The organism is Dysgonomonas sp. BGC7 (assembly GCF_001261735.1).
Lineage (GTDB): Bacteria > Bacteroidota > Bacteroidia > Bacteroidales > Dysgonomonadaceae > Dysgonomonas.
Map to the genome: position 1 here is coordinate 57,672 of NZ_CVRP01000001.1, position 115,343 is coordinate 173,014.

At 36.8% G+C, this 115,343-nt stretch carries 96 protein-coding genes, 3 tRNA genes, 1 other RNA gene and 3 pseudogenes (2 of these 103 cut by a window edge); 58 read left to right on the top strand and 45 right to left on the bottom strand.

Translation table 11 applies throughout. The annotated features are described in order from the left end of the window. Positions 1–76 carry the 5' portion of a lysylphosphatidylglycerol synthase transmembrane domain-containing protein gene (locus tag BGC7_RS00275; protein ID WP_050699553.1) on the bottom strand. The gene continues 938 nt to the left of window position 1, outside the view, so 76 of the gene's 1,014 nt are visible here — the first part of the coding sequence; the start codon lies at positions 74–76; the stop codon falls past the left edge of the window. 107 nt (positions 77–183) lie between these two features. Between BGC7_RS00275 and rsmA the strand changes: the two genes are divergently transcribed. Continuing rightward, complete coding sequence (rsmA, locus tag BGC7_RS00280; protein WP_050699554.1) at positions 184–969, top strand: 16S rRNA (adenine(1518)-N(6)/adenine(1519)-N(6))-dimethyltransferase RsmA; 786 nt, start codon at positions 184–186, stop codon at positions 967–969. Between the two features lie 48 nt (positions 970–1,017). After that, positions 1,018–1,962: a magnesium/cobalt transporter CorA gene (gene corA / locus BGC7_RS00285; protein ID WP_050699555.1), complete on the top strand. Its 945-nt coding sequence runs from the start codon at positions 1,018–1,020 to the stop codon at positions 1,960–1,962. Between the two features lie 91 nt (positions 1,963–2,053). Here corA and BGC7_RS00290 read toward each other — a convergent pair whose 3' ends face one another. The 8 genes from BGC7_RS00290 to BGC7_RS00325 all read right to left on the bottom strand — a co-directional run bounded on the left by BGC7_RS00290 (position 2,054) and on the right by BGC7_RS00325 (position 13,999). Then, on the bottom strand, positions 2,054–2,491 hold the full coding sequence (locus BGC7_RS00290; protein WP_050699556.1) for an Hsp20/alpha crystallin family protein: 438 nt from the start codon (positions 2,489–2,491) through the stop codon (positions 2,054–2,056). A gap of 400 nt (positions 2,492–2,891) precedes the next feature. Then, positions 2,892–3,770 (bottom strand): outer membrane beta-barrel protein, encoded by an 879-nt coding sequence (locus BGC7_RS00295; RefSeq protein ID WP_050699557.1) that lies wholly within the window; start codon positions 3,768–3,770, stop codon positions 2,892–2,894. Between the two features lie 16 nt (positions 3,771–3,786). Further along, positions 3,787–8,361, bottom strand: coding sequence for a polysaccharide lyase family 8 super-sandwich domain-containing protein (locus BGC7_RS00300; RefSeq protein WP_050699558.1), 4,575 nt, complete (start codon positions 8,359–8,361; stop codon positions 3,787–3,789). A gap of 267 nt (positions 8,362–8,628) precedes the next feature. After that, complete coding sequence (locus BGC7_RS00305; protein ID WP_050699559.1) at positions 8,629–9,585, bottom strand: polyphosphate kinase 2 family protein; 957 nt, start codon at positions 9,583–9,585, stop codon at positions 8,629–8,631. A 342-nt stretch (positions 9,586–9,927) separates the two neighbouring features. Further along, complete coding sequence (locus BGC7_RS00310; protein ID WP_050699560.1) at positions 9,928–10,446, bottom strand: gamma carbonic anhydrase family protein; 519 nt, start codon at positions 10,444–10,446, stop codon at positions 9,928–9,930. Beyond that, positions 10,433–11,851, bottom strand: a complete 1,419-nt coding sequence (locus BGC7_RS00315; RefSeq protein WP_050699561.1) for a redoxin domain-containing protein — start codon at positions 11,849–11,851, stop codon at positions 10,433–10,435. The genes BGC7_RS00310 and BGC7_RS00315 overlap by 14 nt, the downstream gene beginning before the upstream one ends. After that, positions 11,841–13,619 (bottom strand): aminopeptidase P family protein, encoded by a 1,779-nt coding sequence (locus BGC7_RS00320; RefSeq protein ID WP_050699562.1) that lies wholly within the window; start codon positions 13,617–13,619, stop codon positions 11,841–11,843. The genes BGC7_RS00315 and BGC7_RS00320 overlap by 11 nt, the downstream gene beginning before the upstream one ends. 23 nt (positions 13,620–13,642) lie before the next feature. Then, positions 13,643–13,999 carry a bactofilin family protein gene (locus BGC7_RS00325; RefSeq protein ID WP_050699563.1) on the bottom strand — a complete coding sequence of 119 codons (357 nt, stop codon included), beginning with the start codon at positions 13,997–13,999 and terminating at the stop codon, positions 13,643–13,645. A gap of 178 nt (positions 14,000–14,177) precedes the next feature. On the opposite strand from BGC7_RS00325, the gene folB reads away from it, so the two are divergent. The 5 genes from folB (at position 14,178) to BGC7_RS00350 (ending at position 20,011) form a co-directional block, all read left to right on the top strand. Further along, positions 14,178–14,531, top strand: a complete 354-nt coding sequence (gene folB / locus BGC7_RS00330) for a dihydroneopterin aldolase (protein WP_050699759.1) — start codon at positions 14,178–14,180, stop codon at positions 14,529–14,531. Between the two features lie 3 nt (positions 14,532–14,534). Further along, entirely contained in the window at positions 14,535–15,062 is a 528-nt protein-coding gene (locus BGC7_RS00335; protein ID WP_050699564.1) for an RNA methyltransferase, read from the top strand. A gap of 54 nt (positions 15,063–15,116) precedes the next feature. After that, entirely contained in the window at positions 15,117–16,634 is a 1,518-nt protein-coding gene (locus BGC7_RS00340; protein ID WP_050699565.1) for a DUF4301 family protein, read from the top strand. Positions 16,635–16,831: 197 nt separating this feature from the next. Beyond that, the gene (locus tag BGC7_RS00345) at positions 16,832–19,609 is read left to right on the top strand and encodes a T9SS type A sorting domain-containing protein (RefSeq protein WP_157258590.1); all 2,778 of its coding nucleotides are present in this window, start codon (positions 16,832–16,834) and stop codon (positions 19,607–19,609) included. A gap of 30 nt (positions 19,610–19,639) precedes the next feature. Continuing rightward, positions 19,640–20,011, top strand: coding sequence for a hypothetical protein (locus tag BGC7_RS00350; protein WP_050699567.1), 372 nt, complete (start codon positions 19,640–19,642; stop codon positions 20,009–20,011). Positions 20,012–20,083: 72 nt separating this feature from the next. On the opposite strand, the gene BGC7_RS00355 is transcribed toward BGC7_RS00350, so the two are convergent. Then, positions 20,084–20,623 carry a glutathione peroxidase gene (locus tag BGC7_RS00355; protein ID WP_050699568.1) on the bottom strand — a complete coding sequence of 180 codons (540 nt, stop codon included), beginning with the start codon at positions 20,621–20,623 and terminating at the stop codon, positions 20,084–20,086. A gap of 146 nt (positions 20,624–20,769) precedes the next feature. On the opposite strand from BGC7_RS00355, the gene BGC7_RS00360 reads away from it, so the two are divergent. The 3 genes from BGC7_RS00360 to BGC7_RS00370 are packed head-to-tail and all read left to right on the top strand — an operon-like array spanning position 20,770 to position 22,588. Continuing rightward, positions 20,770–21,618, top strand: coding sequence for a sulfite exporter TauE/SafE family protein (locus tag BGC7_RS00360; protein WP_050699569.1), 849 nt, complete (start codon positions 20,770–20,772; stop codon positions 21,616–21,618). A 10-nt stretch (positions 21,619–21,628) separates the two neighbouring features. Further along, the gene (locus tag BGC7_RS00365; RefSeq protein ID WP_255351438.1) at positions 21,629–22,036 is read left to right on the top strand and encodes a DUF1634 domain-containing protein; all 408 of its coding nucleotides are present in this window, start codon (positions 21,629–21,631) and stop codon (positions 22,034–22,036) included. 21 nt (positions 22,037–22,057) lie between these two features. Next, on the top strand, positions 22,058–22,588 hold the full coding sequence (locus BGC7_RS00370) for a hypothetical protein (RefSeq protein ID WP_050699571.1): 531 nt from the start codon (positions 22,058–22,060) through the stop codon (positions 22,586–22,588). A gap of 8 nt (positions 22,589–22,596) precedes the next feature. On the opposite strand, the gene dprA is transcribed toward BGC7_RS00370, so the two are convergent. The 4 genes from dprA to BGC7_RS00390 form a co-directional block, all read right to left on the bottom strand. Then, positions 22,597–23,718, bottom strand: a complete 1,122-nt coding sequence (gene dprA, locus BGC7_RS00375; protein WP_050699572.1) for a DNA-processing protein DprA — start codon at positions 23,716–23,718, stop codon at positions 22,597–22,599. Next, entirely contained in the window at positions 23,719–24,390 is a 672-nt protein-coding gene (locus BGC7_RS00380; protein ID WP_050699573.1) for an ABC transporter ATP-binding protein, read from the bottom strand. Positions 24,391–24,473: 83 nt separating this feature from the next. Further along, positions 24,474–25,793 carry a UDP-glucose dehydrogenase family protein gene (locus tag BGC7_RS00385; protein ID WP_050699574.1) on the bottom strand — a complete coding sequence of 440 codons (1,320 nt, stop codon included), beginning with the start codon at positions 25,791–25,793 and terminating at the stop codon, positions 24,474–24,476. Between the two features lie 122 nt (positions 25,794–25,915). Beyond that, positions 25,916–26,602: an outer membrane beta-barrel protein gene (locus BGC7_RS00390; protein WP_157258592.1), complete on the bottom strand. Its 687-nt coding sequence runs from the start codon at positions 26,600–26,602 to the stop codon at positions 25,916–25,918. A 170-nt stretch (positions 26,603–26,772) separates the two neighbouring features. On the opposite strand from BGC7_RS00390, the gene purL reads away from it, so the two are divergent. The 6 genes from purL (at position 26,773) to BGC7_RS00420 (ending at position 34,186) form a co-directional block, all read left to right on the top strand. Further along, on the top strand, positions 26,773–30,465 hold the full coding sequence (purL, locus tag BGC7_RS00395) for a phosphoribosylformylglycinamidine synthase (RefSeq protein ID WP_050699576.1): 3,693 nt from the start codon (positions 26,773–26,775) through the stop codon (positions 30,463–30,465). An 83-nt stretch (positions 30,466–30,548) separates the two neighbouring features. Next, the gene (locus BGC7_RS00400; RefSeq protein ID WP_050699577.1) at positions 30,549–32,042 is read left to right on the top strand and encodes a G protein-coupled receptor family protein; all 1,494 of its coding nucleotides are present in this window, start codon (positions 30,549–30,551) and stop codon (positions 32,040–32,042) included. Between the two features lie 100 nt (positions 32,043–32,142). Further along, positions 32,143–32,562, top strand: coding sequence for an acyl-CoA thioesterase (locus BGC7_RS00405; protein WP_050699578.1), 420 nt, complete (start codon positions 32,143–32,145; stop codon positions 32,560–32,562). A 5-nt stretch (positions 32,563–32,567) separates the two neighbouring features. Further along, entirely contained in the window at positions 32,568–32,978 is a 411-nt protein-coding gene (locus BGC7_RS00410; RefSeq protein WP_050699579.1) for an acyl-CoA thioesterase, read from the top strand. Positions 32,979–32,981: 3 nt separating this feature from the next. Next, a complete protein-coding gene (locus tag BGC7_RS00415; protein WP_050699580.1) occupies positions 32,982–33,692 on the top strand; it encodes a histidine phosphatase family protein in 711 nt (236 codons plus the stop codon). Between the two features lie 14 nt (positions 33,693–33,706). Continuing rightward, a complete protein-coding gene (locus tag BGC7_RS00420; RefSeq protein WP_050699581.1) occupies positions 33,707–34,186 on the top strand; it encodes a thermonuclease family protein in 480 nt (159 codons plus the stop codon). Between the two features lie 11 nt (positions 34,187–34,197). Here BGC7_RS00420 and BGC7_RS00425 read toward each other — a convergent pair whose 3' ends face one another. Then, positions 34,198–34,653: a hypothetical protein gene (locus BGC7_RS00425; RefSeq protein WP_050699582.1), complete on the bottom strand. Its 456-nt coding sequence runs from the start codon at positions 34,651–34,653 to the stop codon at positions 34,198–34,200. A 60-nt stretch (positions 34,654–34,713) separates the two neighbouring features. Beyond that, positions 34,714–35,532 carry a serine O-acetyltransferase EpsC gene (gene epsC / locus BGC7_RS00430; protein ID WP_050699583.1) on the bottom strand — a complete coding sequence of 273 codons (819 nt, stop codon included), beginning with the start codon at positions 35,530–35,532 and terminating at the stop codon, positions 34,714–34,716. 283 nt (positions 35,533–35,815) lie between these two features. Between epsC and gdhA the strand changes: the two genes are divergently transcribed. Further along, positions 35,816–37,153 (top strand): NADP-specific glutamate dehydrogenase, encoded by a 1,338-nt coding sequence (gene gdhA, locus BGC7_RS00435; protein ID WP_050699584.1) that lies wholly within the window; start codon positions 35,816–35,818, stop codon positions 37,151–37,153. A gap of 86 nt (positions 37,154–37,239) precedes the next feature. On the opposite strand, the gene BGC7_RS00440 is transcribed toward gdhA, so the two are convergent. Beyond that, a tRNA-Ser gene (locus BGC7_RS00440) sits at positions 37,240–37,327 on the bottom strand. A gap of 189 nt (positions 37,328–37,516) precedes the next feature. Between BGC7_RS00440 and BGC7_RS00445 the strand changes: the two genes are divergently transcribed. After that, entirely contained in the window at positions 37,517–38,305 is a 789-nt protein-coding gene (locus BGC7_RS00445) for an aspartate dehydrogenase domain-containing protein (RefSeq protein ID WP_050699585.1), read from the top strand. Here BGC7_RS00445 and BGC7_RS00450 read toward each other — a convergent pair. Beyond that, positions 38,288–39,172 (bottom strand): NAD(P)-dependent oxidoreductase, encoded by an 885-nt coding sequence (locus BGC7_RS00450; RefSeq protein WP_050699760.1) that lies wholly within the window; start codon positions 39,170–39,172, stop codon positions 38,288–38,290. The genes BGC7_RS00445 and BGC7_RS00450 overlap by 18 nt on opposite strands. A 256-nt stretch (positions 39,173–39,428) precedes the next feature. Here BGC7_RS00450 and BGC7_RS18265 point away from each other — a divergent pair. Together BGC7_RS18265 and BGC7_RS00455 are read left to right on the top strand one after the other, a co-directional pair. Further along, positions 39,429–39,482 (top strand): annotated as a pseudogene (locus BGC7_RS18265) (hypothetical protein); the annotation flags it as partial. A 15-nt stretch (positions 39,483–39,497) separates the two neighbouring features. Next, a complete protein-coding gene (locus tag BGC7_RS00455) occupies positions 39,498–40,004 on the top strand; it encodes an SEL1-like repeat protein (protein ID WP_157258593.1) in 507 nt (168 codons plus the stop codon). Between the two features lie 184 nt (positions 40,005–40,188). Here the strand turns inward: BGC7_RS00455 and BGC7_RS00460 are convergent. The 9 genes from BGC7_RS00460 to BGC7_RS00500 form a co-directional block, all read right to left on the bottom strand. After that, positions 40,189–40,271 (bottom strand) — tRNA-Leu (locus BGC7_RS00460). 8 nt (positions 40,272–40,279) lie between these two features. Continuing rightward, positions 40,280–40,352, bottom strand: a tRNA-Gly gene (locus BGC7_RS00465). A gap of 112 nt (positions 40,353–40,464) precedes the next feature. Further along, on the bottom strand, positions 40,465–40,929 hold the full coding sequence (locus BGC7_RS00470; protein WP_050699587.1) for a hypothetical protein: 465 nt from the start codon (positions 40,927–40,929) through the stop codon (positions 40,465–40,467). Between the two features lie 21 nt (positions 40,930–40,950). Further along, positions 40,951–41,883: a tRNA epoxyqueuosine(34) reductase QueG gene (gene queG, locus BGC7_RS00475; RefSeq protein WP_087880022.1), complete on the bottom strand. Its 933-nt coding sequence runs from the start codon at positions 41,881–41,883 to the stop codon at positions 40,951–40,953. A 4-nt stretch (positions 41,884–41,887) separates the two neighbouring features. Continuing rightward, positions 41,888–42,481, bottom strand: a complete 594-nt coding sequence (locus tag BGC7_RS00480; protein WP_050699589.1) for a hypothetical protein — start codon at positions 42,479–42,481, stop codon at positions 41,888–41,890. A 446-nt stretch (positions 42,482–42,927) separates the two neighbouring features. Further along, positions 42,928–43,833 (bottom strand): glycosyltransferase family 2 protein, encoded by a 906-nt coding sequence (locus tag BGC7_RS00485; RefSeq protein WP_050699590.1) that lies wholly within the window; start codon positions 43,831–43,833, stop codon positions 42,928–42,930. A 3-nt stretch (positions 43,834–43,836) separates the two neighbouring features. Beyond that, complete coding sequence (locus BGC7_RS00490) at positions 43,837–46,344, bottom strand: glycosyltransferase family protein (RefSeq protein WP_050699591.1); 2,508 nt, start codon at positions 46,342–46,344, stop codon at positions 43,837–43,839. Positions 46,345–46,357: 13 nt separating this feature from the next. Next, positions 46,358–47,272 (bottom strand): class I SAM-dependent methyltransferase, encoded by a 915-nt coding sequence (locus BGC7_RS00495; protein WP_050699592.1) that lies wholly within the window; start codon positions 47,270–47,272, stop codon positions 46,358–46,360. Positions 47,273–47,277: 5 nt separating this feature from the next. Then, positions 47,278–47,937 carry an HAD family hydrolase gene (locus tag BGC7_RS00500; RefSeq protein WP_050699593.1) on the bottom strand — a complete coding sequence of 220 codons (660 nt, stop codon included), beginning with the start codon at positions 47,935–47,937 and terminating at the stop codon, positions 47,278–47,280. 226 nt (positions 47,938–48,163) lie between these two features. Between BGC7_RS00500 and BGC7_RS00505 the strand changes: the two genes are divergently transcribed. Beyond that, positions 48,164–48,763 carry a nitroreductase family protein gene (locus BGC7_RS00505; RefSeq protein WP_050699594.1) on the top strand — a complete coding sequence of 200 codons (600 nt, stop codon included), beginning with the start codon at positions 48,164–48,166 and terminating at the stop codon, positions 48,761–48,763. A 60-nt stretch (positions 48,764–48,823) separates the two neighbouring features. Here BGC7_RS00505 and BGC7_RS00510 read toward each other — a convergent pair whose 3' ends face one another. Continuing rightward, positions 48,824–50,206 (bottom strand): tyrosine phenol-lyase, encoded by a 1,383-nt coding sequence (locus BGC7_RS00510; RefSeq protein ID WP_050699595.1) that lies wholly within the window; start codon positions 50,204–50,206, stop codon positions 48,824–48,826. 301 nt (positions 50,207–50,507) lie between these two features. Between BGC7_RS00510 and mtgA the strand changes: the two genes are divergently transcribed. Next, entirely contained in the window at positions 50,508–51,251 is a 744-nt protein-coding gene (gene mtgA, locus BGC7_RS00515) for a monofunctional biosynthetic peptidoglycan transglycosylase (protein ID WP_050699761.1), read from the top strand. A 49-nt stretch (positions 51,252–51,300) separates the two neighbouring features. Here mtgA and BGC7_RS00520 read toward each other — a convergent pair whose 3' ends face one another. Next, complete coding sequence (locus BGC7_RS00520; RefSeq protein ID WP_050699596.1) at positions 51,301–52,440, bottom strand: aldose epimerase family protein; 1,140 nt, start codon at positions 52,438–52,440, stop codon at positions 51,301–51,303. Between the two features lie 205 nt (positions 52,441–52,645). Here BGC7_RS00520 and BGC7_RS00525 point away from each other — a divergent pair, with 205 nt between their 5' ends. Genes BGC7_RS00525 through BGC7_RS00540 form a run of 4 tightly spaced genes read left to right on the top strand, consistent with a single transcriptional unit; the run spans position 52,646 to position 56,242 of the window. Further along, entirely contained in the window at positions 52,646–53,614 is a 969-nt protein-coding gene (locus BGC7_RS00525; RefSeq protein ID WP_050699762.1) for a polyprenyl synthetase family protein, read from the top strand. 12 nt (positions 53,615–53,626) lie between these two features. Then, positions 53,627–54,328, top strand: coding sequence for a hypothetical protein (locus BGC7_RS00530; protein ID WP_050699597.1), 702 nt, complete (start codon positions 53,627–53,629; stop codon positions 54,326–54,328). Then, positions 54,315–55,088 carry a TatD family hydrolase gene (locus BGC7_RS00535; RefSeq protein WP_050699598.1) on the top strand — a complete coding sequence of 258 codons (774 nt, stop codon included), beginning with the start codon at positions 54,315–54,317 and terminating at the stop codon, positions 55,086–55,088. The genes BGC7_RS00530 and BGC7_RS00535 overlap by 14 nt, the downstream gene beginning before the upstream one ends. A 44-nt stretch (positions 55,089–55,132) precedes the next feature. Next, entirely contained in the window at positions 55,133–56,242 is a 1,110-nt protein-coding gene (locus BGC7_RS00540; RefSeq protein ID WP_050699599.1) for a metallophosphoesterase, read from the top strand. Positions 56,243–56,308: 66 nt separating this feature from the next. Here the strand turns inward: BGC7_RS00540 and metG are convergent, their stop codons facing one another. The 5 genes from metG to serS all read right to left on the bottom strand — a co-directional run bounded on the left by metG (position 56,309) and on the right by serS (position 62,391). After that, the gene (gene metG, locus BGC7_RS00545; protein ID WP_050699600.1) at positions 56,309–58,351 is read right to left on the bottom strand and encodes a methionine--tRNA ligase; all 2,043 of its coding nucleotides are present in this window, start codon (positions 58,349–58,351) and stop codon (positions 56,309–56,311) included. A gap of 207 nt (positions 58,352–58,558) precedes the next feature. Next, positions 58,559–59,317 (bottom strand): MBL fold metallo-hydrolase, encoded by a 759-nt coding sequence (locus BGC7_RS00550; RefSeq protein WP_050699601.1) that lies wholly within the window; start codon positions 59,315–59,317, stop codon positions 58,559–58,561. 23 nt (positions 59,318–59,340) lie between these two features. After that, entirely contained in the window at positions 59,341–60,243 is a 903-nt protein-coding gene (locus BGC7_RS00555; protein ID WP_157258594.1) for a hypothetical protein, read from the bottom strand. Between the two features lie 247 nt (positions 60,244–60,490). Next, positions 60,491–61,018, bottom strand: coding sequence for an SPOR domain-containing protein (locus BGC7_RS00560; RefSeq protein WP_050699603.1), 528 nt, complete (start codon positions 61,016–61,018; stop codon positions 60,491–60,493). Positions 61,019–61,119: 101 nt separating this feature from the next. Then, entirely contained in the window at positions 61,120–62,391 is a 1,272-nt protein-coding gene (gene serS, locus BGC7_RS00565; RefSeq protein ID WP_050699604.1) for a serine--tRNA ligase, read from the bottom strand. 259 nt (positions 62,392–62,650) lie between these two features. Here serS and BGC7_RS00570 point away from each other — a divergent pair, with 259 nt between their 5' ends. Beyond that, positions 62,651–63,439: a LiaI-LiaF-like domain-containing protein gene (locus BGC7_RS00570; RefSeq protein WP_050699605.1), complete on the top strand. Its 789-nt coding sequence runs from the start codon at positions 62,651–62,653 to the stop codon at positions 63,437–63,439. Continuing rightward, a complete protein-coding gene (locus BGC7_RS00575; RefSeq protein ID WP_050699606.1) occupies positions 63,439–64,245 on the top strand; it encodes a LytR/AlgR family response regulator transcription factor in 807 nt (268 codons plus the stop codon). The genes BGC7_RS00570 and BGC7_RS00575 overlap by 1 nt, the downstream gene beginning before the upstream one ends. A 130-nt stretch (positions 64,246–64,375) precedes the next feature. On the opposite strand, the gene BGC7_RS00580 is transcribed toward BGC7_RS00575, so the two are convergent. From BGC7_RS00580 to BGC7_RS00600, 5 genes are all read right to left on the bottom strand, one after another. After that, positions 64,376–64,948, bottom strand: coding sequence for a flavin reductase family protein (locus tag BGC7_RS00580; RefSeq protein WP_050699607.1), 573 nt, complete (start codon positions 64,946–64,948; stop codon positions 64,376–64,378). Then, positions 64,945–65,406 (bottom strand): aspartate carbamoyltransferase regulatory subunit, encoded by a 462-nt coding sequence (gene pyrI / locus BGC7_RS00585; RefSeq protein WP_050699608.1) that lies wholly within the window; start codon positions 65,404–65,406, stop codon positions 64,945–64,947. The genes BGC7_RS00580 and pyrI overlap by 4 nt, the downstream gene beginning before the upstream one ends. Before the next feature lie 3 nt (positions 65,407–65,409). Then, complete coding sequence (gene pyrB, locus BGC7_RS00590; protein WP_050699609.1) at positions 65,410–66,327, bottom strand: aspartate carbamoyltransferase; 918 nt, start codon at positions 66,325–66,327, stop codon at positions 65,410–65,412. Positions 66,328–66,581: 254 nt separating this feature from the next. Then, positions 66,582–67,775 (bottom strand): saccharopine dehydrogenase family protein, encoded by a 1,194-nt coding sequence (locus tag BGC7_RS00595; RefSeq protein ID WP_050699610.1) that lies wholly within the window; start codon positions 67,773–67,775, stop codon positions 66,582–66,584. A gap of 79 nt (positions 67,776–67,854) precedes the next feature. Beyond that, positions 67,855–69,339 (bottom strand): LIC_10190 family membrane protein, encoded by a 1,485-nt coding sequence (locus BGC7_RS00600; RefSeq protein WP_157258596.1) that lies wholly within the window; start codon positions 69,337–69,339, stop codon positions 67,855–67,857. 808 nt (positions 69,340–70,147) lie between these two features. Between BGC7_RS00600 and atpD the strand changes: the two genes are divergently transcribed. From atpD to BGC7_RS00645, 9 genes are all read left to right on the top strand, one after another. Beyond that, positions 70,148–71,662 carry a F0F1 ATP synthase subunit beta gene (atpD, locus tag BGC7_RS00605; RefSeq protein ID WP_050699612.1) on the top strand — a complete coding sequence of 505 codons (1,515 nt, stop codon included), beginning with the start codon at positions 70,148–70,150 and terminating at the stop codon, positions 71,660–71,662. A 10-nt stretch (positions 71,663–71,672) separates the two neighbouring features. Next, a complete protein-coding gene (gene atpC, locus BGC7_RS00610; protein ID WP_050699613.1) occupies positions 71,673–71,921 on the top strand; it encodes an ATP synthase F1 subunit epsilon in 249 nt (82 codons plus the stop codon). Between the two features lie 4 nt (positions 71,922–71,925). Next, the gene (locus BGC7_RS00615) at positions 71,926–72,324 is read left to right on the top strand and encodes a hypothetical protein (RefSeq protein ID WP_050699614.1); all 399 of its coding nucleotides are present in this window, start codon (positions 71,926–71,928) and stop codon (positions 72,322–72,324) included. Between the two features lie 4 nt (positions 72,325–72,328). After that, on the top strand, positions 72,329–73,420 hold the full coding sequence (gene atpB / locus BGC7_RS00620; protein ID WP_050699615.1) for a F0F1 ATP synthase subunit A: 1,092 nt from the start codon (positions 72,329–72,331) through the stop codon (positions 73,418–73,420). A gap of 52 nt (positions 73,421–73,472) precedes the next feature. Further along, a complete protein-coding gene (gene atpE / locus BGC7_RS00625) occupies positions 73,473–73,724 on the top strand; it encodes an ATP synthase F0 subunit C (protein ID WP_006842280.1) in 252 nt (83 codons plus the stop codon). A gap of 19 nt (positions 73,725–73,743) precedes the next feature. After that, on the top strand, positions 73,744–74,244 hold the full coding sequence (gene atpF, locus BGC7_RS00630) for a F0F1 ATP synthase subunit B (RefSeq protein WP_050699616.1): 501 nt from the start codon (positions 73,744–73,746) through the stop codon (positions 74,242–74,244). A gap of 5 nt (positions 74,245–74,249) precedes the next feature. After that, a complete protein-coding gene (locus tag BGC7_RS00635; RefSeq protein WP_050699617.1) occupies positions 74,250–74,807 on the top strand; it encodes a F0F1 ATP synthase subunit delta in 558 nt (185 codons plus the stop codon). A 108-nt stretch (positions 74,808–74,915) separates the two neighbouring features. Then, positions 74,916–76,502, top strand: coding sequence for a F0F1 ATP synthase subunit alpha (gene atpA / locus BGC7_RS00640; RefSeq protein WP_050699618.1), 1,587 nt, complete (start codon positions 74,916–74,918; stop codon positions 76,500–76,502). A gap of 7 nt (positions 76,503–76,509) precedes the next feature. Beyond that, a complete protein-coding gene (locus tag BGC7_RS00645) occupies positions 76,510–77,403 on the top strand; it encodes a F0F1 ATP synthase subunit gamma (protein ID WP_050699619.1) in 894 nt (297 codons plus the stop codon). Between the two features lie 96 nt (positions 77,404–77,499). Here the strand turns inward: BGC7_RS00645 and BGC7_RS00650 are convergent, their stop codons facing one another. The 5 genes from BGC7_RS00650 to BGC7_RS00670 form a co-directional block, all read right to left on the bottom strand. Continuing rightward, positions 77,500–79,059 (bottom strand): hypothetical protein, encoded by a 1,560-nt coding sequence (locus BGC7_RS00650; RefSeq protein WP_050699620.1) that lies wholly within the window; start codon positions 79,057–79,059, stop codon positions 77,500–77,502. 15 nt (positions 79,060–79,074) lie between these two features. Beyond that, the gene (locus tag BGC7_RS00655) at positions 79,075–80,241 is read right to left on the bottom strand and encodes an ABC transporter ATP-binding protein (RefSeq protein WP_050699621.1); all 1,167 of its coding nucleotides are present in this window, start codon (positions 80,239–80,241) and stop codon (positions 79,075–79,077) included. A gap of 248 nt (positions 80,242–80,489) precedes the next feature. Then, positions 80,490–83,378: a hypothetical protein gene (locus BGC7_RS00660; RefSeq protein WP_157258598.1), complete on the bottom strand. Its 2,889-nt coding sequence runs from the start codon at positions 83,376–83,378 to the stop codon at positions 80,490–80,492. A gap of 12 nt (positions 83,379–83,390) precedes the next feature. Beyond that, positions 83,391–83,903 (bottom strand): hypothetical protein, encoded by a 513-nt coding sequence (locus BGC7_RS00665; protein ID WP_050699623.1) that lies wholly within the window; start codon positions 83,901–83,903, stop codon positions 83,391–83,393. Positions 83,904–83,933: 30 nt separating this feature from the next. Further along, positions 83,934–84,587: a hypothetical protein gene (locus BGC7_RS00670; RefSeq protein WP_050699624.1), complete on the bottom strand. Its 654-nt coding sequence runs from the start codon at positions 84,585–84,587 to the stop codon at positions 83,934–83,936. A 975-nt stretch (positions 84,588–85,562) separates the two neighbouring features. On the opposite strand from BGC7_RS00670, the gene ssrA reads away from it, so the two are divergent. The 10 genes and pseudogenes from ssrA to BGC7_RS00715 all read left to right on the top strand — a co-directional run bounded on the left by ssrA (position 85,563) and on the right by BGC7_RS00715 (position 94,094). Further along, positions 85,563–85,960: a transfer-messenger RNA gene (gene ssrA / locus BGC7_RS17535) on the top strand. 451 nt (positions 85,961–86,411) lie between these two features. After that, positions 86,412–86,552 (top strand): hypothetical protein, encoded by a 141-nt coding sequence (locus BGC7_RS17795; protein WP_157258600.1) that lies wholly within the window; start codon positions 86,412–86,414, stop codon positions 86,550–86,552. A 144-nt stretch (positions 86,553–86,696) separates the two neighbouring features. After that, a pseudogene (locus BGC7_RS18130) lies at positions 86,697–87,020 on the top strand (phage integrase SAM-like domain-containing protein); the annotation flags it as partial. Positions 87,021–87,131: 111 nt separating this feature from the next. Then, on the top strand, positions 87,132–87,617 hold the full coding sequence (locus tag BGC7_RS00685; RefSeq protein WP_255351442.1) for a site-specific integrase: 486 nt from the start codon (positions 87,132–87,134) through the stop codon (positions 87,615–87,617). 295 nt (positions 87,618–87,912) lie between these two features. Further along, positions 87,913–89,162, top strand: a pseudogene (locus BGC7_RS00690) (ATP-binding protein). Between the two features lie 30 nt (positions 89,163–89,192). Further along, positions 89,193–89,408 (top strand): hypothetical protein, encoded by a 216-nt coding sequence (locus BGC7_RS00695; RefSeq protein ID WP_050699628.1) that lies wholly within the window; start codon positions 89,193–89,195, stop codon positions 89,406–89,408. After that, complete coding sequence (locus BGC7_RS00700) at positions 89,347–89,931, top strand: hypothetical protein (RefSeq protein ID WP_157258604.1); 585 nt, start codon at positions 89,347–89,349, stop codon at positions 89,929–89,931. The genes BGC7_RS00695 and BGC7_RS00700 overlap by 62 nt, the downstream gene beginning before the upstream one ends. A gap of 114 nt (positions 89,932–90,045) precedes the next feature. Next, positions 90,046–90,318: a helix-turn-helix domain-containing protein gene (locus BGC7_RS00705; RefSeq protein ID WP_050699630.1), complete on the top strand. Its 273-nt coding sequence runs from the start codon at positions 90,046–90,048 to the stop codon at positions 90,316–90,318. Between the two features lie 1,705 nt (positions 90,319–92,023). Then, a complete protein-coding gene (locus tag BGC7_RS00710; protein ID WP_050699631.1) occupies positions 92,024–92,602 on the top strand; it encodes an MliC family protein in 579 nt (192 codons plus the stop codon). Positions 92,603–92,708: 106 nt separating this feature from the next. Next, on the top strand, positions 92,709–94,094 hold the full coding sequence (locus BGC7_RS00715; RefSeq protein WP_050699632.1) for a phosphatase PAP2 family protein: 1,386 nt from the start codon (positions 92,709–92,711) through the stop codon (positions 94,092–94,094). 9 nt (positions 94,095–94,103) lie between these two features. On the opposite strand, the gene BGC7_RS00720 is transcribed toward BGC7_RS00715, so the two are convergent. Continuing rightward, positions 94,104–94,823, bottom strand: coding sequence for a DUF3108 domain-containing protein (locus BGC7_RS00720; protein WP_050699633.1), 720 nt, complete (start codon positions 94,821–94,823; stop codon positions 94,104–94,106). A 360-nt stretch (positions 94,824–95,183) separates the two neighbouring features. Here BGC7_RS00720 and BGC7_RS00725 point away from each other — a divergent pair, with 360 nt between their 5' ends. The 11 genes from BGC7_RS00725 to BGC7_RS00775 form a co-directional block, all read left to right on the top strand. Beyond that, on the top strand, positions 95,184–95,996 hold the full coding sequence (locus BGC7_RS00725) for a tyrosine-protein phosphatase (protein WP_185112924.1): 813 nt from the start codon (positions 95,184–95,186) through the stop codon (positions 95,994–95,996). A gap of 163 nt (positions 95,997–96,159) precedes the next feature. Then, positions 96,160–99,507, top strand: a complete 3,348-nt coding sequence (locus BGC7_RS00730; protein ID WP_050699635.1) for a SusC/RagA family TonB-linked outer membrane protein — start codon at positions 96,160–96,162, stop codon at positions 99,505–99,507. Between the two features lie 27 nt (positions 99,508–99,534). Continuing rightward, a complete protein-coding gene (locus BGC7_RS00735) occupies positions 99,535–101,154 on the top strand; it encodes a SusD/RagB family nutrient-binding outer membrane lipoprotein (RefSeq protein ID WP_050699636.1) in 1,620 nt (539 codons plus the stop codon). Between the two features lie 10 nt (positions 101,155–101,164). Then, the gene (locus BGC7_RS00740) at positions 101,165–102,217 is read left to right on the top strand and encodes an alkaline phosphatase (RefSeq protein ID WP_050699637.1); all 1,053 of its coding nucleotides are present in this window, start codon (positions 101,165–101,167) and stop codon (positions 102,215–102,217) included. 156 nt (positions 102,218–102,373) lie between these two features. Further along, positions 102,374–102,949: a hypothetical protein gene (locus BGC7_RS00745; RefSeq protein WP_050699638.1), complete on the top strand. Its 576-nt coding sequence runs from the start codon at positions 102,374–102,376 to the stop codon at positions 102,947–102,949. Positions 102,950–103,248: 299 nt separating this feature from the next. Continuing rightward, positions 103,249–105,978 carry a hypothetical protein gene (locus BGC7_RS00750; RefSeq protein WP_185112925.1) on the top strand — a complete coding sequence of 910 codons (2,730 nt, stop codon included), beginning with the start codon at positions 103,249–103,251 and terminating at the stop codon, positions 105,976–105,978. A 74-nt stretch (positions 105,979–106,052) separates the two neighbouring features. Then, positions 106,053–108,293 carry a glycosyl hydrolase gene (locus BGC7_RS00755; RefSeq protein ID WP_050699640.1) on the top strand — a complete coding sequence of 747 codons (2,241 nt, stop codon included), beginning with the start codon at positions 106,053–106,055 and terminating at the stop codon, positions 108,291–108,293. Positions 108,294–108,315: 22 nt separating this feature from the next. Further along, positions 108,316–109,281, top strand: a complete 966-nt coding sequence (locus tag BGC7_RS00760; RefSeq protein ID WP_157258605.1) for a glycosyl hydrolase — start codon at positions 108,316–108,318, stop codon at positions 109,279–109,281. A gap of 74 nt (positions 109,282–109,355) precedes the next feature. After that, positions 109,356–112,094, top strand: a complete 2,739-nt coding sequence (locus BGC7_RS00765; RefSeq protein WP_050699642.1) for a helix-turn-helix and ligand-binding sensor domain-containing protein — start codon at positions 109,356–109,358, stop codon at positions 112,092–112,094. A gap of 25 nt (positions 112,095–112,119) precedes the next feature. Next, on the top strand, positions 112,120–115,170 hold the full coding sequence (locus BGC7_RS00770) for a SusC/RagA family TonB-linked outer membrane protein (protein WP_082206389.1): 3,051 nt from the start codon (positions 112,120–112,122) through the stop codon (positions 115,168–115,170). A 24-nt stretch (positions 115,171–115,194) separates the two neighbouring features. Then, positions 115,195–115,343, top strand: the beginning of a protein-coding gene (locus BGC7_RS00775; RefSeq protein WP_050699643.1) for a RagB/SusD family nutrient uptake outer membrane protein. The gene runs 1,429 nt beyond the window's last position; only the first 149 of its 1,578 coding nucleotides appear in the window; its start codon is at positions 115,195–115,197; its stop codon lies off the right edge, out of view.

Below are 115,343 nucleotides of genomic sequence, written 5' to 3' on the forward strand. Positions count from 1 at the left end.
GCAATACGACCTTGATTAGCTTATTTAGTAATGAGCCTTTTGCGGATACGGGCGTCTCTTCGTTTATTTCTTCCATCCTGTAGGTGTAAAATGCAGATTCTTTACATATTCATTGTAGCATAGGTGCATTTTTAGCAATAAAATACTACCTTTGCGGCTGCAAATATAGTGATAATTATAAGTATGTCAGTAGTTAGACCGAAGAAATTCTTGGGGCAGCACTTTTTGAAAGATCTGGATATTGCCCGCCAAATAGCTGATACATTGGACGATTTTTCCGATGTACCTATTGTCGAAGTCGGTCCGGGTATGGGCGTACTTACTCAGTTTTTGCTCGAAAAGAATAGAGATCTTACAGTTGTAGAGATTGACCGAGAGTCTGTTCCTTATTTGCAGGATCATTATCCGGCATTGAAAGATAAAATAGTGGAGGCTGATTTTCTTACACTGGATCTATCTAAACTCTATGGCGATAAATTTTGTGTGATAGGAAACTACCCGTATAATATTTCGTCACAAATATTCTTTAAAGTCCTCGATTATAAAGATAAGATACCTTGTTGTTCAGGGATGTTGCAGAAAGAAGTTGCAGAACGTATTGCATCCAAGCCCGGTAAAAAAGCATATGGTATACTAAGTGTGTTGTTGCAGGCATGGTATGATATCGAATATCTTTTTACAGTGAGTGAAAAAGTTTTTGATCCTCCTCCGAAGGTTAAGTCTGCTGTTGTAAGGCTTGTTCGGAACAACCGCCAACACTTAAATTGTGATGAGAAGCTTTTTAAAACAGTTGTGAAAACTGGATTTAATCAACGGCGAAAAACACTTCGCAATTCGATGAAGCCTTTGCTTGGAAAGGATTGTGAAGCCTACAGTAATCCAATATTTGGAGAACGACCCGAGCGACTCTCGGTTGCAGAATTTGAAGAGCTGACTAATATTGTAGCCAATCATCTGACCCGAGAGTGACTGTGTGAGGTAATAGGGTACAGAAACACTTAAAAAAAAGAAGCGCTCATGTCTGAAGTAAAATTATTCTACCATAAAGACAATGCCATACGAATGAGCCGTAGCATTGAATTCTTAAAAACGACTCCAATTAAGAACTTCCTTTGGATTGACCTCAATAATGTGGATGAGGAGATCGAAAATGAACTGGAAGATTATCTGAAAATATATATTCAGGAAGAAGAGGAGATGGTTGAGATTGAGATGTCGTCCCGATATATGGAAACGGCAGATTCTCTTGTTGTAAACTCAAACTTCTTGTTAGGCAATTTTGAGCGTGAGCCGGTATCTTTTATTCTTAAAAATAATATACTGATAACAGTCAGAGGCGAAGACCTCTCTTCTTTTCATGAGACAATAAAGAAAATATCGGCAAATCCTAAAACCTATCCTACCGGTTACCATGTCTTTGTAGGCTTGCTGGAAACCCGTATAGAAATAGATGCCGATATGATCGAAAATATGACTCAGCAGATTACCACTCTGAGTAATAGTATCAGTATACAAGAGGCAGATGAAGAGCTATTGATGCAAATTAAAGACTTGCAGGAAAAGACAATGATGCTGAGGGAGAATATTATCGACAAGCAGCGTACTGTTACCAGTTTACTGAAAAGTGAATTGATGCCTAAAGAGCTGCGTGGTAGAATCACTATATTGATAAAAGACATCAACTCGTTACTGGAACATATACGATTTAGCTTCGACCGCCTCGATTACCTTCAGGATACTTTTCTCGGGTTTGTAAATATAGAGCAGAATAAGATTATAAAAATGTTTACTGTGATTTCCGTTATATTTATGCCTCCTACGCTCATTGCAAGTATATATGGGATGAACTTTTCTATAATGCCCGAATTGAAATGGACGTATGGTTATGAATTTTCCATCGGACTTATGGTAGGGGCTGTTGCTATTATTCTATTCTACTTTAAGAAGAAAAAATGGTTGTAGATATAATGTTAATGATATAATAAAAAATGTAATAAGGGCTGCTCAACGAGCAGCCCTTATTTGATTCTCCTAAAACTTAAATACTTATTTATTACTGTATTTCTATCTTTTTCACCTTGTCTTCTATTGCATTTATTTGCTTAGGCAAGGTTATTTGCAATACTCCATCTTTCTGGGAAGCTGTAATACTTTCAGTATCTACATTTTCGGGTATCGTGAAACTGCGGACGAATGAAGATGTTTTAAACTCTCTACGAAGTACCCTTTCATTTTCATCTTTTTCTTCAGTATTTTCTTCACTTTGAGCAGAAACTTTAAGAATATTTTTTTCTATTTCTATTTTTATATCTTCTTTCTTGAATCCCGGCACTGATAATTCTATACCGAAAGAGTTTTCTGATTCTGAAATATTTGTTGCAGGAAGGCTGTTTTCTGCAAGATTATTAAATACATCATCATTCAGATAGCTACTAAAGAATGATGGGAAAAAATTACCACTTCTGTCGAATCTTCTAAGTTGATTTTTCATAATCGTATCCTCCTATTTTAAATTTGTTTTTTAGTTTATATGATATTGTTTTCTATATCAAAGAACTATTTTGCAAAAAGTATGCAAAATGACTAAATGTCATGTTTCGAGAAGTGTTTTTTACCGTAAAAAAAACTTAAATAGTTTTTTTTTTGTTTGATTTATTTGATTTAAATATTTGTTTATTAGTGTTTTGTGTTTTGTTGTTTGAAAAGATTGAAATACTTTATACGAGAGAGTTTATTCCTGCTTTTTGTGTCATTATGTCTCTTCTCGAGTTTGTGCATGTAAATAGAAAAATACAATAAGAGAATCAAAGTTTAATGAATTCTCTTATTGTACCTGTTTTCGACTACTATTTCTCCTGATTGAGACGTCGAATAAAATCTAAAACTATTAATTATAAAATGAACGTCATCCCTATTTTTAGACCAATTGCCATCGGTACTATTTTCTTCACTACATCTATCGTTTTGCTGTCGTGGAAAATTCCTGATCCAATGATACTACTAAGATTGAAGTTCGGAGATGATTGTGCATTATAATTCACTAATCTCTTCGCTGCTTCATTCTTTATAATATTGTTTAAACCATAATCGAAATATGCTGCTGCATATAAATCATTCGATTCGCTGATTCTATATTTGGTACCAAATTCTAATGCTAATGCAACAGATGTTTTGAACTTTACTGTTTCTTTTGAAGAAATGTTGCTAAATGTTCCTACTCCCATAAATGGAGCATCAGTATATTCATAATTGTCTTCCGGATAGTAGGCTGTTGTGGTTACAGAGGCTATATCTCCTTTCGCTTTTGTTTTTATGGGAATGCTTATTTTTGCTCCTCCTGCCACATATAATTTGAGATTTCCCGCAGTTTGAAATCTTAGCATTATTGGAATGTTGATGAATGTAGAATTTAATTCCTCTTTCAGACCACTGGCCTTTTTTATACGATACTCAAAAGGTGTATTGTCTATATCATTCGTCCTGAAAGAGTCAGAAAAGTTCGTGCTGTTTACTTTGGCTTTGTAAAAAGCCATTTCTACTCCGGACGAAACACCCCAGTTGCTTTTGAACATGTAAGTGTAGCTTATTCCAAATTGTGTACCCATTTTGGACTTGGTGTCGAAGCCCGTTGCCACGTTGCTATATTTGAATGTATTAAGACCTCCTCCTGCATATGCAGAAAACTCATGTTTGCCATAGTCTTGTGCCCATATGTTTAGAGACAGGCTACTGATAAGCAGTATTAATATGTATATAATATTTGTTTTCATTTTGTTTTTGCTTTGATTAGTTAACCAAAATAGTGAAGGTCTTTATTATACCTTTATTGTTTTGTAGTGTGACGATATATGCTCCACTCAATGTCGGCATAGGTACAGTTGTAACATTATCAGTAATATTATAGCTGCCAATATAGCTACCTGCCGTATTGTAAACTGAGACTTTGGCTCCGTTTGCTTGTTCTGTTGTCAGATTTGCTGATATAGTCAGATTCTGTCCCTCTTTTACCGGATTGGGGTAGGCTGATATCATTGCACTTGTCAATTCTACTTTTGATGGCCATGTTCTAAGTGTCTTATTGGTAACCTTATCTGTTACTTCAACATGATATGATGAGGTTTCACTCAGGCGTTCTCCATTTTTGCCTGCCGAATATGTCTGATGCATAGCACCCGGTATTGTTTCTCCGTTCTCGAACCATTGAAAAGCAGTAAATTCAAATCCGTGTGTCTGAGGGGTGTTTTGTACAGTCAATGTATTGTTCCATCTTACTGATACCAGATCTTTGAAGTTAAATCTCTTTTCGATACTTAATGTATATGATATTTCTTCGGCAGAAAATAGAATCTCGTGCATGCATGGTTTGCTAATATCTACGCTACTCGGTGTAGACGATGTGGTACCTGTTATTGTTATATCCAGTTGAGGGCTAGTATTGCTTTTATCTACTAAATAGTATGCTTTATTATCTGTGATATCTAATTGTTCGTCATTGATATAAATTTTCACTTCTTCTATTACTGGTTTTATTGTGGCTGTTAGTCCTTTGAGTGATGGTTGCACAAGTTCATATCTATTGGCATCGGCTCCTGTCAGTTTAAATATTCCCTGAGCTATAACAGTTTTGTTTTCTCCGGAGGTAGCATCTTCGAATCTTAATATCAGTTCAGAATCATCAATTTTTACATCATCGCTTGTGTTTACTCCTTCCAAAAGAGTATTTTCGATATCTAATTCAGCAAACAGGGATTCGTCAAATTCTTTATCTTTTACTTTTACTGTGGAGATGGTTAATTGGGGTATTACTTTTTTTTCGTAAAGGTTGAAAGTTAATTTAGGAATAGTTCTTTCATCCACATTTATTCCATCTAATTTATACTCTCTAGGGGCAAATACAGATACATACTTACTTGAGTTTCCTGCACTGGCACTGCCTTTTATATTCAAAGATATTTTTTCTTTATTCTCAGCTAACTGACTCTGTATATATTTAGTTATATCAAATATGGCAACATTTTTCTCATTATATCCCGATACTTCTTTATTGTTTAAAAATCCGGGTGTAGATGCTATAATTTCGTCTGTGACAGTAGGCCTTGTGTTCCAGTTTATACCGGTTGCCTTAGAATCGTTCCAATCGGTATTTACAACAGGTCTTACATCCCAATTTGTTTTATTTGCTTCCGGCTGGCAGTTATATTGATATAATGACATATAGGTTTCAATTTCGTATTTGCTTAAATCGGTATTCTTTAGCTCATCTAGTCCGAATAGTAAATAAATTTCTCTATGATAACCAGCCCCTCCGGTATTAACAAACATATCTGCATCTTCTCCATACCTTACTGCTGCCCCTCCTCCATTTTTTACGTATGCATCCATAATCACCTTTGATTCTTTCGATTCTTTTAAGACTCGTTTGTCAAATCCTTTGATGATAATTTGGGGATGGAAAGCTTCGTTCGCATGTTCTTTGGTTGCAAAGTCGGCATCGATTGTACCTCCTGCTGTTCCATTGTGGATCATAAGTGATAACTCTTTTTCTCCCGATTTGTATCGTTCTATGGCATAATCAGTAATGTTTATATTAATCATATTTGCCGGATTGAAATCGTCTCCTAGTGTACCATCGTATGCAAATGCTGCAATGCTACCGAGTATTTCTTCTTTAAAAGCAGGTTTGTTGTTCCATGTAACAGTACTCTCACTCCATTCTTCTGTGACAGGTTTCAGTACCCATGTTGTACTTGATATGCCGCTGTTAGTTCTTAAGAGATATAGCTTAATGCTGATTTGCAGGTCATATTTATTTAGATCATCTACCTTGTCTAAGCTTGCAAGGGGGATTTTGATAAATGCTTGTCTTCTCCATCCCGCATTCACATCATTTTTAATTGTCATACTGGTGTGACTTCCATAATTGGTATCTAGTGTTCCTGCAAGTTCATTGGCGAATGTGTCTTCTGTTGCCTCGGCACTATATTCGAAGATAGGTTGATCTGTTGGTTTTTCCGGCTGCTTGAAAGTATAGTCTTCTGCATTTTTATTAAATAATACTTTGACAGATTTTCCTTTATACGCTCCGGAAGCAGTATTGTCTACCGTAACGGCTTTTAACCCTTTGGTTATAGAAGGTATATCTATTCCAAAGTTTAGAACTTTTCCGGACTGAGCTACATCTGCTGTATGTATATCTGCTGTGCCCTTTTGCAGATCAATATTTTTGATCATGATAGCACCGGGCTGGTCAGCCTTAAGTATTAATTCTTCATTTTTGAATGTTGCCGGCTTACGAAATATTATCTGCCATATTCCAAGAGATTTATGTCTTATTGCTTGTATTGACTCACTGTTTTCGACAATTTCAATATCTTTTAGTTTGGTATTGCAATATTGTTGTATGCTTGCAGCATCTTTCATATTGGGAACTACAAAGTACAGGTATTCTGCATTTTTTGCTTTTTTACCGTGACTTAACCACAAGGCAAAGATGTCTTCTGATACTATATCGCTTGATTGGGAGTAATTTATGTCACTCCATGCCCCGGATTTAGTACCTGTTTCTAACCTTATTTGCCCTCCTTTAGGGAAAATATACCCAATGTTATTATGTATTACCCATTGTACATCATTGTCGTATTCTTTATTTACTCCAAGTCCATGTTTTTCCACAGCTCCAGACTTTGTGCCAACCAGGATTTCTCCTTTAAATAGACCTTGATTCACTGTTGTGATAAGTTCAAGATCGCCTAAGTCTGCGTGAGTAGCGTTGGATGTTAGTCCACTACCAAGACATACTATTTCTTCATCGAATAAGAACCATGCTTTGTCTGCTATAGTACTTATGCTAACTCTTTTTCCTTGTCTGTTATTTGTTGCCCAACTATCGCGCATAGTATACGCATAGGCTGAATAGAGGCTGTCTGTTACACCTCCCACAAAGGATTGTGTTCCAGGAGTTGATGTTCCGGCTGCCATGCTTGACTGAGAGTTTGGTATATGCCCTCTAGGTAGCAAGGGGTTGGTTACTCCCGGAAGTTTTGCCCAATCCCACACAGCATAAATATTACCATACTCCTCTCCATCTTGCAGGATAGAATTGCTTCCATCCGACATAAAATAAGTTTCATAGCCTTCGTCATTTCCCCACTCGCTGCGATAGGTGCGAGATGATGCTGTACGTATCGTATACTGATATTCCGGCCGATTGTGTGAGATAAAATCGCCAATATAATATAACTTACTAACCGGGTTTATACCCTCCGATGCGGGAGAAGTTCTTTCCAGATGTTTCGCAATGAGCTCATATTCGCTTTTGTGATTACTATCACTGCTTGCAAGGCTTTTTGCCATGGCTGCATCACCCGGACGTAAGGTATATCCGGATCGGGTTACTCCTCTGCCTGTAAGCATATAAGGAAAAGATCGCCCTCTCATAGTGCCGAAATAGGTTTCTCTGGCAAACTGGCTAAAAGTCTCAAGTTTGTCTGTTGCTATCTGAAATTGTGTTTGATCGAAAAAATCAAGAAAGGCAACTGTAGTTTTCATTAGTTCTCCGCCATACGAAGCTATTTGTAACTGACTTCCATGCTGGAAATACGATCCATCATATTGAATTCCTTCACTGGAAGGTGATACGGGTTGTATGGGATCGAAGGCATATTTTGCAGCTAACTTTAGAGTATCTGAGTTTTGGCGGATCAAAGCTCTGTTTAACCAATGAAGAGCCATGTCAGTCTTGTTTGGTCCTGCTTCGTTTGCCGGATTAGTTCTGGTTGTTGTCATAATTCTGTATAGTACAGAGTTTACCAGACTTTGATTTACCTTTCTCTCGCTTCCATATTCGAGATACAGTAAAGCGACAGTCATTGGCTTTGGAACACCGATGCTTTGTTGCCACCAATTGGTACTAGTTACATTTGCTTCGTGCCAGAAAGATAAAAGCTTTTCGAATTTGTCAAACAAAGCAGAATCTTTATAATACTTGCTGCCTTCTCGAGTGTATGCATCAGCCATAGCTCGCAAACGAGTAATATGTGTTGTTAAAGGCCACGAAGCTTGAGATCTGGATGTATAGTCTAAATCGGAAAAATAAGATCCTGTAACACTTCTGTTATAATAAGTTCCCAAATAATAAGTTCCCTCTGTATAGAGTAAGAGTAAGTTATCCACTTCTTTGTCTAAGCTTTGTAGTGATGTTGTTTCTTTATTATACTTGATAACTCTTTCTGCTATTATCTCAAAGTCATTTTTCTGCGCATAAAGTAAATTGTTAGATAATAATACAACAGAAATGAGTAAGCACAATCGGCCTATTTTGCTCAATGATAAAAAGGCATTACTGTAATAGTGGTTTTTCATATAATATATAAGTTAAAGATTAACAGTTAACAATATACTTGTTGTTATTCTATTGATTCAAGGTGTGTTTGGAAAAGTGTTAATCCGATTAATGCAAACATAAAATGATTAAAATGAATAGGTTTACTTATTTTGTTATTTTATTTACTTTTTTTAGTAATCCTGAAAAATTCGAGGCTATAGCTTTTTTAGTTGTTTTTATATATCAGCGAATAATAAAGCCCGATACTTTTAGGTATCGGGCTTTAATTTGTATGGGATTATATTCTATTTTTTCTCTACGTATTTGCTTCTTATAGTTTTTATTTTTGTCGTTTTACCTCTTTGAGTAACAGGGGGTACTTGTTTAATATCCAGAGCTTTTTTGGCTTCTTCTATTTTTTGTTTTGCCTCGTCGGATAGGATAGGGTAGTGAAGGTCTAGTGTTTCCATTTTTTTGCAAATTATCTCTCCTACTGCATATCGCATAAACCATTTATTGTCGGCAGGTATTACGTGCCATGGGGCTTCATCAGTCGATGTTTGTGTGAGCATATCCGAATATGCTTTCATATAGTCGTCCCAATATTCTCTTTCTTTGATATCTGCGGCAGAAAATTTCCAGTTTTTCGATTCATCTTCCAATCTTGCTAAAAATCGTCTCTTTTGTTCGTCTTTCGAAACGTTCAGGAAAAATTTGAGAATAATTGTTCCGTTTTCGGTGAGATGTTTTTCCATATCATTTATCTGTCTGTAGCGAGCTTTCCAAAACTTGTCGTCGATATCATCTACCTTGTTTATGTGTGGTAGTTTTCCATTCAGAACAATTGCCGGATGTACTTTTGCTACCAATACGTCTTCGTAATGCGACCGATTGAATATACCAATGCGACCTCGTTCGGGTAGCGATTTATAGATTCTCCACAGGTAATCATGATCCAGTTCCTCTGCTGAAGGTTGCTTGAATGAATATACCTGACAACCCTGAGGGTTGATGCCCGACATAACGTGCTTAACAGTTCCATCTTTACCGGCAGCATCCATTGCTTGAAATATTATAAGTATAGAGTAGCGGTCTTGGGCATATAATTTGTCTTGGAGCAAAGCTAGTCTTTCTGTATTTTCCTCTAATAGTTTCTTTGCTTCTTTTTTATTAAGTTCGGCCACATAATAGGATTCAAAATCAGAGACTTTATGTTTTTCACCCGGCTTTGCTATAATTTTGTTCAAAACGTCTTTTTTCATAATGAGTTGTGTGTTCTATGTGTTCTAATTGATTATAACGTTGTATATATTTTAATAAACATGCAAAGGATATAAAGAGTTCCGTTTATAACTAATAAATATATAACTTTTATCTTTCTCATTATGGTAAGAAGGCTAAGTGCTATTCCTATTATACCACAGATGCTTTCGGTAATTAAAATCCAGGTTGGGTACTGAAACATATATAGGATGCCCCTCCAGAGAAAAATTCTGTCTAAAGAATTATATAACCAAAAGGAGTTGAGAATAATTAATATTATCCCAACTCCCATATTGTATTTTGTTGATCTCATATTTTACTGAGACTTACTTTTCACTATTCTACTCCTCCTTAAACCAGCCAGAGTACATAAGATAATTCTTTGCGATTTTCTGATTCATCTCTTTGGCCTGATCTGCATCTACCTTTTTTACGAATTTGGCCGGAACACCTGCGTATATACTGCCAGGCTCTACCTGAGTGCCACTGAGTATAACAGAGCCTGCTGCAACTATGGCTCCTTCTCCTATTACTGCATGGTCTAGCACAATGGCTCCCATACCTATAAGTGCTCCATTCTCTATTTTTGCGCCATGTATAACTACATTGTGACCAATAGAGACATCATCACCAATTTCTACTACCGATTTTTGATACAATGTATGCAATACGCTTCCGTCCTGAATATTTACACGGTTGCCTATGCGTATCGAATTAACATCGCCTCTCAATACGGCATTGAACCAGATGCTACAGTCTTTGCCTATTACCACGTCTCCTATTACAGTAGCATTTTCTGCCAGATAGGTGTTTTCTCCTATTTCGGGAACAAATCCCCTTACTTCTTTAATTAGTGCCATTTTTATCTTTTGTATAATAGTCGAGAAGCTTTAACATATTCTGCTCGTCTATCTTTCTTGCTATAATAATTTTATCTTTGTTTAAAATGTAACTTGAGGGTATTCCGGTAGTGTCAAAAGACATCCAGTATTGAGATTTATATTCCATGTCTGCACAATTTATCCAGTCGGATAGGTTATTTTCTTTAACAAATGTCTCCCACAATTGTTTGTTCGATCCTATGTTTATTGCAATTACCTCCACTCCTTTGTCTTTATACTCTTTGTATAGCCCATTGTGCAATTTAGGAGTCTCTGTTTTGCAATGTCCGCAATCAGGATCATAAAAGTACAAGATTGTATAATCGGCAGCAATATCGTTAGTGTTAATTTTATCTCCGTTTATAGATTCAAGAGCGAGATTCTGAGCTTTCATGCCTATACGGTTATTTTTCATTATTTCGTACATGCTTCTTAGTTCCGAATACTGAGTTTGATCTATCCAATCTATATTTTTGTCTAAAATATAGTCTTCGAAGAGTTTTGCCCAAATGTTTTCATCACCCATTACTTTACTCGCTATCGACTCGTTTGTAAATTTTGACAACATTTCTTTGAAGCATTGGTCATTGTTTTGAGTTTTTCCTATCAGCTGACTGGCAGCGGCGGCAATAGAGTCGGGTGTTTGTACTACCCATTGACGCATATAGTTCTCTAGATAACTGGAGAAGAAGTTTGTTCTCCAAAATCGGGGATCTGTCAGGCTTATATTGTCGAAATAATGCTCTTTTGCATAAGAATTGTTCTCGTTCATTTCCTGCGCACTTTTAGGTTCGGGATATGGCAGGGTAATAGGCTCCAGCCCTTTTAAAAACAAGCTGCTCCAACTGTCTTTATTTAATGTTAGAGAGGTTGATACAAAAGTTTTTTTCTTCTGTTCCAGCTCGTCTACTTTTTTCTTTAATTTAGATAACTGCTGTTCAGTAGTTTTAGCATCCTCAATTTTATCCTTTAATCGATCTGCTTCCTGTACTATATTTAAATATTCTAAAAGAGTTTTTGTGTCTTCACAACCTGTAATTCTACTTTTTCGAAAATCTTTTTCGTTTATATAAAAATAGATGTTACCCTGTTCTTTATTTAATAACAGATCAATGTAAAAATTAGGCTTTATGTGTAAAAAGTATTGTCCGGAAGGATATTTACTTGGCTGCGAAAATATTCCTTTTCCTTCATCTGAAAGCGTAATAGAATCGACAGCATAAGTGTTTTCTTTCCAATATTGCCCCAGATATATTTTTTTGTCTTTTTGTGTTGGAATTTCAACTTCGAGATAAAATCCATTCTCTGTATTGTTTGTATTATTTTGAGCCTCCATCTTAGAAAAGAAGAGGAGGCTCAAAATTATCAGAATATTATATTTCATTCGTTTTTTCTTTTAACCATTGTTTTTCCTCTTCATTCAAGAGTGAAGCAAGCCGGTCGTATACAAATTTGTGGTATTCGTTAAACCATGTGATTTCTTTATCGGTAAGCATTTCTTTCACAATAGGTGTAGTATCTATTGGACATAGCGTTAATGTTTTGAATGAGTAGAAATCACCGAATTCTGTAGTGGTCTCATGTTGCGTTACTATTAGGTTTTCTATACGGATTCCATATTTTCCTGCTCTGTACAATCCCGGTTCGTTAGATGTGACCATGCCTATTTGCAAAGTGGTTGGATTTTCGTTCATCCTAATGTTTTGAGGTCCTTCGTGTACATTTAAGAAATGGCCTATTCCGTGTCCGGTTCCGTGCAAGTAGTTGAGTCCGTTATCCCAAAGGGCTTTTCGAGCCAAAATGTCGATCTGGCTGCCACGTGTCCCTTGCGGATATATTGCTGTTGCTATATTGATATGTCCTTTCAGAACCATTGTATAGTCTTTTTTCATCTGATCGGTAAGAGGTCCTACGGCTACAGTACGAGTTATATCTGTAGTGCCATCGAAATATTGAGCACCCGAATCAACCAATAAGAAGCCTTCTGCTTTTACAGCAAGCGAACTTTCCGGCGATACATGATAGTGTACAATGGCTCCATTAGGCCCATAGCCTGATATAGTATCAAAGCTTTCTCCTACAAAGTTTTGCTGTTGGCTTCTGTATTCTACCAGTTTTTTAGGAATATCAATCTCTGTTACATTGCCTTCGGCTACAGCTTTCTCTAGCCACATCAGGAACTTAACAAGAGCTACACCGTCACGTTGCATAGCGTTGCTGAATCCTTGTATTTCAACTTCATTCTTGATGCTCTTCATCAGATCGGCCGGAGATGGAATGTCTATAATTCTATTTCCCGATGGAATTGTGTTGTAAAGTCTGAAAGTGACTTTGTTACCATCGAGACAAACGGCTGTGTCTATTTTAGATACATAGTCGAATACCTTACCGTATTCAGCTATGACAACACCCTCCGATTTCAGATAGTCCACTATCTCTTTAGTTAGCTTTTGCGAATCTATAAAAAGCACGGTTTCCTTGCGTGAAACGTATGCGTAACTAACAGCTACAGGGTTGCATTTTACGTCGTTTCCTCTTATGTTGAATATCCAGGCAATGGTGTCGAGTGAAGCAACCAGTAACGATTTTGCTCCTTGTTTCTCAACGCTATCGCATATGCGTGCTATTTTACTGCTTGCAGATTCTCCTGTATATTTCTCGGGCAATACGAATATCGGATTCTTAGGGATTTCAGGTCTGTCTTGCCATATCGCGTTAAAAGGATCGTAGTCGCTTATTACATGAAGATTTTTGATATTCAATTTATGAATAAGGCTGAAAGCTTCTTTGGCAGCATAAACATTACCGTCTATTCCAACGTTTTCGCCTTCGCCCAGCTGTGTCGTTAGCCATTCTTCGATAGAAGGCGTCTGAGGAAGTCCTTCTTTGAATAGCTCTATTTCTGTTCCACCTAGTTCGCTTGTTGCTTGTAGAAAATAGCGGGAGTCAGTCCATAAGCCGGATTTTTCCCGTGTAACAACTATTGTTCCTGCCGATCCTGTAAAGCCACTTATCCACTCTCTCGATGCCCAATGGGATGCAGGGTACTCGCTCAGATGGGAATCTGTACTGGGGATAATAAAAGCATGGAGCCCTTTTTCTTCCATAAACCGGCGTAGTTCACCGATTCTTTTATTTATTTTATTACTCATACCTAAAATATTTTATGGTGTGTTTATTCTTCTCTATACATTGAGCATGTTCCTTCTATCTTAGCTCCGGGTTCGATCTCTAATGTCTGGGATATTATGTTTCCTGTGAATAAGGCAGAGGCTCTTAGTACAACACTTCCCGGACAATTAATGTTGCCATCCAAACGTCCCAGTATTTCTATATTTGTACACTTTATGTCTCCTGATACAACGCCGCTGGTACCGATTACGATCTTCCCTTTACAAGTAATATTTCCGATGGTTGTACCATCTATCCTGAAATCTTCTTCGGCGCAAATATCTCCGGTGATTTGAGTGCCTGTAGCAAGGATATTGTGAGTGCTAGCAGTTATTGATATAACTTCTTTGATTTTTGCCATGTTTAATATAAGTGTCTTTTGAAAAACAAACTTAGTTAAAAATCATCAGAACTCTTCTTCTGGAATATATAAAATTCGTTATTCTTTATTAGTTTGTGAACCTTTTGTGTTTGTGTATTATCTTTTTATGAAAAGATTGGGGCATCTTTTGTTATCTTTGTCTCAAAATGTAAAATACATGAAGAGTTATATCTTGTTAGAAAATCTGGTTTTTTATGCCAATCATGGAGTCTTTGAACAAGAAAAGAATGTTGGGAATGTTTATATTGTCAATCTGAAGTTAGATGTTGATCTGGGAAAGTCTTGTGCTTCCGATAATTTGACCGACACTGTAAGTTATGCAGATGTGTATGCAGATGTGAAAGAGCAAATGATGTATCCTTCTAATCTACTAGAGCATGTGGCTAAGAGGATTGTAGATTGTCTGAAAAACAAATATCCTACAATAAGGACTGTAGAAATAAAATTATCGAAACGAAATCCTCCTATGGGCGGACAACTCGACTATGCGAGTGTTTTATTGATAGATTGATGTATGCGAGTAAAAAAGATAACTGACCTGAACCGGATCTCTGTTGAAGAATTTAAAGAGACGAAAAAAACACCATTGGCGATAATTCTCGATAATGTGAGAAGTCTGAATAATATAGGCTCTGTATTTCGTACTTCTGATGCTTTTTTGGTTGAATCTATTTGTATTTGCGGGATTTCGGCCACTCCTCCGAATATAGAGATTCATAAAACCGCACTAGGGGCAGAAGACTCAGTCGATTGGAAATATTTTGAGACAACGCAGGATGCTGTAGCTTACATGAAAGAAAAAGGGTTCTCAATTTGTGCTGTTGAGCAGGCCGAAAATAGTATAATGTTGGATGAGCTGAAACTGAACAAAGAAAAAAAATACTGTCTTGTTTTGGGTAATGAAGTAAAAGGTGTACAGCAAGAAGTTGTGAACCTATGCGACTTTTGTGTCGAAATACCTCAGCGAGGGACTAAGCATTCTTTGAATGTTTCAGTTGCTACAGGAATTGTAATATGGGAATTTTTCAAGAAATTAACGTGATTTTCTGATATTATTGTTAATTTTGCAAAATAACATTAATGGCATAACAGAACTATGATGAATGAATCAGAGTTGCTTCGTTTGAAAGAAAAAGGTATATCGTTAGAGGACTTACAAAAACAAATTGATCATTTCAAAACAGGTTTTCCGTATTTGGGAATAGCAGCCCCAGCCTCCGTGGAAAAAGGTATTGTAAGAATACAACCTGATAGTGAACAACAATATTTGGATGTCTGGGATACCTATACATCATCAGATAAACGTATTGTGAAGTTTGTGCCCGCATCCGGAGCGGCAAGCCGTATGTTCAAGGACTTGTTCGAGTTTTTGGATGCACCATATCAAACACCGAGTACAGCCTTTGAAAAAACTTTTTTTGAAGGATTGTATAAGTTTGCTTTTTTTGAAGATTTAAATGCTGCTTGTTTACATAATTCGGGTAAGGGGATTCCAGAATTGCTTTCGGTAGGAGATTATAAAACAATCGTTGAAAATCTTTTAAGCGAAAATGGCTTGAATTATGGTGCTTTACCTAAAGGGTTACTGAAATTTCATAAATATGGCTCATTTGTACGTACTCCGGTCGAAGAACATTTGGTAGAGGGTGCATTATATGCCAAGAATAAGAAGGGGGAAGTGAATATTCACTTTACCGTATCGCCTGAACATAGAGTCCTGTTTCAGAAATTAGTAGACGATTGCAAAACAAAAATGGAGAGCGATTTGTTTATAAATCTAAATATTGGTTTTAGCGAACAAAAACCTAGTACCGATACTGTTGCAGTAGACTTAAATAATGAACCTTTCAGAGATAAGGAGGAACTGGTATTCAGGCCTGGGGGGCATGGTGCTTTGATCGAGAATTTGAATGATTTGGATGCAGATGTTATATTTGTTAAAAATATAGATAATACTGTTCCTGATAAATTTAAGAAAGAGGAAACCAAGTACAAAAAAATATTGGCAGGGGTGCTGATAGATACCCAACAAAAGATTTTTGAATATCTAAAACTGATTGATAGCGGCAAATATACTCATGATGAGTTGTTAGAGATTCTTTATTTTCTACAGAATGTACTGAATATAAAAAATCCGAATACAAAGTTGCTGGAAGACGCAGAACTTGTTCTTTATCTGAAAAGAAAATTAGATCGTCCGTGTCGGGTTTGTGGTATGGTGAGAAATATTGGAGAGCCTGGAGGAGGGCCATTCTTGGCTGTTAATTCTGATGGTACAATATCCCCACAAATCCTAGAAAGTTCGCAAATAGATATGTCCGATCCGGAGAAAAAAGCGATGTTTTTGAACGGGACACATTTCAATCCGGTGGATATTGTCTGTGGTGTAAAAGATTACAGAGGTTATCATTTCAATTTGAAAGATTATGTAGATAACAATACGGGTTTTATTTCCATAAAGTCTAAAAACGGTAAGGAGTTAAAAGCCTTAGAGTTGCCTGGGCTATGGAATGGTGCGATGTCCGATTGGAATACAATTTTTGTTGAAGTGCCTATAAGTACATTTAATCCAGTGAAAACAGTGAATGATTTATTGCGAGAACAGCATTTATAAACGACTTCTCTTTTGATTTTAGATGAAGAAGTGACTGATAAAAGAATGAAAAGTTATTCTAAATTTTGTTACTTCTAAAAAAAGAAATATCTTTGCAAATAATTTGAATGCTTAAAACATTGTCAATATATATTCCTTTGATCATTCTAATGAGGAATAACGCTTTAAGATTGACTGACTTTTATAAAACTACAAAAATGAAACTTCGATTAGTATTAGTCGTATTACTATCTTTGCCTTTATTAGCTAAAGGTCAATCAGCTCCAAAGACGGAAGCCAAGTCGGGGGTGATATTTTACTCAAAGGGTCAAATGTATGTATCTTATGGGGAAAAGGCACCTACAGGAACGGCGGCGTCTACTTCTTTGTATATTGATGGTTCGGCAAAGTTTGTCACAGGTTCGTCGATAGACCAAAAAGGAAGGACAGAGTTGACCGGTGATTTTATAAATGGAAAGAATCCCAATGAAGAAGCAGCTGCCAGTGCCAATTTGTTTGTTAATCTAGGGGCTACACCTACTGCTACAGAGGGTGTTGTTGCTTTTGTAGGTAAGCCGACAATAAATGGAGGGTCTGCTCGTCAATGGATTTATGGAGTTAAAAATCAAATAGGTGGAGTTGATGATAACTGGAATGGTAAGTCTCAGAAAGCATTCAATTTCATGAGATTCCCTACTATAAGTGTAGAAAAGGACGATCCAACATTGTTAACTAATGCCGATTGGCGTTACAATAGTTTGGTTACAATTGACCCTTCTGCTGCAGTTGAGGTTAATTATATAGATGTAGATGTTACTAAAAAGAACAGACTAGGAGTATTAGCTCAGTATAAGACAGATGCAACTAATAATGTGATAAATAGCGGTCATCTTCTTATTCATAATTTGGCACCGACTCTTTCTTCTAATGTATTGGGGAGATCAACTTATAGCCAGGTCGACTTGGAAATGTATAAGTATGATGGTACAAATGATGATGGTGCTTTTGATAATGAAAGTGCAGAAAAACCTAATCCTAGTCCTTCTACATTTGGTAAAACTTTGAGAAATCCTGAAGGTTGGAATTATTTGACAGGTTTTGCCTCTCCTTTCGAGGAACTTGGCTCCGATTATATGTTTTATCATGCTTTAGCTAAACCAAATAAATTTAGCATAACTTCAAATAAAGGCCCTATAGTAGATCCGTTCTTCAGAATGAAAAAAGGAGAAGCTTACTTTATGAGTATGGAAGTTTCTCATGCCGACCATAAAGATCATATTGATATAAGGTGGGATTTTGAAGACGATAAAGGGGCAACTGGGATCCATAACACGAAAAGAGCCAGAGGTGGTTATGTATTTAATAGAAGAGTTTTCCATGACTTCTTATCTTCGCCTACAGTAGTAGCTGCAACAAATGAAGGATCTATGGATAACTTTAGCCGATTCTTGTATAATAAGTTCGAAAATGCTGACGGTACAGGAGCTAGAGTGTTTAATGATAATGGTACTTATGCAAATCCTTCTTTCGCAGTTCATGGAGATACAGATAAGCCAGTTGGTGGTTTAGGTAAAACTGTATGGATGGAAAATGGTAAAGACAGATCAAGGTATGAACTAATGGAGAATGAAACATTTACTTTGGGTGATGTTACATTAGCTCTGACGGATGGTTTGAACTTTATAGGTAATCCTTTTATGGTACCGATAACTTTAAATCCTTTATTAGGTTTGAATAAAGATGGATCAGATAAAGGTTTTACTGATGATAAATTGAAAGAAGCTTTTGAAATTGACGAACTCGGTTCTGGTCTAAAAGCATCTACTGAAAGCATGACAGGGGTAAACCTGAGAGCTAAGTATTGGGTTATAAACCAAGGTTTGATCCGTTACGAGGCTGCAAAGAACCAGTTTACTTATCGGGTTACTTATGACTATGTAAGTAGAGATGGTACTACTACTCCTAAATCAGCAACAGTTGCAAGCGGAGAACCAACGGGTCCGGATGATCCAAATGGAAATCCAACAAATCAGACCACTGGAGTAGGTATTGCTAATCCGGCAGATTATTTAATCTCTCCTATGCAGATATTTTGTCTACAGGCAAATGGGCCAACATCAATAACTTTGTCTACGGCTAAATTAGCTAAATTTGGAGAAGCTCGTATGCCAAAGAGTGCAGCACGTTCTCAAGCTGGTAATGATGCATTATTCAGAGATTGGTTTGCAGTAGAAGCTTATAATAATGTAGATAATACATCGGATCGTACATCGGTCGTATTTCGTAGAGATGCAAGAGCTCATTTCGAAGACGATCCTTATGATACAAGGAAAGGTTTAACTAAAGCTTTCGAAGAATATCAGCAAGAGATAACAGATACAGATGGAAAATCTCTAACAACAAATCAAAAACAAGATGTTGCTACAGGGATTCTTTATACTAAATCTAGTGATGATATTAGCTTACTTGGTAATGCAGTTCCATATAAAACAAAAGAATTGGCTTTGTATCTGAATCCTCCGGTAGAATCTCAAAAAATGACATTAAAGTTTTTCGAATTGGAGAACTTGGAAGCAGTACCGGGAGTATGGTTGATAGACCGAAAGCTGGATAATAAAACAATGAAGTTAGAGCCGGGTGATGAATACGAATTTGTTTCAGATCCTGCCGATGCCAAGTCTATAATTGGAGGAAACAGATTTATACTTCGATTCTATGATGATGGTGATGATATAATTGGTAATAATCAAAAACCGATATCAGCTTATTATAACAACTCAACATTGTATGTTTCTGGTCTGAATGAAGGAGATATTAATAGTGATGTTCAAATCTATGATATGCAGGGGCGTTTAATGGGGCGTACAAAAATTAATAACTTACAGTCATATTCTTCTTTCGAATATGTGAAGCCTTTAAGTTTAGGTACTTATATAGTTAAAATAACAGGTAAGCGAAATTATACATCTAAGATTGTAAGCTTGCAGCACAACTAACACGAATAATACAGACGAAAAAATTGAATAATGAAAACTAAACTACAAATATTATTACTATTGGTGCTGATCTTCGGATCGACATATGTGCCGTCTGTAAAAGCAAGTACAGAGAGAGATGCTCCAATAGTTACATCAGAGGCGCCTTCTACTGTATATTTGCAAGAGGCGAAGCGCTCGCTAGGAAATAACACAACAACTTCTTCTTCTGCTTCTGCTTATGAAGGCTTATTAGATGCTGCAAACTCTTGGAAAGACCCTTTTCTCCCCGGAGATGAATCTTCTGATCCTGGAAACGTAGGGGCTCCCGTAGGAGATTTTTCATTGCCTATAGCAATTTCTATATTATTACTCTACCTTCTCTATAGAAGAACAACTATATCGAGAAGACGCAATTTTTAAACATATACTTACAATATATAAAAAAGTCCGGATAGATATCTATCCGGACTTTTTTGTATATAAACTGTTATTCTATTTCTCTATCCAATGGATTATTCTGTCAGAAAATGGGTCCTCTCGAGGTGCTGCAAAATCAATTAATTCTCCTTTTTCATTTATCATAAATTTCTGGAAATTCCATTGTACTTCTGTTGATAATTTCCCGTTTTCGCTTTTCTCTGTCAGCCATTTATAGATAGGGGCTTTGTTGTCTCCTACTACATCTATCTTTGCCATCATAGGGAATGTTACATCATACTCTAAAACGCAGAAGGATTTTATCTCTTCATTACTCCCTGGTTCTTGACCGTTAAAGTTGTTGGCTGGGAAACCAATTATAACGAAATTCTTATCTTTATACTTTTCGTATAATTCTTGTAGCTTCGCATATTGAGGAGTCAGTCCACATTTAGAAGCTACATTAACTACTAATACTTTTTTCCCTTTCAATGAAGATAGATCGAATTCTTTTCCATCTATATCGGTGACCTTAAAGTCATAGAATGATTTACTTTGGCTAGCCATAGTGATTGATATAAAGCTGAATAGAATGAATGTAAATATTTGTTTCATACTAAATTGAATTTAATTTTTGAATCTATATATTAAAACACCTTACAACTAAAGATAGTTTTAAGATTAGATACAATATATAGCGGGTTTATATAATAAGGATAAGCTCTAAAAATAGTAACTTTGGATTTTCTAATTACGATAAGATGGATTTAAGTCTCGAAATTTTCTCATTAATTTTATTTTTCGGTGCATGTTTTGCCGGTCTGATTGGTTCCCTTACCGGATTGGGGGGAGGAGTTATTGTGATACCATTGCTTACATTGGGCTTTGGTGTCGATATGCGTTATGCTATCGGTGCAGCTTTGGTAACGTCTATTGCAACTTCGTCGGGTGCAGCTGCTGCGTATATCAAAGAAGGCATAACGAATGTGCGCATTGGTATGTTCCTTGAAATTGCAACTACAACGGGTGCTGTTATAGGTGCCATAGTAGCTATGTATTTGGATAAGGTATATATTGCCATAATCTTTGGTTGTGTTCTTATTTTTTCGGCAGTAAGATCTGTTATGAAAAAAGAAGATAATATTGACTATTCTGCTCCCGGCGATAAACTAGGGATAACTTTAAAATTGAATGGCTCTTATCCAACAAAAGACGGAAAAGAAGAGAGCTATAATGTGCACAACGTAATTGGAGGCTATTCGTTGATGACTTTGGCGGGAGTGCTCTCAGGATTGTTGGGTATAGGTTCCGGTGCGCTTAAAGTGTTGGCAATGGATACAGCAATGAAAATCCCATTCAAGGTGTCCACAACTACCAGTAACTTTATGGTTGGCGTTACTGCTGCCGCCAGTGCAGTTATTTATCTCCAGAGAGGATATATTGATCCAGGGTTGGCTATGCCTATAGTAGTAGGTGTATTAATCGGTGCTTTCTTCGGTTCGAAGATATTACCTAGAACTAATGTGAAAAAATTAAGATTGCTGTTTAGTGTTGTTATATTCTTTTTGGCAATATCAATGATATATAATGGTTTAACCGGTAAATTATAAGAAGATGAATATGTTTTCAAAAGAATTTTGGGCAGAGAGGGATATGGAACTTCTTATAGGTAAACTATTAAGATATGGTGTTATGCTTGCCTGTGGAATCACTCTTTTGGGAGGAGTTATTTATTTGTTTCAGAATCATGGAGTTTCCATGACTCATTATAAACCAACTCCGGACGATATGCCTTTTCCGGGAGTAGAGTTTTATCTTCGAGAAATAACCACCATCATACCTCGGGTTTTGTCTTTTGATGGAGCAGCCATTATTCAACTTGGAGTGTGTGTGTTGATCGCTACGCCTATTCTGCGAGTTGCTTTTTCTGTTATAGGCTTTCTCATCGAAAAAGATTATATGTATGTGGTTATTACACTGATTGTACTTTGTATTATTGTAGCAAATATGCTCTTGGGGTTACATTAATTATTTCTAATAATTGAGATAATGGAAATATTAAAACAAGAAAGGCGCTTGTTGCTTATAATAAGATCTTTAGTTGTATTCTATATTTTTGCATTGTTCTTTTGGGGGATAACAGCATTTCCTTTGGAGAGCGAGATCGGGATTGTTTGCAATGTACTAGGAATTTCTCAGGGAGTTTCTCCTGAAAATTATGAAGGATTAAAATTTTGGATTGCCAAAGTAAACGAAGCTTTGGTGAATACCAATAGAGATTATCCTTTTCTTGCTTATGGTACCGATTGGTTGGCTTTTTCTCATATTGTAATAGGCATTGCGTTTATAGGGGTTTATATTAAACCTGTACGTAATATATGGATTGTTTATTTTGGAATGATAGCATGTTTGGGTGTTATCCCTTTGGCACTTATCTGCGGAGCTATACGCGAAATTCCTTTCTATTGGCGTATGATAGATTGCTCTTTTTGTGTGTTTGGTATTATTCCTCTCTATATATTATTGAGATATATTAAGAGATTAGAGAAACTGATAAACTATGTACCCTCTAAATATTAAGACTTATTTTAAGATAGAGCAAAAAGGTTGCCCGGTAAATTTTTTATAGCTCCTTTCATTTCCAATTCGAGTAAAGTGGAAAATAAAGTATATGCCGGAATATTAAGTTCTCTGGAGAGTTGATCAATATGTATAGAGTCTTTTTTGTTTAGTATATCTATAATAGCTTGTTCTTCGTTGGTAAAAGTTATAAACAGGTTTTGCTGTTTTGGAGATTTCTTTTTCTGTGAAGATTCTTTTTCCCATCCCATCTGGTGAAAAAAATATTCGGAAGATAATAATAGGTCTGCTTTGTGAGAAGCTATTAGCTTATTGCATCCTCTCGAATATTTATCCGTCATTTTCCCGGGAACGGCAAAAACATCTTTGCAATATGAGTTCGCAATTTCTGCTGTGATGAGAGAGCCTCCCTTTTCGTCAGATTCTACAACCACTATAGCATCGGCCATCCCTGCTACTATACGGTTTCTTCTCACAAAGTTGAATCGGTCCGGCTCTGTTTTGCTCTGAAATTCGGAAAGAAGTCCTCCATTGTTAAGCATTTCTATAGCTGTCTGTCTGTGGGGTGATGGATATATCGTATCTAGACCATGAGCTAGTACTCCAATGGTCGGCAGATTGTATTTTATAGCAAATCGGTGTGCCTGTATATCTATGCCATACGCAAGTCCACTAATGATAAGGGTATCTGGAAAGATAGAAGAAATGTCTTTCAGAAAATTGTCGCAAAAGCTGTTGCCATATGTTGTAGACTGACGTGTGCCTACGATACTGATGACTTTTTCTTTATTGAAATCTGCTTCTCCTTTAAAGTAAAGCATAACAGGTGCATCAGAGCATTCACGCAGGCGTTTGGGATAATCGGCTTCATTAATAAAGTATGTGGAGATATTGTTTTTATCTACAAAGAGAAGTTCTTTCTCTGCATTGTCTATTACAGCTGGTTTTAATATTTCGTCTACTAATTTAGAAGAAATGCCTTTGTTGATAAGAGACTTTCTGTTCGACCTGAATATCGCTTCTTCATCGCCACCTACAATTTGGAGTAAGTTTCTCGCAGTAATATCGCCTACACCCGTTATCTGGGTAAGGGCTATTTGATAAAGTCTTTTGTCTGTGTTTGTGCTCATTTAAGAAATAAGTGGACTGTTGTCTACTATTATGCCATCACGCATATGTATTGTTCTATCCGTTATAGATGCCAGATTTTCATCGTGGGTTACTATTACAAAAGTCTGACCAAGCGTATCTCTCAGTTTAAAAAACAACTGATGTAATTCGTCCTTATTCTCTGTGTCTAAGCTGCCGGAAGGTTCGTCTGCTAGTATTACTGCCGGGTTGTTTACGAGTGCACGTGCCACAGCCACACGCTGTTTTTCTCCACCCGACAATTCGTTTGGCTTATGGTCTATTCGTTCGGTCAGTCCTAACATATCAAGCAACTCTTTAGCTCTTGTCTTGGCTTGTGATTCCTTTGCTTTTCCTATCAAAGCCGGAATCATTACATTCTCTAATGCTGTAAACTCGGGCAATAGCTGATGGAATTGAAAGACAAATCCTATATTTCTGTTACGAAAATCGGATAGTTTAGAATCGTTGAGCTTGCTTACATTTATGTTATTTATAAATACCGAGCCTTTATCAGCTTTATCTAATGTTCCTATGATTTGCAAAAGGGTTGTTTTTCCGGCACCGCTAGCCCCTACTATAGATATTACTTCTCCTTGCTTTACTTCAAGATTTATTCCTTTGAGAACTTTTAGTGATCCAAAACTTTTTGTAATACCTTCTACCTTAATCATAATCTTTCTTTATTGTAAAAAATACAGGCTACACAAAGATATAAACTTTTATGCAGCCCGTTTATTTTAAGTTCTATTATTTATTACTGGATGCCTATCCCGAAATAGTCGAACCCTACATCGTTCATTTCTTGCTTGTTGTATATGTTTCTTCCGTCAAATACTACAGGCTTTTTCATTGTCTTTTTAATGACTTCCCATGTAGGTAAACGGAACTCGTTCCATTCAGTAACCATCAATATGGCATCAGCATCGAGGGTAGCATCATATATGTCTTTAGCATATACTATTGTATCTCCTACGTGATGCATGGCTTCATTCATTGCCACAGGATCATAAGCTCTGACTTTGCCTCCGGCTTTTATTATTTTGTCTATGAGAACCAATGATGGAGCTTCGCGCATATCGTCTGTTTTCGGTTTGAATGCCAGCCCCCACATTGCAATGGTTTTACCTTTTATGTCTCCATTGTAATATTTCATCAGCTTATCGAAAAGTATATTTTTTTGGAACTCGTTTACATTTTCTACAGCTTCTAATATTTGCATATTGTAACCAAGTTTTTTTGCTGTCTTCATTAGTGCTTTTACATCTTTAGGAAAACAACTGCCTCCATAGCCACAACCTGCATATAAGAATTTTGATCCTATGCGGGCGTCCGCTCCTATTCCTTTACGTACCATACTTACATCTGCTCCTACTATTTCGCAAAGATTTGCGATATCGTTCATAAAACTGATACGTGTAGCCAACATGGCATTAGCAGCATATTTAATCATTTCGGCAGACGGAATGTCTGTATATATGATTCTGTAATTGTTTAATGTAAATGGCTTATAAAGCTTTTCCATGAGCTTTTTAGCATTGTCAGTCTCCACACCTACAACTACTCTGTCCGGTTGCATAAAGTCTGTTATGGCAGCACCTTCTTTTAAAAATTCAGGATTTGAGGCTACATCGAATGTTATATCAGACTTTCCTCTTTTGTCAAGCTCTTCCTGTATAGCCTGCTTTACCAATTTTGCAGTTCCTACGGGTACAGTGCTTTTGGTGACTACAACCATATATTTATTTAGGTTTTTGCCTACAGTGCGTGCTACTTCTAATACATATTTCAGGTCAGCACTACCATCTTCATCGGGAGGTGTACCTACAGCCGAAAATACAATGTCTACATCGTTGAGTATCGAGCTTAAATCCGTTGTGAACTGTAAACGTCCTGCCTTATGGTTGCGTTCTACCATTTCGTCCAATCCGGGTTCGAAAATCGGAATTATTCCGTTTTTCAAATTGTCTATTTTTTTCTGGTCGATGTCTACACAATAGACTTCAGTTCCCATTTCAGCAAAACATGTTCCTGTAACAAGACCTACATAACCTGTACCAACAATTGCTATTTTCATTTATTTCAAGTAATTATGTTGTATAAATTATAATTGTAAACGTTTGTTTTTTCTTAATTTGCAAAGATAAAATATTTGTTCCAATCAGCCTAATTTCGTGAGATATATCGAGCTTTTTTGCCTCAGAAGAAATATATTAGTCCTAACTTATAAGACCTGTTGTAAAGAGGAAATTCATCTTTTACAATGTTAGTTAATCCGTGCATGTAATTAAAAGAAAGCTGTATGTTTTTATGCTCTACTCCTATCAGAACCGATCCTCCAAAATCAAAATTATGGTAGTCAGCATCTTCTGTATCTAGAATTCCATCTATAGGCAATGATGTAGATCCCCCTTCTATTTTATAAGAATCGCTTCCGGTCATCCAGCGGGTATAATCGAACCCGATGTAAGGCCCTAGACCGGCTATCAATCTGAAATCTTCGCTTATAGGTATTTTAGTTCCAAGGTTTATAACCAAATTTTGGGTGGAGTTCCGGATTCTTTTCAACCTGTCAGTTTTGTTTATATATGCATTGTTTAGTTTTGTGTTAGTACATGCAAAAGAATAATCTGCTTGTATCATCAGGTTGTTTCTCATAACCTGTAATATGAGTCCTAAATCCCATGCCGGATAATAGTCGGATGAATATGTATCTATTGTTTTTAGACTGCTTCCGGGGATGATTTTAGCATTTTCATATTTATCCATTCCGCTATATTTCGAGGATCCTATCGAAAGTTTGACGCCAAAAACGGTGTAATTGTCCTGTGCTAAGGTGTATAGACAGAAAGCCAGAAGTAAGGTGGACGTAATTATTCTTTTCATAGTAGTAGTGTTTTCTGATATGACCATTTTGGGACAATAAGGTTTAAAAAGATATGCGATTTTTGCCCATTTTAGGGGTAGTGATCTTCGCTTTTTATACTTTTATTTAATTCTTTTCGCTACCTTTGTATGCCTATTGAAATAATCCAAATCTTAACTGGTAATAAAACATGATTTCTTTCTTTCAAACCCTTTCTAAGAACATTATTGCTGTTCAGACAGACTCAACCCTAAGCAACGAATTCGTCCAGCGTTTATCATGGGCTTTTAGTGGTGCAACATTGCTTGAAACTGAAAAGATTTCAGGCTTTTTTGTTGGTCCACGTCGCGAAATGATCACACCATGGAGTACAAACGCCGTTGAGATTACCCAAAATATGGGAATAACCGGTATTAAACGCATAGAGGAGTTCTTCGCAGTAAGCACGAATGAAGCAGAACATGATACAATGCTCCAACGCATATATGATGGACTAAATCAGGATATATTCACTATTGATAAGAAGCCGGATCCCATTCTGGAGATTGACAATATCGAAGCCTACAATCTACAAGAAGGCTTAGCGCTTAGTGAAGACGAAGTCGAATATCTGAATAGTGTAAGTGAGAGACTTGGTCGAAAATTGACAGATAGTGAGGTGTTTGGTTTTTCGCAGGTGAATTCGGAACATTGCCGTCATAAGATTTTCAATGGGACTTTCATTATAGATGGAGAGGAGAAAGAAAGCTCATTGTTTAAACTAATAAAGAAAACATCACAAACCAATCCTAATAAATTGGTTTCGGCATATAAAGATAATGTAGCCTTTAGTCAGGGACCCGAGATAGAACAATTTGCACCTACAGAAGGGGATAAGCCCAGCTATTTTCAGGTGAAACCAATCAAATCGGTAATCTCATTAAAAGCAGAGACGCATAACTTCCCTACCACAGTAGAGCCGTTTAATGGTGCTGCTACCGGCTCGGGGGGCGAAATCCGAGACCGTCTGGGTGGAGGAAAAGCATCTTTGCCTATTGCCGGAACAGCCGTTTATATGACTTCCTATCCACGTACGAAAGCAGGAAAAGCATGGGAAGAAACTGTGGCCGAGCGTCCGTGGTTGTATCAGACTCCCGAAGAGATCTTGATTAAGGCGTCGAATGGGGCGTCTGCTTTTGGAAATCATTTCGGACAGCCGCTTATCTGTGGGTCTTTGCTCACTTTCGAGCACGAAGAAAACAGAAAGAAGTTTGCATACGATAAAGTGATAATGCTTGCGGGGGGAGTTGGGTTTGCCAACAGGCGCGATGCTTTGAAAGAGGAACCTAAACCGGGCGAAAAAGTAGTGGTACTTGGTGGTGATAATTATCGCATCGGCATGGGAGGAGGAGCAGTGTCTTCTGTAGATACCGGACAATATTCGAGTGGGATAGAGCTGAATGCTGTTCAACGAGCTAACCCCGAAATGCAAAAGCGTACAGCCAATGTTATAAGAGCGTTGGCCGAATCAGATAATAACCCTATTGTATCTATACATGACCACGGAGCAGGGGGGCATCTCAACTGTCTGTCGGAACTGGTAGAGGCAACAGGTGGAAAAATAGATATATCTAAACTTCCTGTTGGAGATCCTACTTTGTCTTCGAAGGAAATTGTAGGAAACGAAAGTCAGGAGCGTATGGGTTTGCTTATTCCCGAAGAGGCTGTAGATCACATTGCCCGTATTGCCGAGCGAGAGCGTTCGCCGATGTACGTTGTCGGTGAAACGACTAACGATATGAAATTCGTTTTCGAACAGGCAGATGGCAAACGTCCTATCGACCTGAAACTGGAAGATTTCTTCGGAAAGGCTCCTAAAACAATTATGCGTGACGAAACACTGGACGAAACTTACGAAAATCCTGAATATGACTTGTCTAAATTGGGAGATTATATAAAAAATGTACTTCAACTCGAAGCTGTTGCTTGTAAAGATTGGTTGACGAATAAAGTGGACCGTTCGGTAACAGGAAAAGTTGCACGCCAACAGACACAAGGCGAAATACAGTTGCCTCTCAGCGACCTAGGAGCTGTAGCTCTCGACTATAAGGGTAGGGCCGGTATAGCTACTTCTATCGGACATGCTCCGCAGGCGGCAATGGCCGATCCAGCAGCAGGTTCAGTGTTGGCAATAGCCGAGTCGTTGACAAACATTGTATTTGCTCCTATCGAGGATGGGCTTAAAGGAATATCATTGAGTGCAAACTGGATGTGGCCTTGCAAAAATCCGGGAGAGGATGCCCGCTTATATAAAGCAGTGGAAGCTTGTTCCGAATTTGCTTGCGAGTTGGGTGTAAATATACCGACAGGCAAAGACTCTCTGTCGATGACTCAGAAGTATGGAGACGATAAAGTATATTCGCCGGGTACTGTAATTATTTCGGCAGCAGGTGAGGTGAAAAATATACGTAAAATAGTATCTCCGGTACTTGCTTACATAAAAGGAACTTATCTGTATTATATCGACTTCTCTTTCGATACATTCAAATTGGGAGGTTCTGCTTTTGCTCAGACAATGAGTAAAATAGGCGAGGAAGCTCCGACTGTAAAAGATTCAGAGTACTTTAAGAATGCTTTCAATGCAGTGCAAGAGTTGATAGACAGGGGGCTTATCCTTGCTGGTCACGATGTTTCGGCGGGAGGACTTGTTACTTCTATGCTTGAAATGTGTTTTGCTAATCCGCAAGGAGGACTCGAAGCCCGTCTCGATAAACTGCATCATACGGACTTGATAAAAGTTTTGTTTTCTGAAAATCCGGGGGTACTGATACAGGTGAAACATCACCATCTGGTAGAGAAAATTCTGGACGATTATGGTATAGGCTTTGCTATTGTGGCACGCCCTATCGAAGAACGCAAATTTGTTATTCAGAAAGATACATTTGCTCAGGAATTTGATATAGACGAACTGCGCGATGTGTGGTTCGAACCATCATACCTGCTAGACAGGAAACAAAGTACAGAGAAACTGGCCAAAGAACGTTTCTATAACTATAAGAAACAACCTTTGCAGTTCTCTTTCAACCCTTCCTTTACAGGACGTTTTGCTCAGTATGGCATCGATGCCGAACGAAAATCGCCAACGGGTATCAAAGCTGCCATAATAAGAGAAAAAGGAACGAATGGAGAACGGGAAATGGCATACTCCCTATATCTAGCCGGATTCGATGTTAAAGATGTACACATGACAGACCTTGCTTCAGGGCGCGAGACATTGGAAGATATCAATCTGATTGTTTTCTGTGGAGGTTTCTCCAACTCCGATGTGCTTGGTTCAGCAAAAGGATGGGCAGGTAGCTTTATGTTCAACGAAAAAGCAAAAGAAACCCTTCGCAAGTATTATGAACGTAAAGATACACTAAGCCTTGGCGTTTGTAATGGTTGTCAGCTGATGATGGAACTAGGACTTGTTTATCCGGAGCATGACGAAAAACCGAAGATGGAACATAATCGTTCTCATAAGTTCGAATCTACATATCTTTCGGTAGAAGTGCCGCAAAATGATTCAGTAATGTTTGGCTCTCTTTCAGGAAATAAGATCGGTATTTGGGTGGCACACGGAGAAGGACGTTTCTCGATGCCGAAGGCAGAATCTGAATATAACGTTGTAGCTAAATATATTTATAGCGAATATCCGGGAAATCCTAACGGATCGGACTTCGATATTGCCGGCGTTGTGTCTAAGGACGGACGTCACCTTGCTATTATGCCGCATCTGGAGCGGGCTCTGTTTCCTTGGCAATGCGCACACTATCCGTTCGAACATCGCAGAGACGATTTCACTCCGTGGATGGAAGCCTTTGTGAATGCTCGAGAGTGGGTGAAAAATGTAAAGAATAAGTAATTATTATATATATATTACAGGCACGGGTTATGCTCGTGCCTTTTTAACTTTTAGAAAATAAAAAAAACAGTAAAATAAGCAAGATGGCAAAGAAGAATGAAACATTAAGCATATCTTTTTTTTCTTTCCTTAAAGCAAAAGAACAGCGACTCGATTGGGTTATACTTTTAGTGAGTTGCATTGTCGGTTATGTCATTCTCAAAATATGCTATCCTTATCCGGCAACTATATCCGATTCGGGGACATATGTGAATGCCGCAATGAATGATATGTTTACCTTTTATCGTCCATTTGGATACTCTGTTTATTTGCAGATAGTGCATGCGCTGTCGCCAAGTATAAATGCTATTTTTGTGACGCAGATATTGTTGTACTTCCTGTCTTGTGCTTCATTTTCCTTTGTTATAAAATACCTGTATGCTCCTGCCAGTAAGGTGCTTTGGTTTGCTTTGCTGTTTCTTTTTGTATTTAGCCCTATTGCATTTTATATGTCGAATGCTATAATGAGCGACCTTCTGTTTGCTGTCATGATTTATTTTATGCTGTCAGCATTCTTTTACTTTTTCAAGACAAAGAGTTGGATAGCTCTTTGTTTGTTTCTCGTGTCCTTGTTTTTTACTCTACAGATACGCTATTCGGCGTTGATGTTTCCTGTGCTGTTTATTATTTGTTTCTTCTTTGTAAAGAGCAATCTACGATGGGTGGGAATTATAGGTACTCTGGTTGTTACCCTCATATTTTACAATCAGGTAAAAAGCGATATGCGCGAAACTACAGGTTTCAATCAGTTTTCTACCGGTTTCGATGGCTGGCAACTGGCCAACAATGCAATGCACGTAATTCCTTATGTAGATCTGCCACCTGAAAGAATTGTAAACCCCGAACTTGGTGCTGTACATAGCTTTGTTGTTGCCCAGAAAGATATGATATACGACAAAACAGAACGAGGTAAAGAAGTGTCGGCTTCTTTCATGTGGGCTAACGACCAGCCCCTGAAACAGTTTATGTTTGCATATATACAACATACACAACAACCTTATCCTGTGGCTTGGATTCGTTTGGGAAGTACTACATATAAAGATTATGGCGCATATCTTATAACACGTTATCCGGGTAAATTTATACAATATTATATATTGCCAAATTCGAAACGGATTTTTTATGTGTCAAGTAAGGAGATTATAGGTAAATATACTCCTATAGAAGTGAAAGATATATTTCAGTGGTATAATATCCCTGAAGGAACCAACGTGGAAGCTAAGCATACTCTTTTTGAGGACTTCGTAGCGGAGGCTTCCGCATCATCGTATCTTGTACTTTGGCCTGTTGTTTTCATTCTGGGAATAGTGTCTTTTGTTATGCGAAAGAAACTATCGTGGCAGGATTCTTCTCAGAAAAAGATATTCTGGATTATTGTGGCTGTCGGTGTGCTATATTACGCCGCTACCATATTTGCCAGTCCTGTATCTCTTCGGTTTTGGATACCGATGAATGCTGTTATATTTGCTCTTATCTATATAATGGCAAATCGGATATTTGCATATAAAAAACACGAAAAGAAAGATTTATCTATATAAGACAGTATTGCTGAGTAAGAAAGTGACATTTCGAAAATAAGATGAAATCTGTAAGATTTGTCAGTTTTTGGTTAAATTTACTTTTTAGAGAAATAGAAAAATGGAGAAAAATATACCTCTGTACGAATATAAAATGAAAGTGCGTGATTACGAGTGTGATGCACAAGGTATTGTTAATAATGCCAATTATCAGCATTATTACGAAGTAGTCAGACACGAATTTCTTGAAGAAAACGGGCTCAACTTTTACGAGTTACACGAGCAGGGTATAGATGCTGTTGTGGTGAGTGTCTACATCCGATATAAGCATTCTCTGCGAGGTGCTAATGATTTTGTCTGTACGGTCGATTCTATCGAGAAAGATGGCATTCGTTATATTTTCAATCAGAAGATAATACGGCTGAAAGATAACAAAGTATGCTCTACCGCAAGGGTAGAAACCGCATGTATGGTGAATGGTAAAGTAGGTAAGCCTGATTTGTTTGACCAAATATTGGGGAGATACCTGAATCAACAATAAACATTATGGCAAAAGTCTACGAAAATAAAATGAAAGTGCGCGACTACGAATGCGATTCCCAGGGTGTAGTAAATAATGCTATATATCTACATTATTTTGAAGCAACCCGACACGAATTGATGGAAGAATGTGGCCTTCGTCTGCGAGATCTTACCGAAGCCAACATTATTCCTGTAGTGCGAAATGTGAATATCAGTTATCGAAACTCGTTAAGAGGGTCGGAAGAATTTGTTTGTACAGCAACAGCAGAGAGGGAGGGACTTCGATACTTCTTCAAGCAGCAAATAATACGTGTGCCCGACAATACTTTATGTGCCACGGCTGTTATAGAGGTGGTTTGTCTGATAGATGGAAAAGTGGCAAAGCCTGAAATGTTTGACAAGGTTTTTGTTGATTATATAACATGGAGAAAATAGAATATGAGTAATAAGCTTACAATATACGTTGCCCGTCATGGCAAAACGATGATGAACTCACTCGATAGAGTGCAAGGATGGTGCGATTCGCCACTAACAAAAGAAGGCATTGACGTAGCCCGTTATCTGGGATATGGTTTTGATACAATAAATTTTCGTACAGCCTATTGTAGCGATTTGCGAAGAACGGCTCAGACTGTGAAAATAATATTAGGAGCTAAAGGGCAGGATGACATCCCGGTTGTAGAACTTGCAGGATTGCGTGAGGCCTGTTTTGGAAGTTTCGAAGCCGATTTTAATCATGTAATGTGGCACAATGCCGCTTTGTATCTGCACTATACGTCGGTGGATGATATGTTGAAAGATATTTTGGCAAAGAAGATAAGCTATAAAGAAGTGCTTAATGGAATAAAGGAAATAGATAAGATGGGGATGGCCGAGAGTTTTTCTCAAGTGGAAGCTCGCACTCAGGAAAGCCTTAAGGAAATAGCTGAAAATGAGATTCAGAATGGTGAAGGCAATATCTTGGTCGTAGCACATGGTATGAGTATTCTTGCAATGCTTTTAGGACTTGGCGGCGACCGACTGTTTACTAAACCTTTGGAGAATGCGGCTGTCTGTAAGGTCGTTTACGAAAATGGCAAGTTTGTTGTCGAGTCGATGGCCGATATGAGTTATGTGGAGAAAGGAAAATCCATTGCTTCTAAACTCTAAACTATAGCTAACGGGTGAAAGGTGTTGTACTGACTTTTTTATTATTCTTTTTTGCTTGCGATCCCGGAACGATTGATATAGCAGGAGAGGTCGTATCTGTTGCCGATGGAGATACTATGACTATACTAACAGTTTCGGGCGAACGTATAAAGATTCGGCTTGAAGGAATAGATGCTCCCGAAAGAGGACAGGATTACGGTACTAAGTCTCGTCAATATCTGAATGATTTATGCTATGGGAAGATTGTTACTGTGAAGAGTAGAGGAGAAGATCAGTATGGGCGGACGCTTGGTGTTGTTTATCTTGGTGATCTAAACATCAATCAGGAAATGGTGTGTAACGGCTTGGCGTGGTATTACGATTATTTTGTCTACGATACCAAACTAGATTCGTTGGAACAAAGTGCACGCCGTCAGAAGCTAAATATTTGGAGTGTGAAAAATCCCATTCCTCCATACCAGTATAGGAAAGAAAAAAGGGAGAAGAATAGATAATTGTTTGGTAATTATTCTTTTAGTAGTCTGTCGAGAAATTCGTCAAATTCGCGATCAAACTTTTCCATCAAATCATTATCTATTTTCATGATAGAATCTTCGTTGATGAGTAACAGCTCTTCTATAACAATAAAGCTGTCGTCAGAATAGTTCACCGAAAAAGGCTTGTATATATCCAGTGAAGAAAATTTATCTTCATTGTCCAACTCTTCAGTGATACTTCTCAGAGATGAAATAATATCTTCGTCGTTTAGTTCGTCGACTTTGTCTATCCAGTTGAAAATAACGACTTCCGATATTTTGTTTTCTTCATCATCATAGAAAGCGACTTCGCCACTTTCTTTATCTACCGTAATGAAAATATCGGTAAGGGAACTGCCTTTATAATCTTTGGCTAACGTATCTATTGCTTGTAGAAACGTGTCTTTAATGAGTGCACTTGTATCTCTGTTCGCTCCTGTTCCCATGATTAGTTTATTTGATATATGCAAAAGTAAGAAAAAATATGATATAACGGTTTATCTGCCCTATATATTAAAGTCAAGGGTGTGCCCTTCTTGTGCTAGCGTATTATGTATTCTTATTTCCGAGTTTTGCTGAACGAGAGAGTAGGGTACAACACTCTTGGTAAGCCAGGCGTTTCCTCCGATTATAGAGTCGTGTCCTACTACTGTTTTTCCGCCCAGAATCGTTGCTCCGGCATAGATTACCACATTGTCTTCTATGGTTGGATGTCGCTTTTCGTTCAAAAGGCTTTTGGTAACAAATAAAGCCCCGAGAGTAACGCCCTGATATATTTTTACATTGTTGCCTATTATGGTTGTTTCTCCTATAACGATACCGGTTCCATGATCAATATAAAAGGCATGCCCTATTTCTGCACCGGGATTGATATCTATGCCTACCTTTGAGTGTGCATATTCGGAAAATAAGCGGGGTATAATAGGAGTCTTCATCTTGTAGAATTCGTGAGATATACGATAGACTACTTGTGCAAAAAATCCGGGATACGTTAGAATGACTTCCTCTATAGATTTAGCTGCAGGGTCGTTGTCGAAATAGACCCGGGCTTCATCGAAGAGTTTGTCTTGTAGTTGTGGCAACATATTTATAAATTTATCTACCATTTCCTCAGCTTGTTTGCGATCTAGTAACGCACTGATGTTTTCTACCAGAATAGAGTAGAAATAATATAGCTTTTTCTCTCTTGATTTCTCCTGATCGCATATAGGAAACAGTACTCTATGTATGAGAGTGTTCAGAGCATCTTCTAGTTCTATCCTGTTTATGGGTAAATGTTTAGATTCGGCTCTTAATTTATTTGCTATTTGGTAGATATTTGTCATAACTTCTTCTTTTTGTAAAACAAAAGTAAGAATTAAAAAGGAAAATATAGAGCCCTTCAAATAAATGCATAAGATTTGTTATGAATTTTATCTATATACCGATTTAGATCGGAGATGTGAGTTTTTGTTTTTGTAATTTTTTTTCATAGTATATTATAGAATAATCTTAAATCTATGTTTTTAATCATGTGTTTGCCTCGAAAATAATAAAGAAATAATAACAATAATAATTTGATTATTTCTACATTTGTATAGTAAAACAACCAATTTAACCTTGTATATCATGAGAATAGATGACATTTTATCAAAATTGGAGGCTAAACACCCCGGAGAGTCAGAGTTTTTGCAAGCAGTAAAAGAAGTTTTAGTCTCGATAGAGGACGTATATAATCAACATCCTGAATTTGAGAAAAACCGTATTATAGAACGTCTTGTAGAACCTGATCGTATTTTCACATTTAAGGTTCCTTGGGTTGACGATAAAGGAGATATTCAAGTCAATATAGGATACCGTGTACAATTTAACAATGCAATAGGACCTTATAAAGGAGGGTTGAGATTTCATGCTTCTGTAAATTTGTCATCTCTTAAATTTTTGGGATTTGAACAAACATTTAAAAACGCATTGACTACCTTGCCTATGGGTGGAGGTAAAGGAGGTTCTGATTTTAGTCCTAAAGGGAAGTCTAATTCGGAAATTATGCGTTTTTGCCAGGCTTTTATGCTCGAAATCTGGCGTAATATAGGCCCTGATACAGATGTTCCGGCCGGTGATATCGGGGTTGGTACACGTGAAATAGGTTATTTATACGGAATGTATAAGAAATTAGCTAGAGAAAATACAGGAACTTTTACTGGCAAAGGACTCGAGTATGGAGGTTCGCTAGTACGCCCCGAAGCTACAGGGTATGGAGCTCTATATTTTGTAAATGAGATGCTTAAAGCAAAAAATATTGATATAAAAGGTAAAACTGTTGCTATTTCCGGATTCGGTAATGTAGCATGGGGTGCAACATTGAAAGCTACCGAGTTGGGAGCAAAAGTAGTTACTATATCCGGCCCTGACGGTTATATTTACGATCCTGACGGAGTGAGTGGCGATAAAATTGAGTATATGCTCGAGCTTCGTGATTCTGGTAATGACGTTGTAGCCCCTTATGCAGAGAAATATCCTGTTGCAGTATTCCATGCAGGAAAGAAACCTTGGGTAGAAAAAGTAGATATTGCTTTACCTTGTGCTATACAGAATGAGCTGAATGTGAAAGATGCGGAAACATTGATAAATAATGGAGTTACTTGTGTCGCAGAAGTGTCTAATATGGGATGTACTGCCGAAGCTGTAGACTACTTTATTGAAAAAGCAATGCTTTTTGCTCCCGGTAAGGCTGTAAATGCAGGAGGTGTTGCCACTTCAGGGCTGGAAATGAGCCAGAATGCAATGCATATACAATGGGGAGCTGAAGAAGTTGATCAGCGCTTACATAATATAATGAGAAATATACATGGACAATGTTTAGCCTTTGGTAAAGATAGCAATGGCTATATTAATTATGTAAAAGGAGCTAATGTTGCAGGCTTTATGAAAGTTGCCAGAGCAATGATGGCGCAAGGTGTAATCTAGTATATGCATTAAACCAATTTGCTCTTGACTATTTTACAGAATAAAAAAGCAGTCTCTGAATATTCGGTGACTGCTTCTTGCCTCAGCGGAGAGGAAGAGATTCGAACTCTCGAAACCCTTTAGGGGTTTACACGCTTTCCAGGCGTGCCTCTTCAACCACTCGAGCACCTCTCCATTTGTCCTCCGGTTGTAGCGTGTGCAAAGATAAGAGATATTTTTTTATTGACAAATAAATTAAAGTATACGCCTATGTATATATTACTAAAATGAATTTGATAATAACCTTCTATTTTGAACTTTAGTTTGTTCGAACGTTATTGCGTTGTCTTTGTTGTTTCTCTTTAAAGGGCTATCTTTGTGTCTATGAAAAAGTTAGTAATTGTCGGATGTGGGCATCTTGCTGAGATTGTGGCTGATGCTATTATTGGTGGTATTTTACCAGAGTATGAATTGGTTGGGGTGTATTCTCGTACAGTAGAGAAAGCTGTATATTTAGCTAATAAAATGCAGAGATACGGAAAAACATGTTTAGCTTGTAGGTCATTAGAAGAGCTATTATCTCTTAAACCTGATTATTTAGTTGAATCAGCATCTCCTGCGGCGATGAAAGAATTGGCCTTGCCAACTCTTGAGAATGGTACTTCTATAGTAACACTGTCTATTGGAGCTTTGGCTGATACTGCATTTTATCAGCAAGTAATAGAAACAGCAAAGAAGAATGCTACGAGAGTATATATTGCATCGGGGGCAACAGGAGGTTTTGATGTGCTAAGAACAGCTACATTGATGGGAAATGCTTCTGCAAGATTCTTTAATGAGAAAGGAACAAACAGATTGAGAAGATCGGTCGTTTATGATCCAATATTAGAAACAGAGAAACGAATCGTTTTTTCAGGGACGGCCAGAGAAGCGATAGCTATATTTCCTACCGGATTAAACGTCTCAGTTGCAGCTTCATTGGCTTCTGTTGGTCCTGAAGAGATGCAGGTAGCTATGCAGGCTACTCCCGGATTCATAGGTGACACACAGAGAGTCGAAATAAAGAATGATCAGGTTCATGCCGTAGTAAATGTATACAGTGCTACTCCCGAAATAGCAGGGTGGTCAGTAGTAAGCACCCTGCAGAATATTGTTTCACCCATCGTATTCTGATAGATTGGCCAATACTTTTTCGCTCAGGCGGTCAAACGCCTGACGCGTACGACCAGTGGAGACATTCATACATCGAATGTGCGGATGATTAAGCAGATGAGCACCTCCTAATGCACCAATAGTGTCGCAAAAACAAAGATTATCTCCTTCGATCCATTTATTAAAAGCTGCCTCGTCCCATGCAGGAGACAAGCCTGTGTTAAATAATATCTTATTATTGCCTAATTGAATAAATTCTTCGTCATGTAGCAGAATTGTGTTTTTATTCAAGCAACAAAATATGACCTCATTCTCAGACAATAGTTTATTCAAGGGCAAGAAACCGTATCCTTTAACTTTAGCATCTTTTTTTTCACTGCGTGAGAAATAGCTTACATCCGCTCCAAAGAACTTCATTGCGTCAGCTATCATTCCTCCAGACTTGCCAAGTCCTATTACACCGATCTTTAGTCCTGTTATTTCTCGAGGCATACCATCCCAAGGAGTCTGGCCAAATCCGTGAAGGCAACGCACTAATTCGCTAACTACATATTCAACAACACCCTCGTCGCCGTAGTCACGAATGCCTGTTACAGTTATACCTCTCGAATTTGCATATAGGATATCCACATTGGCACTTTCGGGTGAATATAAGGAACAACACATACCAATATATTTCACATTAGGACATTGGGCAAGTGTATATTTGTTAATTCTCGACGTATAGCTGAGTAGTACAGCGTCTGCGCCTCCTATTCGGGATGCAACTTCATCATCACTTGTTGGAATGTTATTATACATTACAACTTCTTTTGCAAAAGAATATAGAGCTTTTTCTGCCGACGGAATTAAGCTTACTGGCTCTATAGCTACAAGTTTGTCAAACATAATATTCATCATAAAAGAGTAAAGTTAATAAAAGCCCTGATGTTTCCAAAATGGTTATAGAAAGGTGCTATAAAGAGATTTATTAAATACAAGTTCAAAAGCATTATCAAATGATAGATAGAAGCTAAAAGTTAATAGATAGAATATTTACTGAAATAGGGATATGCAAAGGGTATAAATGTTTAGAAGCTTTGTTTAATGCCCTAAAGGTATTCTTTAGTTGGTGTTTTGACAATGATATCACGATAGACCATTTAAAGACTATCGTAAAGCGATCAAATATTTTGAGCTGGCAGCGAACAAAGACCATGGTTATGCTATGTATATGTTAGGCTTATGTTATCTCAACGGGTATGGAGTAGATGCTAACCAACCGCAAGCTATGTATTGGCTTCAAAAAGCTGCGAAGAAAAATATTAAACTCTCACATATGGAGCTGGAGTCCGATTCTCCAGAACGACCTTTGCAGCCTAAAATGCTAAAAAGCTTTTCTATAAAGGAAGACGAGGCTGCTGTACCTGCTAAATTTACACAAATAAAGTACGAAGCCGCTAAATGGGATAATCTCAGCGGGGTGTATACAGGTGTTTTGGTAACATATGACTGGAGTGGGCAGTATATTCTGGAGGAAAACCCATTGAAATTAATTATTGAACAGCAAGGAGACGAAATTATCGCCGACTGGCAGCAAGAAGGAGCGACACCAATGGAAGCATATGGTATGCTTACAGATAGTGCTCTCGTGTTTACAAAAGATAATAGCAATAAGACTTTGGCGATCGTGCTATCGGTTTATAATGGATATGGAACAAATAGACGAATTTATAACTGAATTAAAACTTACGGCAAATATTATACGAGAGCAATAAGCATTACCCAATATGCGATTTATCCACGGTCGCATATTTTTTATGTAGTACACCCAAAAGCCTATATTATGTCAATTGGTACGCTTTTAGTATACCTTTCAAAATAATAAAAAAGCTTATAATCAATCGATTATAAGCTTTTTTTAGTACTCGGAGCGGGACTTGAACCCGCACAACCTAATGGTCACAAGATTTTAAGTCTTGCGTGTCTACCATTCCACCATCCGAGCAGCCTTAGAGCGAAAGACGGGATTCGAACCCGCGACCCCGACCTTGGCAAGGTCGTGCTCTACCAACTGAGCTACTTTCGCATTTGCTGCCAGAGAATGTATATTTGCAATCAACGTTATGATGCCCATTCTCAATTAGCGAGTGCAAATGTAATAAATGTTTTTACTCCTTGCAAGATTTGATCATGTAAAATTAACGATAGACATGAAAAATTGTGCTGCCACTCTCTTTCCCAACATTGTACTTTTGCAGGCCTGTTTTTGATGGTCCGGATTTAACATTGCCCAGACCAGAATATAGGTCAAATACACTTTTGCATTTTGAACACGTTGCAGTACCATCAGATATAGAAGGCGAGACTATAATGTCTCTCATCTTTTCATTCGGACAACAAAGGTCAAATGCAGATAAGCTTACTCCCCCACTTTCTTGGATTATGTTACTCACAACTATTAATCCCGAATAGCCAACAGACTCATTGCTCAATCTTGGTTTAGTATATACTTTAATGCTCCCAGGGCTTCGTAATTCAGCATCTAAATTATTCAAGTCTATTTTAAAATTTGGATATCCGGGTATAATATCTTTTACCTCCTCCTCTCCGCAAGAAAGAAAAATTATTAGTAATATTATTAAGATATATTTTAAGTTATTCATTCTATTATAAACGATATTAAGTTATTCATATTGTATTTTTGTGCTTTTTAACGCCTCCAGATTTCGCTTCAATCCGCTAAACTTAGCTCTTTTAACTGCTGAACCTTTAAAAATCCTCTGATACTCTTCAACGGTAAGATTGTCTAATTTCTCGAAAGATAAATCCATGAATGCAGATGAAGGCTTAAACTCCTCGGTACTATGACTTCGGGCGTATCTGTTCCAAGGGCATATCTGTTGACATATATCGCATCCGTAAAAACGATTACTCATCTTCGGTACTATCTCACTTGCTATACTTCCTTTGTTCTCTATCGTCTGGTAAGAAATACACTTATTTGCATCTATTACCATAGGAGCAACAATTGCTTTTGTGGGGCAGGCCTCTATACAGCGTGTACAATTTCCGCACGACAGATTTAATGGAGTGTCATAGTCTAACTCCTTGTTTACCATTAACTCACCCAAAAAGAAATATGACCCCTTTTGGGGAATTATCAACATTGAGTTCTTGCCTATAAAACCCAATCCTGCTTTTACTGCCCAATAACGTTCCAATATAGGTGCTGTATCTACAAAGGGCCTCCCTGTCACAGTAGGATCTATCGTTTGTATAAGAGCGAGTAATTGCTGGAGTTTCAGTTTCACTACATCATGATAATCCTTACCATAGGCATAATATGCAAACTGAGGATGACTGACGGGTTGTTTTTCTTCCGGATAATAATTCAATGCTACAGATATGACAGACTTAACTCCGTCGGTCAGTAGAGTAGGGTTTAATCTTTTCTCTTGGTTCGCAGCCATATAGGTCATGTTTGCATTGTATGAGTTCTCTATCCAGTTGTTAAACATTTGTTGTTCTGTACCGGTAACCTCTTCGGCTCTACATATTCCGCAAGCGTCGAACCCAAGACTGTAAGCGAATTCTTTTATCTGTTCCGAGATTGTCAAAATGTTATTTCTGATATTTGTTAACCCGTCTGACTCCGAAACGATCGAACGCAGCAGGGTCTACATATATTTCTTCTTTCGTATCTTTGTTTCGAAAAACAACAAAGTCGTGATCCTTAAACCATCCATCGGTAGCATTCTTTTGCATATTGTTTCCAAATAGATGCAACTTTCCTTTCTTTGGCTTGGCTTCCCAGATCTTCTTCATGTCGTATCTGTTGATAAGATAGTTACCCACAGCCGAAGCGAATGCTGCATATCCTATATAGTTTGCTCCACCGTTTGCTAATGCTTTTTGAGGTTCACTGTCTTTATATTCGATCGAATAGTCTAATGCTTTGTCTGTTATATCAAGTGAAAAGTCAATAATCATATCTATATCCATATTTTCATCAAGCGATTCATCGTTGGGCAGATTTTGTAAAATGTAATTCGATAGAGTTTCATCTTTTATCTCATATGATTTTCGATTTCCTGCATCCTGATATTTTATTATTGCGCTGTATATATTGGCCTTCAATAGAAACGCAAGAACCAAAAGGGCTACAACTCCTACTACAATAGCGATTATATTTCCTTTTTTATTCTTCTTTGCCATGTATTATCTGTTTTATTTAAGTTTGTTATTTTTTATTTCTTTGCAAGATACATCTTAGTCACTTACATTTATTTACTTTTTGTATATGTTAACAGTATTCAGATAAAAAACTACAGTAATAAAAATATTCAACTCGTTGTATTTTAACTAAAACCTGACAAAGCTGTACTCTTTAAACCCCACTTTATCTCCCCAGAGGGGAGAAACTGCTGACGCTATCAATTCATTGCTCCTGTGCTAACTGTTGATTGATCAATATTATCAATTCTCCTGGCTTTGCCCTAGCCTCCCTTCGGGGAGGTTGGTGGGGCTATTTTAACTAAAACCTGACAAACTTGTACTGTTTTTTTACTTTTTCAATAGACAGTATTCAATCCTTTTGACATTTCCTAAGCCTCCCTTTGAGGAGGTTGGAAGGACTTATGTATAGATAAACTTAAGCCCTCTTATTTACCAAGCAATCCTTTGGATACATACCATCTGAATTGTATAAGCTTCCATCCCTTGGATGGGAATAGAGAAATGGTATATGCAACACAAAGAACAATCGAGCCTGCCCACTTTTTCAGTTCCGATAAGATACGCTTGCGATAAGCGACAGGCGAAACCGCTTTGGTGCGTATATGCTCACTTTTGCCTATCGAATATGTAAGATCTTTGAAATGCTGAATAGTAAGTTTTTTTTCAGGGATATAATGATGTATTCCCATTTGGGGCAGATAGTAAAAAGTCTCTTTTCCTTTGGTTAGTCTGTCGTACAGATCTTTTTCTTCAGCTCCTATAAGTCCTCTCCCTTTTCTGCCAAGTTCTACATTAAACAGCCCGTATTTTTTGAATATCTCTTTGCGGAAAGCCGAATTACCTCCTCCGGGATATTTCCCATTTCGAAAAGGTTTGTTTTTATCCCCCTCATACAGGGCGCCACCGATAAGCTGCTCAGTGTAGTGTGACAACCATTTGGGCTTGTCCGCCTCGTAAACGGGAACTATGGGGCCGCCACAGGCACTTACTTCGGGATGTGTTTCAAAGAAACTGTCGATAGCGGAAAGATAATTGTCAAAGACTGTTGCATCATCATCCACAAAGATGAGGATATCGCCTTTGCTTTCTTTCACACCTCTATTTCGGGCATAAGACAATCCTTGATTATATTCGATAAAATAATGGAATTTGATGTGAGGGTAATCTGCCTGAAATTTGTTGCATATAGCCTCTGTATCATCAGTACTGTTATTGTTCACCAAAACTATTTCGTAGTTGAGGTGCGGATAAGTTTGTTCTGCAATGCTCTTCATGGCATTGTAGATATATTTTTCTCTATTGTAAGTACAGAAAATAACAGAGAGCTTCATCCTTTAATCTTTCTTTTTTCGGAATCCGAATACTACTAGGCCTATAAGGGTAAGAACCAACAATCCTGACGATGCTGTTGCTATTGTCCGACTCAATATATATTCTTTCGGTTCAAATTTAAATACGATTTCATGCTCGCCCGCAGGAATGCGCATAGCTCTTAATGTCCAGTCTGCCCTGAAGTGAGGCGCTTCTTTTCCATCTACATAGGCTTGCCATCCGTCCGAAAAGTATATTTCTGAGAATACGGCTAGTTGTTCGGTTGTTGCTTTTGATTTGTAAGTTACTACATCCGGTTTGTATTCGGTCATCTCTATTGTAGCTGTTGAATCGGCTGATAGACTAAGCCCTGTTAGTTCGCTCTCGAACCGCTTGTCTACCACTGCTGTTTGCGATGGGTTTATAATATTTATCGCAGCAATTTCTTCGTCTGCATTATTCACCAGTTTATATTCCGGAACAAACCATGCGTTACCCATAGCATTAGAATTCACTATTGGCTGTTGCTCGGGGCTGAATATAATATACTTGGTGTTTAACATATTCAGTCCTGTGGCAGATGCAAACGAGGCTGTTATTGTATCTATGTTCTGAGAACTGAATGATTTTATAATCGTAGAAATATCTTTCTCCAACTTGTATTCTATCAGTTCCTGATAACGTTTTAGTTTGGCAGCATGATATCCTCCTATCGACTTGTGATAGTAGGATGTTGCTGTTTCGTTGAACGGATTGTTCAGATTCAACACCCTGTATGAGGGATGCTTGTCTTGCAGGATAGCCTGATCGGCAACCGATGGTTTGAATGTTTCGGTTACGTATGTGCTTTTAGTCACAAAGCGGTCGTTATTGAGATAACGTTTGTCTACTCCCCAAAGATCGATAAGAATAAGTACTACAATTGCAATGGAACAGTATTGTGCAATCTGTTTAGCTTCCATCTTAGACCGTAATGAAAAGAAAAGTGTAGCTGCCGCAAGCAACACAAATATCAATGATCGGAAAGCATCGGACGATAACAGGGATTTCCTGTCGGCAACAAGAGCATTGTAGTACCAATCTGGCATTTGCGATTTCCAAGCTTGGTCTGCATCTGCAATAAAGTTGAAGAAGAATCCCGGCGCTACCCAGAAGAATAAACTTAGTCCTCCTACAACTCCGCATGATATGTATAGCGCTTTGGTAAGTTTCTGCTTGTCTATTTCGCCCGAAAAGAATTCTTTCACACCCCATACAGCTACCATCAGCATAGACAATGCCGGAATAACCAATGCTGTAGATACAGCTCTGAATTTATTGTAGAGAGGGAAATGATAGAAGAACCAATCGTTGAACCATTCCATATTTTTACCCCACGAAAGGAATATGAAGAATATGGTTGCAGCCAATAGTGTCCATTTCATCTTGCTCCGGATAATTATCATTCCCAGCAGGAATAAGAAACATACTATCGCTCCGAAATAGACAGGCCCCGAAGTCATTGGTTGACTACCCCAATAGGTGTACGACTGGACTCCCTCCGAACCAAGCTGAGATCCGTAGCCTTGTTTCACCATTTCCTGATATAGATGCGAATCTTTGTCGAGCATTGCGCCCGATGCTCCTCCATGTATATTGGGGATCATCAGAGTGAAGGTTTCAGCTTTTCCATAGCTCCATGCGAAAGCATAATCTTTGTCGAGACCCGACGATTGCTTTTCTGTAGAGCTGGGAGCGGTGAGTTCCGATTTGCCGCGAGTACTTTCTCTTGCCATCTCCAGATTGGCATATATGTTGCCCATATTGCATGCAGCAGCCAACAGTAAAGCTATTACCATCGTTCCACTTGCTTTCAGTAGGGTTTTAAAATCTTTTTTCGATATACGTTCTATGGCATATCCGATAAACAAGATAGCACAGAAAATACCTGTATAATAGGTGATTTGCAAGTGATTGTTTTTTATTTGCAGTGCTAATCCCAACGCGACAAGGAATCCAGCAAGTAGAATCTTATTCTTAAATAATGCCATTATTCCTGCTACTATCAGCGGCAGATAAACTAATGCCCATGCTTTGGTGACATGTCCGGCATCGAGAATAATTATATTGTACGAAGACAAGGAATAGGCTATTGCTCCTATAATAGACACAATGGGACTGAATCCCATCAGGCAGAATAGAATATATGCCATTATCATGCCTGCAAAGACAGGACCACCGGACTCGCTACCTAACAGGCGGAAAGGTTTCTCCAGATAATCGAGAAAGTTGGGTGAACCTCCCGGTATTCCTATCTGATATGCCGGCATTCCCGAAAACATAGAGCCTGTCCAAGCCGAAGATTTTCCTTCATTCTTGTAATACTCTTGTAGCTCTTGTGCCGAACCCTGATATTGTACAACATCGTGCTGAGACAAGACTTTCCCTTCCATAATAGGACTGAAATAGACAAGTGTTATGGCTAGAAATGCGACTATGGCTATAAGATGGGGCAGTATCTGCTTGAATAACGATTGTTCCTTGTTTATCATCTTAATTTGTATTTTATTGTTTTTTCTTTTTTAGTATGTAGATAAGTGAACTGCTCTTGCTTTTGTTTCCCAAAGTTTTGATAAAGAATAGCCCTCCTCTGAAAAGTCCTACAATACTTCCCAGAAAACTACCTTTATTTTTTTCACTGAGCATGGATATATAAAATGCATCAAAGTACATCGGCTTTGTAGCTATTATTTCGAAATGATGCCTTTTAGCCAGATGTTCGAAATCGGCCGGAGAAAAATGCCATAAGTGACGGGGCACATCGTAGGCAGCCCAATTTTCTTTGTAATATGCAGCATCGAACGAGCTTTTGTTAGGCAGGGCAATGATTAATGTGCCGTCGTCTTTTAGTATTCCTTGCAGATGATCCATCACACTGTTTAGATGTTCCAAATGTTCGAGAACATGCCACATTGTAATAACATCTTTTGTCTTACACGGAATTTCGTAAAGATAGTCAGATGCCTGACAGTTTATATTGAATTTCTGTTTTGTATAATTTCTGGCAGTCTCCGACTTTTCAATACCTGTTACTACCCATTTTCTCTCTTTCATCTTGTTGAGAAAGTAACCTGTACCTGACCCTATATCGAGAAGCATTCCCTTTTTGTCTCCAGCATATCTGCATACCATTTTGGCTTTCGAGCGTAATGCTATTTTTCGGGCCCAATGATACAGCATATTGATAATGCCTTTGTGGGTATCGGAATGCGAAACGTATGCCGGAGCATCGTAGTATCTGCCTATTGCCTCTTCGGAAGGGAAATCCTGAGTGAAAGCAAAGCCGCATCTGTTACACTTATATATATCAAATATTTCGTGGCTCGCCAGATAGTCTTTGCATGTCAGAAAAGGTGTTGTTGCTTTGTTTCCGCAAACAGGACAAATACTCGTATGTATTTTTATAGATGTACTTTCCATTTGTATCAATACTTAAATTGATTTCTGTCTACTTCATCGAAGCTTTTGATGATTTGGCAATTCTTCCAATCGCTGTAATCGTCTTGGTTCGAATCTACTACAATAATTTTACCTGCACAAGCATTTTTTGCAGACTGTAACCCAGCAATGGCATCTTCGAAGATGATAACATCTTCAGGCTTTTTCCCTATGACTTCCATAGCCATTTGGTATATTTGCGGATCGGGTTTTCCTTTTATTTTTCCGTTATTGTAGACAATTCTGTCATAATCGAACCACTTTTTGAGAGGTAGATGTTCGAAATAAAAATCGACATTTTCTTTCCCCGAAGCTGTAGCTATGGTGAACGGTATTTTCTTTTCTACTAAAAAATCAAGAAATCTTTCTGCTCCCGGAGCTAGAGGCATATCGGTTTGAAGACATAGCTCCTGATATAATCCCTCTTTCTCGAGTATGTAGTCTTCTATCTGTTTGCCAGATAGTGTGCCTCCGAATAAAGAAGTAAATATATCTTTATTGTTCTTTCCGTGTATTTTCAGAAATTTGTCTTCATCAGACAAATGTAAGTTATGTTTTGTAAGGAATATATCCCAAGCCTTGTTATGGAGCTTTGTATCCCAGAATAAAGTACCGTTGAAATCGAAAATGACTCCCGAAAATAGCATAATAGGTTTCTTAATTAATTAATGAACATATAAAAGAAAAACAACTGTGTGTATATCTTGCAATATGCACGATTATATTCCTAAGTTCGCTACAAATGTACGAAATACTTAGATATATAGATATTTGAAGAGATAACTATTATAATTTTTATATATATAATTGAAACTTTTCAACGAACTTTATGTTTTATAACTAAAACAAACAACATCTAAAAAAGAACAGATTATGAACAGTTTTAAGAAAGCAGTAGAAAATCGGAGAACATATTATGGAATAAATGATAAGAGCCCAATTTCCGATAATGAAATAAAAGAAATTATAGATTTTGCAGTATTGAATGTTCCCTCATCATTTAACTCCCAGTCTACCAGAGTTGTTCTTTTATTGAAAGACAATCATAAGAAGCTTTGGGATATAGTGAAGAATACATTAAAGGCAATTGTTCCCGCTGAGGCTTTTGGCGCTACCGAAGCAAAGATAGATGGAGCCTTTGCAGCCGGTTACGGAACAATATTATATTATGAAGATGAATCGGTAGTTGAAGGACTTCAAAAAGCGTTCCCTACATATAGTGACAATTTTCCTATATGGTCACAACATACTTCTGCTATGCATCAGTTCGCTATTTGGACAATGCTTGAAGACGCAGGCTTAGGAGCTTCGCTTCAGCATTATAATCCTATAATAGATGAGGAAGTAGCAAAAGAATTTAATATAAATCCAAAATGGAAATTAATAGCTCAGATGCCATTCGGTACACCTACCGTACAGCCATCTTCGAAAGAATTTCAACCATTGGAAGAAAGAGTAATAGTCTTTAAATAATTGTAAATAGTTAGTTTGTTAATGTTGATTAAGGCTGCCTCAAGGGCAGCCTTAATTTGTTTATAGTTCAGTAAACCTAGCTTGGAAAAATCGCAGGTATTTGGGTTCATATACCATTTTAAGCCCTTTGGCTTTATCTCTGTTTTTGTACATATCAATGATACTCCATGCCGCTACATCGAAATGGGATTGTGTATATACTCTTCGAGGTATTGTAAGACGTACTAATTCCAATTCAGGATAATAGTGGTCTCCGGTCGTTTTGTTTCTTCCGGCAGAAACTATTCCCCGTTCCATCCCTCTTACTCCGCATTCGACAAATATGTCTGCTGCCAGTTTTTGAGCCGGAAATTGAGACTGTGGTATATGCGAATAGAATTTTTTTGCATCAATGAAAACTCCGTGTCCTCCTATCGGTAAAACTATCGGGATGCCTGCTTCGTTGAGCAAATTACCGAAATACTCGACCTGCCTGACACGAGAGGCTATTGTTTCATCCTGTATAGCCTCTATTAGTCCTTGAGCCATAGCTTCCATGTCTCGTCCGGCCAACCCTCCGTATGTAGGCATACCTTCATATACAACAATCAGGCTGCGTAATTCATCGAACAGATCTTCATCATTGCACATAACCAATCCTCCTATGTTTACATATAGATCTTTTTTGGCACTTACGGTTGCAGCATCGCTATATGAACAAAATTCACAGTTTATATCTTCTACACTTTTATTCTCGTATCCTATTTCCCGTTGTTGTATAAAATAGGCATTTTCGATGTTGCGTGTAGCGTCTAGCACTACTTTTATACCATGTCTGTGAGCCAGTTCCGATACCGCCTTCATATTCGCCATACTCACAGGCTGTCCTCCGGCCATATTTACCGGAGCTCCTACCGTGATGTAAGCTATGTTCTTTGCTCCTTTTTCTTCTATTAGTTTTGCGAATTTATCAAGATCTATATTGCCCTTAAAAGGATGGTTGGATTGGCTTTTATGAGCTTCGTCAATTATTACATCTACAAATATACCTCCGGCTATTTCCTGATGCTGGCGTGTTGTAGTAAAATACATATTTCCGGCCACATACTGTCCCGGAGTTATAGTGCATTTGCTCAGTAAGTTTTCTGCTCCTCTTCCCTGATGGGTTGGTAAGACATATTTATAACCATAATATTTTTTACAAACCTCTTCCAGATAATAATAGCTACGGCTACCGGCATACGCTTCATCTCCGATCATCATTCTCGACCATTGCTGATCGCTCATTGCATTTGTTCCACTGTCTGTAAGCAAGTCGATATAAACATCATCGGAATGTAGCAGGAATGTATTCCAGCCAGCATCTTCCATTGCTTGTAGACGATGTTCGCGGGTGGTTGTTTTTAACGATTCCACTACCTTGATGCGGTAGGGTTCTGCCCATGGTTTTTTTGAAAATGCCATACTGCGGATTTTTTAGGGTTAAACTTCGTGTTGTGTCTTATCTCGGCTTAAAATTTTGAGACTGTTTATGGCTGTAGGATAAATTATGTTTTTCTTATCAAAGGTATATTGTTGTCAATTTGTCTGAGAATAATGCATGCTAATGCAAATATAGCTTTTTGTGAAAAGATATTATGTTAAATATTGATTTGATTTCTTTCTCTTTGTCTGTTTTTATTTGTTTCTAAACAAAAACGCATTTGTATAGTTATAGTAATTAAATTTGCACCCGGATATTATAGTCTTTAGCTTATCTTATATTATGGCGAAAAAAGTTTTCAAGTGGATCAAGAGAATAATTATATTTCTATTTGTATTCAGTATTTTACAGGTCATTGTTTTCAAGTTTTTACCTGTGTATTATACCCCGCTTATGGTTTGGAATAATCTAGAGCAATTATTTTCGCAAGGAAAAGTCGTTTGTGAACACAAGTGGGTTTCTATAAATGAAATCTCAGGCTATCTTCCTCTTGCTGTGGTTGCTTCCGAGGATAACTTGTTTTTAGATCATTCCGGATTCGATTTTAAGCAGATAGAAAAGGCAATGGATGAGGCTGATAAAGGTAAACGTCAGCGAGGAGCGAGTACCATTAGTCAACAGACTGCAAAAAATGTTTTTTTATGGTCAGGGCGCTCATATGTTCGCAAAGGGTTGGAAGTGTATTACACTTTTCTGATAGAAACCATTTGGGGTAAAGAGCGCATAATGGAAGTATATCTGAACTCTATAGAAATGGGTAATAATATTTATGGAGCAGAAGCTGTAGCTCGTACCAACTTTAAGAAATCGGCAAAAAGATTGACTGCCGGCGAGTGTGCTTTAATTGCTGCTACTTTGCCCAATCCGCATCGTTTCAATTCGGCAAAACCATCCGGATATATACTGAAGCGTCAGGCTAAAATTTTGGATTTGATGCGTAAAGTAAAACCTGTCGATTTTGATAAAAGTCCATCAGAAGAAAAACCATCAAATAAGGCAAATCGACGAAAGAAAAAGGATGAATAATTAACTTCTTAATCTTTCATCCTCTCACAGTTATTATATTATTTATCTTTTATTTCTTTACAGAGAACTTGAAAATAGTTTCGCTCTTATACTTTTCTCCCGGACGAAGAGTTGCCGAAGGCCAATCTTTCTTATTCGGTGTATCAGGGTATTTTTGAGTTTCGAGGCAAACAGCTGTGCGTTGTTGATATACAATGCCTCTTTTACCTTTTACTGTTCCATCGAGGAAGTTACCTGCATAGAATTGAATTCCCGGTTCTGTGGTATAAACATCCAGAACTATGCCTGTTTTAGACGACTCCAGCGTTGCTGCTACCTTAGTAATATCTCCATTAGTGTTCAGTACCCAGTTGTGATCATATCCATTTCCATTCTTTAGTTGTACAAAACTGTAATTGTCTATTCTGCTTCCTATGGTTGTCGGTGTGCGGAAGTCCATATCGGTACCTTCTACAGTAAGTATCTCTCCGGTTGTCATAAAAGTAGAATCTACAGGCGTATATTTGTCCCCGTTGATAGTAAGCAGCCAATCAGAGTTTTTAGTATTTCCATCACCATCCATATTAAAGTATGAGTGATTAGTCAGATTCACTACGGTCGGCTTGTCTGTTTCTGCTTCATACTTTATCTGAATGGCATTGTCTTCGCTCAGGATATAAGTTATTTTGCAGTTAAGGTTGCCGGGAAAGCCTTCTTCACCATCTTTCGCGGTGTATGCAAGTTCCAGTACTTTATCGTCTACTTGTGACGCTGCAAATGTAACATATTGAAACCCTTTTGGACCACCATGAAGAGTATGTCCGAAATTGTTTTTCGGTAAATCGTATTTTACACCATCCAGTTCAAATGTTCCGTGTCCTATACGGTTGGCATAGCGTCCGATAGCTGCTCCAAAATCGGATGGGATGTTTATGTAATCCTGTACCGAATCGAATCCTAATACCACATCTTTAAGATTGCCATCTTTGTCAGGAACCATTATAGATACTATACGTCCTCCGAAATTAGTGATGCAAACTTCCATTCCATTCGTATTTGTTAATACATACAAATCTGTTTTTTTATCACCCACAGTAGTTTCAAAGTTTTTTTTATCCAATCCAGACTGGGTAAGTTTACCTATAGGAGCTTTTTCTGTACAGCTAAAGAGTGTTAATACTGATACTAATGTTAAAAGAATTTTTTTCATGTTTTAATATTTAGATTTAATATATAAAATTGCCATTCTGTTCTTCATTTTATAAAAGTAAGAATAATTTTAACTTCTTGAAATTCTGCATTGAAATATTTTGCGTTTCGATACGAACGGCCTATCTTTGTTTGATGTCGAAAGTGTATTCGCAATATGCTTTTTCCTGAAATGTTTTTATTAAAAATAGAGAAAGATGAAATCAATTTATGCCTTTGATGAAGTACTGGATATTGTAAATAGTAGTATTAACGAAATAAAATATACACATAATCCCATAACCCTCTTCGAACCTATAACATATATCCTTTCCTTAGGAGGTAAAAGAGTACGTCCTGCATTAGCACTAATGTCCTATAACTTATACCGAGAAGATGTAAGAAGAGTAATCCCTGTGGCATTAGCCATAGAGGTTTTTCATAATTTTACTCTTTTGCATGACGACCTGATGGATAGGGCTGATATAAGAAGAGGTAAGCCGACTGTGCATATTAAGTGGAATGATAATACAGCAGTTTTGTCCGGAGATGCAATGTTGATAGAAGCCTACAAGGAAATTGCAAAAGTTGATCCAGCATACTTATCACCTGTTATCAAACTGTTTTCGGAGACTGCAACAGAGATTTGTTGTGGGCAGCAACTCGATATGGAATTCGAGAAGCGTATGGATGTAACTATCCCCGAATATATTGAGATGATACGCCTCAAAACAGCGGTGTTATTAGCCTGTTCTCTCAAAGAAGGAGCCATTATGGCTGATGCTTCGGAAGCTGATGCTGATAATTTGTATGAATTTGGTATTAATATTGGGTTAGGTTTTCAGCTTAAAGACGACTTGCTGGATGTATATGGGAATAGTGAGAATTTCGGAAAAAAGATTGGAGGGGATATTCTTTGTAATAAAAAAACATATCTGCTGATAAGTGCATTGGAAAATGATTCAGTAAAGAGAGATTTGATTTCATGGATTGATCGAGAATCTTTTCAGGAGTCTGAGAAGATAGAAGCTGTTACAGCCATATATAATAAACTGGGACTAAGGCAGAAATCAGAAAATCTTATACAAGACTACTATTTAAAAGCTATTGCCTGTTTAGATAAAGTAAATATTGAGCAGGAAAGAAAAAGTGAATTATATAAACTTGCCGAAAATCTGACTTCGCGAATTTCATAAATAATATCAGCTATGCCTTACAGACGTTTACCGAATACGGATAATGCCCGTATCAGAGCTCTAAAAACAGCTATAGAAAAGAGTAATACTCTTTTTGGCGAAGGGGTGATAACTCTCGATTTAAGAAAGTTGGAAGTAATGCTCCGTAATTTCGAAAACTCTCAGGTGCGTTATAGGCAAAGTCTCGATATGCAGGTATCGTCTAATCATAAGTTCCAGAAACTAATAAAAAATGCTCGTCTTTATATCTCTCATTTTATACAAGTACTCAATTTTTGTATAATCAGAGGTGAAATAAAAAAAGAACTTAAGCAACTGTATAATATAGATCCTGATAATTTTACGGTACCTGATCTTACAAGTAATGACGCCTTGTTGTATTGGGGCGATAATGTTGTAAAAGGAGAACAGGCTAGGCTATCACAAGGGGGAGTGCCCATCTATAATCCAACAATAGCGAGGGTTAATGTTGCTTTCTCTCAGTTCAAAGATGCCTATTTTACTCAAAAGACACATCAAAACTCTACTGTTCGTCAGTTGGATATGTTGAGTGAGCAGCGAAAAGAAGTTGATGAGGTTTTAACTATACTCTGGAATCAGATAGAATCTTCATTCTCCTCGTTGCCTGCTAAAGAACGTTTAGAACGATGTAAGGAATATGGTGTAGTTTATTACCTAAGAAAAGAAGAAAGAGAACAAAGTGAAAATAATTGATACACACTCACATATTTATGCGGAAGAGTTCGATGCAGATATTGATGCTACAATAGCTAGAGCAAAAGCTGTAGGTGTAGAGAAAATATTGCTTCCGAATATTGATGTAGCGTCGGTAGATCGTTTACATAATCTGGCAGATACACACAAAGGATTTTGTATACCTATGATGGGGCTGCACCCTACCAGTGTGGGGGCCGACTGGAAAACACAATTGGAAGAGATTCACAATCAGTTTTTGCAGCGACAATACATTGCTGTGGGCGAAATAGGAATAGACTTGTATTGGGATAAAACTTATGCCAAAGAACAAGAGTTAGTTTTCGAAGAGCAATTGCGTTGGAGTATCGAATATGATTTACCTGTAGCCATACATTCGCGCGATGCTATTGCAGAATGTGTAGCTTGTGTAAGGAATGTAGGGGCTGAAAAGCTAAGAGGGGTCTTTCATAGTTTTGGAGGCTCAGTCGAAGAATTGCAGGATATTCTGTCATTGCAGAACTTTTTGTTGGGAATAAATGGAGTTGTAACATTCAAAAATTCCACATTACCTGTTGTCTTAAGACAAACTGACTTGTCTCATATTATAATAGAAACTGATGCACCATATCTGGCTCCTGTACCCTATAGAGGAAAGAGAAATGAACCATCATATACTGCTCTTGTCGCAAGCAAACTGGCTGAAATGTATGAAGTGTCGCAAGATGAGGTGGGACAGATAACGACATCTAATGCGATTCGTTTATTTGCTATTAATTAAAAGTTTAGATAATAAGTATTCAGTAAGCTTAAAAGTTAGAATTTATGATACAATTAAGACAAATATTTCTGTGTGTAATTCTGAGTCTTGTTTCGGGAACATTGTTAGCTCAAGATAAGCTAAAAGAACTAAATGAAGTAGACGGCCCTTATATTTTCTATGCTGAAAAAGGAGTAGATGTTTTACGAGTAGGGGATAATGGTATTTCTCGAAACAATTTCTCGAATAAAGATACTACCTTCTGGGTTAGCTCATCAGACAAAAAGTATCAATTTGATATTAGTCTTCATTCAGTAGCTCGCCCTCAATGGGATTATAAACTGCCCGGGGGAATGCTTATAGTATCTGATCCTCATGGAGATATGGAGGCTTTTGTCTCAATTTTACGTTCTCAAAAAGTTATTGATAATGATTATAAGTGGATATTCGGCAAAAAACATCTGATTGTTATCGGAGATGTATTCGACAGGGGAAAAGATGTCCTGCCTATATTCTGGTTAATATATAAGTTAGAAAATGAAGCAATGAAAGCCGGAGGTATGGTACATTTCATATTGGGCAATCATGAAGAGATGGTTTTACGAAACAATGTGAAATATACACAAGACAAATATAAGAATCTTGCTCAATACATGGGTGTGCGGTATTGTGATCTGTGGAAAGAGAATAGTGTACTTGGACATTGGCTGCTAACCCGTAATACTATCGAGCGAATTGGTGATAATCTTTTTGTTCATGCAGGATTAAGTGAAGAATTTGCTAGTGACAATTGGTCTATACCTCAACTTAACGATACTGTAAGCGCATACATTCGCATGACAAAAGAAGAGCGAAAGGTCTCTGCTAACGCTGATTTTCTATTTGGTAGTAATGGCCCTTTGTGGTATCGGGGAATGGTGAAAACAGATAACAAGTATAATCCGATATCAGATAGCGAGGTGAGAAGGATATTGGATATGTATAATGTCAGGCGGATATATGTTGGTCATACTATTTTCAAAGATGTCTCTTCTTTCTTCAACGGCAGTGTGATCGGGGTAAATGTAGATAACCGTAAAAACATGGAGGCCGGTCGTAGCCGTGGCGTTTTAGTGAAAAAAGGCAAGCAATATATTGTATATGACGATGCTCGCAAGCAAGTTTTACTTAAGTGACATCATTAAATAGGAAAAATAAACGGTTGGAAATATTATCCAACCGTTTTTATATTTAAATAATTATTATCCTATCTGGCTTCCCGGATTCACTTCCTTCGAAGGTTGTATTAAAGATAGACTGCCATCTGCATTTTCTACAGAAAGTATCATACCTTGTGATTCTATTCCTTTCAGTTTGCGTGGAGCAAGATTGGCTATGAAACAAACCTGTTTGCCAGTCAGTTCTTCGGGCTTATACCATGCAGCAATGCCGGATACAATGGTGCGTTGATTCATCCCATCGTCGATCAGGAATTGAAGCAGCTTGTCAGCTTTGGCAACCTTTGTACACTCCAAGACTGTACCTACACGTAAGTCTAGTTTTGTGAAATCATCAAAAGCAATATTTTCTTTTTGTGGTGCGACTTTGATTTCCGGAGTTCCTTCATTTATCTTCTTCGTATCTAGAAGCTTCTGTATTTGCTTTTCGATTGTTTCATCTTCTATTTTTGCAAATAAGAGTTCCGGTTGATTGAGCTGATGTCCTGCCGGAAGTAGATTCATTTGTCCCAATTGATTCCATGTAAGGTTTTCCATGTTGACAAACGTTCTTATTTTTTTTGCACTGAAAGGCAGAAATGGCTCGAAAACTATACCAAGGTTAGCAGTTATCTGAAGAGCAATGTTGAGTATTGTTTCCACTCGTTGCATATCTGTTTTCGCTACTTTCCAAGGCTCGGTGTCGGCTAAATATTTGTTGCCTATACGGGCAAGGCTCATAGCCTCTTTCAACGCATCACGAAAACGGTATGTATCGAGATATGACTCTATCGAACTCTTTATATTTTCAAATTCTTTCAGTGTATCTTTATCATAATCTGTTAGCTCATGTATTTGAGGCACTTTATTGTCAAAATACTTTTGAGTAAGTACAAGTGCACGGTTGATGAAGTTACCAAGGATAGCTACAAGTTCATTATTGTGTCTTGCCTGAAAGTCTTTCCATGTAAAGTCGTTATCCTTTGTTTCGGGAGCATTGGATGTCAACACATAACGGAGGGTGTCTTGCTGTCCCGGAAAATCTTCAAGGTATTCGTGCAACCATACAGCCCAATTGCGAGATGTGGATATTTTGTCTCCTTCAAGGTTCAGAAATTCATTTGCCGGAACGTTTTCAGGAAGTATATATGATCCTTCGGCTTTTAGCATAGCCGGAAACACAATGCAATGGAAAACTATATTGTCCTTTCCTATGAAATGTACCAGTTTAGTATCTTCCGATTTCCACCACTTTTCCCAACTGTCGGGCAGTAGTTCCTTCGTATTCGATATATACCCTATTGGAGCATCGAACCAGACGTATAAAACCTTACCTTTGGCATCGGGCAGAGGAATAGGCACACCCCAATCCAGATCGCGGCTTACTGCGCGAGGGTGTAATCCCATATCTAGCCACGATTTACATTGTCCGTAAACGTTCGATTTCCATTCTTTGTGATCTTCCAGTATCCATTGACGCAACCATGACTCATGCTTGTCGAGTGGCAGATACCAGTGTTTTGTCTCACGCATAACAGGAGCAGAACCTGATATAGTTGATCTTGGATTCTTCAGATCGGTCGGACTTAACGATGTTCCGCACGACTCACACTGATCGCCGTAAGCATTTGGATTTCCGCAATGAGGGCATTCTCCCATTATATAACGGTCGGCAAGGAACATTTGAGCCTCTTCGTCATAATACTGTTCGCTCGTTTGTTCTTCAAACTGGTTGTCATTGTATAATTTCAGGAAAAACTCTGAAGCTGTTTCCTTGTGTATCTCTGAACTTGTTCGTGAATATATATCAAATGTGATTCCGAAATCTTTGAACGATTTTTTTATGATAGAGTGGTATTTATCTACAATGTCTTGCGGAGTAACACCTTCCTTCTTGGCTCTTATAGTAATAGGTACACCATGTTCGTCGGAACCTCCTATATGTATCACTTCTTCTCCTTTCAGTCGCAGATAGCGCACATATATATCAGCAGGTATATAAACACCAGCCATGTGTCCTATATGTACAGGTCCGTTTGCATAAGGAAGAGCCGAGGTTACAAGCGTTCTTTTGTAATTTTTAGTCATATATTTTGTGTTTTCTTATTTCAGAAACAAATTAGCATGCAAAGATAGAAACTTAACACCAAAAATAAAGCAGACAACCTCATTAAAATCTAATAGTTGTTTGCCTGTTTCTGATTCTGTTTTCTTTGCCAATAAAAGCAGGGTATAAAATGAGAGATATGTGTTTTGAATGGGATAAGGACTGGCTGATAATTTATGACTATTATTTCAAGCTTCTATCTGTAGTCCGTCGTAAGAAAGAAATACATTGTTAGGCAATATGCTCTGCACCTCGTCGTGTAGCCCCAGATGATGCGACATATGAATAAGAAAGGTTTTCTTAGGAGCCAGTACTCTGATAACTTCCAATGCTTCCTTCAGGTTAAGATGAGACATATGTTCTTCTATTCGTAAAGCATTTATAACCAGCGTATCTAATCCTTGTAACTTCTTATATTCATTTTCAGGAATGGTTTTCACATCTGTCAGATAAGCAAAATCGTTTATGCGATATCCCAGAATCGGTAACCGGAAGTGCATTAATCCGATGGGTTGTATCTTTATATCGGAAACATAGAAAACTCTGTTGTATTCTACTTCGTGCAAGTTGAATACAGGAACACCCGGATATCTGTGTTCCGAAAAAGAATATGGCATTCTGTTTTTTAGCGCATCTAATGTTATAGTATTTGCATAAATGTCTACGTCTGCAAACTTGCAGAAAGGGCGTAAATCATCTATACCTCCTACATGATCGTAATGCTCATGGGTAAGAAGCACAGCGTGTATCTGAGAAAACTCCTCATTCATTATCTGCTCTCTAAAATCAGGGCCGCAGTCAATCAGGATCTTCTTCCCATCTATATTTATCAAAACAGACGCCCTTAAGCGTCTGTCCTTTTTATTTTTTGAGGTACAAACTTTACACCGACATCCAATTTCAGGTATACCTGTCGACGTTCCCGTACCTAAGAATTTTACAATCATTTCCTTTTAATTTCTTCTCTGATTTATTCATTATAGATTAATATCCAAAGGTCGTCCAGAGGAAGCCCATATTTAGCAATACGTCTTGTTTTAGACATATTGGTAGTATATTTTAGTGTAAACTCTTCCAGTTTCTTTATCGCATCACTTTCGTTATTATAACTGTCTATTATAGTATAATAAATACCTACATCGTTACTTACAACCAATGCCTTTTCTCCCAATCCTGTAAATGTACGTTTTGCGAAATTAGCGTTATTCAAGCTTCTAAATGCTCCAATAACTATACTATACCGTTTAAGAGAGGCTTTGTCTCTTATGTCTAAGAAATTGACAGGAACTGCTCTGAATAGCTGCCATTCGTTTCCTCCACTAAATGGCTTAAAGCCGGAAGAGGAAGAGGTTGGGTTCTTACCTGCTTCTGTCGAAGAAGATTTTGTTGACTGTATAGTATTGTCGGCAACAATAGGCTTGTCTGTATCTTTTGTAGCGGCTATGTCAGTTTTACCTCCTTTGTCCGAGAACTTTTTCACCATCGGTATGCCTGTAATATAAGGATCAGGCACTCCTTTACCGACATTAGACTCTCTCTTGTTGGTGTCAATACATCCAAATAAGGCTTGAGCTGCAGAAGAATTCGGATCTAATTCCAGAATAACAACTGGTTTAAGTAAAGATTTTCCTCCTTTTAATATGTCAGTAACCCCTGCCATATTTTTCATAATAGAGTCTAGCTCAGCAACTGTTATTGTATCAAGAATTACGTCATCAGCGGCCTGCTTGTGTGAAATAGAAACATTACCCTGAATCTTATTAATAGAATGGTAAAATTTTTTATACTTCCGATCGTTATCCTGGCTCTGGGCTCTGCAAGGTAAGGTAGAAGAACAAAATATCAGTAAAGCTGCGTAAAATAATATTTTCATATAATCATGTGTTTCTGAAAGAAAATTATCAGACTCTTTAGTTCGCTTATTTAATGGGGCAAAGATAAGAAAAATAGAAATCAAACAATCTACTTATACAAAGAAACTTATGGTACTCTATAAAAATTAATGATTTCTATATCCGGATGTAAGATTATCGATTAAATTTCATATAAGATGTATCTTTATCTGTTAAATGAAAAAAGAGAGCATTCGCTCTCTTTTAATATCTCTATAATGAAATTTATTAGTATTCTCTTTGCAATATCCACCAGTCATTGAATGGTATTCCGTATTTGCTTCTTAAAGAAGCCTGATCACTTGTTGATAGATATTTTTCCAATATTTCATTTTTCTTAGCTACAGCTTGCTCTTTAGATTCGTAACTAGCTATGATAACACGATACATACCTTGTTCGTTACGAGCCAATATAACATTGTAACCTTCTTTGCCAAATCTTTCTTTCAACGATTCAGCACCAGGTTTCATTGCCATTGCAGCTATAACTACACTGTATGCTTTAAGTCCTGAAGCATCGCTTTCGTATACCGGAGTCACTTTCTCTTTTCTTACAGATTCAGTTGTAGAGGAATATGTAGGAGTAGTAGATGGTCTGGTAACTGTAGTGTTGTTAGGAGCTGTGGTGTTTTCATCCATTTCTCTTTCTTTAGCTGACTCATACACTTGTTTGTATGCACTTTGCTTAGGCTTACAAGATCCAAAACCTACAAGCAAAACTACCGCTAATCCGATTCCAATCAATTTTTTATTCATAATTCTATCTTAATTATCTTAATTTTTATCTAATATCGCAAATTTAATACATTAACTAAATACAATAACAGTTTTTTTAAGCAAATAGTTTGATTTTCACTTTAATTAATATATTCGAAGCCTGTATATGGCACAAGGGCTTTTGGTATACGAATACCTTCCGGTGTTTGATTGTTCTCTAGTAAGGCTGCAACAATTCGGGGTAGCGCCAAGGCACTTCCGTTCAGAGTGTGTACCAACTGGATCTTTTTGTCTGCATCTCTATAGCGGCATTTTAGACGATTGGCCTGATAGCTTTCAAAATTAGAGACAGAACTTACTTCCAGCCAACGCTTCTGAGCAGCTGAGAAGACTTCAAAGTCGAATGTTAACGCTGAAGTGAAACTCATATCTCCTCCACAGAGGCGAAGTATTCTCCAAGGCAACTCCAATTCTTCAACTAAAGTCTGAACATAAGCAACCATTTCTTTTAACGAATCGTATGAATGTTCGGGTTTGTCTATTCGTACAATCTCTACTTTGTCAAACTGATGTAGACGATTTAGCCCGCGTACATCCTTACCGTAAGATCCTGCTTCGCGGCGGAAGCAAGCCGAATATGCAGTGTTTTTGATCGGCAAATCTTTTTCGTCGAGAATAACCTCTCTGTATATATTCGTTACCGGAACTTCCGCTGTAGGAATCAGATACAAATCGTCAGCAGTAGCGTGATACATTTGGCCTTCTTTGTCAGGAAGCTGTCCTGTACCATATCCCGATGCAGCATTTACTACATAAGGAGGTTGTACTTCAAGATAACCTGCATCACGAGCTTTATCCAAGAAGAAATTTATTAAGGCACGTTGCAAACGAGCTCCTTTACCTTTGTAAACAGGAAAGCCTGCTCCGGAAATTTTAACACCCAACTCGAAATCAATCAAATCATATTTCTTAGCCAAATCCCAATGAGGAACTGCATTGCTGTCCAGATCAGGAATTGTGCCACCTGTTTTTTCTACCACATTGTCCTCAGCTACACGTCCTTCGGGTACTTCGTCGGATGGAAGATTGGGTATAAGCACAAGTAAGTCCTGTAGTTCTTGTTCTGCCTGACGAAGAGTATCTTCTAATATCTTACTCTCACCTTTCATCTCGGCAACTCTACTTTTTGAAGCCTCGGCTTCTGCTTTTTTGCCATCTTTCATCATCAGCCCTATATGTTTCGAGAGGCTGTTAGATTCTGCTAAACTTGCATCTAAAGCAGTTTGTGTCTTTTTTCGCAATTGATCTAAATCTAGAACTTTCTCTATTATCTCTTTTGCTTCAAAATGTTTCTTAGTCAGTTTTTGTATCACCAATTCGGGATTATCACTGATCGTTTTTAGCGTCAACATATAGTCTTATTTTTATTTCAGATGCAAAGGTATAAATATTTTAAGTCTGTCAATAAATCTTAATGAGAAAAAGGTGTTTCTATGATATCTAATTGTAGATAATGGATATTATTTTTTCTACTATCTTCATTATTTAGATTATCTTTAATGCTACGTAGAGGCCAATTAGTCGACAAATAATATTTGTTCGTCGATTTTCGATTGTCTGTAATCAGTTCTATACATAGATTTGTATTCGAAACTAATTTAAATTATTCTTATGGAAACTAATTTACATGATAAATACTTTTTGAAAAGAGATAGAGGCAACGGTATCGGTTTTGCTATATTTCTTATTTTATTCGGCGGAATATATTTATTACTCAATCTTGGAGTAATTCCCTCCGAATATAAGTCATTATTAATTTCGTGGCAAATGTTGTTGATCGGAATAGGTATTTGGTCACTAATCAGAAAACGCTTTATTTCAGGTATAATACTTATAGTTGTAGGAGGGTTCTTTATTTATCCGACGTTGTCATCTCTTTTTCCTGAATATTTTTTCGACTTTGATTTTGATATCAGAACTTATTGGCCTGTTATACTCATTATTATAGGGTTATTGTTAGTATCCGGCAGATTATTCCCCTCTTCAAACAAATACTGTAAAAAAAAAGGTGATAATGAGAGGATAAGTGGAGGCTCTTCTTCTTCAAATTACAATAAGTCTGATTTAATAGATAAAAACCTGATATTTGGCAGTACCGAACAAATCGTATTGTCCCAGAACTTTAGAGGAGGGGAAGCCAATGTTATTTTTGGAGAAATGATCATTGATTTGCGTAAGGCGATGCCTGCAGAAGGTAATAACTGCCTCGAAATGAATGTGGCATTTGCCAGTGGTATTTTATATTTACCATCGGGTTGGAATGTGGAAATACAGAGTAGTACGGTAATGGGAAGTATAGAAGACAGACGTATATATAAGAATGAAGTACCTCAAAATGACCAATTTCATCTTACAGTGAAGATTAATTGTGTATTGGGCGGTTGTGAAATTAGGGACTAATGAGAAATAAGCGAATCATATATATACATATCTTTATTGCATTGCTTGCTGCACTTATACTTTATATGAGTGTCAAGCCTCTAAATATTGTTGGAGATGATGTGTTAATAACAGATTCTGTTATATCCGGAATTGTTTTATCTATACTCTTGTTCGTATTGCAGAAAATTATAGTTTTCAGCTTGCCTCCATCATTGCCGTTACGACAAAAGTATATCAACTATGTGGCACTGGCGATTCTGTTTGTCTTTATCTGGATTGGAGCTGAGTATCTTTTCTTGTACTTTATTTTTGAATATCAAGAATACCAATCTTTTGCATCTATATTAACCATACGTATTGTTGTAGCATTACTCGTATATCTGCTCGCTATACGACAGCCCGGACATGTGGCAGATATTGGGATAGAAGATATGCAAGAGGATTTGCCGGTTAGTGAGGAAATACAACATGAGAATAATAAAAGTGAGCTAGAGATACTGGAGCGTATAGCTGTAAGGAAAGGTCAAAAAATAGAAGTGATACCTGTCGATAAAGTTATATGTATTCAGGCCGAAGGAGACTATGTTATGATATATTGCGACAAAGGGAAATTCCTAAAAGAACAGACAATGAAATCTTTAGAAGGTAGTTTGCCTCAGGACAAGTTTGTGCGAATTCATCGTTCGAGTATTATAAATGTAGACCATATTGCCCAAATAGAATTATATAATAAGCAAAGTCAGATGCTTAGGCTAAAAGATGGTATGCAGGTTAAAATGAGTATGTCGGGATATAAGTCCCTAAAAGATAAATTGGGCTTATAGCTTCGTAAAGACAGATACTATACGAATCCTGATAAGACAAAAAAGAAACGCTATAATAATATCAGACTATTATAGCGTTATTCGCATTTTATACTTTGAATATAGCTTAAAGTCGTGATTGCAGCTATAGCTATTGCTCTTTCTTTTTTCTCACAGACCAACCAAAACCGCCTATTTTATCTCCAAGATTGTAGTATTGTCCATGCGAGTAGGCAATAGGATTTGCATTTTCAAGACTAAATTTGCCTGTCTCTTTATTGATATACTTCTCATCTGCTTTTACGTTTACCACGTCTGCTATAAACATATCATGAGAGCCCAGACTCAATATTTCTTTGACTTTGCATTCTATGTTAAGAGGTGACTCTTCGATGATGGGCGATCGCACAACAGAGGCTCTGCCTGCCGTTAACTTCATTTCTTCGAACTTACTGAAATCTTTACCCGATTTTACACCACACCAGTCTGTAGCATAAGCCAGCTCTTCTGTTGTAATGTTTATTACAAAGTCCATATTCCTTTTGATAATTTCGTAAGAATGCCGTTCGGGACGAACAGAGATATAGCACATTGGAGGATTGGTACATATGGTACCCAACCAACTAAGGGTTATTATATTGTACTCTTCGGGGTTGCATCCGCAAGAAATCATTGCTGCGGGCAGTGGATATATGAGTGTTCCCGGCTTCCAGTCTTGTTTCATTTTAAAATTATCTCGTCTCTCTTTATTTTTATATCACAATAGTGACATCGCAATTCTATACTTTCGCTGTCAATAACATTGAAGTGCGTTGGCATAGGCTCATTATTTGTAATACATTTAGGATTGTTACACTTCACTATTCCTTTTATTGTTTGTGGAAGTATAACTCTCTTTTTTTCTACAACTTCGTAGTTTCTGATTATGTTTAACACTACATTAGGGGCTATCAATGCTATTTTGTTGATAACATCTTCTTCGAAGAATTTGTCTGCAACTTTTATGATACCTTTCGAAGCCATTTTTTTGCTTTCAAGGTTGTTTCCTATTGTAATAGGATTTCCCAGTTTGTCTAGTTCCAGTAGCGATACTACTTTGAAAACTACATTGGAAGGTATATGATCTATTGCTGTTCCGTTGCACAATGCAGCCACTTGTAGTTCTTTTCTTTGTTCTTTCATAACTTAGTCTACTTTAATGTTTAGGGCATCACATATAACTGCTTCACGAGTGAATACACCGTTTTTTGCTTGTTCGAAATAGTATGCTTTTGGGCTGTCGTCCACATCTTGATTGATCTCGTTGACGCGAGGTAGCGGATGTAGTATTTTAAGATTTTCTTTAGAATCTTTTATCATGTCTTTACACAAAATATATATGTTCTTCACTTTTTCATATTCCATCAGGTCGGTAAAACGTTCTCTTTGCACCCGTGTCATATAGAGGATGTCCGCATTGTTGATTACAGACGGAGAGAAGTCTACATGTTCTTCATATTTTATTCCTTTTGTATCACAGAAATTCTTGTATGTTTCAGGTAGGCTTAATTCTTCAGGAGCAACGAAATTAAAAGTAGGGTTAAAGTGTGACATTCCTATTATCAGTGAGTGTACTGTCCTTCCATACTTCAAGTCTCCTACTATTGTTATAGTAAGATTCTCTAATGTTCCCTGTGTTTTGTAGATCGAATATAGGTCGAGCATAGTCTGAGTAGGATGCTGATTGGCTCCGTCCCCTGCATTAATAATCGGTATGGATGATACCTCCGAAGCATAACGCGCAGCTCCTTCAAGGTGGTGTCTCATTATAATAATGTCAGCATAATTATTCACCATCAATATAGTGTCTTTAAGAGTTTCTCCTTTCGACGAACTTGTAGTAGCTGCATCGGAAAATCCTATTATGCGACCACCCAGTCTGTTTACAGCCGTCTCAAAACTAAGACGGGTACGCGTCGAAGGTTCAAAAAACAGAGTTGCACAGACCTTACCCTCGAGTAACCTTCTATTAGGTTTCTCGTCAAACTTTCTTGTCAGATTAAGTATTCGAATAATGTCTTCTTTCGAATAATCTGTAATAGATACCAGACTTTTGTTACACATATGGTTATAACTTAGAGTATAAAAAAATCCTCGAAAAAGATAACTTCTTCGAGGATACTATATAAAATTTATTAACAGAACAGGAAAAAATAAAAAGATGGGAAATTTGAAAAAAACTTTTATTTAACAAACTCCTCCTTTTCATCATAATCTAATTATTATCGGATACAAAGTTAGATACTTTTTTTGATAATGCTATTCAATAATCAGAAATAAAATAAAAGCCATGAATATTCATGGCTTTTATTTCTATATTACATTTCCAGATCGGTATCGAATATCTCGTGCCAAGGCAATCCTTGTTTGTTAAGTTCTTCCATGAATGGATCAGGATTAAACTCTTCGACATTAAAGACTCCCGGTTTGCGCCACAAGCCTTTCATAAACATGATGCCTCCTATTGTAGCAGGAACACCTGTTGTGTAGCTAACGCCCTGAGCTCCCGTTTCTTTATAAGCTGCTTCGTGAGAACAGTTGTTGTATATATAATATGTGCGTTCTTTACCGTCCTTGATGCCTTTAATTCTACATCCGATAGATGTTTCTCCGGTATAATTCTCTCCAAGCTCTCCCGGATCAGGCAAAACCGCTTTTAAAAATTGAATTGGTACTATCTCAACTCCATTGTATATAATAGGGTCGATGCGGGACATCCCTATGTTTTGTATTACTCGCAGATGAGTAAGATATTCTTGTCCAAATGTCATCCAAAAACGTGCCCGCTTAAGTGTTGGGAAATTCTTAACAAGAGACTCTAACTCTTCGTGATAGATTACATAAGATTCTTTAGGTCCTATGTTTGGATAGTTTAATGGTTTGTGTATTGCATGCGGTTCTGTTTCTACCCATTTACCATCTTCCCAATATTTCCCTTTTTGGGTAACCTCACGTATGTTTATTTCAGGATTGAAGTTTGTGGCGAATGCTTTACCATGGTCTCCTGCATTACAGTCTACAATATCAAGGTAGTGCATTTCGTCAAAGTAGTGCTTAGCAGCATAGGCTGTAAACACGCTTGTTACTCCCGGGTCGAATCCGCATCCGAGTATAGCGGTAAGTCCGGCTTCTTTGAACTTGTCCTGATAAGCCCATTGCCAGCTATATTCATATTTTGCTTCCTCTTTTGGTTCGTAATTGGCTGTGTCCAGATAGTTTACCCCGCAAGCCAAACATGCATCCATTATTGTAAGGTCTTGGTACGGAAGTGCTACGTTAATTACCAGTTCTGGCTTGAATGAACTAAATAGTCTTTTGAGGTCTTCCACATTGTCTGCATCTACCTGTGCTGTTTGTATCTTGTTGCCTCCAATAGCTTTGGCAATCGCATCACACTTTGATTTTGTTCGGCTGGCTAACATGATTTCTGTAAAAACATCCATGTTTTGTGCAACCTTATGTGCAACGACAGTTCCTACACCACCTGCACCTATAATTAAAACTTTTCCCATGTTATTATCCTATTAAATTATAATTTAATATACAAAAATAGTATTTAATAAGGTGGAAACCTTTCTTTAACTCCTTTATTTATTCAAATTTTGGAATAATAAGGTTCTTGTTTTGCTCACTGTTTAGTATTTTAAGATATTTTTCTTTTGTTCTGAACCCCTCTTGTAACGTATTTCCCCTCATCTCTATAGTTCTGATGTCTTGTAGTTTGAATGAGCGACTGAATGGAAAACCTCCTTTAGACACGGCAGGTAGAAGGTCAAAACTCCGAGAGTCACTCTCATCTACTGTTACATATATTGTCTGGTTTCCCATTTTGTATTCTTGAAAATTCCCTATATTCTTGGAAGATCTGTGATGGTATAAGGCTACGAAGTCTATCATAGTTTCAAATTTCATGCCTATTCTCTTCGATGCTGTTATAAACTTATATGTAGAAACGATACAAAGACAGCACAGGATGAAAATGAGGACAAATTTCCCACATCGGGGAAATTGTACCACCCGACTTTCTGTAAGGATGTTAATTGACAACAAAAGGCTTCCCAGTATATACCCATAATTAAATCTAAAGTCGGGAGCTGTTGATAAGCTGAAAATTAGACATAATAAGGTTATCAAATAGACTGAAAATAATGAGGGATTTATCTTTTTCCTTATAGCTTTATATGTTATAATAAAAGCTGAGAAAATGACAGAAAACAGTAATGTGAAATTAATAAAACAGTTTAAAGCTGTTGTGGAAAAATCTTTCCCACTGATGAAGTTTTGGAATGTATTAAGGTCGGTGCGGAATATTCGGTTTCCCCATTCGCTAATATGACGACTTTGTTTTTCTACAGTTCCAACAGGCATTTTCCAGTCGAAAGAAAAGAGATCAATTTGATATACAGGATATACGAGGTAGCCGGATATGATAATATTCCTTATGCACCAAAATAGAATGGTAAGAAACGACAAGATTATAATAAAATAAAGGGTTCTATGTTTCTGCTCTTTTATAAGGTTTATCATTACTATTAGGCTTATGATACAGAATGGTGCAGTTGACAATTTGAATGTAACTAATACAACAGGCAACAGGCAAGCTAACAGAGGATATTGGTGTATCCAACGGGGCGTTTCTGCTGTTTTGATAGCATAATACAATACAAATAGTATGGGAAATATGTCGGTCGCTGAACTGCCTAGCATAAATCCATATATGTATATAAGAAGTGGTAGGAATATAACTAAAATAAGATAGTTTAAATCGTACTGGGACGAAAATAATTTAATTAGCCCCCAAGTAAACAAGAGCGTATAAAACAATGATTGTAGCAGGTATACTGCTTCATGATTGCCAAAGAGAAATCTGAACGTAAATATTGCGGATAAAAGGAGATAATTTGAATTGAATGCAAATCGGTCTTCCAGGTTACCCAATCCGGGTACAATAGAAAACTCTTCATTCCAGCGTATTTGTTGGTAATGATAATATTCAGCATCATAATGATGATCAAATATATATACATATATAAGTACAGCAATCACCGGAACAATAATGAGTACCTTTTCTTTCAAATTGAAAGACCTTATTGTATCTTTTATTTTAGAAATATATTGTAGTAATCTCTTTATATTTATATACCAATAAATTACACTCACTAAGATATATGCAAATAAAACGTACTCATTAGAAGGAAACCATAGGGAAGAGAAAGGTAAAAGAATAGAAATAAAACATATTCCTAATATAAACGTATCTAAGAGATTATAGCTTTCCTTATTTCTGCATATTCTATTATATAGGGAAACAAATATATCGCCAATAGAAAATATGACTAAAAACATAACAGTCCAAGCGAATAGGGTAGTAATCATTTGCAGTTAAAGGTGTTTGAGTAGCTTTACGTTATTCTCCGTTTCTATAAATATAGGACAAAAGTACAATTTAATAATGAAAATCGAATTCTTCTTGAATCGTTTCGTTTATTGTATTTAATTCTTTTGTTAGGTTGAAAATCCGTTATAACTATGCTTTTACGTGCTATTAGACACTTATCCGTTGTTCCTCTATCATTAAACAATACGAGGTATTTAACTATTAAAAACATTGTAGTTAACTTAAGTTTAAAAAAGTAAGGGTAGTCTCTTTTTTTCTTGGTAAAAATATTTAAAAGAATTATTATTGTTTATATTTGCTATTACATTTTAGTAGAGAAGGTGGATATATTATAATAATTGTCTAACTTTTTAATCACTTGTTGAAAACAATAGTAATTATTAATGTTCAAAAAGTGAGAGGATTGTAAGATTACAATCCTTTAAGATGGTATGCAGATATAATATTTTGAAAAGAAATAGAAATATATAATAAATAAAAAAGCTTATGTCACAAACAGTTGGGCATGTTTCTCAAGTTATTGGACCAGTGGTGGATGTTTTTTTTAATACCAGTGATCCATCTTTGAACTTACCAAACATTAATGATGCCCTTGAAGTTAAAAGGCCTGATGGCCGATCTTTGATTCTTGAAGTAAAGCAACACATAGGCGAAGATACAGTACGTACCGTTGCTATGGATAGTACCGACGGACTTAGCCGTGGAGTGGAAGCCGTTCCTCTAGGAGCTCCTATCAGAATGCCTATTGGTGATCAGGTTAAAGGACGCTTGATGAATGTTGTTGGTGAGGCTATTGATGGAATGGAAGTTTTAGATAAAAAAGGCGGTAACCCTATTCATCGTGAACCTCCAAAATTTGAAGAACTACAAACTACACGAGAAGTTCTTTTTACTGGTATTAAAGTAGTCGATCTACTAGCGCCATATGCAAAAGGAGGTAAAGTAGGGCTGTTTGGTGGAGCTGGTGTTGGTAAAACTGTATTGATTATGGAATTGATCAATAATATTGCCAAAAAGCATAATGGTTACTCTGTTTTTGCTGGAGTAGGAGAGCGTACACGTGAAGGTAACGATCTTCTTCGGGAGATGATAGAGTCGAAGGTAATCCGCTATGGCGAAGAGTTCGAAAAAAGTATGGAAGAAGGACATTGGGATTTATCGAAAGTAGATCCTAAAGAATTGGAAAAATCGCAAATTTCCCTTGTCTTCGGACAGATGAACGAGCCTCCTGGAGCACGTTCCGCTGTAGCATTATCCGGATTGACAATAGCAGAATCTTTCCGTGATGCAAAAACTGATGGGCCTAAAGATATTTTGTTCTTTATAGATAATATATTTCGTTTCACTCAGGCCGGATCTGAGGTGTCGGCTCTATTAGGGCGTATGCCCTCAGCAGTAGGTTATCAGCCAACTTTGGCTACTGAGATGGGAGCCATGCAGGAACGTATTACTTCTACCAAGAATGGATCTATTACGTCAGTGCAAGCTGTATATGTACCTGCCGATGACTTGACAGACCCTGCACCGGCAACAACTTTCTCTCACTTGGATGCCACTACCGTACTTGATCGTAAGATTACAGAAATGGGTATTTATCCGGCTGTTGATCCGTTGGGATCTACTTCACGAAGCTTAGACCCTAATGTAGTTGGACAGGATCATTATGATACAGCTCAGCGAGTGAAACAGATTCTTCAACGCAACAAGGAATTACAAGATATTATTTCCATATTAGGTATGGAGGAATTGTCTGATAATGACAAACTTACAGTAAATAGGGCAAGACGTATCCAACGTTTCCTTTCTCAACCTTTCAATGTGGCTGAACAATTTACCGGGGTTCCCGGAGTTATTGTGGATATTCAGGATACAATAAAAGGCTTTAAGATGATTCTTGACGGAGAAGTGGACAACTTACCCGAACAGGCTTTCCTTAATGTGGGAACAATAGAAGATGCTATAGCCAAAGGTGAGAAAATCTTGGCTCAGGCAGCTGAATAAAAGATAAGGTATGAAAAAATCAGAACTCCAATTAAATATAATCTCAGCAGAGAAGAAGCTTTTTTCGGGAGCAGTGGCATCTGTTGTTATACCTGGTATTTCGGGGCGTTTTGGTGTTTATCCCGATCACGCACCCCTCATTTCACCCTTGACCGAAGGAGACATTACCTATTTGGAAAATGGAACCGAAAAGTCTTTGGAGGTACATGGTGGAATAGCAGAAGTAAATAATGGGGTTGTGACAATATGTGTGATTTGAAATAATGGACTTTTTTAGAGCAAAGTTAATAACCTTATTACTCGCTTATGGGTTGATTGTGGGAGCACTTGTAGGAGCATTGCTTTATTATGTATTCCCTCAGTATTATCCTCAGTGGTATGAAGGTATTCTGCTCTTTTACTTGATTCTTGAGCCTTTAGTTCTCGTTTATGTCGAATCTTCGAGTCGTAGGGTTACCCAGCGGCAAATGTTGAATACATATATGCTGACTAAAGTATTTAAAATATTTGCTGCACTCATTTTTGTTGGTGCTTATGCTATAATAGTAAAGGAAAATATAAAAAGCTTTGTTCTTACTTTCATGATTTTCTATCTTCTGTTTTTAGCAATAGAATCTTTTTTATTCCTAAAAATAGAAAAACGTTTAAAGAATAAACAATAGTAGTATGAAACACTATTTGAGATACATTTTAGCTTTGATTTTTTTGAATGCAACAATAGGTGTACAACCTATTGCGGCAGAAGGAAAAGTTGAGGCCGGACAAGAGAAAGAGTTGAATGTAAAAGAATTGATTCTCGATCACTTGGCCGATTCTTACGAATGGCATTTGACTACATGGGGAGATACACATGTTTCTATTCCTTTGCCTGTATTTGTCAAAGGAGAAACAAGCGGATGGCATGTATTTATGTCAACCAAATTTCACCATGGGCATGAGGCATATCAAGGGTTTTATATTTCACAGGCGGGCGATCACAAAGGTAAGATAGTAGAAAAGAATGCAGCAGGAGAAGAAATTCGTCCTTGGGATTTTTCACTTACGAAAAATGCGTTAAGTCTGATTATCAGTTCTGCTCTTTTGCTTGTTATAGTAATGGGTATAGCCAAGTGGTATAAAAATATGGCTAAAACAGGAGAACATAAAGCCCCTAAAGGTTTTGTCGGTTTTATGGAAATGTTTATAGTCAGTGTTCAGGATGATATTATAAAACCTTGTGTAGGTAAAAATTATAGAAAATTTTCGCCCTATCTGCTGACAGTCTTCTTCTTTATATTTATCAACAATATAATGGGGCTCATACCGATATTTCCAGGAGGAGCAAATGTGACAGGAAATATTGCTGTTACGCTTGTTTTGGCTCTAACTACATTTGTGGTGGTCAATTTTACAGGAACAAAGGAATACTGGAAAGAGATATTCAATCCTTATGTGCCATCTTGGCTCAAGCCATTGATGATACCTATCGAACTGGTTGGAGTATTCACTAAACCGTTTGCATTGATGATTCGTCTCTTTGCTAACATCTTGGCAGGGCACTCAATCGTATTAGGTCTCACTTGTTTGATATTCGTTACAGTCAATCTGGGTGCAGTTATAAATACATCCATGACTGTGGTTTCGGTACTACTTACTGTATTCATCAGTTTTGTCGAAATATTGGTTGCTTATATCCAGGCCTATGTGTTTACTATGCTATCGGCCGTATTTATTGGATTGGCACAGGCAGAGCCACACCATGCAGAAGAAAAACATTAGTATATAGAAATAAGAAAACAATAAATAAATTAACTAATTAAAAGTAAAAATTATGTTACTATCAACTTTATTACAAGCAGCAGAAGCTGCTACTAGCTTAACAGGTTTTGGTGCAGCACTTGGAGCAGGATTAGCTGTGATCGGGGCAGGTATCGGTATAGGTAAAATCGGTAGCTCGGCTATGGAAGGTATTGCTCGTCAGCCCGATGCAGCAGGAGATATCCGTACTTCTATGATTATCGCAGCTGCGTTAGTTGAAGGGGTTGCCTTGTTTGCTGTTGTAGTATGCGGATTTATTCTTTAATCGAATAAAATAATAAAATATGGGTTTATTATTACCTGAATCTGGGCTTCTCTTTTGGATGCTTCTTTCGTTCGGTATCGTTTTCTTTGTTTTAGCTAAATTCGGTTTTCCCGCAATTACTAAAATGGTAGATGAACGTAAAAATTATATACAGGACTCGTTAGATGCAGCTCAAAAAGCGAATGAACAGTTGGCTTCTATAAAAGAACAAAGTGATGCTATATTGGCATCGGCCACAGCAGAACAGGTGAAAATCTTGAAGGAAGCTGCCGACACACGTGAACGCATTGTTGCCGAAGCGCGTGAGCAAGCTAAAGTTGCAGGAGCTAAAGAGATGGACGAAATAAGGAAACAGATACAGGCAGAAAAAGAACAGGCTATACGCGATATACGTCGTCAAGTAGCCGAATTGTCTATAGATGTGGCTGAGAAAGTACTCCGCGATTCTCTGAAGGACCCTAAAGAACAAATGTCAATGATTGATCGCCTGGTTGATGAGGCTATGGTTTCTAAATCTTAACTGTTATGAATGAAGGGATGATTTCTAAGCGATATGCGAAAGCGTTGTTGCAGTATGCAATGGGGCAAAAAGCTGAAGATATAGTATATTCTGAAATGAAGAAGCTGGCTTCTGCTTTTGCTAAAGAACCGAGATTGCGTATGGCAATGGATAATCCTACATTGAAAGCTGAGGATAAAGTGAAGCTGATAGAAGCTGCACTTGGAGGACAGATCAGTGACCAACTAAACCGTTTTGTAGAACTCGTTCTAAATAATAGACGAGAGGTATATTTGCGGAATATAGCATTGTCTTATGTTGACTTGTATTGTGAACTGAAAGGGATGAATATAGGAAAACTTGTGACAGCTACACCTGTAGATAGTACCGTAACCAATAAGATGAAAAGCTTGTTGCAGAAGGTTAAGTCCGGTACACTCGATTTTGAGACCGTTGTAGATCCTAGCATCGAAGGAGGGTTTATACTCTATGTAGATACCTATCGTTTAGATGCTAGTGTGAAAACTCAATTGAAACGGATTAAACAACAGTTTATCGCCGAAAACAGTAAGATTTCGAAATAAGCCTATGTGCTACAATAAGCAAATTTGAAGATTAGCTGATAATTATTTATAAAAATAGTTTGCTAATTTAACTGATTTGCTAATAATCAAACTATCAAATAAAAATTTATGTCTGAAAATATAAAAGCAAGTGAAGTCTCCGATGTATTAAAGATGCAGCTAGAGAATATCAGTAGCCGGGTTCAGTTCGATGAAGTTGGTACTGTACTCGAAGTAGGAGACGGTGTTGTTCGTATATATGGACTAAAAAATGCAGAAGCCAACGAACTTTTGGAATTCGACAATGGTATTATGGCCGTTGTTATGAATTTGGAAGAGGACAATGTGGGTGCTGTATTGCTTGGTCCTTCCGACCAGATTAAAGAAGGTTTCACTGTAAAGCGTACCAATAGAATTGCCTCTATTAATGTAGGTGAGGGTATGCTCGGACGTGTGATTACTCCTCTTGGGGAACCAATCGATGGTATGGGACCCATTACTGGCGAACTTCTCGAAATGCCGTTGGAGCGAAAAGCTCCGGGGGTAGTTTATCGTCAACCGGTAACTCAGCCGCTACAGACAGGATTGAAAGCAGTCGATGCTATGATTCCTATCGGTAGAGGGCAGCGTGAACTTATTATCGGTGACCGCCAAACAGGAAAGACTGCCATTGCAATTGATACAATAATCAATCAGAAAACAAATTTTGAAGCAGGTGATCCGGTATATTGTATTTATGTTGCCATCGGTCAGAAAGCATCTACTGTAGCCAACATTGTGGAAACTCTTAAAGAAAAAGGCGCAATGGCTTATACTACTGTAGTTTCGGCTACAGCAGCAGAACCAGCAGCTTTACAATATTTTGCTGCATTTGCAGGAGCTGCTATCGGTGAGTATTTTCGCGATACAGGCCGTCATGCCCTAGTGGTATATGATGACTTGTCGAAGCAGGCTGTTGCTTACCGTGAGGTATCTCTTATTCTTCGTCGTCCGCCGGGACGTGAAGCTTACCCCGGAGACATCTTTTATCTGCACTCTCGCTTGTTGGAACGTGCAGCTAAGGTTATTAATCAGCAGGAAGTTGCCGAACAAATGAATGACTTGCCACCTAGCCTCAGAGGTAAGGTGAAAGGAGGCGGCTCACTTACAGCATTACCTATTATCGAGACTCAGGCCGGAGACGTGTCTGCATATATTCCTACCAATGTAATTTCCATTACTGATGGTCAGATATTCCTCGATGGTAACTTGTTTAATGCAGGTAAACGTCCTGCTATCGACGTAGGTATTTCGGTTTCTCGTGTAGGAGGATCGGCACAGGTGAAGGCTATGAAAAAAGTTGCCGGAACATTGAAAATAGACCAGGCTCAGTATCGGGAGCTGGAAGCGTTTACTCAGTTTGGGGGAGACTTAGATCCTGTAACTGCCATGACAATAGACAAAGGAAAGAAAAATACAGAGCTGTTGGTTCAGCCTCAGTATGCTCCAATGCCTGTCGAAAAACAGATTGCAATCCTTTATTGTGGAACAAACGGCCTGCTTCGTCAAATACCTATTGATAAAGTTCACGATTTTGAAACAGAGTTTTTAAGAACATTAGAAATGAAGTATCAGGCTAATGTGCTAGATGTACTTAGAAAAGGAGTTATTAACGAAGAAATTGAGAATATACTTAAGCAAGTAGCTAAAGACTTAGCATCTCAATATAAACAATAATTAGGCTATGGCATCTCTTAAGGAAATAAAGAATAGAATTGGCTCGGTAAAAAGCACAAAGAAGATTACCTCGGCAATGAAGATGATCGCTTCATCAAAATTGCACAGGGCTCAGAATGCAATAGGTAATTTTTTACCTTATCAGCAAAAGTTAGATTCTATTTTGACGAATCTTCTTGCTTCTGATACAAGTTATGAATCACCTTTTATTCAGAAAAGAGAAACGAAGAGAATCGCTATAGTAACTTTTGCATCTAACTCTTCATTAGCAGGAGCTTATAACTCCAATGTTATTAAAGAGTTTAATACAACTTATGCTAAGTACAAAAATTTAGGCAAAGAGAATATTCTGCTCTATCCTGTAGGGAAAAAGATTGCAGATGCACTGAAAAAACAAGGGTTAAAAGCTGAGGGGGATTTCAAAGAAATGGCCGATAAGCCTTCTTATCAGGCTGTACAGGATCTTGCAAAAGAGCTGATTGCTAAGTATGTGTCGAAGGAGATTGATGATGTGATTCTGATATACCATCATTTTGTATCTACAGGTACACAGAAACTGCAAACAGTTCCTCTCTTGCCTTTCGATCTTAATCAGGTGGCTGGTAATAGTGTAGTAACAGGTAAAAAAGAAGTTGCTCAGACTGATTACATTTTAGAACCTTCTAAAGAAGAAATTCTGGAAAGCTTGATACCTACTGTGCTTTACTCCAGACTATTTGCTGCGTTGCTCGATGCTAATGCTTCGGAACATGCAGCTCGTACTATGGCTATGCAGATTGCTTCGGACAATGCAGATGATTTGATTCAGAATCTGACCATTCAGTACAATAAGTCACGTCAGCAAGCTGTAACAAACGAATTGTTAGATATTATTGGAGGAGCTTCTGCCTTACAGGGCTGATTATTGTAACTCTTTTGTAGACATAAATAAAGCAGCCTTGAGTATCAAACTCAAGGCTGCTTTATTTATTAAAAGTTATTTAAAGGATAAAGATACCTATTCATCAGCAATACCCTTCCATTTTCTTATCAATATAGATGTAGGATACATAGCTAAAACAACAAAAATTATATTTGTCCAAAACATGTATCTTGTTAGTCGGAAGTTCATATCTATATCTAGATAATTCTTATCCGTATATTCATCAAATAGAAGGACAAACAGGAAGAATAGTGGATAGATACAAGGGACTAGCCATGTTAAGATATTTATGTAAATGGTAGATTTTCCCTTATTCCCTTTAGACCTTATTTTGAAGATTATTTTCGCGAGAAGTGTTATAAATAAACCTATCCAGAAAACAGGGATAATCATGACTATTAGCTCTTTGTCGTAGCTATACCAAAACTCTGCTATTGTGACAGTAAACAGCGTAATTATAAATATAAGTATACCTGTTGTAATGAATGCAATAAGCCATTGTTTACCATTGCTTATTCTGAATGAGAATACAAAAACGGATAAGACAGTGGCTATACAAATGCAAAGCAGGGCAATAGACTCTATATCCTTATTGTCCTGATAACGTCTCAGCACTTGTTCGTATCCTGACTGTAGCTCACTGAATTGTAAATAAGGTGGTGGTGTTTTTATATATCTATATTCTTCTGTATGGATAGGAGAGGCTTGTACATCTTCTATTTCATAATTTTCATAGCCTGCAAGAGAGTAATTTGTAATCATTGTATTTTCGTTGACAGGAAAAAACGGCGGATTATATATTTTCTTAAACCATTGCTGAGTATTTAAATTGATTTTTAGATTATGCTTAGCCAAAAGAGATTCAAAATCCTGCATCACAGATATTATTTTTGCAGTATCTCCATCTCGAAACCAACCTTTTATAATTTCATGCTGTTGAATATGCTTTTGTTTATTCGGATCACAGTATTCGTTCGTTTCTTTATCGTAACAATATTCGTAGTCATTGCTTTTATAAAATAGAAATGAAGGTCCTTTATAACCTTTTATTATGAATCCGTCTTTTGTAGATTCAAAAGCAAACTTATCCATATCTATAGAGTCTTTCTGCAATTTAGCTGTGGAAATTGGAATCGGTTGGTCAAATCTGTTGTTATATAGATATGGCGTATCGTATCCGGCAATCATAAGCTCTGCTTTATATATGATATCTAATGCTTCGCGGGCTTCATCCAAAGATGCAATGGATTTCCATTTAGAGATATGCCCACTATTGATGGATAACGGTACAGAAGCAATCCCTATGCAGATAATAAATATGATTAGCCATTCGGAATATAATCGGGTAGATGTGGATGGGTAGAAATTCTTAAAAGCATTGTTTCTATTGTAGAATATCAACCATCCTATTAGTATCAATATAGATGCAAGAATGCTTCCTACATATACGAGAGCTAACTCATCCATAGAAGAGGATCGGTAATATGTGGATTCGAATGAAGTATCAGTGCATATATATCCGATTCCCCCAAATAAAAGGTGTAGGGATAGAAGGATGAATATCATCGGTACTATCTTTATATTCCATATAGAGGGATAGTTTGACAGTAAATATTTCTGTATTTTGTTTGTCATTGTTACAACGTTTTATTAAGAAAGAAAAAATCTGCGAGTCGAATTTGATATATTTCGAAAATAGACAATGGGTATATTATTATTTAAAAATACCTGTAAGAAATCATTTTGTGATGCTGATTTTGGAAAATGAGCTACATAAGTTCCTCCGTTTATTTGCAACTTTTCGAGATTAAGATGCGCAAAAGCTGTTCTAAGTTGTTCTTGAGTCCATTCACTTTCAAATTCTATAATTAACTCTGTTATATTGTCTGTCTTTTCAGGGGTATCACTTTCTTGCAAATTGGATGGAAATCCATCTTTTAGAAAGATAACACTGTCTGAAGCCTTTTCTACTTCATAAAGCTGTTGGGAGCTAAGAATAATACCCATTGGACGAAATGGAGAACGTGTAATATCCCGAAAGTCATCCAATATTATTTGCTGGGCAAGAATATCAAGATTAGCTAAAGGCTCGTCTATTAATAGTAGTCTGGGTTTACGTAAAAGAGCCCTTGCCAGTTCGAACCGCATCTTGTATCCTGATGATAAATTTTTCCAACTAAATGCTCTATATTTTCTTAATCCCATTCTTGCTATAATCAATTCTACAACAAGGCTGTTTTCTTCTCCTGTAATGCCATATGTGGCGGCTGTGAACTTAAGGTTAGAAAGAAGAGAGCCTTGCCAAGATGTGGTTCGTTGAGGAATGTATATCAACTGAGAGCGTAAAGAAGAACTATCTTTATGCGGAAACAAATAATTTATTTGTCCGCTTGTCGGCTGTAGTTCTCTACACAAGCAGCGAAGTAAAGTGGTTTTTCCATTGCCATTTTCCCCTACGAGCCCGACTATCTGTCCTTCTTTTATATCAAAGCTAATAGGGCCTAGTGCAAAAGCCGATTTTTTGTATGATTTGATTAGTTTATCTACTGATAAAAGGCTTTTATTTGTGCTTAGTGTAATAGGCTTATTTACTAATTCTTTATAGATTTCTTCTAACAGGAAAGAGAATTTTTGTTTTTTCTCATTTATATTCTCTGCATTCTGATCGAGCCAGTTTAATAGATCCAGCGTTTTTGTGTAGAAAATACTATTCTCTGTGTCTAGAGTAAAGTCGATTAGTCGTTTGGTCAAGAAATTGAAATCATCATAGTCGATGAGTTTCTTCGCTTCTTCAAATTGAGATTGGAATATTGTCATATTCTATTTGTTGAGTTGTTTTGTAATATAAGACAAATATATTTTATTTTTCATAGATACCCTCTTTTTGGGAAGAATAATAGGCTCTTTTAGATATGGAATAACTGATTTGTCACTTGTATAGATGTATTTAAGTTCAATATTCTGTTCTACAGGTAATTTTTGTAATTGCTATGTGAATAAAAAAAGGTAGGCCGGAAATATCCGGCTTACCTTTTACCATATAATGTACACTTAAATTTAGAATTTCACTTTATCCCTATATTTCTTATGTCAGGATTTACAGGTATATAGCAAGCCTTGACAACTACAGCAATAGGATCACTATAAACGACTCCACAGCGATCGGTAGTGACTTTTCGGTAATAGTATGTTCCGGACTTTATGTGAGTTGGAGACTCATAGTCTGGTGTTGTTGCACCTTGTATATTTGTCCAACCGGATGTCCCATTTGCACTCGATTGCCATTGATAAGTATAAGCTCCACTGCCGCCTGATGCATCACTTTTTAGTATTGTAGGTTTAGTACGGACGCATAATTCCTGATTCCCAACTGTAGCTCCTGCCGTTATTGGCGGATATACTCTGATGAAGACACTATCCAGTACTGGAGTTCCACAAAATTCGGGCATAACTGATACTTTATACCAACCGGACATGTTTGCAGTAGCATTAGTAATTTCCGGATTTTGAACATTCGAAGTAAAATTATTAGGTCCTGTCCAGTTATAGTTAGTCTCACCCAATGTGATACATTTCAACTGTATGGAGCTTCCTGTACATAAATTGTTTTCGACAGAATAGACAACGCGCGCAGACGATAGCTTGGCAAGAGTCATTTGCTGACTAAATTTATTTCCACACACATCGCTTATGCGCACGGTATAAGTTGAGTCCGGCTCTCCGTAAGAAAAATGTGCTATGTCATTTGTTGTGATATTGCTTATACTTTCTTTTATGGTGTTAGTCTTATTCCACAATTCGTAAGTATAGGGGGCTACTCCATTTATCGCCTTTACTGAAATATTCCCAACACTTCCTCCTACACATACATATGCTGAAGTTGCATAAGGATTTAGGTCTAAAGGGGGAGCTGTATAATCAATAGTAACAGTATTTATTACACATCCAGATGTGCTATTAGTAGTCATGATGCCTAAAGTATAGGTTCCTTTACTAGAAAGGATAAAGGCTTCACCCGGCTTTTTTACGGTTTTATCATAGCCTGTAGGACCATTCGTTAAACGATAAAAAGTACCTGCTGTTTGGTCATTTCCCTGATACGTTATGTAACCGGAAGGTGTCAATTTTAATCCTGCACAAGTTATTTCTGTTGTATAATCTAATTTTTTTCCACTGTATATACCATTAAGAGTTACTGTTGCTATTATTGGAGTTTGGTCGCCGCAGCCATTAATGATAGTTACTGTGTATGTCCCTGCAGGAAGATATGTTGTTGATGCATAGGTGCTAGAGTTTGTTGTGGATATCGTTCCGGTTTGAGTTATATATCCCGTTGGCCCATTAATAGTATAGGTTGTTCCTGCAGGAGGATACCCCCCATTTTGTTTATAGATACGTAAATATCCTCTATCTTCAGAACATTGATCAGAAGAGTATAGAGTCAAAGTATATGATGTGGGAATTGTAGTAGTTCTGCTTATAGTAGTTGAATAATCAGGTTTCGGACTAGATCCTTTATAAATTGCTTTGAACGAATAGCTTTTTCCATATTCTAGATAGCAGCTACTATTTGTTGAGCCTGTTAGAGTATTTGTACACACTATATTTCCTTCTGGATCTGAGATTTCTATTTCAATGGGATAGCAGGGCTCGTATGCAGAGTATGAAACCTTATATTGATTGTTACAAAAGTCATCAGTATAAGAAAAGGAAAAATCAGATCTACTCATATTCGTGCTTGAGGATAATGTATGTCCATTGGCATCCGTTAGCTTGACTGAATAGGAAGTGCTATACTGAAGTTGTACTGTTTCAGAGACAACATAGGATAAATTACTTTTATTTAATACCTCGTTCCCCGAACTGGTCTCTGTGACAAGTATAGAAAGGGGGTAGCATAATAGCCCGTCGTAATCCGTCCATGGTTTGACAGTATAAGAATAAGTCCCACAGTTTCGTGTACTACTATTATTGAAGGAAGGGGTTCTGAAAGAAGCCGCAGATGAAGTGTGTATATCCGGACATCCTTTTATTCTTGTATATATATATAATTTGTCGGTTGTTCCATAGAGATCTTTATATGTATACGGACTTATGTCTAAGATTTTTCTGGCGGATGAATTCCAAACGCTCCATACTGTTGGAGAGCTATCTTTAGGGGCTATCCCAACCTCGTACATCCCATCTGAATAATAACGGTAATAGTCGGGATAGGTCGTATTGGAAACAGATCCTGGCGCCCATGAAATATTATTGTAATCGTAGTTGACAAAAGTGGTAAGAAAAGAGGAATAGCTTGTACTGATAGGGGGGAATCCAGAGATTTCCTCTAAAGAGAAGTTACAAGCAGCAGTATAACAGCCATCATCAACCATGACAATATAGTCTCCAGCAGGATAGTTTGATCCGGGTAAAGTATATACACTACCATTCTTTGTGGGTACTACTTCTATAGGTGTGGTAATCCCTGCCGGAGCAGAAGTGATGGTAAATGAGAATGTTCCACTACCATCTGTGACATTTAATGCAATAATACCAGTGTTGCATCCTGCATATGATTTACGCGAAGTGCTGGAGTTAAATGAAACTTTCGGCACTTTATAATTACCACCAACTACAAGGTTTGATATATTTTTAACCACGTCATACTCACTATCTACTTTACAAAAAGCGCGTACTGTTAGTTGGTACGTTCCCGGAGGAATATTTCTTAAAACATGATCACTTTGCGGATTAATAGAAAAGCCGCTTTCTGAACTTAAACCATATTGTATATTGAAAAGATTAGTTGTATCACCTGAGAGTATTACTGCTATTTCTCCATTAGAAAGACAGGTTGAGTTCTTAATTTGAGTATTTACTGTAAAATTGGAATTACAGGTTTGTGCATTTGCTGATGCTGATATCAACAAGAATGTATATATAGTGAATAGTGTATAAATAAGCTTTTCCATAATATTCATTCATTAGAATTTATCTTTTACCAATACAATAACAAGTTCTCCTTTCAGTGTAAAATCGAAAGAACTATTCCCATATGGTTCAGTAAAAGTGCAAATAACCGTATCGCCTTCAGTTTTCAGTGTATAAAGAGGTGATAGTTGATAGGGTATTGAAAAAGCATCATTAGTATCTGGTTCTGTCTCTTTTGCAGGAACCAGTAGCATTCCTTCATTTACTACATAATACTCCTTGTTGTTGTTCCAAAGTTTGCAACCGACTAAGCGCCCTTTTTGTATCTGTGCAGAGAGTAACACCGGCTGTATAGGAAATGGTAGTTTTTGCAGTTCTTTCAACGATATTGTGTCATTAAAGACATGGGAGAATACTTCAGTATTGTTATTCTTGTAGGCTGTTGCAGTAGCTTTATGAAATGTATAATTGCCATCCGCATTAGATTCTTCTCTAATGGTTTTACTTGTTTGTGAATATATATAAGAAGAGAATAAACACAATATTATTATGTATAATAGTTTCATTTTCAATATTTATTTTGATTCTAATTTGTGTTATTTAACTTTGAATATTATATTCATAAATGTCTTTTCCGATGGGGTAATTATGGTATTTAGTCTATAGGTAAGGACACCTGCATCAGTAAGAGTGACATCTTTAAATACTGTGTTGTCATAATAGGTAATAAAGTATTCAAGTGCAGAACTGCCTAATATAGGCAATGTTGTTGCTCCTGGGCTTTTGGTCGATGATGTCAAATTGTTTAACGCAAATTGTTCGGAATATTGATTATATAAATTAATCGAAAATAGATCTGTTAACGAATTATATGAGTCGTCAGCAATATCTGTTGGTAATACGATGGATGGCATATAAAAGAATTTAGGAATAACAGAATTGACTTCTGCAAATAATTTTACCCATTTAGCTCCGTCATTGTAGTAATATCCCGGACTCACATCTGCTAAAGTCGCAATGTTATAAACTGTCATCCCCGCTGTGTGTGCAGATAGGGGAGAAGGAGACACTGTTGACGAGAGCGATACTCGTGGCAGTAAAAGTCCTTTGGAAGAAGTATTCCCAGAGTTTTCTTTCAGATCTAGTAATGCATCATTGTGAGGAGGCTTGTTTGAGCCAATAGTTACTTGTGCTTGAAGATGTACGGACAATAATCCTAATAGTAGAAAAGAGAATAGTTTTGTTTTCATTGTTATTTGTCTTTTGTCTAAGTATTAATATTATAACCTCATATAAAGTTATATGCTCTATTGTTGTGTTTGAACCAAATAGGTGTGAATAATATAGTTTTATTTGTCGAGTGAATAGAATGAAATAAGTCTTTTGTCTTTTTGTAAGAAATGTTAATATAAAGGTTTTGTCGTATATGTTTATATTTAAATACTATATTTATAACCGTAGGTTTTTCCTCTAATAATGCATCATGTTTACTTACTATTTTCCCAAACAATAAGATAAACAGCGAAGACAAATTACAAGAGGTAAAATGCTTATTAGAGGAAAAGAGACAAATTTTATTACCTACGGTTTTTTTAAACAGTAAATTATACATTTTGAAAAATTGTCTGATTTTTTTTATATTAATCAAGGTTGGGCAGTATGATATATGAGTATAATAAAAAATTATACTGAGTTTGTGTTTTATAAAACAACTGATTATATTATGCGCATAATGCGCATAGGAGGAAAAGTGTATTAATAAAAATTCTCTCTCTCTCTCTCTCTCTCTCTCTCTCTCTCTCTCTAAGAAAACAGACCTAATCTCCAAATTTTCAGAGAGAATAATATAGTTTGTATTTGTGTTTTTGTTGAGCATTTTTTTTACTATTGGTGTAATTCTATACCTTAAATATTTAATATTGGACGGATACAAAATAAATACTTTTTTATAATTGGGACAAATATACATAGTTGTTTAACTTTTTTTAGTTGTTTGTTCTCTATTATATGTTAATTTTTTATTTGTGATTTATTTGGTGGAGATAAAAGTTATTGTTACTTTTTATTCTTCGGGAGGAAGAAACTTTCATTATATAACAAAAAAAGAATTATCTTTGTAGCGGATATTGTTAGAACAGACTTTCATTACTTTTTGTTATTCATTTGTTACTCAATATTCAAGTTTGATATTAAAGCGTTATTTATCAGACGAAAAATAAACCAATGGGGCTGACTGGCTTTGACAGCGAGATGAAATGGTTTGTAAGCATGCAGTGCGTAGTCGGCTGGCACTATAATCTCAGACGTCAAAATTTTAACTGGCAATAACAATTACGCTCTTGCTGCTTAATCGAAGTATAGTAGATTCTAGCTTAATCCTTGCACAGGTGTAAGGACAGGACATCACCCGGAAGCTGTGGCTTCGAAGCGTGCCGATCAGGTGGTGCAGGTAAATCGGAGATAGGATAGAGGAGGCTTTGGTCTTTATCTGAAATTAAAAAGCTAAGGTTTGAGTTGGTGGCTTCGGTCTTGCTCATTCACGAAAAAATAAGCGAGGATAAGCATGTAGAAAGCAAATTAGTTCCTTGTTTGGACGAGGGTTCAAGTCCCTCCAGCTCCACTTTTCAGAATTCAAAAGAGTTCAATTCCGCATAAATCATTGATTTATGCGGAATTTTTTTAGGTGTACAATCTAAAATAATCCGTTTAAATTCATATTTCTGGTGTACTATTCGGTGTACATTTCAATTCTGAAAAAATGACACCGAATGCACTGGTATGTATTTAGTAATCAAATAATTATTAATTTTTAAGTTTCATAGTGATTGGATTATTTTATACTGATTTCATACTGATTTCATACTGAAATTTGATGTACACCTCAAAATCTCACTATTTTTTAGTTTAATCCAATACTAAATATTCATTACATTCTTTTTCTAGGTTCTGGTATGCAACTGTCAGATTCTTTGATTACTAAATATTGTTTTATAAATTCAATAAGATCAACTGTTTGATTCTTATCTAATTAAATCGAAATATATTATTTAGTATTAATTTAAACTGATTTGCATATGAAAACAATGAGTATTGCATTTTTCACAAGAAAAGAGCGTATTAATAAAGGAAATGAGATTCCCGTATTTATGAGAATTACTATTGAAGGTAAACGAGCAGAGTTCTCAATAAAAGAAAAAATCGAAGAAGATAAATGACTGAATGGAAGAGCAGCAGGGAATTCAATTAAGAGTAAAAATTTAAATGATTTGCTAGACTCTTATATGGCAAAAGCAAAAGAGTATTACCGTTTTTTATATGACAAAAACGAATCCGTAACAGTTTTGAAGATTGCAGACCTAATGAAAGGAAAAAATGTCAGTGATAAAACTTTATTATGGCTTTGTGATAAATATATTTCCAAAATATCAAACCTTATTGATAATGGATATGCTGATGCTACATTAACACGTTATCAAACCACAAAAAGACACATAGAAGCCTTTTTAAAGAAGAAATACAGGAAAAATGATATTCTTATTACTGACCTTAACTATGAGTTTATTTCGTAATTTGAAAACTATTTTAAAAGAACTCGTAAATGCAATCATAATACTTCGATGAAGTATTTGAAAAATCTGAAAGCTATTGTAAATCTTGCTTTAAAGAATGATTGGTTAGATAAAGACCCATTTCGTCAATTCACTTGTAAAATCCAACCAGTAGAAAGAGATTTTCTTACGGAAGAAGAAGTCTTAAAAATCAAAAATAAGAAGATAATTGTTGAACGATTAGGAATAGTAAGAGATGCTTTTGTTTTAGCCTGCTTCACTGGTTTATCCGATATTGATATTAAGCAATTAAGAAAGCAGAATATAATTACAGGTGTTGATGGAGAACAGTGGATATATGCTAATAGAGAAAAAACAAATATTATTTCTAAAATACCCCTTCTTCCGGAAGCAGATAAAATAATCAAAAAATATAGTTCTTATTTTCATTTGAGAGAAACAGGTTATATAATTCCAGTACCATCCAATCAGAAGGTTAACGCATATCTAAAAGAAATTGCTGATTTAGCAGAGATTACGAAGAATCTTACATTTCGTTTCGCACGCCACTCGTTTGCAACCCTCGCCCTAAACTATGGAATGTCTATAGAGTCAGTGAGTAAAATGCTAGGACATAATCAAATAAGAACAACACAAATATATGCTAAAGTGACTGAAGAAAAAATAGCTAAAGAAATGGCTGCTTTTAAAAATAGAAAGAAAAAAGCCTAACATACAACAATACACATATAGCCCCTTATCTGATTTCGATTTGCAGTTGTCAAGAAATCCTAGACAACTGTTTTTATATGAAAAAGAACAGATGCAAAACACAGAAAAAATAGGAATAATAAGCGAAAAAGATAAAAAATGTATCATTTTACATAAAGTCATAGGGTAAAAATGTATCTTTATACGCAAAGTCATGTGGCGTTTATGTAAACAGCGAAAAACGACCAAATATATGAGAAGAATAGCATTAGGTTTCTTACAGAAATGGAAACAATAAAAGACACGAAAACCTCTTATTATTAGAGGAGCTCGCCAAGTTGGTAAAACTTGGTTGATGAAAGAATTTGCCAAAAACGAATATGAAAATTTCGCCTATATAAATTTTGAAGACAATCAGCAGCTAAAAACATTGTTTTTAAACGATTTTGATATACCACGTATTTTATTGGCTATCCAGATCGCAACAGGAATAAAGCCAGAGCCAAACAAAACGCTAATTATATTTGATGAGATTCAAGAAGCAGAGAGAGCTTTAACCTCATTGAAATATTTTAGAGAAAATGCTCCCGAATACCATATTGTGGCAGCAGGTTCTTTACTGGGAATTGCATTACATGAAAATACATCTTTTCCAGTGGGTAAAGTTGAGTTCTTAGATTTATATCCTCTAAGTTTTACTGAATTTTTAGAAGCATTAGGAGAACACGATTTGATCGATTTAATTCAGAAGCAGCAATGGGAAATGATAAACACCTTTAAAACAAAGTACATAGAACTGTTAAAGCAATATTACTATGGGGGAGGTATGCCCGAAGTGGTTTCAAACTATGCAATTAATCAGGATTTTAGCGAAGTACGCGAAATTCAGCAACAAATACTTAATTCATACGAACAGGATTTTTCAAAACATGCTCCGACAGATGTCGTTCCACGTATTCGCATGGTCTGGAATTCTGTTCCTGCACAATTATCGAAAGAAAACCGAAAATTTATCTATGGCTTGATAAAACAAAGAGCCAGAGCCAAAGAATTTGAATTAGCATTAGCTTGGTTGATGGACTGTGGTTTAATACATAAAATCATAGAGTATCTAAACCAGCCTTACCCTTGAAAGCCTATGAAGATATGGGAGCTTTTAAACTGTATCTGCTTGATATAGGTTTGCTGGGAGCTATGGCAAACCTTGATGTAAAAACCTTACTTGATGGTAATCTGGTTTTTACCGAGTTCAAAGGAGCTTTGACCGAATAGTATGTTTTACAACAATTGGTTACAGATGCGGAAATCTCAATTTTCTATTGGTCGTCGGAGAAATCAGATGGAGAAATAGATTTACTTATACAATACAAAAATGAGGTTGTTCCAATAGAGGTAAAAGCCGCCGAAAACCTTCAGGCAAAAAGCTTATGGGCTTTTGTCGAAAAGAATAAATCCAAAATGGCTATCCGTACCTCAATGTCAGATTTCAGGGAAGAAATATGGTTAACAAACATGCCTCTATATGCAATCAATGAATTGACAGATTATCTTGAAGCAAAAAGTTAATTAAATTAGCCACAATTAACAGGATACATCATGAAAACAAAGTTCAAATATCAATGGAATAGCTTTTTTGATTATTTAGGAGCATTTGATAGCTCATTTAGTGGAAAACAAAAGTTTTTTTATCAAAATATTCAGAATGACCCTAAAAATAAAGATGAAAAATATTTTGTTCATATTTGGACTGATGAAAAAGAAAGAACAAAAAAGGCGAATATCAAGATATTCAAAATTAATAAATCTCCGTAAAATATCGCTTCCACTTATAATAGTAGCTATTCTCATAGCTATTATTTGTTATTTTTTGCAAAGTTGGTTATCCTTTTCAATATTTTCTATTGGAGCATGGCTATTAATACCCTATTGGATGATTAGCTATGGTTTTACAGCAGATAGAGATAATTGTATTGTTTATTTACAATGGATGAATAGAATGGAAATTCAGGGGAAGATGTCGGAAATAATAGAAGATGCCTTCGATTCGGATATCCAAATAGTAACAACAGCAATTGCGGATATTACAGGAATGACACAAAGTGAAATAAGTGCCTTGTTAACCGCTCTAATATTATCTGATAATTTGAACTTATCCATATCTGAAAAAGAATTTATACGACAGATAGCTTCACAAATAACTTTATCAGGGAAGAACATAAACTTTACTTCTTTTTACAAAAGTTATAGTCGCTTCAAAAATGACACATTTTTAGCTAAATCTGCATACAATGATTTATTGAATAAACTCAATAATATAGATTTCGATAAAAATTAAGTCATATTTATTATCCTGATTTATAGTGTACACTAAAGTAGTTTATTCTGGTCAACAATTTTTCCAAACATATTTTTATTTTTTTGTGCCATGTTTCATTTAAAATAATCGAATATGTCACAGATTCTAACGTACGAAGACTTCAAGGAATTTGAAGCAAAGGTTTTAAAAGAGTTTGAGGGGATAAAGAAAGTCTTACCTTCTATCTCCCCAAAGAAATGGTTACGCTCTTCCGATATTAAGAAATTGCTCGGAGTGTCGCATGGAAAACTACAAACCATGCGTAATAATAAAGAAATACCTTTTACACTTATTGGCGGTACGATATTCTATTCACTTGAAGATGTGAATAAGATGTTGGATGCTAAAAAACAAAAACGGACTTAAGTATTCGCTCGTCGGGAGGAGTGGTCTCCCCCCTTGCCGCTGGGCGCTCCCCGACCGATGAGTTATTGGGATCCATTCGGCTCTGATGGATTGGTTAGCAGAATCATCCGTGCTAAAGTCCTGAGTTTTGTGTATTGGCATTTGAATATTCTGCAATTCCAAACGGAAGCGAAGCTCTTCTGGATAGCGTGTGGCAAAGTTATGGAAATGTATACATTTCCTCCCTTGCTCTGCCTTTGGCGGAGGGAAAACCGCTACCGTTAGTCGCAGCTTTAAGGAGAATGATTAATTAAATACAGTTTTTGTTATGATGAAAAAATCAACTAAAAAGAAGCTAAAAGAGAAAGTTATCAGTGCCCGGATTCTTCTTATATTCTCGATACAGAAATACACTTATATCCAGATAATTTTAGTAACCTTTCATTTTAGTAATGTATTTACCCATGGCAAAAGATGAATAATCACAGGATTCGATCCGATAAATTTAGATAGGGCTAACAGATACAATGATATTTTACAATTTTACAAAATACCCTCTGTTCTTAAATGTTATATTTCTAATGATAAGAACTTTGTATATGTGCATATACAAATATGCACATGTTATATATAAAGATCTCATAGTAAGTAAGGTGTATTTTTGTAATGATAATGCTCACAAAATAATAAGGCTTGAAAAATTTAAACTGTATTATATAAATGCTTTACGGTCGGCACAGGAATCACACAGATAAGATAGATGACATAGCAGTGGTTCTGTATTATTATAATATAGATTGCTATAGATTCAGAACTAACAAAAACAAATTTTATCATTTGCTTTTGTTCTATCTAAACTAATATAAAAATAAATAACGAATGTATAATATGCAGATATATAGAGTATATAGAGATATATTAGAAGGGGAGGCTCTAATATGACTTATTCTGACAAATCAAAATGATCTGTTTTTTTGTTCTTTTGTCAATATAGTATAAAGATCAGATTGTAGATTTGGAGAATAGACAAAATCAAATAATATTCACAACTACTTGATAAATACTAGCATATTAGGAATAAGAAACTATGTATTTATTTTACAGGATTAATCAGTTTCTTCTATAGCAGTTATCTGAAGGCTTTGGTAACTATTGTTTTGCGGAAGAGAAGATGAAACTAAATAGCCAGAAGGGGTGGTGTAGTAAAATAGAATAAACCCTCTTTATTTATATATCTGAAGAGTTACTCTGTTTAATCTTTATTATAAGCTACTCTTATTTTCATTGGAGTTTATTTAGCTTTAACAGAAATGAACTTTTTTTAGATTTTAAAATTGAGAAAGTATAAATTATGAAAAAAAACAGCAGAAGCTATAGATTTCGCTTTTATAGATTGTTGAAGAGATTTTTGTGTACATTGCAACGTATTCTCGGTGTTAGAAAGACAGATGCAGATTCTGTCATCAGGGAGTATTTAGAGAAATACAACGGGAAATAATATTCATAGTAACAATACAAAATATAAGCAGCTTCTGCATTATATATTATAAATAAGAGTATACTTTAATACTCAGACTTTTCGGCCATTAACATTTTTTGCACGAATAACTTTCAAATTACATGTTGATGGGGGTGAAACACATTGATCACCCCCTTTTTATAGACAGAAACTATTTATTCACCTGATTTCTAAAATTTAAGATAAACTATTAAAACCATTGAAAAGATGAAAAAAGTATTTTTAGTATTTTGCGTGATTCTGATATCACTAACTTCCTGCAACCACAGCAGATCAAACAATGAAAAGGTAAGTCAAAAAGAAGTAGTGGGACAGAAACCTGATGAAATTAAACAAGGAGTTGAAACCAACCAAAAGGGAGATAATCTAGAGTATACTTTCAATAACACGAAAAATACGGCAACATTTATCTTTAACGGGGAAAAAATTGAAATGGAGGCCGACAATACGAAAGCTTCAGGGGCAAACTATAAAAATGACAATTATAGTTACACAAACTGGCAAGGCATAACTGAACTGAAAAAGGACGGTAAAACTATTTTTTATAATAATTCAACCCTTGTGGAAAGTATCGTTAAAAACCCGGAAGGCAAAACGCTAGAAATGAAATTCGATAATTCGAATAACACAGCTTCATTGGTCTTCAATGGCAAGATAATAGAATTAAAGGCCGATCCCACTGCTTCCGGGATCAGATACAGTAATACAGACTATATGTTTAGTGAGCATCAGGGAAAAATAGAACTTCAAAAAAATGGCAAAATTATTTTTAGCCATCAGCAGTAGATTAACAGATACAGACAATCGATTGAAGAAATTCAGGATTTATCTCCTATGAATCTATTCTCGGTTGTCTGTATTAATTTATATTATAGTGAGGAAAACAATATTGATGACTAAAGTAATTATCACAAGCTTTATTATAATGCTGCTTTGTCCCATAAGCAGTATCAAAGCTTGTGACAGTATACCACCAGTATACTCCGGTATAAGAGAAGATCCAATAAAGATATCCGACCAGCCATTTTTGTTGCGCAAGGAATGGGTTCGTCAGGGAATTGCTCCGGCAGCACTACTGACGTCAGGCTTTCTGACATGGGGAGAACGTGGAAATATCAGGGAAGTACGTAACCGGTATGTCCCTAACTTTTCGAATCATTTGGATGACTATCTACAATATGCTCCGGCTTTGGGAGTAATGGGGCTGAATATTGCCGGACAGAAAGGACGTAACGGTTGGAAAAGACAAACCCTTAATTGGAGTGGCAGTATGCTTATAATGGGTGCTTTAGTCAATTCAGTCAAATACTCATCTAAAGTCATGCGACCAGATGGTACCAGCCGTAACTCTTTTCCTTCAGGACATACAGCCACAGCTTTTATGAATGCAACTTTTTTGCATAAGGAATACGGACATATCAATCCATTGTATAGTGTTGCCGGTTATGCAAGCAGTTCGTATGTAGGGGCTTCGCGAAGTCTTAATAACAGGCATTGGATATCTGATATCCTAGTTGGGGCTGCTATCGGTATTATATCTACAGAACTGTCATATGCCATTACCGATCATTTCTATGGGAATAAAGGAGATTATTTTTCCGGCTTTACAATCGAAGAAGAGATAAACAAGCCCTCTTATCTTTCAGCCCGTATAGGCTATTCGTTTGATATGACGGATGCAAAACCTGAAGCCTTAGGAGTTGAATCGACATTGGAAGGAGCCTATTATTTCAACAGGCGATGGGGACTCCTTGGTGAAGCTACATTCGGACATTATCCACTTAATCAAAATGGTGAAGATATTGTAGATGACCTCGAATTATCCGATATTATAATAAGGAGTCCCCGGCAGGACTTTCAATCTATGGGCATGCTATATTTTATGGTAGGGCCTCAGTATACTAAGTTTATCGGATCAAAATTTCTTCTGCAGGCTAAGTTGACAACCGGAATAACTATAGGGACAAACGGCGAGATGAGCCTTGTGGGGGTCGCCGAGAATAAAAATACCGGAATAAAAAGTGATATTACCCTTCCCTTTGTAGATTATAAAGCTCGCCCCGGTCTGGCTTTGGGTACAGGGGTTAACTTTACGGTAATGATGACACCCCGAGTTGGCTTGTCTTGGTTTGTAGATTATAAATACACGAAAATCAGCTTCGATATCAGACCGTCAGAAAAGACATTTGGCACCCAGTTGGATTACATAAAAGAGAGGACATCCTTCAGCCTGAATAATATGTCGACGGGGCTGAGATTCACTGCTTTTTTAGATTGACAAATATATCTATATTTTTGCTTTTTTCATTATTACTTTCGTCGATCCTATTTTTAGCTTAGAGTCAATACGAACTGGTAGACGTTTATTGTCATTGGATAAATACACTCTCATAGCTTCTTTTTTGTCGGCAAAAGCATTATCATAAATGACCAGGTTTAATTTGACACAAGCATATTCGTTTCCGTCATTAGCTTTGATGATTTCCAGCCCTTTATGATGAATATCCATTTTTACAATATCTTTTCCGGACAGAAAATCCACGGTTAATACCTTGGATTCTTTTAGTATATCGCAATCCAGTGTCCGTACATAATAGATTATGCTCATCATATCATAGATGATTGTTTGAGATGTCAGGTTTTCATCAAATCTTAATATGCCATTCTTTATTCGTTTACTTTTTATATTAACTGTTCCATCTGTATAGTTGTAATTGATCGCCTCTATGGTGTGCTCATTGCCTTCGTGGGCATTTTTTGTGTAATACAGAGGCTTCATATCTTTTGTCAGATAGCATGATAGAGTATCAGACAATTCGAATATTGGGGATGCAATACCTGTGGAATAGGCTGTCATAGTCATTTTCAGAGCATCAGTTCCATTGTATTTTTCTTCTGATATTTTAAGAGTTGAAACTCCGGCCTTACTGTTAATCAACCCGTATTTAAAATAAAGGTTGTAGCTGAGCTCCTCCCGGAAACCGGAATATGAAGTTCCTTCAAACAAAACAGCTTTTATCCTATTTTCTATTAATTCATTTATGATTTTTATATTAATTTATTAATAATATAAACGAATCCTGAAGGAGGGTTTCTTTTATATCAGTTCATATTTGTCTATCTCATTACAATTAGTATAGGAATACTCAAACATAATGTGTTAATATTAAATATGAGTTCTTAATTTATACGGTGCCAGGAGACTGAATTGTCTGTCCCTCAAATAAGGTATATCTAGGAAGCGTATTTTCTATATTTTGTCGAGAAAGTACGATTCTTATTTAACATTAATAAAATAGTTTATTGATTCTATTGTAGCAAGTAGTACGTTTCTTTCTGAAAATTTTAAATAAAGAAATGTATGAAGATGAAAAGATTTGTGTTTTTGTTTTTTATTATCCCATTTACATTGCAAGCTCAGCTGAAAGACAGCATTACGCGGGTTGTAATAATGGAAGGAGCTGTTAATTTTAGAGATGCCGGGAATTATAAGACAGCAGATTATAAGACAGTTATTAAAGGCAAGATATTCAGATCGGCAAGTATTGCTACCCTAACAGACAAAGACATACAAACGATAGAAGATTTGAAGATTCGAACAGTTATCGATTTTCGTGGAACAAAAGAAGCCCTATTGGCTCCAGACAGGCTGCTATCTAATACCGATTATACTTTGTGTCCGGCTGGGAGTGATAGTATTCCTACACCAGCAGAAATAGCTAATATGATTAAGAATTCGGACTTTCTTATAAATATGTATAACGATAAAAGTATTCAATATTATGGAGAACGTTACAAACCTTTATTTCAAAAACTATTGACTCTCCCCGATGATGAAGCTCTATTGTTCCACTGTACAGGAGGTCGAGATCGTACAGGTATGGCAGCGGCTTTACTTCTATATGTTTTAAATGTACCAATGTCTACAATTGAAGATGATTTTTGTGCATCGAATATTTATTTAAGGTCTATGAATGCACGAATGTATGAATCATTGACTAAGATATCCGGATTGACTATATCTGATGTAGAGGATAAGATGAGGCTTAAACCAGAACATATTCGAAGCTTTTTTGCAACTATCAAATCTCATTATGGTAGTGTGGAGTCCTTTTTGGAAAAAGAGTGTGGTATAGGACCTGAGAAAGTGTCTTTACTCAGAAAACGATATGTCAATTAAGAGGAAATGATCTCAAATTAAAATGAAAAAAGGGTTGTTACTATATTGTGATGACCCTTTGTCTATTTTAACAAAAAAGATGTTTTTTATTAAATTTTATGTAACGGATAGGTAATAATCTGCATATAATTTTGCCTCGAAATCACAATTATAATATGAAAAAATGATGAAAACGCTTTATCTATTATTATTTCTTATCTCTTTTAATCTTATTGCTTTCGCTCAGGAATCTTCCGCTGAGATTAGAGGTAGAGTAATTTCTAACAATGAGGATCTGATTGGTGCTCCAGTCAGAATTATAGCTGCATCCGGAGCTGTAACAGGAACAGTTACGGATGAAAATGGGAATTATAGTATTAAGGATTTAAAAGGAGGAGAAACCTATACAGTAAGAGTTGTTTATGTTGGCTGCGAAGAAGCTATTTTTAAGAATATCTTACTGAAAATAGGAGAGGTATATACATTAGATGTAGATCTTAAAAGTTCGAGTACCCAATTGAATGAGGTTGTTGTAACAGCAATGGGCATAAAGAAAGAAGTAAGAAGGCTGGGCTATTCTGTACAAGAAGTAAAAGGCGATGCAGTGAATAAAGTTAGAGATGCGAATCCTGTGAATGCTTTGGCAGGGAAGGTTGCCGGATTGTCTATTGGAGCCAGCACAGAACTTTTGGGACGTCCTCAAATTGTATTACGTGGTAGTAAAGACTTACTATTTGTAGTAGATGGAGTGCCTATAAATTCAGATACATGGAATATTAGCCCCGACGACATCGAAAGCTATTCTGTACTGAAAGGGCCGAATGCAGCTGCTTTGTACGGATCGAGAGGAATAAACGGAGCAGTTGTAATCACAACAAAAAAAGGATTGAAGACCGGCAACGGAGAGGGTCTTGGAAAAAACTGGCTGATAGAGTTTAACAGTACTAACCAAATGGAAAAAGGATTCTTGACATTACCTGAAAGCCAATATGAATATGGTCGGGGAACTGGCTTTCGATACAGTTATGGCGACGTATTGTATGATAATAATCAACGTCTTCCGGAATGGGGTCCTCGCTTCGAAGGGCAACTTATAAAGCAATACGATAGTCCGTGGGATCCTACGACTAAAGTCAGAACAGCGACCCCTTGGTTGGCACGCGGGAAAGACAACTTTGAGAATTTCGTTCAGACAGGGATCACTTCTACCAATAATATAGCATTCTCTCATGGAGGTGCAAATCATTCGATACGTATGTCTTATACTCATAGTTATCAAAAAGGTATATTCCCTAATACAAAACTAAATGGAGACAATTTTAGTGTTGGAGGATCTTATGATATATCCGATAAACTGAGTGTAGAAGGAAATGTGAATGTAAGTGTACAATATACCCCTAACATACCCGATGTAAACTACGGACCTAATAGTTATACATATATGTTCAAAGTGTATGGTTCTTCAGATTATGATATCCGAGATCTGGAAGATATTTATAAAGGACCTCAAGGTGTACAAGACTTAGTTCAATATGCTCCTGAATATGGACGTTTGAATAGTGCATGGTATATGGCTAAGAAATGGCTGAGATCACATGACAAGACAGATATATATGGGCATCTCAAGTTATTATACAAAGTCAATAAAGATCTGAATGTTAGCTTACGTTCTCAGTTGACGACTTGGGATCAGTTGCGTACAGAGAAAGTTCCTCCTTCAATAAATCTGAATGACTATGTGCCTTGGTATTATTTTGGATGGTATGGAGATTATCGCGAAGATAGTCGAAAACTGATAGAAAATAATTCGGATATTACGGTTAATTACAATAAGCAGTTAGGAGATTGGTCTTTAAGTGCTTTAGCTGGAGGTAGTCTGCGTTTGTTTAAGTATCATTCTACATGGGGTACAACAAAAGCATTAGTTATACCTGGATTATATAGTTTTTCTAATTCAAGTAATCCAGTGCTGAATTATAATTTCGGATCGCGTATGCAGGTGTATAGTGGATATTATTCATTTGACCTTGGATACAAAAATTATTTTAATGTAAATCATACAGGTCGTGTCGATAACTTATCTACGTTGCCAAAAGGTTCTAATACGTTTTTCTATCCGTCAGTGTCTTTAAGTTCTATTATCAATGAATATGTAAATCTACCTGATTTTATAAATATGTTGAAAGCCAGAATCTCCTACGCACAGGTAAAAGGAGGGCTTACTTCTTCTTCAATAGGATCGGCTTTTTCTTCCATAACCGGAAAATCTCTTAACTCTGGTTTGTTAGGTTACGGAACAGAACTACAAACATCTTATGATGGTCCAACTTATGCTAATCAGGATGTATATACTATTTTTAGCTATTACAACGGTTTGCCATCTGTAGACTTTTCGGATGTTATAGCAAATCCGTCTTTGGAGCCATATAGCAGAAAATCTCTTGAAACAGGATTCGATATTCGCTTATTCGATAGCCGTATAAGCCTGGATGCAACTTATTTCAGGACAGTAAATGGTCCGCAGATTTACAATCTGAATGTAGCCCCCTCCACAGGCTATAAATATAGAGCTATAAATGGTATAACGACTTTGAATCAGGGTTTTGAATTTACCCTTTCTGCCAACATATTAAAGAACGAAAAAGGACTGAATTGGAATCTGTCCGGCAACTGGAGTACATATAAAGAAACATTGAAAGAAATATATGGAGATGAAACCATTCTAAACCTGAATGGACATAACTATAAAAAAGGAGATCGTCTCGATGCTTTATACGGAAGAAAATTAGTTCGTGATGGAGAAGGCAATATTGTTCATAACGGCGGACTTATTTATCAGGCTCCTACAGGAGTCTCTCAGAATGGTTTTCTTGGACATCTAAATCCTGATTTTTCCTTAGGTATAATGAATACATTTACATATAAGAACTTTGCTTTAAGTTTCCAGATAGATGGACGCTTTGGTGGCAAAATATATGATTTTGTGTATGCTCAGGCGATGAATGGAGGTACTGCCGTAGAAACAACTCAGGGTGCATTTGGTGAAGCCCGACAGAAAGAATGGACTTCGTTGCGCGATAACGGAACTGTAACTCCTAGTTATGTTGGAGAAGGTGTGAAAATTGTATCAGGGACACCAAGGTTTGAAAATGGGCAGATAGCGAATCTTGATGAATTGACATTTGCAAAGAATGATGTTGCTACTACTGTCCAAAGTTATATAACAGGATCGAACGGATTGTATGGAAATACCGAATACTTTATGATAGACCGCTCATTTGCAAAACTCAGGGAGTTAAGTCTTAGTTATACATTGCCAAAGAGTGCTTTTAAAGGATTTTTCCATTCTGCTACAATCTCGCTGGTAGGACGTAATCTTCTATACTTTGCAAAACGTAAGGATATGGATATTGACAGTTTTCCTTCCGGCTTCAACTCTTCAGATAGAACTGCAACCGGAAGTCAGGGTTCTATAGGACTGCAAAGTGCAACTACCCGCCGATTTGGTTTCAACCTGAATTTGAGTTTTTAATGAATTTTTAATTATAAAACAGATAAAATGAAAACATTATATATTCTAAGAAAGGCTCTTGTTATTTGTTTGATATGTACTGCATTTTCGTCTTGTTTCGATGACGATTTATTACTCAATCCCAATGCGTCGGACAGGGCTACTTCTACTGTGGTATTGAATCATCTAACCGCAGCAATGGTCTCAAAAGATGAAATGGCTTTTGGTGGAGCACATCGTACCAATCAATATTATGTGAGTAATTATTCATACTATTGGGGAAGTAACTATTATAACTGGACTAATACTACAGAGCGTTACGACTTATTAAAATATGCAATAAAGCTCGAAGAAGAAGCTTATCGCCAATATGGAGAAAATGAAAATGTATATATGGCTTTAGCTAAATTTTACCGGGCTTATTCGGGTGTTTGGTTGTCGCAGCGTGTGGGGGATATCCCTTTTGCAGAAGCTGGAAATCCAGATAATCTGACACCTAAGTTTGATACGCAGAAAGATGTTTACAAAGAAGTGCTTGTTTTATTGGACGATGCTAATAAAATAATGGATAATCTGATTACTAAGCAATCTACAAATAGTGTATCTGCTAATTCTATTCTGGATAAAAATGGAGATGTTTTTGGAATGAGTAATCTGCAATGGCAAAAGGTTATCAATACCTTTCGCTTACGAATACTTGTAAGCTTAAGTAAACGTGCAGATGATACACCTGATCTAAAGATTAAAGAACAATTTGCTGAAATAGTAAATAATCCGACAGCCTATCCGTTGATGCAGAGTAATAGTGATAATATGGTATATCGTTATAATTCTGCGTATAATCCATATCCTATTTTCAGTAGTAAATCCTATACTTATGGGGCGAACATCGGAAAAAGTATATTGGATATAACAACATCAGATAAAGATCCCCGTACTTTTGTTTTTGCAACTCCTGCTCCGGCACAGTACAAAGTGGCAGGAAAATCGGTTTCCGATTTCTCTTCCTATGTTGGAGCAAGTACCAATTCTACTCAGGCGGAACTCTACTCCGGGACTGATACTAAAGGAACTACAGATGAGGATAAAGGTGCTTATTCATACATCAACTATAAACGTTATTTTTCCTCACAAGATGGATCTACTGCTGAGCCGTATATTGTTATCGGATATTCTGAAATGTGTTTCAATATAGCAGAAGCTATAGCAAAAGGGTGGCTTAGTGGAGATGCTAAGTCTTGGTATAATAAAGGGATTACTGCATCTTTGAGTTTTTATGGATTAACGCATGGTACTACTTTAACGATAGGAGACCGTTTAGGAGGTACTATTGGTAGTGTTGTTATAAATACGGAAGATTTCTTGAATAATAGTAATGTTGCATATAAGGGGAATAATGAAAATGGGATACAACAGATTCTTACTCAAAAATATGTGACTCTCTTTTGTAATTCCGGATTTGAGGCCTACTATAATTGGTTGAGAACAGGCTATCCAACCCTTCAGGAAGGAGGGAACGGAATTGGAACATCAAATAAAAAATTATCTCGCAGGTGGATGTATCCGGTAGATGAGATCTCATACAATAATGAACATTATAAAGCATCTATTCAACAACAATATGGTGGAACTGATGATGTAACATATAATATTTGGTTATTTAAATAAATTAGACAAAATGAAATTAAGACATATATTCCTTTTGGGGTTGATCCTGCTTTCGTCAGTAATCAATGCCCAACAAAAAGTAAAGAATGTGATATTTATGATTGGGGATGGTATGGGGCTAGCTCAAATATACCGGACTCAACAAAATAAAGGAGATTTGACTTTACTCCAATTCCCTTATGTAGGATTGCAAAAAACAAATTCGAGCAATAATGATATTACAGACTCGGCTGCTGCCGGTACAGCTCTCAGCTCCGGTGTGAAAACAAAAAATGGTATGCTTGGATTGACTCCTGACAGTGTGAAGACAATCTCGATAATGGAACTTGCAAAGAAGAATGGATTTCTTACAGGGATAACAGTAACCTGTTCAGTAACACATGCCACACCAGCGGCCTATTATGCACATCAACCTCATAGGGAGATGCATGAAGAGATCGCTTCTGACCTACTTTTATCTAATATAGATGTATGTATTGGTGGAGGAAAGAAGTTCTTTACAGATCGTAAAGATAATCGCGACTTACTGAAAGAGTTGGAGGCTCAAAAATACAAAATTGCTTTATCTCAAGAAGATTTAGAGAATATTTATAGCACAAAAGTAATCGCTTTGCTAGCAGACGAACATCTCCCTAAAATGTCAGAAGGTCGTGGAGATATGTTGCCCAATTCTGTTTCTAAGATGTTATCATTATTGAATAAAGAAAACAAAAAAGGTTTCTTCGTAATGGTAGAAGGTTCACAAATTGATTGGGGTGGGCATGCTAACGATGCAGAGTATGTTGTTAATGAGGTGCTTGATTTTGATAAGGCTGTAAAACGAGCTCTGGATTTCGCAGCTAAAGACGGACATACCTTAGTCATAGTAACAGCAGACCATGAAACGGGAGGAATGTCTATTATAGAAAAAGACAATAAAATTAAGGAGAATTTTGCAACTACCAACCACTCTGCAACACCTGTTCCTGTTTTTGCTTATGGTCCCGGAGCAGAAACCTTTACAGGATATTATGATAATACCGAATTTGTAGTTAAAATAAAATCACTACTCGGTCTACAATAAAATTTATTTCTTTTTTATTGTGCATAAATATACAAAGGCTTGAAGACAATTCAGGCCTTTGTTATTGTATTTGTAAAATAACAGCATTGTAACATTTCTTTTCCAATAACGAAATACTTACTATATACTTTTGGGGAGTATTAAAAGATTAAGCATATGAAAGCGATAATGTTAGCTCTATTTATATTTGTATCCAATTCTTTAATTAATATTTCAGCCCAAACCTATCTTGCTTATAACGATCCCTCTGAAAATATCAGGAATAAAGCGGTTTCAGAGAAAAGTTTATTAAAAAATGAAACTTTGGAAAAAGAATATAATTGGGAGTTTTTATCTGCAATTCCTGAATCTTTTGATAAACAACTGGAAAATAAAGCTTCTGAGCATGATTTTGGAAAAAGAGTTGCTTGTCTGAAGATCTTACTGGATAAGTATTATGTAACTAAAGAGGATATTGTTCCGGGCGATCCCATGATGCGTACGATTGTACTGAAACCTAATATCTATTATTCAACCCGAAAGTTGGAAAAACACCTCAAACGCAGAGTCAAGGATAAGTCGATAAAACTACATGATGCAAGAAAAGAAATGGAACATATATTAGAAGTGGCTTTATCGGTAATCGAAGAAGATGAAAATTCTTTCGAATTATTAATTACGAAAAACAAAAATAATGCGGATAAGTTGATTGAAATATTTAATCAGGTCAAATTATACAATATCTATTTATAATCATCTTTATCATTTCTGTTCTTATTTATATAACACAAGCTTCAATTTTAAATATTTAATCTGCCTTTAACATTCCTGTAATAAAGGGGATGTTTCTATCTCGTATTTTCCCATTCTTATTGCTTTCGGGAGTACTTTTCTCCTGATGGTTATTTTTATTGTTGGGGTGTATTAATTTTTATGTAGGGTATTTGTAGGGGTTCTTTTTTATTGGTATACTTGTTCCAATGATAATATTTGCATTTAGATTTTGAAAATAAAAAGAACAAATCAACTTCCTAAATTTAAATCAAATACCAATGAAAAACAACAACTTGATCCGAATCTCTCGTATTTGTTGTTCTCTTTTTCTAATATTAATGACTTTCATTAGTTGTGAAAAAGATGAATCATCTATACCTGTAAGATTTGAAATTGATAGCGATAACTCTTCTATTGAGGGAAGCTTTGTGCAGAATGTCTTGATGACATCTCTTAATAACTTCGATTTACATTATACAGGAGGCGGTACAATTGCCACTATTAGCGCAAAAGAGGCAAATGGAATATATGTCTCTAAAAGAGAATTAGATTTACCAACAGGTGGATCGGTAAAGATCTCACTGGAAGGCAAGCCGATCGAATTAGGCGAATTTACTTTAAAAATGGAAATTCTTATTGATGGAAAAATATTTTACTGTAGTCAGATATTCGAAGTTGCTGAGGATACAGATCCTTCATCTCCTATTATATTTGAGATGGATTCTAAATATAATACTGTTTCAGGTTTAGTTTCACCTGTAGATATTCCATTTACTGTAGATCCGTTTATGTCGAGCCTTGTGGCAGTAGAACCATTTGTTACGGGTTTAAATACAAAAGTTACTATAGACAAGAAAACCGGTAATGGTGTTTTAACCTTAACTCCGGGAGATGACTTTATCGGAGGTCAACTAAATCTTATAGTCTCTTTCGGTGCTCGTGAAAATGTTCCTGTAACTATAACTACTTCACCTTTTGTAAATGGTAACGGAACAGTAGAATCTCCGTTCGAAATAAATAATGCACAATTATTGAAAAAAATACAGTTTCTTCTTGATCGAAATTTTAAATTGACTCAAAATATTGATTTGGAAGGCGTAGCATGGCAGCCTTTAGGATCAGAAGCTTTAAAGTTCACCGGATCATTGGACGGAAATGGAAAGACAATCTCCAATATTAATATCGAAGGAACAACAAATGCAGCTTTATTCAGCTATACGGCATCTTCAGCTAAAATTAGTAGTTTAACCATTTCTGGTTCAGTAGCAGGAACAGAGTATGTTGCCGGGCTGGTGGCTGTAAATGCCGGGACTATAACAGCATGCAATGCCTCTAATATGAATATTACAGGTGATAATTATTTATCAGGAGTTGCTGCTAAAAATACAGGAACAATATCGTCTTCTTCTCCGATGGATATTCTGTCATTTGCGAATTTTCCTTCATTGATATCAGAGATTACCCAGACTGTGACTAAACCGTTGAATTATACGCCGGCAACAGCGATTGCTACAATAGTAAAAGCCCCGGAAAATGCAGATGCATCCGTTTCGGGTTCATCATTGGTTATTACACCAAAAACAGGTTTTGTTTCATCTGATATGACAATAAAGGTAACTTTAGGTAAAATATCCTCAAGGGAAAAAGAAATAAAGCTATTTGCAGAAGAGCAATTTGATTCGGGAGATGGTGTTACCAATCCGTTCACAATTTCTAAAGCCAGCCAATTCAGTAAAATACGTGATTATACAGATAAGAAATTCTTATTGACGAATGATATAGATCTTTCAACATTAGAAAACCCTTGGGTTCCCATCACCTCATTTTCAGGAACTATAGATGGTGGAGGACATCAGGTAAAAGGATTGGAATATGTAAATATAACAACAAAGGGAGGACTGATTACAACAAATACAGGTAATATACAAAATATCTCTTTCCCGGATATCAATATAACAACAACAGCATCATTTGGTGTTATTGCAGGAGATCATAGTGTTGGTAAAATAGAGAATATTCTTATAACAGGAACACTTAGCTCTACTAATACCACAGATATACTAGGCGGAGTTGTTGGAGAAATATCCGGAGGTCAAATATCGAATGTATATGTGAATCTTAGTATAGATGCGTCCTGTGGTATGATTGGAGGTATTGCCGGACGAGCAAAAACAAGTGCAAGTATAATTTCGAACTGTACTACAGAAGGTAGTATTACTATCAAAGCCGGAAAAACCCGTATAGCCGGTATTGTTGGACGTGGAGAGACGGGGGTAATTATCAAAAACTGTTTGTCGTCTATGAATATAACTGCTACGGCTACCGGTACAGGAGCAAATGGTGTGGGTGGTATTTTTGGTGCTAACAATAATGATAATATGCGTATCGATGAATGTATGTTTACCGGCAAAATAACAAATGTATTTATGTGTGGAGGTATTGCCGGAGTAGCAGCAAATATGAGAAACTGTGTAACCGAAGGGCAAAGTGCAAATATGACATCGGTGATGATAACTGTAGGTGGATCAATAAATACTTCAAGCGGAGGTGGTATTGTGGGTACAGGAAAGGGAGCTACTGAGAATTGTATTGTTCGTAACGCTTCTTTTTCGGGTGTTACCACAGCTACGCTTCCTATATCGGGAATTGTATCTACATTCCAAAATAATGGATTTGTTAAAAATTCGGTTGTTAGTAATATTTTGGTAAATGGAACAACGGTTCATGGTATAACAGGTACAGTAGCTAATGGTACGGGCATAAATAGTAGTAATTATTCTTCAGATGTTTTGTATTATGAAAATGGGGCGGCTAGTGCTTATACACCTGATAATAGTGCTACCGGCCTTGATGGAGAAGTTAAAACAGCATCAGCTCTTACTCAGTCATTCTACGAATCTTTAGGTTTTGATTTTACGAATATCTGGAAATGGGAAAATAATAAACCTGTTCTTAGAAATGTCGGCTATAATGGAAGCCTTACAAAATCAATGAAATCTAAAAGATAATCAATTTAATCTAATTAGGTCTCTATTCTGATATAATAGGAGGGTAGAGACTATTTATCTAATATACAGAAAACATGAAAAATAAAATTGAATATGTGTTTTTATCCTTATTCATTGTATTTGCTTTATATTCTTGCGACTCTACAGATATGCTTATACAAAAGGATAATTCAGGTTCTGTTAACTCAAAGTCTATTATTGGTACTGCTTCTTCTAAAAAAGGTATAGGTATGAGTACAAGTACGCAAAATGGAGTTTGGTGGCGAAATATAAATAATTTAAATACCAATTGGTACTATACATGGGGTACTTTTATTCCTGACAATCAACAGGCAAATGCTCCAACAGGTAGTGAGTTTGTACCTATGTTGTGGGGTGGATCGTCTGTTACAGATGCAAATATTGCAAAACTTAATACTCTTTATTTGCAAGGGAAAATTCATTCTGTCCTCGGTTTTAATGAGCCGGATTTGTCAGAAGAAGCAAATATGCCTGTGGAAACAGCGCTGGATAAATGGGAATATTTGTGTAATAATCTCAATCCGGGAATAAAATTAATTAGTCCGGTAACTTCTTACCCATCAGTAAAGGATGGAAGTTGGATGGTACGATTTATGCAGGGAGTAGAAGCACGAAATCTGCGTGTAGATTATATTGCTGTACATATCTATCAGCCCAATACAGCTTCTTTGTTTATCAATCCGATAAATGCAGTTTATGCAAAATGGGGCAAAAAAATATGGATCACAGAGTTCGGTGTGAGAGATGAAAACACAGGAGGCAATCCGGCTAATAATAAATACACACGAGAGCAGATTTTATCTTTTATGGAAGTTCTACTTCCTCAAATAGAAAGTATGGAAGCAGTGGAGCGCTATGCTTGGTTCAATGCTTCGCCTAATATGGCTGGGCTATGGCCTTGCGGGCTTGTTGATGCTAGTGGAGCGCTTACTATTGCAGGTGAATATTATAGTAACTTAGGGATAACTGAAGATAGCAACTTTGTTGGGGGCGATGGTTCTGTTAGCAATCCTTATCTTATATCAAATGCTAGCCAGTTTAATCGTATACGCGATTATGCAGATAAGAATTTTAAGTTAGTTTCAGATATCAACTTAAGCACTCTGGTTCCTGCTTGGGTGCCTATCGCTTCTTTTTCCGGAGTTATTGATGGCGATAATTATCAAATAAGGGGACTTAATTATCCATCTATTAGTACTAAGGGAGGGCTGATTACGACTAATACAGGGAGTATAAGAAATATTAAGTTTTCGGATGTAAATATAACTGCAACATCTGCTTTTGGCGTTTTGGTGGGCGATCACAATATAGGGGTTATTGATAATATTGTATTAAAAGGCTCCGTCATTTCAAACAACACAGGAGACCTGTTAGGTGGTATTGCAGCCGAAATATCCGGAGGACAAATATCAAATATATATGCTGATTTATCTATTGATGCAACTTGTGGAATGGTGGGCGGTATAGTCGGACGAGCAAAAAGCGGTGTTAGTGTGATTTCGAATTGTACTACTAAAGGCAGTATTACTCTCAAAGCTCTGAAAACTAGAATTGGAGGTATAGTAGGCAGAGGTGAATCGGCTGTAGCAATTGAAAACTGTCTTTCAGAAATGACAATAAAGGCAGCAGTAAGCGGGGTGAATGGTGTTGGTGGCATCTTTGGAGCAAATAATAATGACAATATGAGTATAACAGAGTGCATGTTCTCAGGCTCTATTAGTAATGTTTTCATGTGTGGAGGCATTGCCGGTGTTGCAGCTAATATTAGTAACTGCTTAGTTGAAGGGCAGGGAGCAAGTTTGACTTTGCCTCAGATTACAGTAGCTGGTACAATAAATACTTCCAGTGGAGGGGGGATTGCCGGAACAGTAAAAGGGTTACTTGAAAAATGTATTGTTCGCAATTCTGCAATCACAGGGGTAACTACTGCTGCTCTACCCATTGCAGGTATCTCTTCTACATTCCAAAACAATGGATATGTCACAAAATGTATTCTTAATAATGTTCTCTTAAATGGTTCCACAATACATGCGGTAGCTGGTACTATTGCAAATGGTACTGGTACACATACCGAAAACTATGTATCCGAAATACAATATTTCGAGAATGGTAATGTCAGTTCTTATACCCCTTCAGATAATAAAAACAGTTTGGATGGTGCAATAAAGAATCCAGCTGATTTGTATGAGCGGTTTTATCGTGCTCGGGATTTCGATATGGAAAATATTTGGAGGTGGGATAATGGTAAGCCTGTACTTATCAATGTCGGTTATAAAGGTACCATTTCAATATAATACAATAAATCAAAAAAATAACATGAAAAAATTTCAGAAAAACAGTCTGATACATTATATCGGCTTCTTTCTTCTTATGTTTGGTATTATGACTTTAGTCATTTCCTGCGATAGCTCCGAAATAATACCTCCTGTGAAGCAGATTCCCGAAACAGAAGATCCCGAAATTCCGATAGTGGACAATTCTGTAAAAAAGGGAGTCGGTATGAGTACAACTACTACGGTAGGTGTATGGTGGAAAAATATTATTAATCTAAAGCCTCACTGGTTCTATACATGGGGTACATTTATTCCGGATAGTCAATCGAATTACATTCCGGATAATGTGGAGTTTGTGCCAATGTTCTGGAATGGGGCGGCTGTTACTAAAGACAATATCGATAAATTAAATACTCTGTACGAAGAGGGTAAGATAAATTATGTATTGGGATTTAATGAGCCAGATTTGACAAATGAAGCAAATATGTCTGTAACTGATGCTTTGACCAAATGGAAATTTATTTGTGACAATATTAATCCGGGAATAAAACTTATCAGTCCGGCTACATCTTATCCATCGTTAACTGAAACTAGCTGGATGGTACAGTTTATGAATGGGGTTGCCGAACAAAACTTGCGTGTTGACTATATTGCGATTCATATCTATCAGCCTAATACAACAACCTTGTTTACCGATCCTGTTAAAGCAGTATATGATCGTTGGGGCAAAAAAATATGGATTACAGAGTTTGGAGTAAGGGATGATAATACAGGAGGTGATGTGTCGAAGAATCGCTATACTCCGGCTCAGATGTTATCTTTTGCTCAAACACTTCTTCCTCAACTGGAAAATATGGAGGCTGTAGACAGATATGTCTGGTTTAATGCTTCACCAACTATGTCAGGCTTATGGCCATGTGCATTGATTGATGCTAATGGACTACCTACTATTGTCGGTGACTATTACAGCAGCTTACATCCGAATAATCAAATGACAGCAGGGAAATAAATTGGATAATACAGATGGTTAGTAATAGAAATATTATATTGTTTTTTTTACTAGCTATTCCACTTATAAATGGAATGGCACAGCTCCCTGTGAATATAGGTAATACCTATCTCGAAACTTTTCAGGATAAATGCGGTAGTCTGGAAAAGTCTCAGATATGGAGTATTGTGCCGGGAAATGACAGTTATATGTTTTTTGCATCGAATAATGGACTAGGTGTATTCGATGGTGTACGTTGGGAAGTATATTCTCCTCATGGAGGTAGTATAATACGAAATCTGTATTTCGATGCGAAAACAAATACTTTATATAGTGGTTCTGTTAATCAATTTGGAAAGTGGACTCAGGATAAATATCGGAAATTTCAATATACACCTATCTGGACAAATAAGGAGCGTAATATATCTGTCGAATTCTGGAGGGTTGATTCTCCTGTAAATAATGGAGGGCATATTTATGCACAATCACATCAAATGATTCTTAAATATGATATTGCTACACAAAAGCTTGATACAATAAAGGCTTTAGATAATATCAGTTATATGCACATAGTATCCGGAGACATATGGGTTCAGGTAAAAAATACTATGTATAGAATAGACTCTGATAAGAAATTTCATGAGATTGTACCGGTAAACGACCGTGTTATGCATATGATAAAAAGGAACTCTGACAATAGGGTGCTCCTGTTTCTAGAACATAAAGGTATTTTTATTTTGTCTGATGATTATACAAAAATACTACCCTTTAGCCAGGAAACAAATATGATATTGAGCAAGGCTAAAATTTTTACTGCCTGCGAAAACCGTAAAGGACAGTATTTGGTTGGTACTACCAGAGGAGGTTTGTATATAATAAATGAGAATGGTGATATTATAAAGAATATTGGAGAAAATAATGGCTTGCCGACATCTACAGTTTTAAGTGTAGGCTTTGATAATCATGATGATATATGGATGGGCCTTGATGCAGGTGTCGTAAAATTAGATACTGAAGGTAAAGAAACATATTTCAGTCCAAAACCTTCTATTGGTATAATTCGCAGTATAGTACCTCTGCAAAATGATTTGTACATAGGTTCTAATCAAGGGGTATTTAAACTTACATCTACAGGTAATCTTTATCCTATAGAAGGTACTTCCGGCTCTGTATGGTCTATGTATAATATAGGTGGAGAATTAGTCTATAACCATGATTTGGGACTATTTAGACTTGTGAAAGATACGCCCGTTTGTATTAAGGAGGGAGGGACTACGACTCTTGCTCAGTCTTTTACAAATCCCTCTTTTTATGTTGGTACGGATTATTATGGATTGAGTCTTTATCGGATGGTTGAAGGAAAGCTTACATTCATTGCCAAAATAAAGAATTATGCCGGTGCCAGTCGCCATATACTGTTCGATAAATATGGCTATTTATGGCTTATGATACCTAAGGATGGATTCGTACGTCTGACTTTATCTAAAGATATGACAACTGTAGAGGATATAAAACAATATAATATGTCTGAAAGCGAAAATAAGGATTACTTATTGATGTCTCTGCTCGATGATCATATTGTATATTATGATGGCGAAAAGCCGTATATGTACAATGTACAGTCACAGAAAATGATTCCTGATAATGGCTTAGCAGAGTTGTTCCATCTTTGCAATTCCAATTTGGTTTCTTTGAATCAGTACGATAATGTCTTTTGGTATCAAACTCCTAAAGATATCGGTTATATTACCCGAAGAGGAGATAAACTTGAAAAATATTCAGGTATATTTTCTCATATCTATAACAAACGTATATCTCCTTCAATACCAAAGTTAGATTTGAATACGTATGCTGTGGGATATCAGAATGGCATAGCTTTTTCCCGACTAAATAAGACTATCTCAAATCATCTCAGGATAAGATTTGTGGAAGGTGTCGGGGTTGGAGAACCTATTTATTATGATTTTGAACAAAAGCAATTTGAGCTTCCTAACAATAAAAAGATAATAAATATCTATCCCATAGATCTCAATGCAGATTGTGTAATAGAGTATCGGGTAATGGAAATAGACACAACGTGGATTAAAGAAAATATTGATAATTCTCTGACTTTAACTCATCTCGAGTCGGGAACATATACCATACAACTACGAAATGCAAATGACGTAGAAGGTACTCCCACTCAGATCATTGTCCGAGTAGATGTGCCATGGTATATAAGCAATCTTATGATTTTCGTATATCTCGTAATACTTGGTTGCATCATTCTTTTCATATTGCTTATCTACAAAAGAAAAGCTGAAAAAGATAAAAGGCGTATAGAACGTATTAGGCAAGCTCAGGTAGATAGATTGGAGAAGAATATATTAGAACTCGAAAAAGATAAACTAGGAATAGAACTCAAAGAGAAAGATAAAAGGTTGGCTATAATTACAATGAACGGTGTTAAGCGTAGTAATCTAATGACTGAACTGAAACAGAAAATGCAGGAAGTCGAAAAATTTGATCAAAGTAAAGAAGCCAAGCAAGCACTAAAAAAAGTAATCAGACAAATAGAAGGAGAACTGGATAATAACGAAGACTGGGAGATATTCGAAAAGTATTTCAATGTTGTATTTGGAGGCTTACTCGAGCGTCTGGCACTCAAATACCCTCAGCTGTCGCAAGGAGACTTGAAATTGTTAGCCTACCTTAAACTAAATCTAAGTAATAAAGAGATAGCCAATTTGCTAAATATCTCGTACCGCAGCGTGGAAATGGCAAAGTATAGGTTAAGGAAAAAATTAAATCTGGATGCGAATGATAATTTTAGCTCAATTTTAAACGAAAAATAATAATAATCAATTAGATACTAATATTATGAACAGAATCTTTATTCTATCAGTATTACTCCTGATCTGCTCTTGTTGTTGCCTTTTTGCTCAACAACCGGGTGGCGGAACAGCTACAAATGTAACTGTAAAAGGAATCATAACAGACTCGCAGACAAGGGAGACTCTTATTGGAGTATCTGTCGTTCAAAAGGGTACTTCTGTGGCTACAGTGACTGATGTTGACGGAGCATATACTATGAATGCACCCCTTAACGCTACACTGGTTTTTAGCTATATAGGATATACTCCGCAAGAAATACGAATAACATCCGGAGGGGAACTCAATGTACAACTTAAGGAAAATAATGAACTGGACGAAGTTGTTGTAATTGGTTATGGTGTACAAAAGAAAAGTTTAGTAACTGGAGCTATTTCTTCTATTTCGTCCAAAGACTTGGCGCAGACTGGTCTTATGCGTGCCGATCAGGCTATGCAGGGGCGTGTTCCGGGGGTAACAGTAATGAATAACAGTGGACAGCCCGGTGCGGCGGTAAGCATTCGCATTCGTGGAGCGGGCACAAACAACAGCACCGATCCGTTATATGTTGTAGATGGCTTTATTATGAGTAGTATAGAATCTCTCAATCCGGGCGATATAGAATCTATGGAAATCCTCAAGGATGCAGCTTCCGCTGCTATATATGGAGCTCAGGGTGCAAATGGTGTTGTACTGATAACAACAAAAAAAGGTAAAGATGGAGAAAATAGAATAGAATATTCCGGTTCGTATGGAATACAGAATCCACGGCGCTATCTCGATCTTCTCGATGCCAAATCTTATGCCCGTATACAAAACGAGGCAGCTTATAATTCTGCAAAAGCATTGCCTTATTCGGAAGAACAGATAGTATCATTCGGAAAAGGTACCGATTGGCAGAGGGAAATTACCAATAAGAATGCACCTATAACCAATCACCAATTGTCATTAATAGGAGGCAATACAAAATCAATTTATAGTTCATCTCTCTCATATTTTATGCAGGAAGGGATTTTTGCTCCTGGCAAATCTAAGTATGAACGTTATACTGCACGCCTTAATTATGAATCTACATTTTTGAATGGATTGCTGAAAATTGGTACCAACTCCGATGTGTCTCATGTCAAGAAACAGTCAGTTGCGTCCAATCAGGGTAATTCAGGGCCCATATCTTCAGCTATTAATATAGACCCAATTACTCCGGTATATGACAATATGGGCGACTTCGGAATATCGCCATATGTAGCTACAGAAGTTGTAAATCCGGTTGCACGTATTTATTACACACATGGCTCATCTAGTTATACCCGTATCAATCTAATGGGATTTGCTCAATTGTCGTATAAAGGATTCACCTTAAGATCCAATCTGGGAGAAGTTATAAATTATACAGAATCGAGAGGTTATACTCCATTGTACCGTCTGAATAGTTCAAACTTTACAAACAGTACAGGTGTAAGTAAATCTATGTCTCAGAATTTTTATTATAACAATGATAATACGTTGACATATGCTAATAAGGTAAATGTACATAACTTTTCGGCTATGATTGGTAACTCTGTTCGTAAGGGTAATGGAACAGACGTATCGGCAAGCAAGCAGGGGCTATTGTACGATGATCCTGAATATGCATATATTGCTTTGGCCAAAACTCAAGGTAGTGATGGAGCTGGTGGTGGTGCTTTCAAACAGGCTTTTGTGTCATATTTTGGTCGTGTTAGTTACGATTTTGATAGTCGCTATATGATGACAGCAACATATCGTGCCGATGGATCATATCGTTTCGGGCCTAACAATCGTTTTGGTTATTTTCCTTCTGTTTCAGCCGGCTGGAATGTGTCGAACGAGAAATTTATGCAAAATGAAAAGTGGTTAGATATGCTGAAAGCCCGCGTTAGTTGGGGACAGACCGGTAATGATGCTTTGGACGATTGGCAATATGTGTCTACTATCAGTACTTGGGGGAAAACTTATTATTTCGGTGACAATGAGCAAGCAATTGGTGCAGCTCCGGGACGTACAGCAAATCCTGATCTGAAATGGGAAACATCAGAGCAATTTAATATAGGTTTTGACGCACGCTTTCTTAGAAATTTTACTACTACTGTCGATCTGTATCGTAAAACGACAAAAGACCTGTTGGTTATTATTCCTGCACCAATGTATATCGGTAATCAGCCTCCGTGGGGCAATGCCGGAAGTGTACGCAATCAAGGGATTGAATTTAGTTTAGGTTATCGCAAAGATCTCAAGAAAGACTGGTCGATTGATATCAATGGAAACATTGCATATAACCAGAATAAAGTAATAGAAGTGGGCAATGAGAATGGTTATATTACAGGAGGTAGTGTAATTCAGATGCAAAATCTGCTTATGATGGAGCCGGGGCAACCGATAGGATATTTCTATTTGGTCAAAACATTAGGAGTTTTTCAGAATCAGGCTCAGATAGATAATTATAAGAGTTCGAACGGAACAGTTATTCAGCCAAAAGCCAAGCCGGGCGACTTAATCTTTAAGGATAGAAATGATGATGGAGTGATAGATATTCATGATCGGGAATATTGTGGAAGCCCTCATCCCAAATTCAATTTTGGAGTAAACGTATCTACTAAGTTCAAGAATTTCGATTTTACAATGTTTTGGACAGGGCTCATTGGTCATAAGATATTTAATGGATTGCGCCGTTGGGATCTACAGACTAGTAATTTTCAAACAACAGCTATGAATCGCTGGCATGGAGAAGGCACATCAAATTCTTACCCACGTATTACCGCTGACGATCAGAATGGAAATTTTACTACAGCGTCTGATTTCTTTCTCGAAGACGGATCATTTTTAAGATTGAAAGACATCTCTTTGGGCTACACATTTCAGCAATTGAATAAATTCAATATTAAACAATGCCGAGTGTATGTATCAGCTCTTAATCTACTCACATTTACAAAATATACAGGTTACGAACCGGAAGTGACCGGAGGTGTTCTTTCGCAAGGACTTGACAGAGGTGTCTATCCGCAGCCTAAAACATTTACAGTTGGTTTAAATCTTTCTTTCTAAGTCGAACCTAAATAATATAAGAATATGAAAACTAAAATAAAATATATAATCGTTCTGGTAGGGCTTTTGTCAATGAATGCTTGTAATGATTTACTTGATCTTAAGCCGATAACAGAAGAACTGGAAACTAATTACTATAAGAATGATTCGGAATGTTTTCAAGGATTAGTCTC

Excerpts from the sequence above, each read along its gene's own strand:
- atpB (WP_050699615.1), top strand. The coding sequence starts at position 72,329 with ATGAAACACTATTTGAGATACATTTTAGCTTTGATTTTTTTGAATGCA.
- BGC7_RS00550 (WP_050699601.1), bottom strand. The coding sequence starts at position 59,317 with ATGATTGTAAAATTCTTAGGTACGGGAACGTCGACAGGTATACCTGAA.
- BGC7_RS00530 (WP_050699597.1), top strand. The coding sequence starts at position 53,627 with ATGCCTTACAGACGTTTACCGAATACGGATAATGCCCGTATCAGAGCT.
- BGC7_RS00410 (WP_050699579.1), top strand. The coding sequence starts at position 32,568 with ATGGCAAAAGTCTACGAAAATAAAATGAAAGTGCGCGACTACGAATGC.
- BGC7_RS00350 (WP_050699567.1), top strand. The coding sequence starts at position 19,640 with ATGAAAACTAAACTACAAATATTATTACTATTGGTGCTGATCTTCGGA.
- BGC7_RS00450 (WP_050699760.1), bottom strand. The coding sequence starts at position 39,172 with ATGTTTGACAAACTTGTAGCTATAGAGCCAGTAAGCTTAATTCCGTCG.
- BGC7_RS00400 (WP_050699577.1), top strand. The coding sequence starts at position 30,549 with ATGGCAAAGAAGAATGAAACATTAAGCATATCTTTTTTTTCTTTCCTT.
- serS (WP_050699604.1), bottom strand. The coding sequence starts at position 62,391 with ATGTTGACGCTAAAAACGATCAGTGATAATCCCGAATTGGTGATACAA.
- epsC (WP_050699583.1), bottom strand. The coding sequence starts at position 35,532 with ATGACAAATATCTACCAAATAGCAAATAAATTAAGAGCCGAATCTAAA.
- BGC7_RS00705 (WP_050699630.1), top strand. The coding sequence starts at position 90,046 with ATGTCACAGATTCTAACGTACGAAGACTTCAAGGAATTTGAAGCAAAG.
- BGC7_RS00710 (WP_050699631.1), top strand. The coding sequence starts at position 92,024 with ATGAAAAAAGTATTTTTAGTATTTTGCGTGATTCTGATATCACTAACT.
- BGC7_RS00485 (WP_050699590.1), bottom strand. The coding sequence starts at position 43,833 with ATGAAGCTCTCTGTTATTTTCTGTACTTACAATAGAGAAAAATATATC.
- BGC7_RS00320 (WP_050699562.1), bottom strand. The coding sequence starts at position 13,619 with ATGAGTAATAAAATAAATAAAAGAATCGGTGAACTACGCCGGTTTATG.
- atpF (WP_050699616.1), top strand. The coding sequence starts at position 73,744 with ATGGGTTTATTATTACCTGAATCTGGGCTTCTCTTTTGGATGCTTCTT.
- BGC7_RS00745 (WP_050699638.1), top strand. The coding sequence starts at position 102,374 with ATGAAAGCGATAATGTTAGCTCTATTTATATTTGTATCCAATTCTTTA.
- BGC7_RS00385 (WP_050699574.1), bottom strand. The coding sequence starts at position 25,793 with ATGAAAATAGCAATTGTTGGTACAGGTTATGTAGGTCTTGTTACAGGA.
- BGC7_RS00380 (WP_050699573.1), bottom strand. The coding sequence starts at position 24,390 with ATGATTAAGGTAGAAGGTATTACAAAAAGTTTTGGATCACTAAAAGTT.
- BGC7_RS00695 (WP_050699628.1), top strand. The coding sequence starts at position 89,193 with ATGAAAACAAAGTTCAAATATCAATGGAATAGCTTTTTTGATTATTTA.
- mtgA (WP_050699761.1), top strand. The coding sequence starts at position 50,508 with ATGGCGAAAAAAGTTTTCAAGTGGATCAAGAGAATAATTATATTTCTA.
- BGC7_RS00510 (WP_050699595.1), bottom strand. The coding sequence starts at position 50,206 with ATGGCATTTTCAAAAAAACCATGGGCAGAACCCTACCGCATCAAGGTA.
- BGC7_RS00670 (WP_050699624.1), bottom strand. The coding sequence starts at position 84,587 with ATGAAAACAAAACTATTCTCTTTTCTACTATTAGGATTATTGTCCGTA.
- BGC7_RS00700 (WP_157258604.1), top strand. The coding sequence starts at position 89,347 with ATGAAAAAGAAAGAACAAAAAAGGCGAATATCAAGATATTCAAAATTA.
- BGC7_RS00665 (WP_050699623.1), bottom strand. The coding sequence starts at position 83,903 with ATGAAACTATTATACATAATAATATTGTGTTTATTCTCTTCTTATATA.
- BGC7_RS00730 (WP_050699635.1), top strand. The coding sequence starts at position 96,160 with ATGATGAAAACGCTTTATCTATTATTATTTCTTATCTCTTTTAATCTT.
- BGC7_RS00750 (WP_185112925.1), top strand. The coding sequence starts at position 103,249 with ATGAAAAACAACAACTTGATCCGAATCTCTCGTATTTGTTGTTCTCTT.
- BGC7_RS00340 (WP_050699565.1), top strand. The coding sequence starts at position 15,117 with ATGATGAATGAATCAGAGTTGCTTCGTTTGAAAGAAAAAGGTATATCG.
- BGC7_RS00580 (WP_050699607.1), bottom strand. The coding sequence starts at position 64,948 with ATGAAACAAGACTGGAAGCCGGGAACACTCATATATCCACTGCCCGCA.
- BGC7_RS00300 (WP_050699558.1), bottom strand. The coding sequence starts at position 8,361 with ATGAAAAACCACTATTACAGTAATGCCTTTTTATCATTGAGCAAAATA.
- corA (WP_050699555.1), top strand. The coding sequence starts at position 1,018 with ATGTCTGAAGTAAAATTATTCTACCATAAAGACAATGCCATACGAATG.
- BGC7_RS00760 (WP_157258605.1), top strand. The coding sequence starts at position 108,316 with ATGAAAAAATTTCAGAAAAACAGTCTGATACATTATATCGGCTTCTTT.
- rsmA (WP_050699554.1), top strand. The coding sequence starts at position 184 with ATGTCAGTAGTTAGACCGAAGAAATTCTTGGGGCAGCACTTTTTGAAA.
- BGC7_RS00560 (WP_050699603.1), bottom strand. The coding sequence starts at position 61,018 with ATGAATAAAAAATTGATTGGAATCGGATTAGCGGTAGTTTTGCTTGTA.
- BGC7_RS00650 (WP_050699620.1), bottom strand. The coding sequence starts at position 79,059 with ATGACAAACAAAATACAGAAATATTTACTGTCAAACTATCCCTCTATA.
- BGC7_RS00445 (WP_050699585.1), top strand. The coding sequence starts at position 37,517 with ATGAAAAAGTTAGTAATTGTCGGATGTGGGCATCTTGCTGAGATTGTG.
- BGC7_RS00345 (WP_157258590.1), top strand. The coding sequence starts at position 16,832 with ATGAAACTTCGATTAGTATTAGTCGTATTACTATCTTTGCCTTTATTA.
- metG (WP_050699600.1), bottom strand. The coding sequence starts at position 58,351 with ATGACTAAAAATTACAAAAGAACGCTTGTAACCTCGGCTCTTCCTTAT.
- BGC7_RS00540 (WP_050699599.1), top strand. The coding sequence starts at position 55,133 with ATGATACAATTAAGACAAATATTTCTGTGTGTAATTCTGAGTCTTGTT.
- BGC7_RS00495 (WP_050699592.1), bottom strand. The coding sequence starts at position 47,272 with ATGGAAAGTACATCTATAAAAATACATACGAGTATTTGTCCTGTTTGC.
- folB (WP_050699759.1), top strand. The coding sequence starts at position 14,178 with ATGAAGAGTTATATCTTGTTAGAAAATCTGGTTTTTTATGCCAATCAT.
- purL (WP_050699576.1), top strand. The coding sequence starts at position 26,773 with ATGATTTCTTTCTTTCAAACCCTTTCTAAGAACATTATTGCTGTTCAG.
- BGC7_RS00415 (WP_050699580.1), top strand. The coding sequence starts at position 32,982 with ATGAGTAATAAGCTTACAATATACGTTGCCCGTCATGGCAAAACGATG.
- BGC7_RS00480 (WP_050699589.1), bottom strand. The coding sequence starts at position 42,481 with ATGGCAAAGAAGAATAAAAAAGGAAATATAATCGCTATTGTAGTAGGA.
- BGC7_RS00520 (WP_050699596.1), bottom strand. The coding sequence starts at position 52,440 with ATGAAAAAAATTCTTTTAACATTAGTATCAGTATTAACACTCTTTAGC.
- BGC7_RS00360 (WP_050699569.1), top strand. The coding sequence starts at position 20,770 with ATGGATTTAAGTCTCGAAATTTTCTCATTAATTTTATTTTTCGGTGCA.
- atpA (WP_050699618.1), top strand. The coding sequence starts at position 74,916 with ATGTCTGAAAATATAAAAGCAAGTGAAGTCTCCGATGTATTAAAGATG.
- BGC7_RS00325 (WP_050699563.1), bottom strand. The coding sequence starts at position 13,999 with ATGGCAAAAATCAAAGAAGTTATATCAATAACTGCTAGCACTCACAAT.
- BGC7_RS00660 (WP_157258598.1), bottom strand. The coding sequence starts at position 83,378 with ATGGAAAAGCTTATTTATACACTATTCACTATATATACATTCTTGTTG.
- BGC7_RS00425 (WP_050699582.1), bottom strand. The coding sequence starts at position 34,653 with ATGGGAACAGGAGCGAACAGAGATACAAGTGCACTCATTAAAGACACG.
- atpE (WP_006842280.1), top strand. The coding sequence starts at position 73,473 with ATGTTACTATCAACTTTATTACAAGCAGCAGAAGCTGCTACTAGCTTA.
- BGC7_RS00635 (WP_050699617.1), top strand. The coding sequence starts at position 74,250 with ATGAATGAAGGGATGATTTCTAAGCGATATGCGAAAGCGTTGTTGCAG.
- BGC7_RS00500 (WP_050699593.1), bottom strand. The coding sequence starts at position 47,937 with ATGCTATTTTCGGGAGTCATTTTCGATTTCAACGGTACTTTATTCTGG.
- BGC7_RS00455 (WP_157258593.1), top strand. The coding sequence starts at position 39,498 with ATGTTAGGCTTATGTTATCTCAACGGGTATGGAGTAGATGCTAACCAA.
- BGC7_RS00365 (WP_255351438.1), top strand. The coding sequence starts at position 21,629 with ATGTTTTCAAAAGAATTTTGGGCAGAGAGGGATATGGAACTTCTTATA.
- BGC7_RS00295 (WP_050699557.1), bottom strand. The coding sequence starts at position 3,770 with ATGAAAACAAATATTATATACATATTAATACTGCTTATCAGTAGCCTG.
- BGC7_RS00770 (WP_082206389.1), top strand. The coding sequence starts at position 112,120 with ATGAACAGAATCTTTATTCTATCAGTATTACTCCTGATCTGCTCTTGT.
- pyrB (WP_050699609.1), bottom strand. The coding sequence starts at position 66,327 with ATGTGTAACAAAAGTCTGGTATCTATTACAGATTATTCGAAAGAAGAC.
- BGC7_RS00305 (WP_050699559.1), bottom strand. The coding sequence starts at position 9,585 with ATGAAAAAAGACGTTTTGAACAAAATTATAGCAAAGCCGGGTGAAAAA.
- BGC7_RS00595 (WP_050699610.1), bottom strand. The coding sequence starts at position 67,775 with ATGGGAAAAGTTTTAATTATAGGTGCAGGTGGTGTAGGAACTGTCGTT.
- dprA (WP_050699572.1), bottom strand. The coding sequence starts at position 23,718 with ATGAGCACAAACACAGACAAAAGACTTTATCAAATAGCCCTTACCCAG.
- BGC7_RS00390 (WP_157258592.1), bottom strand. The coding sequence starts at position 26,602 with ATGAAAAGAATAATTACGTCCACCTTACTTCTGGCTTTCTGTCTATAC.
- BGC7_RS00355 (WP_050699568.1), bottom strand. The coding sequence starts at position 20,623 with ATGAAACAAATATTTACATTCATTCTATTCAGCTTTATATCAATCACT.
- BGC7_RS00335 (WP_050699564.1), top strand. The coding sequence starts at position 14,535 with ATGCGAGTAAAAAAGATAACTGACCTGAACCGGATCTCTGTTGAAGAA.
- BGC7_RS00310 (WP_050699560.1), bottom strand. The coding sequence starts at position 10,446 with ATGGCACTAATTAAAGAAGTAAGGGGATTTGTTCCCGAAATAGGAGAA.
- BGC7_RS00765 (WP_050699642.1), top strand. The coding sequence starts at position 109,356 with ATGGCACAGCTCCCTGTGAATATAGGTAATACCTATCTCGAAACTTTT.
- BGC7_RS00715 (WP_050699632.1), top strand. The coding sequence starts at position 92,709 with ATGACTAAAGTAATTATCACAAGCTTTATTATAATGCTGCTTTGTCCC.
- BGC7_RS00555 (WP_157258594.1), bottom strand. The coding sequence starts at position 60,243 with ATGAAAATATTATTTTACGCAGCTTTACTGATATTTTGTTCTTCTACC.
- BGC7_RS00655 (WP_050699621.1), bottom strand. The coding sequence starts at position 80,241 with ATGACAATATTCCAATCTCAATTTGAAGAAGCGAAGAAACTCATCGAC.
- BGC7_RS00405 (WP_050699578.1), top strand. The coding sequence starts at position 32,143 with ATGGAGAAAAATATACCTCTGTACGAATATAAAATGAAAGTGCGTGAT.
- BGC7_RS00490 (WP_050699591.1), bottom strand. The coding sequence starts at position 46,344 with ATGATAAACAAGGAACAATCGTTATTCAAGCAGATACTGCCCCATCTT.
- pyrI (WP_050699608.1), bottom strand. The coding sequence starts at position 65,406 with ATGAAAGAACAAAGAAAAGAACTACAAGTGGCTGCATTGTGCAACGGA.
- BGC7_RS00290 (WP_050699556.1), bottom strand. The coding sequence starts at position 2,491 with ATGAAAAATCAACTTAGAAGATTCGACAGAAGTGGTAATTTTTTCCCA.
- BGC7_RS00315 (WP_050699561.1), bottom strand. The coding sequence starts at position 11,851 with ATGAAATATAATATTCTGATAATTTTGAGCCTCCTCTTCTTTTCTAAG.
- BGC7_RS00570 (WP_050699605.1), top strand. The coding sequence starts at position 62,651 with ATGGAAACTAATTTACATGATAAATACTTTTTGAAAAGAGATAGAGGC.
- BGC7_RS00755 (WP_050699640.1), top strand. The coding sequence starts at position 106,053 with ATGAAAAATAAAATTGAATATGTGTTTTTATCCTTATTCATTGTATTT.
- atpC (WP_050699613.1), top strand. The coding sequence starts at position 71,673 with ATGAAAAAATCAGAACTCCAATTAAATATAATCTCAGCAGAGAAGAAG.
- BGC7_RS00615 (WP_050699614.1), top strand. The coding sequence starts at position 71,926 with ATGGACTTTTTTAGAGCAAAGTTAATAACCTTATTACTCGCTTATGGG.
- BGC7_RS00370 (WP_050699571.1), top strand. The coding sequence starts at position 22,058 with ATGGAAATATTAAAACAAGAAAGGCGCTTGTTGCTTATAATAAGATCT.
- BGC7_RS00575 (WP_050699606.1), top strand. The coding sequence starts at position 63,439 with ATGAGAAATAAGCGAATCATATATATACATATCTTTATTGCATTGCTT.
- atpD (WP_050699612.1), top strand. The coding sequence starts at position 70,148 with ATGTCACAAACAGTTGGGCATGTTTCTCAAGTTATTGGACCAGTGGTG.
- BGC7_RS00740 (WP_050699637.1), top strand. The coding sequence starts at position 101,165 with ATGAAATTAAGACATATATTCCTTTTGGGGTTGATCCTGCTTTCGTCA.
- BGC7_RS00725 (WP_185112924.1), top strand. The coding sequence starts at position 95,184 with ATGAAAAGATTTGTGTTTTTGTTTTTTATTATCCCATTTACATTGCAA.
- BGC7_RS00735 (WP_050699636.1), top strand. The coding sequence starts at position 99,535 with ATGAAAACATTATATATTCTAAGAAAGGCTCTTGTTATTTGTTTGATA.
- BGC7_RS00645 (WP_050699619.1), top strand. The coding sequence starts at position 76,510 with ATGGCATCTCTTAAGGAAATAAAGAATAGAATTGGCTCGGTAAAAAGC.
- BGC7_RS00505 (WP_050699594.1), top strand. The coding sequence starts at position 48,164 with ATGAACAGTTTTAAGAAAGCAGTAGAAAATCGGAGAACATATTATGGA.
- BGC7_RS17795 (WP_157258600.1), top strand. The coding sequence starts at position 86,412 with ATGAAAACAATGAGTATTGCATTTTTCACAAGAAAAGAGCGTATTAAT.
- gdhA (WP_050699584.1), top strand. The coding sequence starts at position 35,816 with ATGAGAATAGATGACATTTTATCAAAATTGGAGGCTAAACACCCCGGA.
- BGC7_RS00470 (WP_050699587.1), bottom strand. The coding sequence starts at position 40,929 with ATGAATAACTTAAAATATATCTTAATAATATTACTAATAATTTTTCTT.